This is a genomic window from Peptoniphilus stercorisuis (assembly GCF_017874395.1).
In the GTDB taxonomy this organism is placed as follows: Bacteria; Bacillota; Clostridia; order Tissierellales; family Peptoniphilaceae; genus Anaerosphaera; species Anaerosphaera stercorisuis.
In genome coordinates this window covers 1-115,343 of the sequence record NZ_JAGGLJ010000006.1, presented here as the reverse complement: position 1 = coordinate 115,343, position 115,343 = coordinate 1, and the positions used below count along the sequence as shown (strand labels likewise).

At 28.5% G+C, this 115,343-nt stretch carries 111 protein-coding genes, 2 pseudogenes and 1 other annotated feature (1 of these 114 running past the window's edge); of the genes and pseudogenes, 97 read left to right on the top strand and 16 right to left on the bottom strand.

What is annotated here, in order from left to right; genetic code table 11:
• The 4 genes in view from recG to J2Z71_RS04300 are tightly spaced (at most 53 nt apart) and all read left to right on the top strand, a layout consistent with a single transcriptional unit that may run on beyond the window.
• A protein-coding gene (recG, locus tag J2Z71_RS04315) for an ATP-dependent DNA helicase RecG (protein ID WP_245311174.1) crosses the window boundary here: on the top strand, nt 1-1,916 show its 3' portion. It extends 130 nt beyond the left edge of the window; only the last 1,916 of its 2,046 coding nucleotides appear in the window; its start codon lies beyond the left edge, outside the window; the stop codon is at nt 1,914-1,916.
• A gap of 53 nt (nt 1,917-1,969) precedes the next feature.
• Nucleotides 1,970-2,515: a 16S rRNA (guanine(966)-N(2))-methyltransferase RsmD gene (gene rsmD / locus J2Z71_RS04310; protein WP_210060621.1), complete on the top strand. Its 546-nt coding sequence runs from the start codon at nt 1,970-1,972 to the stop codon at nt 2,513-2,515.
• On the top strand, nt 2,512-2,994 hold the full coding sequence (gene coaD / locus J2Z71_RS04305; protein ID WP_210060620.1) for a pantetheine-phosphate adenylyltransferase: 483 nt from the start codon (nt 2,512-2,514) through the stop codon (nt 2,992-2,994). The genes rsmD and coaD overlap by 4 nt, the downstream gene beginning before the upstream one ends.
• Nucleotides 2,995-2,996: 2 nt before the next feature.
• Complete coding sequence (locus J2Z71_RS04300; RefSeq protein WP_210060619.1) at nt 2,997-3,437, top strand: ATP synthase subunit B family protein; 441 nt, start codon at nt 2,997-2,999, stop codon at nt 3,435-3,437.
• Here J2Z71_RS04300 and J2Z71_RS04295 read toward each other — a convergent pair.
• The gene (locus tag J2Z71_RS04295) at nt 3,434-4,630 is read right to left on the bottom strand and encodes a tRNA(Met) cytidine acetate ligase (protein WP_210060618.1); all 1,197 of its coding nucleotides are present in this window, start codon (nt 4,628-4,630) and stop codon (nt 3,434-3,436) included. The genes J2Z71_RS04300 and J2Z71_RS04295 overlap by 4 nt on opposite strands.
• Nucleotides 4,631-4,729: 99 nt before the next feature.
• Between J2Z71_RS04295 and J2Z71_RS04290 the strand changes: the two genes are divergently transcribed.
• The 5 genes from J2Z71_RS04290 to J2Z71_RS04270 all read left to right on the top strand — a co-directional run bounded on the left by J2Z71_RS04290 (nt 4,730) and on the right by J2Z71_RS04270 (nt 8,582).
• Nucleotides 4,730-5,932: an acetate/propionate family kinase gene (locus tag J2Z71_RS04290; protein ID WP_210060617.1), complete on the top strand. Its 1,203-nt coding sequence runs from the start codon at nt 4,730-4,732 to the stop codon at nt 5,930-5,932.
• A gap of 253 nt (nt 5,933-6,185) precedes the next feature.
• Nucleotides 6,186-6,707 carry a YceD family protein gene (locus J2Z71_RS04285; RefSeq protein ID WP_210060616.1) on the top strand — a complete coding sequence of 174 codons (522 nt, stop codon included), beginning with the start codon at nt 6,186-6,188 and terminating at the stop codon, nt 6,705-6,707.
• A 2-nt stretch (nt 6,708-6,709) separates the two neighbouring features.
• Entirely contained in the window at nt 6,710-6,889 is a 180-nt protein-coding gene (gene rpmF, locus J2Z71_RS04280; protein WP_210060615.1) for a 50S ribosomal protein L32, read from the top strand.
• A gap of 159 nt (nt 6,890-7,048) precedes the next feature.
• Nucleotides 7,049-7,975 (top strand): S-layer homology domain-containing protein, encoded by a 927-nt coding sequence (locus tag J2Z71_RS04275; protein ID WP_210060614.1) that lies wholly within the window; start codon nt 7,049-7,051, stop codon nt 7,973-7,975.
• Between the two features lie 247 nt (nt 7,976-8,222).
• On the top strand, nt 8,223-8,582 hold the full coding sequence (locus J2Z71_RS04270; protein WP_210060613.1) for a hypothetical protein: 360 nt from the start codon (nt 8,223-8,225) through the stop codon (nt 8,580-8,582).
• A gap of 26 nt (nt 8,583-8,608) precedes the next feature.
• Here the strand turns inward: J2Z71_RS04270 and J2Z71_RS04265 are convergent, their stop codons facing one another.
• Nucleotides 8,609-9,853 (bottom strand): hemolysin family protein, encoded by a 1,245-nt coding sequence (locus J2Z71_RS04265; RefSeq protein WP_210060612.1) that lies wholly within the window; start codon nt 9,851-9,853, stop codon nt 8,609-8,611.
• Nucleotides 9,854-10,125: 272 nt separating this feature from the next.
• Between J2Z71_RS04265 and sufC the strand changes: the two genes are divergently transcribed.
• From sufC to J2Z71_RS04140, 25 genes are all read left to right on the top strand, one after another.
• Entirely contained in the window at nt 10,126-10,875 is a 750-nt protein-coding gene (sufC, locus tag J2Z71_RS04260) for a Fe-S cluster assembly ATPase SufC (protein WP_210060611.1), read from the top strand.
• Nucleotides 10,876-10,912: 37 nt separating this feature from the next.
• Nucleotides 10,913-12,292, top strand: coding sequence for a Fe-S cluster assembly protein SufB (sufB, locus tag J2Z71_RS04255; RefSeq protein WP_210060633.1), 1,380 nt, complete (start codon nt 10,913-10,915; stop codon nt 12,290-12,292).
• A 10-nt stretch (nt 12,293-12,302) separates the two neighbouring features.
• Nucleotides 12,303-13,346: a SufB/SufD family protein gene (locus tag J2Z71_RS04250; RefSeq protein ID WP_210060610.1), complete on the top strand. Its 1,044-nt coding sequence runs from the start codon at nt 12,303-12,305 to the stop codon at nt 13,344-13,346.
• 14 nt (nt 13,347-13,360) lie between these two features.
• Entirely contained in the window at nt 13,361-14,593 is a 1,233-nt protein-coding gene (locus J2Z71_RS04245) for an aminotransferase class V-fold PLP-dependent enzyme (RefSeq protein ID WP_210060609.1), read from the top strand.
• The gene (gene sufU, locus J2Z71_RS04240) at nt 14,583-15,038 is read left to right on the top strand and encodes a Fe-S cluster assembly sulfur transfer protein SufU (protein ID WP_210060608.1); all 456 of its coding nucleotides are present in this window, start codon (nt 14,583-14,585) and stop codon (nt 15,036-15,038) included. Before J2Z71_RS04245 ends, sufU begins: the two co-directional genes overlap by 11 nt.
• A 15-nt stretch (nt 15,039-15,053) precedes the next feature.
• Nucleotides 15,054-15,449 (top strand): RrF2 family transcriptional regulator, encoded by a 396-nt coding sequence (locus J2Z71_RS04235; RefSeq protein ID WP_210060607.1) that lies wholly within the window; start codon nt 15,054-15,056, stop codon nt 15,447-15,449.
• Nucleotides 15,450-15,458: 9 nt separating this feature from the next.
• A complete protein-coding gene (locus J2Z71_RS04230) occupies nt 15,459-16,595 on the top strand; it encodes a cysteine desulfurase family protein (RefSeq protein WP_245311173.1) in 1,137 nt (378 codons plus the stop codon).
• Nucleotides 16,596-16,603: 8 nt separating this feature from the next.
• Entirely contained in the window at nt 16,604-17,854 is a 1,251-nt protein-coding gene (locus J2Z71_RS04225) for an AI-2E family transporter (protein ID WP_210060606.1), read from the top strand.
• A gap of 90 nt (nt 17,855-17,944) precedes the next feature.
• Nucleotides 17,945-20,572: an alanine--tRNA ligase gene (gene alaS, locus J2Z71_RS04220; RefSeq protein ID WP_210060605.1), complete on the top strand. Its 2,628-nt coding sequence runs from the start codon at nt 17,945-17,947 to the stop codon at nt 20,570-20,572.
• A gap of 52 nt (nt 20,573-20,624) precedes the next feature.
• Complete coding sequence (locus J2Z71_RS04215) at nt 20,625-20,879, top strand: IreB family regulatory phosphoprotein (protein WP_210060604.1); 255 nt, start codon at nt 20,625-20,627, stop codon at nt 20,877-20,879.
• Nucleotides 20,880-20,986: 107 nt separating this feature from the next.
• A complete protein-coding gene (gene ruvX, locus J2Z71_RS04210; protein ID WP_210060603.1) occupies nt 20,987-21,397 on the top strand; it encodes a Holliday junction resolvase RuvX in 411 nt (136 codons plus the stop codon).
• A gap of 11 nt (nt 21,398-21,408) precedes the next feature.
• Entirely contained in the window at nt 21,409-21,654 is a 246-nt protein-coding gene (locus J2Z71_RS04205) for a DUF1292 domain-containing protein (protein ID WP_210060602.1), read from the top strand.
• Between the two features lie 8 nt (nt 21,655-21,662).
• On the top strand, nt 21,663-22,121 hold the full coding sequence (locus tag J2Z71_RS04200) for a Fur family transcriptional regulator (RefSeq protein ID WP_210060601.1): 459 nt from the start codon (nt 21,663-21,665) through the stop codon (nt 22,119-22,121).
• Nucleotides 22,122-23,786: a ribonuclease J gene (locus tag J2Z71_RS04195; RefSeq protein ID WP_210060600.1), complete on the top strand. Its 1,665-nt coding sequence runs from the start codon at nt 22,122-22,124 to the stop codon at nt 23,784-23,786.
• A 50-nt stretch (nt 23,787-23,836) separates the two neighbouring features.
• Nucleotides 23,837-24,490, top strand: a complete 654-nt coding sequence (locus tag J2Z71_RS04190; RefSeq protein WP_210060599.1) for an O-methyltransferase — start codon at nt 23,837-23,839, stop codon at nt 24,488-24,490.
• The gene (locus tag J2Z71_RS04185) at nt 24,483-25,709 is read left to right on the top strand and encodes a peptidase U32 family protein (protein WP_210060598.1); all 1,227 of its coding nucleotides are present in this window, start codon (nt 24,483-24,485) and stop codon (nt 25,707-25,709) included. Before J2Z71_RS04190 ends, J2Z71_RS04185 begins: the two co-directional genes overlap by 8 nt.
• Before the next feature lies 1 nt (nt 25,710).
• Nucleotides 25,711-26,346, top strand: coding sequence for a uridine kinase (gene udk / locus J2Z71_RS04180; protein WP_210060631.1), 636 nt, complete (start codon nt 25,711-25,713; stop codon nt 26,344-26,346).
• A gap of 186 nt (nt 26,347-26,532) precedes the next feature.
• Nucleotides 26,533-27,777, top strand: coding sequence for a uracil-xanthine permease family protein (locus J2Z71_RS04175; protein ID WP_210060630.1), 1,245 nt, complete (start codon nt 26,533-26,535; stop codon nt 27,775-27,777).
• A gap of 34 nt (nt 27,778-27,811) precedes the next feature.
• Nucleotides 27,812-27,921: a sequence feature (ribosomal protein L20 leader region), on the top strand.
• The gene (gene infC / locus J2Z71_RS04170; protein ID WP_342590796.1) at nt 27,916-28,449 is read left to right on the top strand and encodes a translation initiation factor IF-3; all 534 of its coding nucleotides are present in this window, start codon (nt 27,916-27,918) and stop codon (nt 28,447-28,449) included. It overlaps the preceding feature by 6 nt.
• Nucleotides 28,450-28,462: 13 nt before the next feature.
• Nucleotides 28,463-28,654 carry a 50S ribosomal protein L35 gene (gene rpmI, locus J2Z71_RS04165; protein WP_210060597.1) on the top strand — a complete coding sequence of 64 codons (192 nt, stop codon included), beginning with the start codon at nt 28,463-28,465 and terminating at the stop codon, nt 28,652-28,654.
• 19 nt (nt 28,655-28,673) lie between these two features.
• A complete protein-coding gene (rplT, locus tag J2Z71_RS04160) occupies nt 28,674-29,024 on the top strand; it encodes a 50S ribosomal protein L20 (protein ID WP_210060596.1) in 351 nt (116 codons plus the stop codon).
• 63 nt (nt 29,025-29,087) lie between these two features.
• Nucleotides 29,088-30,431, top strand: coding sequence for a TrkH family potassium uptake protein (locus tag J2Z71_RS04155; protein WP_210060595.1), 1,344 nt, complete (start codon nt 29,088-29,090; stop codon nt 30,429-30,431).
• 13 nt (nt 30,432-30,444) lie between these two features.
• On the top strand, nt 30,445-31,089 hold the full coding sequence (locus tag J2Z71_RS04150) for a potassium channel family protein (RefSeq protein ID WP_210060594.1): 645 nt from the start codon (nt 30,445-30,447) through the stop codon (nt 31,087-31,089).
• A gap of 577 nt (nt 31,090-31,666) precedes the next feature.
• Nucleotides 31,667-33,031 carry an APC family permease gene (locus J2Z71_RS04145; RefSeq protein WP_210060593.1) on the top strand — a complete coding sequence of 455 codons (1,365 nt, stop codon included), beginning with the start codon at nt 31,667-31,669 and terminating at the stop codon, nt 33,029-33,031.
• Between the two features lie 93 nt (nt 33,032-33,124).
• A complete protein-coding gene (locus J2Z71_RS04140; protein ID WP_210060592.1) occupies nt 33,125-33,946 on the top strand; it encodes a serine hydrolase in 822 nt (273 codons plus the stop codon).
• A gap of 44 nt (nt 33,947-33,990) precedes the next feature.
• On the opposite strand, the gene J2Z71_RS04135 is transcribed toward J2Z71_RS04140, so the two are convergent.
• The gene (locus tag J2Z71_RS04135; protein ID WP_210060591.1) at nt 33,991-35,232 is read right to left on the bottom strand and encodes a hypothetical protein; all 1,242 of its coding nucleotides are present in this window, start codon (nt 35,230-35,232) and stop codon (nt 33,991-33,993) included.
• A gap of 149 nt (nt 35,233-35,381) precedes the next feature.
• Here J2Z71_RS04135 and J2Z71_RS04130 point away from each other — a divergent pair, with 149 nt between their 5' ends.
• From J2Z71_RS04130 to J2Z71_RS04070, 13 genes are all read left to right on the top strand, one after another.
• Complete coding sequence (locus J2Z71_RS04130) at nt 35,382-36,086, top strand: DUF5058 family protein (protein WP_210060590.1); 705 nt, start codon at nt 35,382-35,384, stop codon at nt 36,084-36,086.
• A gap of 10 nt (nt 36,087-36,096) precedes the next feature.
• Complete coding sequence (locus J2Z71_RS04125; protein WP_210060589.1) at nt 36,097-36,765, top strand: hypothetical protein; 669 nt, start codon at nt 36,097-36,099, stop codon at nt 36,763-36,765.
• A 15-nt stretch (nt 36,766-36,780) separates the two neighbouring features.
• On the top strand, nt 36,781-37,914 hold the full coding sequence (locus tag J2Z71_RS04120) for a M20/M25/M40 family metallo-hydrolase (protein ID WP_210060588.1): 1,134 nt from the start codon (nt 36,781-36,783) through the stop codon (nt 37,912-37,914).
• A gap of 6 nt (nt 37,915-37,920) precedes the next feature.
• Nucleotides 37,921-39,102: a M20 metallopeptidase family protein gene (locus J2Z71_RS04115; protein WP_210060587.1), complete on the top strand. Its 1,182-nt coding sequence runs from the start codon at nt 37,921-37,923 to the stop codon at nt 39,100-39,102.
• Nucleotides 39,103-39,208: 106 nt separating this feature from the next.
• Nucleotides 39,209-39,631 (top strand): phosphodiesterase, encoded by a 423-nt coding sequence (gene yfcE, locus J2Z71_RS04110; protein WP_245311171.1) that lies wholly within the window; start codon nt 39,209-39,211, stop codon nt 39,629-39,631.
• A 186-nt stretch (nt 39,632-39,817) separates the two neighbouring features.
• Nucleotides 39,818-40,585 carry a nitroreductase family protein gene (locus J2Z71_RS04105; RefSeq protein WP_210060586.1) on the top strand — a complete coding sequence of 256 codons (768 nt, stop codon included), beginning with the start codon at nt 39,818-39,820 and terminating at the stop codon, nt 40,583-40,585.
• 133 nt (nt 40,586-40,718) lie between these two features.
• Entirely contained in the window at nt 40,719-41,591 is an 873-nt protein-coding gene (locus tag J2Z71_RS04100) for a LysR family transcriptional regulator (RefSeq protein ID WP_210060585.1), read from the top strand.
• Nucleotides 41,592-41,776: 185 nt separating this feature from the next.
• The gene (locus J2Z71_RS04095) at nt 41,777-42,991 is read left to right on the top strand and encodes an MFS transporter (RefSeq protein WP_245311170.1); all 1,215 of its coding nucleotides are present in this window, start codon (nt 41,777-41,779) and stop codon (nt 42,989-42,991) included.
• Between the two features lie 16 nt (nt 42,992-43,007).
• Nucleotides 43,008-43,904 carry an intracellular short-chain-length polyhydroxyalkanoate depolymerase gene (phaZ, locus tag J2Z71_RS04090; RefSeq protein ID WP_210060584.1) on the top strand — a complete coding sequence of 299 codons (897 nt, stop codon included), beginning with the start codon at nt 43,008-43,010 and terminating at the stop codon, nt 43,902-43,904.
• A gap of 14 nt (nt 43,905-43,918) precedes the next feature.
• The gene (locus J2Z71_RS04085; RefSeq protein WP_210060583.1) at nt 43,919-45,253 is read left to right on the top strand and encodes an acetyl-CoA hydrolase/transferase family protein; all 1,335 of its coding nucleotides are present in this window, start codon (nt 43,919-43,921) and stop codon (nt 45,251-45,253) included.
• Nucleotides 45,254-45,402: 149 nt separating this feature from the next.
• Nucleotides 45,403-45,978, top strand: coding sequence for a restriction endonuclease subunit S domain-containing protein (locus J2Z71_RS04080; protein WP_210060582.1), 576 nt, complete (start codon nt 45,403-45,405; stop codon nt 45,976-45,978).
• Between the two features lie 128 nt (nt 45,979-46,106).
• Nucleotides 46,107-46,850 (top strand): type I restriction-modification system subunit M N-terminal domain-containing protein, encoded by a 744-nt coding sequence (locus tag J2Z71_RS08930; RefSeq protein WP_245311169.1) that lies wholly within the window; start codon nt 46,107-46,109, stop codon nt 46,848-46,850.
• Nucleotides 46,851-46,997: 147 nt separating this feature from the next.
• On the top strand, nt 46,998-47,174 hold the full coding sequence (locus J2Z71_RS04070; RefSeq protein WP_106776151.1) for a DUF4177 domain-containing protein: 177 nt from the start codon (nt 46,998-47,000) through the stop codon (nt 47,172-47,174).
• Between the two features lie 318 nt (nt 47,175-47,492).
• Here the strand turns inward: J2Z71_RS04070 and J2Z71_RS04065 are convergent.
• Nucleotides 47,493-47,726: pseudogene (locus J2Z71_RS04065) on the bottom strand (integrase core domain-containing protein); the annotation flags it as partial.
• 179 nt (nt 47,727-47,905) lie between these two features.
• Here J2Z71_RS04065 and J2Z71_RS04060 point away from each other — a divergent pair.
• The 19 genes and pseudogenes from J2Z71_RS04060 (at nt 47,906) to J2Z71_RS03980 (ending at nt 69,118) form a co-directional block, all read left to right on the top strand.
• Nucleotides 47,906-54,685 (top strand): Spy0128 family protein, encoded by a 6,780-nt coding sequence (locus tag J2Z71_RS04060; RefSeq protein WP_210060581.1) that lies wholly within the window; start codon nt 47,906-47,908, stop codon nt 54,683-54,685.
• Nucleotides 54,651-55,322, top strand: coding sequence for a sortase (locus tag J2Z71_RS09045; protein WP_210060580.1), 672 nt, complete (start codon nt 54,651-54,653; stop codon nt 55,320-55,322). Before J2Z71_RS04060 ends, J2Z71_RS09045 begins: the two co-directional genes overlap by 35 nt.
• Nucleotides 55,323-55,671: 349 nt before the next feature.
• The gene (locus J2Z71_RS04050) at nt 55,672-56,790 is read left to right on the top strand and encodes a Mu transposase domain-containing protein (protein ID WP_210060579.1); all 1,119 of its coding nucleotides are present in this window, start codon (nt 55,672-55,674) and stop codon (nt 56,788-56,790) included.
• Entirely contained in the window at nt 56,787-57,326 is a 540-nt protein-coding gene (locus J2Z71_RS04045) for an ATP-binding protein (RefSeq protein ID WP_210060578.1), read from the top strand. Before J2Z71_RS04050 ends, J2Z71_RS04045 begins: the two co-directional genes overlap by 4 nt.
• A complete protein-coding gene (locus J2Z71_RS04040) occupies nt 57,323-58,360 on the top strand; it encodes a recombinase family protein (RefSeq protein WP_210060577.1) in 1,038 nt (345 codons plus the stop codon). The genes J2Z71_RS04045 and J2Z71_RS04040 overlap by 4 nt, the downstream gene beginning before the upstream one ends.
• Nucleotides 58,361-58,632: 272 nt before the next feature.
• Complete coding sequence (locus J2Z71_RS04035; RefSeq protein WP_210060576.1) at nt 58,633-60,117, top strand: ribonuclease H1 domain-containing protein; 1,485 nt, start codon at nt 58,633-58,635, stop codon at nt 60,115-60,117.
• 35 nt (nt 60,118-60,152) lie between these two features.
• Nucleotides 60,153-60,515 (top strand): type II toxin-antitoxin system RnlB family antitoxin, encoded by a 363-nt coding sequence (locus J2Z71_RS04030; protein WP_210060575.1) that lies wholly within the window; start codon nt 60,153-60,155, stop codon nt 60,513-60,515.
• Between the two features lie 80 nt (nt 60,516-60,595).
• Nucleotides 60,596-61,720: pseudogene (locus tag J2Z71_RS09000) on the top strand (HsdR family type I site-specific deoxyribonuclease); the annotation flags it as partial.
• Nucleotides 61,718-62,536 (top strand): type I restriction enzyme endonuclease domain-containing protein, encoded by an 819-nt coding sequence (locus tag J2Z71_RS08995; RefSeq protein WP_342590795.1) that lies wholly within the window; start codon nt 61,718-61,720, stop codon nt 62,534-62,536. The pseudogene J2Z71_RS09000 and the gene J2Z71_RS08995, both read left to right, overlap by 3 nt.
• An 88-nt stretch (nt 62,537-62,624) precedes the next feature.
• Nucleotides 62,625-62,750: a hypothetical protein gene (locus J2Z71_RS08990; protein WP_280954006.1), complete on the top strand. Its 126-nt coding sequence runs from the start codon at nt 62,625-62,627 to the stop codon at nt 62,748-62,750.
• Nucleotides 62,750-63,466: a M48 family metallopeptidase gene (locus J2Z71_RS04020; RefSeq protein WP_210060573.1), complete on the top strand. Its 717-nt coding sequence runs from the start codon at nt 62,750-62,752 to the stop codon at nt 63,464-63,466. Before J2Z71_RS08990 ends, J2Z71_RS04020 begins: the two co-directional genes overlap by 1 nt.
• A gap of 196 nt (nt 63,467-63,662) precedes the next feature.
• Nucleotides 63,663-64,169, top strand: a complete 507-nt coding sequence (locus J2Z71_RS04015) for a DUF4342 domain-containing protein (protein WP_210060572.1) — start codon at nt 63,663-63,665, stop codon at nt 64,167-64,169.
• Between the two features lie 160 nt (nt 64,170-64,329).
• Nucleotides 64,330-64,533 (top strand): 50S ribosomal protein L31, encoded by a 204-nt coding sequence (gene rpmE / locus J2Z71_RS04010; RefSeq protein WP_210060571.1) that lies wholly within the window; start codon nt 64,330-64,332, stop codon nt 64,531-64,533.
• 41 nt (nt 64,534-64,574) lie between these two features.
• A complete protein-coding gene (locus tag J2Z71_RS04005; protein WP_210060570.1) occupies nt 64,575-65,522 on the top strand; it encodes a DUF1385 domain-containing protein in 948 nt (315 codons plus the stop codon).
• The gene (gene prmC / locus J2Z71_RS04000; protein WP_210060569.1) at nt 65,513-66,346 is read left to right on the top strand and encodes a peptide chain release factor N(5)-glutamine methyltransferase; all 834 of its coding nucleotides are present in this window, start codon (nt 65,513-65,515) and stop codon (nt 66,344-66,346) included. The genes J2Z71_RS04005 and prmC overlap by 10 nt, the downstream gene beginning before the upstream one ends.
• A 1-nt stretch (nt 66,347) precedes the next feature.
• On the top strand, nt 66,348-67,424 hold the full coding sequence (gene prfA, locus J2Z71_RS03995) for a peptide chain release factor 1 (RefSeq protein ID WP_210060568.1): 1,077 nt from the start codon (nt 66,348-66,350) through the stop codon (nt 67,422-67,424).
• Nucleotides 67,425-67,549: 125 nt separating this feature from the next.
• A complete protein-coding gene (locus tag J2Z71_RS03990; RefSeq protein ID WP_210060626.1) occupies nt 67,550-68,095 on the top strand; it encodes a rubrerythrin family protein in 546 nt (181 codons plus the stop codon).
• Between the two features lie 208 nt (nt 68,096-68,303).
• The gene (gene purE / locus J2Z71_RS03985; RefSeq protein WP_210060567.1) at nt 68,304-68,780 is read left to right on the top strand and encodes a 5-(carboxyamino)imidazole ribonucleotide mutase; all 477 of its coding nucleotides are present in this window, start codon (nt 68,304-68,306) and stop codon (nt 68,778-68,780) included.
• A 29-nt stretch (nt 68,781-68,809) separates the two neighbouring features.
• Nucleotides 68,810-69,118 (top strand): YerC/YecD family TrpR-related protein, encoded by a 309-nt coding sequence (locus J2Z71_RS03980; protein ID WP_210060566.1) that lies wholly within the window; start codon nt 68,810-68,812, stop codon nt 69,116-69,118.
• Nucleotides 69,119-69,130: 12 nt separating this feature from the next.
• On the opposite strand, the gene J2Z71_RS03975 is transcribed toward J2Z71_RS03980, so the two are convergent.
• Entirely contained in the window at nt 69,131-70,891 is a 1,761-nt protein-coding gene (locus J2Z71_RS03975; RefSeq protein ID WP_210060565.1) for an Rqc2 family fibronectin-binding protein, read from the bottom strand.
• A 174-nt stretch (nt 70,892-71,065) separates the two neighbouring features.
• Between J2Z71_RS03975 and J2Z71_RS03970 the strand changes: the two genes are divergently transcribed.
• Both J2Z71_RS03970 and J2Z71_RS03965 read left to right on the top strand, forming a co-directional pair.
• Nucleotides 71,066-71,770 (top strand): response regulator transcription factor, encoded by a 705-nt coding sequence (locus J2Z71_RS03970; RefSeq protein WP_210060564.1) that lies wholly within the window; start codon nt 71,066-71,068, stop codon nt 71,768-71,770.
• Nucleotides 71,771-71,772: 2 nt separating this feature from the next.
• The gene (locus J2Z71_RS03965) at nt 71,773-73,977 is read left to right on the top strand and encodes a HAMP domain-containing sensor histidine kinase (protein ID WP_210060563.1); all 2,205 of its coding nucleotides are present in this window, start codon (nt 71,773-71,775) and stop codon (nt 73,975-73,977) included.
• Nucleotides 73,978-74,011: 34 nt separating this feature from the next.
• On the opposite strand, the gene J2Z71_RS03960 is transcribed toward J2Z71_RS03965, so the two are convergent.
• Nucleotides 74,012-75,148: an aspartate-alanine antiporter-like transporter gene (locus J2Z71_RS03960; RefSeq protein WP_210060562.1), complete on the bottom strand. Its 1,137-nt coding sequence runs from the start codon at nt 75,146-75,148 to the stop codon at nt 74,012-74,014.
• A 185-nt stretch (nt 75,149-75,333) separates the two neighbouring features.
• Here J2Z71_RS03960 and J2Z71_RS03955 point away from each other — a divergent pair, with 185 nt between their 5' ends.
• Entirely contained in the window at nt 75,334-76,014 is a 681-nt protein-coding gene (locus tag J2Z71_RS03955; protein ID WP_210060561.1) for a response regulator transcription factor, read from the top strand.
• Nucleotides 76,015-76,057: 43 nt separating this feature from the next.
• Here the strand turns inward: J2Z71_RS03955 and J2Z71_RS03950 are convergent, their stop codons facing one another.
• Genes J2Z71_RS03950 through J2Z71_RS03925 form a run of 6 tightly spaced genes read right to left on the bottom strand, consistent with a single transcriptional unit; the run spans nt 76,058 to nt 82,488 of the window.
• Nucleotides 76,058-77,101, bottom strand: a complete 1,044-nt coding sequence (locus tag J2Z71_RS03950; protein ID WP_210060560.1) for an electron transfer flavoprotein subunit alpha/FixB family protein — start codon at nt 77,099-77,101, stop codon at nt 76,058-76,060.
• A gap of 10 nt (nt 77,102-77,111) precedes the next feature.
• The gene (locus J2Z71_RS03945; RefSeq protein WP_210060559.1) at nt 77,112-77,906 is read right to left on the bottom strand and encodes an electron transfer flavoprotein subunit beta/FixA family protein; all 795 of its coding nucleotides are present in this window, start codon (nt 77,904-77,906) and stop codon (nt 77,112-77,114) included.
• Nucleotides 77,907-77,915: 9 nt separating this feature from the next.
• Nucleotides 77,916-79,052: an acryloyl-CoA reductase gene (acrC, locus tag J2Z71_RS03940; protein ID WP_210060558.1), complete on the bottom strand. Its 1,137-nt coding sequence runs from the start codon at nt 79,050-79,052 to the stop codon at nt 77,916-77,918.
• 29 nt (nt 79,053-79,081) lie between these two features.
• Nucleotides 79,082-80,290: a CaiB/BaiF CoA transferase family protein gene (locus J2Z71_RS03935; protein WP_210060557.1), complete on the bottom strand. Its 1,209-nt coding sequence runs from the start codon at nt 80,288-80,290 to the stop codon at nt 79,082-79,084.
• Nucleotides 80,291-80,340: 50 nt separating this feature from the next.
• A complete protein-coding gene (locus J2Z71_RS03930) occupies nt 80,341-81,663 on the bottom strand; it encodes a GntP family permease (RefSeq protein ID WP_210060556.1) in 1,323 nt (440 codons plus the stop codon).
• A gap of 24 nt (nt 81,664-81,687) precedes the next feature.
• Nucleotides 81,688-82,488 carry an enoyl-CoA hydratase-related protein gene (locus J2Z71_RS03925; protein ID WP_210060555.1) on the bottom strand — a complete coding sequence of 267 codons (801 nt, stop codon included), beginning with the start codon at nt 82,486-82,488 and terminating at the stop codon, nt 81,688-81,690.
• Nucleotides 82,489-82,818: 330 nt separating this feature from the next.
• Between J2Z71_RS03925 and J2Z71_RS03920 the strand changes: the two genes are divergently transcribed.
• The 4 genes from J2Z71_RS03920 to J2Z71_RS03905 all read left to right on the top strand — a co-directional run bounded on the left by J2Z71_RS03920 (nt 82,819) and on the right by J2Z71_RS03905 (nt 86,938).
• Nucleotides 82,819-84,219 carry a sigma-54 interaction domain-containing protein gene (locus J2Z71_RS03920; RefSeq protein ID WP_210060554.1) on the top strand — a complete coding sequence of 467 codons (1,401 nt, stop codon included), beginning with the start codon at nt 82,819-82,821 and terminating at the stop codon, nt 84,217-84,219.
• A gap of 82 nt (nt 84,220-84,301) precedes the next feature.
• On the top strand, nt 84,302-85,216 hold the full coding sequence (locus tag J2Z71_RS03915; protein WP_210060553.1) for an ABC transporter ATP-binding protein: 915 nt from the start codon (nt 84,302-84,304) through the stop codon (nt 85,214-85,216).
• Nucleotides 85,216-86,052, top strand: coding sequence for a hypothetical protein (locus J2Z71_RS03910; protein ID WP_210060552.1), 837 nt, complete (start codon nt 85,216-85,218; stop codon nt 86,050-86,052). The genes J2Z71_RS03915 and J2Z71_RS03910 overlap by 1 nt, the downstream gene beginning before the upstream one ends.
• Nucleotides 86,045-86,938 (top strand): sensor histidine kinase, encoded by an 894-nt coding sequence (locus tag J2Z71_RS03905; RefSeq protein ID WP_210060551.1) that lies wholly within the window; start codon nt 86,045-86,047, stop codon nt 86,936-86,938. The genes J2Z71_RS03910 and J2Z71_RS03905 overlap by 8 nt, the downstream gene beginning before the upstream one ends.
• Nucleotides 86,939-86,966: 28 nt before the next feature.
• Here J2Z71_RS03905 and glmS read toward each other — a convergent pair whose 3' ends face one another.
• Nucleotides 86,967-88,793: a glutamine--fructose-6-phosphate transaminase (isomerizing) gene (gene glmS, locus J2Z71_RS03900; protein WP_210060550.1), complete on the bottom strand. Its 1,827-nt coding sequence runs from the start codon at nt 88,791-88,793 to the stop codon at nt 86,967-86,969.
• Between the two features lie 282 nt (nt 88,794-89,075).
• Here glmS and J2Z71_RS03895 point away from each other — a divergent pair, with 282 nt between their 5' ends.
• From J2Z71_RS03895 to J2Z71_RS03845, 11 genes are all read left to right on the top strand, one after another.
• Complete coding sequence (locus J2Z71_RS03895) at nt 89,076-89,801, top strand: acyl-[acyl-carrier-protein] thioesterase (protein WP_210060549.1); 726 nt, start codon at nt 89,076-89,078, stop codon at nt 89,799-89,801.
• A gap of 133 nt (nt 89,802-89,934) precedes the next feature.
• On the top strand, nt 89,935-90,132 hold the full coding sequence (locus J2Z71_RS03890; RefSeq protein WP_210060548.1) for a cold shock domain-containing protein: 198 nt from the start codon (nt 89,935-89,937) through the stop codon (nt 90,130-90,132).
• 51 nt (nt 90,133-90,183) lie between these two features.
• Nucleotides 90,184-90,951 carry a peptidylprolyl isomerase gene (locus J2Z71_RS03885; RefSeq protein ID WP_210060547.1) on the top strand — a complete coding sequence of 256 codons (768 nt, stop codon included), beginning with the start codon at nt 90,184-90,186 and terminating at the stop codon, nt 90,949-90,951.
• A gap of 134 nt (nt 90,952-91,085) precedes the next feature.
• Nucleotides 91,086-92,423 carry a GTP pyrophosphokinase gene (locus J2Z71_RS03880; RefSeq protein WP_210060546.1) on the top strand — a complete coding sequence of 446 codons (1,338 nt, stop codon included), beginning with the start codon at nt 91,086-91,088 and terminating at the stop codon, nt 92,421-92,423.
• 10 nt (nt 92,424-92,433) lie between these two features.
• The gene (msrA, locus tag J2Z71_RS03875) at nt 92,434-92,907 is read left to right on the top strand and encodes a peptide-methionine (S)-S-oxide reductase MsrA (RefSeq protein ID WP_210060545.1); all 474 of its coding nucleotides are present in this window, start codon (nt 92,434-92,436) and stop codon (nt 92,905-92,907) included.
• A gap of 79 nt (nt 92,908-92,986) precedes the next feature.
• Complete coding sequence (locus J2Z71_RS03870; RefSeq protein WP_210060544.1) at nt 92,987-94,438, top strand: aminoacyl-histidine dipeptidase; 1,452 nt, start codon at nt 92,987-92,989, stop codon at nt 94,436-94,438.
• Nucleotides 94,439-94,454: 16 nt separating this feature from the next.
• Nucleotides 94,455-94,838 (top strand): DUF1292 domain-containing protein, encoded by a 384-nt coding sequence (locus J2Z71_RS03865; protein ID WP_210060543.1) that lies wholly within the window; start codon nt 94,455-94,457, stop codon nt 94,836-94,838.
• On the top strand, nt 94,835-95,287 hold the full coding sequence (locus J2Z71_RS03860) for a peroxiredoxin (RefSeq protein WP_210060542.1): 453 nt from the start codon (nt 94,835-94,837) through the stop codon (nt 95,285-95,287). Before J2Z71_RS03865 ends, J2Z71_RS03860 begins: the two co-directional genes overlap by 4 nt.
• Entirely contained in the window at nt 95,284-96,189 is a 906-nt protein-coding gene (mnmL, locus tag J2Z71_RS03855) for a tRNA modification radical SAM protein MnmL/YtqA (RefSeq protein ID WP_210060541.1), read from the top strand. The genes J2Z71_RS03860 and mnmL overlap by 4 nt, the downstream gene beginning before the upstream one ends.
• 1 nt (nt 96,190) lies before the next feature.
• Nucleotides 96,191-96,616: a hypothetical protein gene (locus J2Z71_RS03850; protein ID WP_210060540.1), complete on the top strand. Its 426-nt coding sequence runs from the start codon at nt 96,191-96,193 to the stop codon at nt 96,614-96,616.
• Between the two features lie 129 nt (nt 96,617-96,745).
• Complete coding sequence (locus J2Z71_RS03845; protein WP_210060539.1) at nt 96,746-97,297, top strand: DUF6648 family protein; 552 nt, start codon at nt 96,746-96,748, stop codon at nt 97,295-97,297.
• Between the two features lie 45 nt (nt 97,298-97,342).
• Here J2Z71_RS03845 and murC read toward each other — a convergent pair whose 3' ends face one another.
• Nucleotides 97,343-98,725, bottom strand: coding sequence for a UDP-N-acetylmuramate--L-alanine ligase (gene murC / locus J2Z71_RS03840; RefSeq protein WP_210060538.1), 1,383 nt, complete (start codon nt 98,723-98,725; stop codon nt 97,343-97,345).
• A 376-nt stretch (nt 98,726-99,101) separates the two neighbouring features.
• Between murC and spoVG the strand changes: the two genes are divergently transcribed.
• Nucleotides 99,102-99,392 (top strand): septation regulator SpoVG, encoded by a 291-nt coding sequence (gene spoVG, locus J2Z71_RS03835; RefSeq protein ID WP_210060625.1) that lies wholly within the window; start codon nt 99,102-99,104, stop codon nt 99,390-99,392.
• Between the two features lie 52 nt (nt 99,393-99,444).
• On the opposite strand, the gene J2Z71_RS03830 is transcribed toward spoVG, so the two are convergent.
• Nucleotides 99,445-100,077 carry a helix-turn-helix domain-containing protein gene (locus tag J2Z71_RS03830; protein WP_210060537.1) on the bottom strand — a complete coding sequence of 211 codons (633 nt, stop codon included), beginning with the start codon at nt 100,075-100,077 and terminating at the stop codon, nt 99,445-99,447.
• 122 nt (nt 100,078-100,199) lie between these two features.
• Between J2Z71_RS03830 and J2Z71_RS03825 the strand changes: the two genes are divergently transcribed.
• From J2Z71_RS03825 to J2Z71_RS03780, 10 genes are all read left to right on the top strand, one after another.
• Complete coding sequence (locus J2Z71_RS03825) at nt 100,200-100,628, top strand: flavodoxin (RefSeq protein WP_210060536.1); 429 nt, start codon at nt 100,200-100,202, stop codon at nt 100,626-100,628.
• Between the two features lies 1 nt (nt 100,629).
• Nucleotides 100,630-101,223: a DUF3793 family protein gene (locus tag J2Z71_RS03820; protein WP_210060535.1), complete on the top strand. Its 594-nt coding sequence runs from the start codon at nt 100,630-100,632 to the stop codon at nt 101,221-101,223.
• A gap of 91 nt (nt 101,224-101,314) precedes the next feature.
• The gene (locus tag J2Z71_RS03815; RefSeq protein ID WP_210060534.1) at nt 101,315-103,078 is read left to right on the top strand and encodes an aminopeptidase P family protein; all 1,764 of its coding nucleotides are present in this window, start codon (nt 101,315-101,317) and stop codon (nt 103,076-103,078) included.
• Nucleotides 103,079-103,082: 4 nt separating this feature from the next.
• Nucleotides 103,083-104,939: an excinuclease ABC subunit UvrC gene (uvrC, locus tag J2Z71_RS03810; protein WP_210060533.1), complete on the top strand. Its 1,857-nt coding sequence runs from the start codon at nt 103,083-103,085 to the stop codon at nt 104,937-104,939.
• A complete protein-coding gene (gene hprK / locus J2Z71_RS03805; RefSeq protein WP_210060532.1) occupies nt 104,932-105,873 on the top strand; it encodes an HPr(Ser) kinase/phosphatase in 942 nt (313 codons plus the stop codon). The genes uvrC and hprK overlap by 8 nt, the downstream gene beginning before the upstream one ends.
• Before the next feature lie 149 nt (nt 105,874-106,022).
• Complete coding sequence (locus J2Z71_RS03800; RefSeq protein ID WP_210060531.1) at nt 106,023-107,189, top strand: ABC transporter substrate-binding protein; 1,167 nt, start codon at nt 106,023-106,025, stop codon at nt 107,187-107,189.
• Between the two features lie 61 nt (nt 107,190-107,250).
• Nucleotides 107,251-108,138, top strand: coding sequence for a branched-chain amino acid ABC transporter permease (locus J2Z71_RS03795; protein ID WP_210060530.1), 888 nt, complete (start codon nt 107,251-107,253; stop codon nt 108,136-108,138).
• 7 nt (nt 108,139-108,145) lie between these two features.
• Entirely contained in the window at nt 108,146-109,120 is a 975-nt protein-coding gene (locus tag J2Z71_RS03790; protein WP_210060529.1) for a branched-chain amino acid ABC transporter permease, read from the top strand.
• Nucleotides 109,117-109,887: an ABC transporter ATP-binding protein gene (locus J2Z71_RS03785; RefSeq protein ID WP_210060528.1), complete on the top strand. Its 771-nt coding sequence runs from the start codon at nt 109,117-109,119 to the stop codon at nt 109,885-109,887. Before J2Z71_RS03790 ends, J2Z71_RS03785 begins: the two co-directional genes overlap by 4 nt.
• Nucleotides 109,888-110,595, top strand: coding sequence for an ABC transporter ATP-binding protein (locus J2Z71_RS03780; RefSeq protein WP_210060527.1), 708 nt, complete (start codon nt 109,888-109,890; stop codon nt 110,593-110,595).
• A 29-nt stretch (nt 110,596-110,624) separates the two neighbouring features.
• On the opposite strand, the gene J2Z71_RS03775 is transcribed toward J2Z71_RS03780, so the two are convergent.
• A complete protein-coding gene (locus J2Z71_RS03775) occupies nt 110,625-112,790 on the bottom strand; it encodes a stalk domain-containing protein (RefSeq protein ID WP_210060526.1) in 2,166 nt (721 codons plus the stop codon).
• A gap of 202 nt (nt 112,791-112,992) precedes the next feature.
• On the opposite strand from J2Z71_RS03775, the gene J2Z71_RS03770 reads away from it, so the two are divergent.
• Both J2Z71_RS03770 and J2Z71_RS03765 read left to right on the top strand, forming a co-directional pair.
• Nucleotides 112,993-113,760, top strand: coding sequence for a hypothetical protein (locus J2Z71_RS03770; RefSeq protein ID WP_210060525.1), 768 nt, complete (start codon nt 112,993-112,995; stop codon nt 113,758-113,760).
• Nucleotides 113,761-114,861, top strand: a complete 1,101-nt coding sequence (locus J2Z71_RS03765) for a tetratricopeptide repeat protein (protein ID WP_210060524.1) — start codon at nt 113,761-113,763, stop codon at nt 114,859-114,861.
• The last annotated feature ends 482 nt before the right edge of the window (nt 114,862-115,343 follow it).

The following is a 115,343-nucleotide window of genomic DNA, read 5'->3' as shown; positions in this document are numbered from 1 at the left end:
AAAGTAATTTTAAACTTTTATATAATACAGTTCCAAATGAAAAGGCAACTTTTGATGTATTAGTAGTTGGAATGATAGAAAATAGAAATATTAGAAGAAACTTAAATATTATTAGTTTTTTAATTGAGGACAGTTCTGGAAAAGGAATAATGTCTTTTTTTAATATGAGATATTTAAAAGACAAAATAAAACCAAATACAAGATATTTAGTAAGTGGAAAAGTTGGTAGGTTTAGAGGTCAAATTCAGCTTACAAATCCTGAGTTTGAAATTAAATCAAATGAAAACTCCATAGGAAATATAAAAGCGATATATCCCTTAACTAAGGGAGTTACAAATAATGAGATTACAAAACTTATAGATCAAGTTATAAATTTAAATTTATTTGATGAAGTTATTCCTGAGGAATTAATTAATAAATATGGTCTTATGGAGAAAAATGAGGCAATAAAAAATATTCATAAACCAACTAATAGAAGAAATTATTTACTTGCAAGAAATAGACTTGTCTTTGAAGAGTTTTTAATATTTCAACTTGCTATATTTTTAATGAAAAAAGACGATGATGTATCAAAGGGAGTAAGTTTAAAAGTAGATAATAGGATTTTTGATTTTATAGATTCGCTTCCCTTTGAGCTTACTAAGGGACAAGATAAGGTATTAAAAGAAATATTTGATGATCTATCATCAGAAAAGAGAATGAATAGACTTTTACAAGGAGATGTAGGATCTGGAAAGACTATTATTGCAATAATTGCAATGTATCTTTCTTATTTAAATGGCTATCAATCTACTATTATGGCTCCTACAGAAATTTTAGCAAGACAGCATTTAGAAAGTTTTAGAGAACTTCTAGAGCCCTTGGGAGTAAATATTGAGCTACTTGTAGGAAGTACTACTAAAAGAAATAAAGAGAGAATTTTAGAAGAGTTAAAAGATGGAAGTATTCATATTTTAATTGGAACTCATGCTCTTATTGAAGATAATGTAGAATTTAAAAATCTAGGGCTAAATGTAACAGATGAACAGCATAGATTTGGAGTAAGACAAAGACAAAATTTAAATACAAAGGAAAAAGATGCCCATACATTAGTTATGAGTGCAACGCCAATTCCAAGAACATTAGCGCTTATTTTATATGGAGATTTATCGATTTCTACAATTGATACAATGCCTCCAAATAGAAAGGCAATAGAAACTATTGCTATTAATAATACTATGTTAAATAGGGCCTTAAATTTTATTAGACAAGAATTATTAAAGGGAAGACAGGCATATATTATTTGTCCATTAATAGAGGAGTCAGAAGTGCTTGATTTAAATTCAGCACAAGAAGTATATGAGAACTTAAGTTTAGATCAATTTAAAGATTTTCAAATAGAACTTTTACATGGAAAAATGAGTGCAAAAGAAAAAAGTGAAGTAATGGAAAGATTTGAAAAATCAGAGACAAAATTAATTGTTTCAACTACTGTAATAGAAGTAGGTGTAAATGTTCCCAATGCTTCAATTATTTTAATATATAATGCAGAAAGATTTGGTTTAGCTCAGCTTCATCAATTAAGAGGAAGAGTAGGGCGTGGAGAACATCAAAGTTATTGTATACTTTATAATGAGTCAAAATCTGAAATTTCTTGGCAAAGAATGAAGGTTATGACAGAGTCAACTGATGGATTTTATATTGCAAATAAAGATTTAGAATTAAGGGGTTCTGGAGATATTTTTGGAACTCGTCAATCGGGAATTATGAATTTAAAACTTGCTGATTTATCAAGAGATATAAATATATTAAAGTATGCTCAATTAGAAGCAAAAAACATATTAAATAAAAATATTAAATTAAGTGAAAAAGAATATGAAAATATTAAAGAAGCAGTAAGAAATAACTTTAAAGTGGAGTATACTATACTTAATTAGAAACGTTGTTATTGTAAAATATTTATGATAAAATAAAGATATTTGGAGGGACTATGAGGGTCATAGCAGGAAGTAAAAGAGGTCTTAGACTTATATCTCCAAAAGATATAAAAACAAGACCTACAGAAGATAGAGTTAAAGAAAATACTTTTAATTTATTAGGACAAGGATTTGATGAAGCTAAGGTTTTAGATTTATTTTCTGGAACAGGTTCAATAGGAATTGAATTTTTGTCAAGAGGTGCAAAAAGGGCATATTTTGTAGATAGCAGTAGAGATGCAATTAAAATAATAAATGAAAATATTGAAAAAACTCATTTTGAAAATGAAGCAGTTGTACTTAAAATGAATGCAAAGTCTGCAATAGAAAGACTTCAAAATGAAAAATTCGATTATATTTATTTAGATCCTCCTTTTGATAACAAAAATCTATATATTCAGTCTGTAGAATTAATACTTGATTCTAATATATTAGCTGATGATGGATATTTAGTTATTGAACAAGTAAAGGATTTAGATGTGGATTTTTCTAAGTACCTATCCAATGTGAAGTTTAAAAATTATGGGAATACATCAATAGGAATTTGGGAGAAAAAATGAAAGTAATATACACAGGTAGTTTTGACCCTGTAACTTATGGACATTTAGATATTATAAAAAGAGCAAGAGATACTTTTGGGGAAGTTATAGTTTCAGTACTTAATAATCCTAGTAAAAAAGGTCTTTTTACAATTGAAGAAAGAATTCACCTTTTAGAGGAAGTTCTAAAAGATGAAAATAATATAGAAATCGACAGCTTTACAGGACTTGGAGTTGATTATGCAAGGAATAAGGGATGTAATGTCTTTGTAAGAGGAATAAGAACTGTTTCAGATTATGAAATGGAAAATCCTTTAGCAATGGCAAATAAGGAATATAAATATAGTGTAGAAACAGTGTTTTTACTATCATCAAAGGAATACTTATTTGTAAGTTCATCACTTGCAAAGGAAGTAGCTAAATATGGTGGAGATTTATCTTTATTCGTTCCAAAACTTGTGGAAGATGCAATGAACAAGAAGTATAATAATAGGAGGTAAATATGAATTTTATGGAATTAGTAGACGAACTTGAAGATCTAGTAGAAACAGCAAGTCAAGTTCCTCTAACTGGAAAAATCATGATTGATAGAGAGGATATTCTTGAAATCATAAGTGATTTAAGAAATGAAGTGCCATCAGAAGTAGAAGAAGCTTCAAAAATAAATAAAAATAGAGAAGCTATTATTGAAGATGCAAAAGCTGAAGCTGAAAAAATGGTAAGTATGGCAAGAGCAAAAGCTGAAGAGTATATTAATGAAGATGAGCTTGTAATTAAAGCAAATGAAAGATCAGATGAAATACTTTCAAAAGCTAATGAAGAATCTCTACAAATTAGAGAGGGAGCTCGTGAGTATGCAGATGAATTATTAGAAAATACTCAAGTTAACTTATCTGAAATTATAAAAATGTTAAATGAAAATAGACAAGAACTTAGAGGTTAACCTCTAAGTTCTTTTTTATAATAGGGAGATTTAAAATAGTCTTCATTTATAATTTTATTAGAATACATATTGTATATATTAGATGCTTCAAGTTCTTTTTGTGCAATATTTTTTAGAATTAAATCCTTAGAAGTATTTACACTTGAGAACTTATTTATTATAAAAATATCTTCATTGGCATTTTTTATTTTTTTAACAATATTTGCACCATTTTTGTCCATTGCAAGTATTCGTATATATGAAGTGTAAAAACTTTCTTTAATTAAATCTTTATTAATATCTAAAATAATATTATTTATAAGTCTTGAAATTCTTGATTTTGTATATCTTTTAGTAGAAACTAAATTAATAAAATCAAAAATATTATCGGCATATATAAATTTTAAAAATCTATTATTAAGACCTTCTTCATAGTCAAAATAATCATTGTAATTAATACTATTACTTAATACTAAATATTTAAAAATCTCAAAATAATTATTAAAATCATTAATATTATTAAGTTTAATTTCTTTAAAAGTTTCTGTAGGCACAAGAGATTTAATCTTATTAATATTATTTTCAAAAATTAAATTTCTAATATTTGAAGCAGAAGAAAATCCTTCTAAGATTTCATCTGTATTGTGATCTACCTTATGTCTAATAATATTTTTAGGTAAAATATTTGAGTTAAAGTAATCAAGGGATTTAATATATTCTAAAGCTAATATATTATTTGGTTTTTTTAATATTTCAATTTCATTTTTATTTAAAAAATCATAGGATAATTCTCTTGAAATTAAATATGAATATCCTTCTTTTAAGTATTTTTTAATTAAATCATTAGAATAATTTTCATTTTCTTTAATCTTTTTAGAAATATTAACTAAATTTTCTAAAGTATCTTCACTTCCAAAATATAAATAATCAATAATATTAAGGGAATTTAAAATATTAATAGCTCCTTTAGAAAAAATCTCTGCATTAGATGATGAATAAATAATTGGAAGTTCAATTACAAGATTTGCTCCATTTTCAACTGCAATTTCAGCTCTTTTATATTTATTTAAAATAGCAGGAGTTCCTCTTTGTGTAAAATTAGAACTCATAATAACTACAATATTTGTGTCTATTTGTTTTTTAATTTTATCTATTTGATATTTATGTCCATTGTGAAATGGGTTGTACTCTGCAATAATAGCTGATGTTTTCATAATCACCTCATAAATTTAGAATAATTGACTTAATAAATAATTCATAATATCATATTTATGATATAATAAATTGTATAAATTTGAAAGTAGGAGGACTATATGAATATTTTAGTTATCAATTGCGGTTCTTCATCATTAAAATATCAATTAATTGATATGAATGGAGAAAAAGTAATTGCAAAAGGTTTAGTAGAAAGAATTGGGATTGAAGGTTCAAGAATAAAACATGAAACAACTGGTAAAGATGAACATGTTATTGAACAACCAATGAAAGATCATAAAGATGCTTTAGGACTTGTTATGAGTTCTTTAACAGATAAAGAATATGGAGCGATAGCTTCATTAGATGAAATAGGAGCAGTAGGACATAGAGTTGTTCACGGCGGAGAAAAATTTGCTGAAAGTGTTCTTATTGATGATGGAGTTATGAAAGGTATTGAAGATAATGTAGAGCTTGCACCACTTCACAACCCACCAAATATTATGGGAATTGAAGCTTGTGAAAAACTTCTACCAAATGCTAAACAAGTAGCAGTATTTGATACAGCATTCCACCAAACAATGTCACCTAAACGTTATGTATATGCTATTCCTTATGAATACTATGATAAATACAAAATCAGAAGATACGGATTCCACGGAACTTCTCATAAATATTTAACAGATAGATATGCAGAAATTTCTGGTAAAAAAGTTGAAGATGTAAATATTATCACTTGCCATTTAGGTAATGGATCAAGTATTACAGCTGTTAAAAGAGGTAAATCAAAAGATACAACAATGGGATTCACTCCACTAGAAGGTCTTGTAATGGGAACTAGATGTGGTGAAATTGACCCTGCAATTGTAACTTTCCTAATGGAAAAAGAAAATTTAAGCGCAGAAGAAGTTTCAAATATCTTAAATAAAGATTCAGGAGTTCTTGGAATTTCAGGAGTAAGCTCTGACTTTAGAGATATTGAAGATGCAGCTAAAGAAGGAAATGTAAGAGCACAACTTGCGCTTGATATTTTCGAACTTACTGCAAGAAAATTCATCGCTTCATATATGACTTCATATGAAAATATTGAAGATATTGATGCAATAGTATTTACTGCAGGTCTTGGAGAAAATGCTATTGACACAAGAAAACACATTATTGATAAATTAAGTGTATTTGGACTTAAGATTGATGAAGAAAGAAATAACATTAGAGGAAAAGAAAGAGTAATATCTGCAGATGACTCAAGTGTTAAAATCATGGTAATTCCTACTAATGAGGAATTAATGATTGCAAGAGATACATTAAATATTGTAAAATAATTAATGAAAAAATCAGAATATCTAATATTCTGATTTTTTATTTTTTATTAAAATTAAATATTACTTTTGCTTAATTCTACTTGTAAATGATATAATAATAGAATAAAATTAGTAATTGAAAATTTATTATTGTATGAAAACTTATATATGTGTTATTATAAATAATAGTGATTAAGAACAAATGGAATATTTGACAATATAGCTATTTTGTTGTATAATAACTTGCATTGGTTTTTTTAGTAGGGGTGATAAAATGATAATACAAATAAAAGAATTCCTTTCTAGCCCAGAACAAGAAATGCTTATAAAGGGTGATTTAAAAGACCAAAAGAGTAGTTATGATATTAGCGATTTAGAATTACAATTTCCTATATCTTACGAAGGACGTATTTTTAAATTAGATGATGAAATACTACTTGATTTGTGTATAAAATATAAGTATAATACACAGTGTGATAGGTGTCTTACACAAATGATTGAAGAAGTGAGTTCTAATGTAAAAGCTTACTTTGTAAGAGACTTAGAAAATGTTGAAGACGAGGCAACTATTGAATATTTCAAACTAAACGAAGAGGGAATATTCTTAGATGATTTAATAATTTCACAAGTAATTACATCAAAACCTTTAAAAAATATCTGCAGTGACGACTGTGAAGGACTATGTCCTAAATGTGGTCTAAACTTAAATGATGGTTCTTGCAGTTGTGAAAAAGAAATTGATGTAGATCCTAGATTTGAAAAATTACTTAATTTATTTAATGATGAGGAGGTGTAATAATGGCAGTACCAAAGAGAAAAACTTCAAAACAAAGAAGAAACAAAAGAAGAGCATCTTCTTATAGATTAAATAAAACAACTGTAGTTGAATGCCCTAATTGCCATGAAACTAAATTACCACATAGAGTATGCCCAAGCTGTGGTTACTATGATGGAAAAGAAGTTGTAGCAATGGATTAATAAAAAGCTTCCGATTGGAAGTTTTTTTTATTGCAAAAAATTATATAATATAAATTAATGAATTTGAACATTTTATAAATTTTACATAATTATTACAAATTGGTTACATTGTAGATATTTATTGTAACTTTTGTTACAATTGTCTGCGGGGTGAAAAAAATGAACAAAAAAATTAGTTTAATATTAACATTATTATTTTCGCTTTCTTCTGTAAATGTCTATGCAAATACAGTTAGTGTTGGAAAACCTAGTAATATTTCTGTAGAAAAGAAAGATGCTAATTATGAAATTACATTTAAGAATTCAAATGAACTTAAAAAATCATTAAATAAAAATAACATAAAAGTTGAATTAGATGTAAAGTCTTCTAATAAAGACTGGAGTAGTAAAAACTCTAAGACAATAACTAAAGATTTAATTGAAGAAAATGGTAAGGGAAAAATTAATATTAATAAAGAAGAAATTGTAAGTGTATTAAATGAGGATCCTGATAATTATAGTGTAAGACTTAGATACTCTGATGTGAATAATAAGGGTGAGTTTTCTAATTATGTAACTATGGGAACTGTAGGGATTTATTCAAATTCAAGTAAATGGGCTGAAAATGAACTTTTAGAAGCTCAAAAATTAGGTCTTATTTCAGATGATTTAAAATCTGATATGAAAAAAGAAATTACAAGAGAAGAATTTGCAGAACTTATTGTTAAAGCTGCTGAAAAAGCAAATATAGCAAAATCACATATAGAAGATGATAATTTCAAAGACACTGATAATAAATATGTTGCTTATGCTCATAGTTTAAATTTAATGAATGGAGTTTCAAAGGATAAGTTTGCTCCTAAGGGAAATTTAAAGAAACAAGATATGGCAGTAAGTGTAAATAGATTATTATCTAATACAGATAAACTTAAAAGTGTAAATAAAGATATTTCTGATATAAAGGCTGTATCACCATATGCAGTAGAGTCAGTTAATAATCTTGTATCTAATCAAATTTTAAATTTAGATAAAAATAATAAGTTTAATCCAAAGAAGAACATAACTAGAGAAGAAGCAGTTATAATAATGTTAAGAGCAATAAAATAAGAAATTTATAATACCTTTAGAGTTTTAAATGAAAGTATATTTACTGATTTTAAACTTTAGAGGTATTTTTTTTATTAAGTTTATTTAGTTATAAAATATTATTTTTGTAAAATATAGATATTAATTGTAGATATTTTGTAAAATGATTATATAATTGTATATATATAAGATAAATATGATGTTTTATATAATTTAATGTTACATTATATAAAGTTATGATATAATATTTTTTGGCGAGGTGGGGAACATGAAGAAAATAGTTTTTGATATGAATCCCTTAGGTGCTTTTTCTCTATCATGTGAAGCTTATTATGAATTTTATAAAAAAAAGTATGGAAGAGAAATTTTCTTTTATACAAGAACAACAGAAAATACTTACATAAGAGTTGATGGACTTAAGGAAATATGTAAATTAAATAACCGTGTTATGACTTTAGTTGATTTAGGAAAAGAGGTAGATGAGATACCCTTTGATGATGAAATAAGAGTTTGTCCTATTGATGAGAGTTTTGAAGATGATAATATTTTAAAAAGTATTGTTGAGAAACTTGGGAAAAGAGCTAGTTGGAAAAATTCAGATTTACAATTAGTAGAAATTGAAAAATAGTTTAAAATTAAAAAAGCTGATATTGATTATAATTTCAATATCAGCTTATCTATTCTATTTTTAGATGCTTTTTCAATATGAAAATGTAAGTTTTCTATAATTATATCTTCATCTTCTTCAGGAAATCTATCTATATTTTCTATAATAAATCCTGCAATAGAATCTGTTTCAGATGATTCTAATTCTAAATTTAAAACATGATTTAGTTCATCTAAATTCATAGATCCATCAATTAAATATTCATGAGATGAAATTTTCATAATATCCTCATCTTCATCTTCATCGTATTCATCTGCTATAGATCCGACAATTTTTTCTATTAAATCTTCTGTTGTAATCATTCCCTCAGTTCCACCATACTCATCAGAGACTATTGCAACTGAAATTCTCTTATGTCTCATTTCATTAAAAAGCTGACCTATAAGTTTATATTCAAAGGTAAAAAATGGAGTTTTAAGTAAATCTATATGATTTCTCAAACTTTCATCTTTTGGAATTGAAATTAAGTCTTTTACATTAAGTATTCCAAGTATATCGTCTAAATCTTCATCATATACAGGCATTCTAGAAAAAGATTCTTCTTTTATAATTTTTACAATTTCATCATAGGGTGTATCTACATTTATAGCTATGATGTCTGTTCTTGGTGTCATAATGTCCTTTGCATAGGAGTCTCTAAAGTCTATTACATTTTCTATGATTAAAGATTCATCTCTATTTATAATTCCTTCTTCTATTCCAAGTGATACTGCATCTATTAAATCATCTTCTGTAATAGATGGCTTATTTAACACATCAGATCCTCCAATTATTCTTATAAAGACAGAGGATAGAAATTCAGTAATAAATATAACTGGTTTAAAGAATACAGAAAGATTATAAATAGTTTTTGCTTTTTTATTTGCGTATTTTTGCCATTTATGTTGTCCTATTCTTTTTGGAACTGTTTCTCCAAAGACTATTATTATAATAACAGATACTAAACAGGAAATAATAAGGCCAGGTATTCCATTAGTATTATAGAAAAATATTGAAAATAAAATACAAGATAGACAATTTGAAAAATAATCACCAATTAATGCAACTGACAAAATTCTCTCATCAAGTACTATTTTTTTAATTAAATTAATATTTGAAGCATCTTCATCTTCTAGAGTTTTGATTTTTCCTGATGTAAGAGATAAAAATACATTCTCCATAAGTGTAAATTCATAGGAAAAATATAAAAAGATTAGGGAAAGTCCTAAAAAAATATAATTATTTATTTCCATTTATCGGCACCTCACTTAATTAAAATTATATATTGTGAACGTTTCTTTGTCAAAAATTATTATAGATAAATTGGATGATATCAATATCTACTTACTTTTTTAATTATATTTATAAATGTAGATTAATCGCGTGCATTTTTATTAAAATGTGTTATAATGAAGTAGGTAAAATTCTAAGTGAATTACTACGAATTCAATTCCCAGTAGTTTACTATGAATTAAAAATTAGTACTTAATATAGTTATATTAATAATAGAAAATGGGAGGAAATTATGGCTAAGGAATTATTAAAGATTGAAGACCTTTCTGCAGGTATAGAAGAAAGAGAAATATTACACAATATAAATTTAAATATAAATTATGGTGAAGTTCACGTAATTATGGGACCAAATGGTTCAGGTAAATCAACTCTTGCAAATGTAATTATGAATAATCCAGTTTACCAAGTAAATGGAGGAGATATAAAACTTGATGGTGAATCAATTTTAGATCTTACTACTGACAAAAGAGCAAGAAAAGGACTTTTCATGAGTTTCCAATCTCCAGAAGAAGTATCTGGAATAAATGTAGATAACTTTATCAGAACAGCTAAATCTTCTATTGAAGATAAAAATGTTTCAATATTAAAGTTTAGAAAAGAACTTGAAAAGGAAATGGATCAACTAGGAATGGATCATTCTTATGCTGATAGATATTTAAATGTTGGTTTTTCAGGTGGAGAAAAGAAGAAAAATGAAATTCTTCAAATGATTATGCTAGATCCTAAACTTGCTATTCTTGATGAAACTGACTCAGGACTTGATGTAGATGCTACAAGAACTGTTTCTCAAGGAATAGAAAGATTTGTAAATGAGAATAATGCTGTTTTAATTATTACTCACCACAAAGAATTAGTTAAAAGTGTAGTTCCAGATTATGTTCATGTTCTTATTGATGGAAAAATTGTTAAAGAAGGAGACGCTTCATTAATAGAAAAAATTGAAGAAGATGGATTTAACTGGATTAGAGAAGAGGTGAAGTAATTTGCCAAAGCAAACTAAGAAAACTCAATTAGAGGAAATGGACAGAGGTATTTATGATATAAAAGATAAAGTTGTATATCGTAAAAAAACTGAACAAGGACTTACTGAAGAAATTGTTCGTGCCATTTCAGAAGAAAAAAATGAACCAGAATGGATGCTTAATTTTAGATTAGAAGCACTTAAAATATATAATAAAAAGGTAAATCCTGTATGGGGACCTGATATTTCAGCTGTAAATATGGACGAAATTACAACTTATATTAGACCTGATGCAGATCTTACTGATGACTGGAAAAAAGTTCCAGATGAAATTGCTGATACTTTTGATAGACTTGGAATTCCAGAAGCTGAAAAAAATGCAATGTTATCTGGTGTAGGAGCTCAATATGATAGTGAGGTTGTGTATCACAATATTCAAAAATATCTTCTAGATCAAGGTGTTGTATATACAGACTTTGAAACAGGAGTTAGAGAGTATCCAGAAGTTGTAAAAGAATATTTTGGAAAATGTATTACTCCAAACTTACACAAATATGCAGCGCTTCACTATGCAGTGTGGAGTGGTGGATCTTTTGTATATGTTCCAGAAGGAGTAAAGGTTGATGTTCCACTTCAATCATACTTTAGATTAAATGCTCCAGGAGCAGGACAATTTGAGCATACTTTAATAATTGTAGAAAAAGATGCTTATTGTCACTTTATAGAAGGATGTTCTGCACCAAAATATAATATGATAAATCTTCATGCTGGTGGAGTTGAGTTGTTTGTAGGAGAAAATGCTACTTTAAGATATTCAACTATTGAAAACTGGTCAAGAAATATGTACAACCTAAATACAAAAAGAGCAGTTGTACAAAAAAATGGAAAAATCGAATGGGTATCAGGATCCTTTGGATCTAAGGTATCTATGTTATATCCTGCATCAGTTCTTGTAGGAGAACATGCATCTAGTGAATACACTGGTATTTCCTTTGCAGGAGCAGGACAAAATATAGACACTGGTGCTAAGACAATTCATGCTGCACCATATACAACTTCAACTGTAAACTCAAAATCTATTTCAAAAGGTGGAGGAGTTGCAGTATATCGTGGTCTTGTAAAAGTTACTAAAAATGCTCATCACTGTAAGAGTTCTGTAAGCTGTGAGTCATTAATGCTTGATAGTGAATCTAGATCTGATACTATTCCAGTAATAGATATAAGAAATAAAAACGTAGATTTAGGACATGAGGCAAAGATTGGTAGAATTTCAGATAAGGTAATATTCTATCTAATGAGTCGTGGTATTTCAGAAGAAGAAGCTAAAGCTATGGTAGTAAGAGGCTTTGCAGAACCAATTGCAAAAGAACTTCCACTTGAATATGCAGTAGAGATGAACAATTTAATTGGACTAGAACTTGAAGGATCAATTGGTTAGGAGGTATATGATGAATAAATTTTTAGGAAACAGCCTAACCTTTAAAACATTTAGCTTTCTAAAAGTAAATGATACAGAAGTATTTGTTCCAGAAATTGAGAAAAAAGATTTTTCTTTAGAGTCTGACACAAAAAGAGAACTAAATGAATTTAATAATATGGTATATGGCGTATCAAAAGAAATTGTAGAATATAATGAAAAATTTGAAAATTTATATAGATTTTATGAATCAAAAGAAGAAGATAAAAAGGACTATAAAACACTTGAGCTAAAACTTGATGATGAAGAAACTCAACTTTTTGACAATCATGATTTAGTTGCAGAAAAAAATTCACATTTAAGACTTATACTTGATTATACAAGTAAAGGTGATGAAGCTAAATTTAGAAGTTCTATTATAAGAATTTTTGCACATGAAAATTCAGAAGTTGATCTTTTTGTAATTCAAAGAGATGCAGATACTACTACAACTCTTGAGTCAATTGCAATATATGCAAAAGACAATGCAAAGGTAAGAGTGCATCAATATGAACTAGGTGCAGGAAAATTATATGCAAACTTCCAAGCTGATCTTGTTGGAAAACACTCAAGTCTTGAAGTTGATAGTATTTACTTTGGATATAAAGAGCATGAACTTAATATGATTTATAATATTTTCCATTATGGAAAAGAATCTTTCTCAGATGTAATTGTAAATGGTGCATTAAAAGACAATGCATATAAAAACTTTAAATCAAATCTAGACTTTAAAGAAGGATCAAGTGCATCTAAGGGTTCAGAAGAAGAATATACAGTATTACTTGATGATTCTGTAACAGCTCTTTCAGTTCCACTACTACTTTGTCATGAAGATGATGTAGAGGGAAATCACGCAGCAAGTGCAGGAAAAATAGATCAAGATTTACTATTTTATATAATGAGTAGAGGATTTAGTGAAAAAGAAGCTGAGGCTTTAATTATTGAATCTAAATTTTCAAGTGCTATTGATAAATTATCTGATAGCAAAAAAGAAGAAGAAATTTGGGAAATGGTTCACGAAACTGTTAAATTTTAAGGATTGGTGAAAAAATGCTTTCTAAAGAACAGGTTTTAGATATTAGAAAAGATTTTAAATATTTAGATATTAAAGAAAATTTAGTTTATTTTGATAATGCAGCAACTACTCAAAAACCTCTTCAAGTAGTAGATTCACTAAAAGACTATTATGAAAAGGAAAATGGTAATCCTCATAGAGGAGCACATTATCTTGCTATAAAAGCGACAGATGCATATGAAGAGTCAAGGGATAAAGTTGCGAAATTTATAAATGCTACTTCTAATGAAGTTGTATTTTTAAGAAATGCAACAGAAGCTCTTAATCTAGTTGCATACTCTTGGGCTCTTAATAATCTAACAGAAAATGATGAAATCTTAATTTCAATATTAGAGCATCATTCAAATCTTGTTACTTGGCAATTTGTAGCAAGAAAAACAGGAGCAAAACTTAAATATTTATATTTAGATGATAATATGCAAATTACTGATGAAGAATTTGAAAATAAATTAACATCTAATACAAAGCTTCTAGCTATAACTGCAGCATCAAATGTAGTTGGTACAATGCCAAATGTAAAAGAATTTATAAAAAAGGCAAAGGCTAAAAATAAAGATGTAGTAACTGTTATAGATGCAGCTCAATTTGCACCACATCACAAGGTTGATGTTAAGGATTTAGATTGTGACTTTTTAGTGTTTTCTGGACATAAAATGTTATCTGCTATGGGAATTGGAGTATTATATGGCAAGGAAGAAATGCTAAACTCCATAGATCCTTTCTTATATGGTGGAGATATGATTGAGTATGTATATGAAGATAAATCTACATTTTTAGACTCACCTGCAAGATTTGAAGCAGGAACTCAAAATGTTGGTGGAGCGAAATCTTTAGCTGCTGCAATAGATTATATTGAAAAAATTGGAATAGATAATATCTATGAATATGAATCAGCTCTTACAGCTTATGCCTATGAAAAAATGGAAAAACTTTCATATATAGATATTTATACAACAAAAAATGAACATAGATCTCCAGTTTTAGCATTTAATTTTAAAGAAGCTCATCCACATGATGTAGCATCTATTTTAGATAATTATGGAATTGCAGTAAGAAGTGGACACCATTGTGCACAACCACTTCACAGAAATCTTGGAATAAACTTTTCTTGTAGAGCATCATTTGCTTTTTACAATACATTTGAAGAAATAGATTATTTTATAGAGCATCTTGAAGATGTTAGGAGGCTAATGGGAATTGAATCTTAATGAAATATATACAGAGCTTATACTTGAGCAAAGTAGAAATAAAAGAAATAGAAGAGAACTTGAAAATCCAACTCATGAAGAATTAGGTCACAATCCAAGTTGTGGTGATGAAATAACATTACAACTTAGAGTTGAAGAAGATTTAATTAAGGATATGAGTTATTTAGGACATGGCTGTGCAATTTCACAAGCATCTACATCAATTATGATAGATGAAGTGAAAGGTCTTAAAGTTCAAGAGGCACTTTTACTATGTAAGAAGTTTATTGCAATGGTAAAAGGTGAAATATCAGATGAAGCAGAACTTGAAGATTTAGGAGATGCAATAGTTTTTGAAAATATTCAAAATCTTCCAGCTCGTGTAAAATGTGCAGTGCTTCCTTGGTATACTTTAATGAATATGATAGAAAAAGATAATACAGAAGGTAGCTTCATTCCTTTATAAAGGATAGGTGATTTAATGAAATTATCTACTAAGGGCAGATATGGCTTAATGGCAATGTATAGACTAAAACTAAATTATGGTAGTGGTCCTATGCCAATAAGTGATATTGCAAAACTAGAACAATTATCTGAATCCTACTTGGAGCAACTTTTTACACAACTTAAGAAAAATGACCTTGTTAAAAGTGTTAGAGGTGCTGGCGGAGGGTATGAACTTACAAGAGATCCTAATGAAATAAAAATAGGACAGATTTTAAAAGCACTTGAAGGAGATATGGCTCTTTCTTGTGCTAGTATGTCCACTAAGCCAGAGTGTAGAAATGGTTCAAGTTGTGCTACTAAAGGGATTTTAGATAAACTTCAAAATGAAATGGAAAAAGTACTAGATTCTATGAGTTTAGCAGATATGTAGAGGTGCAAAATGACGATTTATATGGATAATGCAGCTACAACTAAAATATCTAAAAATGTTTTAGATGAGATGTTTAATGTACTTGAGTTTGAATATGGAAACCCTTCAAGTATATATACAATAGCTCAAAGCTCAAAGAAAAAAATAGAAAACTCTAGAAGAAAAATTGCAAAGGCACTTAATGCGAAACCTAAAGAGATATTTTTTACATCTTGTGGTTCTGAGTCTGACAATTGGGCATTAAAAGGTATTGCAAATAGTTATAAAAATAAGGGTAAACATATTATAACTACAAAAATTGAACATCATGCAATTCTTCACACAACAGAATTTCTTGAAAGTTTAGGATATGAAATAACTTATCTAAATGTAGATGAAGATGGATTTATTAGCACTAAAGAATTAGAAAACTCTATAAGAGAAGATACAATTCTAATATCAGTAATGTTTGCAAATAATGAAGTTGGAACGATAGAACCTATTGAAGAAATTGCAGAAATTGCAAAAAAACATGATATATTATTTCATGTAGATGCAGTTCAAGCTCTTGGAAATATTAAAATAGATCTTTTAGAACTTGATGTAGATCTTATGAGTTTTTCAGCTCATAAAATTCATGGTCCAAAGGGAATTGGAGTTTTGTATATAAAAGAAGGTACAAAGATAACTCCATTAATCCATGGAGGAGCTCAAGAAAGAGAAAAAAGAGCAGGAACAGAAAATACTGCATATATTGTAGCTATGGGAGTTGCAATGGAAGATGCAGTTAAAAATTTAGAAGAAAATAAAAATTATTCTATTAAGTTAAGAGATGAATTAATAAATAATCTTTTAAAAATAGAAGGAGTTCATTTAAATGGACCAAGAAATAATAGGCTTCCAGGAAATGTAAATATTTCAATAGATAATATAAAGGCATCTGAAGTATTAATGTTTCTTGATTTAAAAGATATTTGTGCATCAAGTGCAAGTGCTTGTACATCAGGAAGTTTAGAACCATCTCATGTACTTTTGGCTATGGGAAAAGATGAAGAGTCAGCAAGAAATTGCATAAGACTTACATTAAACAATGAAAATACAATGGAGGAAGTGGACATAGTTTCTAATGAAATTAAAAACATTGTAGAGCATCTTAGAAACAAGTGAGGTGAGATATGAATCCTATTAAAAATGTTGCACCAGAAATCAGCAGTATAACGCCTAAGTTTATTGTTGTTGCTGCTGCAACTTTATCTGTTATTTTACTTTTTTTAGTAATTTATTATCTTATAAATATTGGAAATAGATATATTGAAAAAAATAAGAGAATAGGTATTGATTTAAAAAGAGTTATAAAGGTATTTTCAGGAATTATAGTTATATACATATTGAGTATTATATTTAAAAAATATTCAATAGTAGGAGATACAGTCTGGGCGCTATTTGTTGGTATGATACTTGCCTTTGCAATTAATCCACTAGTAAATAGATTAGAACAGAAAAATATCAAAAGACAATATGGAGTATTAATAGTATACTTAAGTATTTTAATAGTGATGGTAATACTTCTTGTAATAGTAATACCAAAAACTATTCAAGAAATTAGTAATTTATTATCAGTAATTCCTTCAATGGTAGAAAAATTGGGAACAGAGTTTTCAGACTTTTCAAAATCAATAAGTAAATCCTTCAATCTACCAGGAAGCGAACCAAATGGAGATTTAATAAGAAAACTACAAACATCTCTTGAAAGTTCAATAGATGTAATTCAAGCTCAAGCTATTACAAAGCTAAAAAGTGTAGCATCTGGAATGTATGTAGTATTCTCTAAGGTTTTAAGATTTATACTAGTAATTATATTTTCATTTTACTTTACAGTTGACAAGGAGAAATTTAAAAATAAGGTTAAGAGAAATTTACCAGAAAAATACAAAGAGGATATATTATATGTATCAGGAAGAATAAATCAAGCACTTCTAGACTTTGTAAAGGGAAGACTTTTAATGGCTCTTTTTGTAGGTTTTGCTACAATGGTATATCTTTTAGTTTTAAGAGTGGATTTTGCAATTGTAATAGGTATGATAACATGTGTTGCTGATATTATTCCATATATAGGTCCATTTATGGGATTTTTACCTGCAGTACTATTTGCTTTTATGGATTCTCCAATGAAAGCACTTTGGGTAGCAATATTATTTGTAGTATTACAATGGGCTGAGAATAATGTTATTGCACCAAAACTATTAGGAGATAAAACTGGATTAAATCCAATATTAATATTAATTTCTATTATTATTGGTGGTGGAATGTTTGGAGTACTTGGTATGATACTAGCAGTACCAACAGTTTCTGTATTAATAATACTTTTAGATTTTGCAAAAATGAAGTATAATGAAAGAAACTCAAATATTTCAAGTATAAGGTGAAATTGACAAATCCTTATACACAAATTATAATTTTAAATAGCAAAGTGTCCTCCCTTTGACGGGAGGACTTTTAAGGTAAGGAGTGCAATAATGAAAAATCTTAAATTACATGAAATAAGATCGGAATTTTTAAATTTTTTTGAATCAAAAGAACATTTAATGTTACCTAGTTTTTCTTTAATACCACAAAATGACAAATCATTACTATTGATTGGTGCTGGAATGGCTCCAATGAAAAAATATTTCACAGGTGAATTAACTCCTCCAGCAACAAGAGTTACTACTTGTCAAAAATGTATTCGTACAGGTGATATTGAAAATGTAGGTAAAACAGATAGACATGCTACATTTTTTGAAATGCTTGGAAACTTTTCTTTTGGAGATTATTTTAAAAAAGAAGTAATTCCTTGGGCATGGGAATTTTTAACTGAAGTTCTTGAAATTCCTAAAGAGGATCTTTGGGTAACAGTATATTATGAAGATGATGAAGCCTTCAAAATTTGGAATGAAGATATTGGCCTTCCAAAAGAAAAAATTGTAAGACTTGGAAAAGAAGATAATTTCTGGGAGCTTGAAGTTGGTCCATCAGGTCCATGTTCTGAAATCTTTGTAGATAGAGGAGAAAAATATGGCTGTGGAGATCCAGATTGTAAACCAGGTTGTGAATGTGATAGATTTATAGAAGTTTGGAACCTTGTATTTACACAATTTGATAAAGATGAAGATGGAAATTATAATCCACTTGCTCATCCAAATATAGATACAGGAATGGGACTTGAAAGAATGGCAACAGTTCTACAAGGAACTAATAATATTTTTGAAACTGATGCTATTCAAGATATAATTCATGAAATAGAAAAAGTTTCAGGATATGAATATGGATCTGATAAGGAAACTGACGTGTCAGTAAGAGTTATAGCAGATCATATTAGAGCAATGACATTTATGATTTCAGATTCTATTAGACCTTCTAATGAAGGTAGAGGATATGTATTAAGAAGACTAATAAGAAGAGCTGCAAGACATGGAAGAATTCTTGGAATTAAAGAAGGATTTTTAAGTGAGCTTTCTAATTTAGTTATAGATTCTTGGGGAGAAGATTATTACCCAGAATTAATGGAAAATAGAGATGAAATTGTATCTGTAATAAAAGCAGAAGAAGAAAAATTCCTTGAAACTATTGAACAAGGAATGAGTATTTTAGATTCATATATTAAAAATCTTAAAAAAGAATTAAAAAATACATTATCTGGAAGCGATGCTTTTAAACTATATGATACTTATGGATTCCCAGTAGATCTTACTGAAGAGATACTTGAGGAAAAAGGATTTAATATAGATAGAAAAGGCTTTGAAGAAAATATGGATCTTCAAAGACAAAGAGCAAGAGATGCAAGAAATGATTCAAGTAATATTGGATGGGCTGCAAAATCTCATGATGAAATCTTTGAGGGATTAAGTAGCGAATTTGTTGGATATACTGAAAACTCATCTGTATCAAAAATTATTAAAATTGTAAAAGATGCAGAAGAAGTAAGCGAATTAAATAAAGGTGAAAACGGAATAATCGTACTTGATAAAACTCCTTTTTATGGAGAATCAGGTGGACAAGTTGGAGATACTGGTCTAATTATTTCAAAAGACTTTAAAATAAAAGTATTAGATACTAAAAAAACTTCATCAGGTCTTCATATACATGTAGTAGAAGTTCTTGAAGGAAAAGCTACATTGACAGAAGTAGAAGCTACAATAGATGTAAAAAGAAGAAATGACATTAGAAGAAATCACTCAGTAACTCATTTACTTCACAAGGCTTTAAAAGAAGTATTAGGATCTCATGTAAATCAAGCAGGTTCTGAAGTGCTTCCTAATAGAATGAGATTTGACTTTTCACATTTTGAAGCAATATCTGAAAGTGATTTAAGAAAAATAGAATCTCGTGTAAATGAAATGATATTTGAATCACTTCCAGTAGAAACTGTTATTACAAATCCAAAAGATGCTTATAAACTTGGAGCAGTAGGTTTATTTGAAGAAAAATATGGACAAGAAGTAAGAGTAGTTAAAATGGGAGATTATTCAATGGAACTTTGTGGTGGTACTCATGTATCAAATACTTCTGAGATTTCAATGTTTAAAATCTTATCAGAAGGTGGAGTTTCATCAGGAGTTAGAAGAATTGAATCTATTACAGGTCCTGCTGTTTATAATTATTTAAATGAGCTTGAAGAATTAAGAAATAAAGCTTCAAAAATAGTTAAGACAAATAGAGTAGAACTTATTTCAAAATTAAAATCTATTGTAGAAGATATTAACTCTAAAGATAAATTAATTGAGGAGTTAAAATTAAAAACTGCAAAAGATGAAGTTTCATCAATACTTGAAAATATTGAAGAAGTAAATGGAATTAAATATGTAACTTATTCCTTTGAAGGAACAGATGTAAACACTTTAAGAGATATTGCAGATGAGATAAGAGAAAAAGCTGGAAGTATTGTAGTGCTTTTATCAACAGTAAATGGAGATAAAGCAAACTTTGTAGCAGCTGTATCTAAAGATTTAGTAAAAGAAAATATTTCAGCTGGTAATATTGTTAAAGAAGTTGCAAAAATTGCTGGAGGCGGTGGAGGCGGAAGACCTGACATGGCAACAGCAGGAGCTAAGGATATTTCTAAAATTAATGATGCTTTAAGTGAACTTAAAAACATTCTTAATTAAAAAATATTATCAATTATCAAAAACTATGTTATAATTGATAAGGAGGGATATTATGGATGGTAAAAATTATGAAACTCAAATTTTTGAGAAACAGAATTTAGATAAAGAAAAATTTAAAAGTGTATTAGAAGTTGTTTATAAGGCACTTGAAGATAAAGGGTATAATCCAATTGATCAGATTATTGGTTATATATTATCAGGAGATCCCACATATATAACTAGCCATAATAACGCAAGATCCATAATACAAGATATTGAACGTGATGAATTATTAGGAGAATTATTAAAATCCTATTTAATGAAGTAAAATTAGAGAAATGATGAGATGGGCTTTTCTATCTCATCATTTCGATATTTGCTATGAATATAGCTACATATTAGATATGTACCTTGAATTTTAGGTTGTGGTAAAAGATGGAAAAAATATTAGGATTAGATGTTGGAGATAAGTGGATAGGGGTTGCTATAAGTGATCCTTTAGGATTTACAGCTCAAGGACTAAAAACTATAAAAAGAGAATCGAATAAACAAACTTACGAAGAAATTTATGAGATTATAAAAGAAAATGACATATTAAAAGTAGTTGTAGGACTTCCTAAAAATATGAATAATACAATAGGACCTCAAAGTGAGAAAGTTATGAAATTTGCAACAAAACTTCATAATAAATATGGGATAGAGATTATTTATATTGATGAGAGAATGAGCACAATGTCTGCACAAAGAATATTAATTGAAGCTGATGTAAGACGAGAACACAGAAAAAAATATGTAGATAAGATTGCAGCTACTTATATTTTGCAAACTTATTTAGATAGTATGTAAGGAGGTAAAATTTGGAGAGACATCTATTTTATGATGAATTAGGAAATCCTGTAGAATTTCTTGTAAAAGCAAAATTTTCTATAGATGATGATGATTATGTTGCTCTACTTCCAGCAGATGAAATAGAGCCTTATATATATATATTAAAAATTGAAATTGATAATGAAGGACAAGAAATGCTTGTTGGTATAGATGATGATGAATTAAAAGAAGCTCAAGAAGCTTATGAAGAGCTTATGAAAGGTAAGTTGCAATAGGGGTGCTTATGGAACTAAATAGCGATTATGTAAAAAAAGTATTAAAAGAAAAAGGATATAAATTTACAAATCAGCGCTCAGAAATTTATAATGTATTCTTAAAGCATAGAGGAAGTCATTTATCTACAGAAGAAGTATTTGAATATGTATCAAAAGAAAATCCTGAAATAGGAATAGCAACAGTATATAGAACGCTTCAACTTTTTGAAGAATTAGATGTTTTATATAAAATTAGCTTTGATGATGGAGTGGCAAGATATGAAATTAAAGCAAATGATGCAACTCACAGACATCATCACTTAATCTGTCTTGACTGTGGCAAAGTACTTGAGGTAAAACTCGATTTACTAGATAGCCTAGAAGAAGAAATAGAATCTGAAGAAGGTTTTAAAATAGTCGACCACAATTTAAAATTCTACGGTTATTGTAAAGAATGCTACAAAAAATATAAGGGAGAGATTAATTAAATGAGAAACACAAATAAGGTGAAGATAATACCTCTGGGTGGACTTCACGAGGTTGGTAAGAACTTAACCGTAGTTGAATATAGAGACGATATAATAATAATAGACTGTGGAATGACATTCCCAGAAGATGAAATGCTTGGAATAGATGTTGTTATTCCAGATGTAACTTATCTTATAAAAAATAAAGAAAAGATAAGAGGACTTGTATTAACACATGGTCATGAGGATCATATTGGAGCTATTCCATATGTTCTTAAAAAAGTAAAAATGCCTATTTATGGAACACCATTAACAATGGGACTTTTAGAAAATAAACTAAAAGAACATAATTTAGGAAAAGTAGACATGAATATAGTTCGTGCAGGAGATAAAGTAAAACTTGGAAAAATGGAATGTGAATGGATTAGAGTAAATCACTCAATACCTGATAGTTGTTCACTTGCTATTAAAACTCCACTAGGAGTGGTATTCCACACAGGAGATTTTAAAGTTGATTTTACTCCAATATCTGGAGATACAATAGATCTTCATAGAATTGCAGAAATCGGTAAAAAAGGTGTTCTTGCAATGATTGGAGAATCTACAAATGTTTTAAGACCTGGATATACAATGAGTGAGAGTAAAGTTGGAGAAACTTTTAATAGAATTTTTGCAGCAGAACAGGACAATAGAATTATAATTGCAACATTTGCTTCAAATGTTCATAGAATTCAACAAGTTATAAATGCAGCAGAAGACTATAAAAGAAAAGTTGTATTATCTGGAAGATCTATGCTTAATGTAATGGAAACAGCACAAAAGCTTGGATATTTAAAAGTTAAAAAAGGTACTTTAATTGATATTAAAGATATGCATAGATATAATGACAATGAACTTGTTTTAATAACTACAGGTTCACAAGGGGAGCCAATGAGTGCTCTTACAAGAATTGCTTTTGGAGAACATAGAAAAATAAAACTTACTCCAAATGATGTAGTTATTTTATCTGCAACACCAATACCTGGAAATGAAATAGATGTTTCTAAAGTTATAAATAAACTCTTAGAAAGTGGAGCAAATGTAATTTATGAAGCTCTATCAGAAATTCACGTTTCAGGACATGCTTGCCAAGAAGAATTAAAGCTTATGTTTAGTCTTGTAAATCCAAAATACTTTATACCAGCACATGGTGAAGTTAGACATTTACAAAAACATGCTGAAATTGTAGAGCAAATGGGAATGAATAGAGACAATATCTTTATTATGAAAAATGGAAATTGTCTTGAAATATCTCAAAAAAATGCAAAACTTGTAGGAGATGTTCCATCAGGAAATATATTAGTTGATGGACTTGGAATTGGTGATGTTGGTAATATTGTATTAAGAGATAGAAAACACTTATCAGAAGATGGATTAATAGTAGTAGTAGTAACTATTTCTAAATCTGAAGGAAAAGTTATCTCAGGTCCAGATATAATCTCAAGAGGATTTGTATATGTAAGAGAATCTGGAGATTTAATGGATGATGCAAGAAAAGTAGTAAAATCAACACTTGATAAATGTGATAGTAAATCTATTACAGACTGGTCTGCACTTAAGACTAGTATAAGAGATGATTTAAAAGGATTTTTATTTAATCAAACAAAGAGAAATCCAATGATTTTACCAATTATAATGGAGATTTAATCTAAGGGAATCTAAATGATTCCCTTTTTATGAGTTTAAAGAGGAATATTATGACAAATATTAACTATGACTATATAGAAAACTATATAAGAGGTCTTGTTCCTAAAAAAGAAGGCCATTTAAAAGAAATGAGAGAATATGCACTTGAAAATCATGTTCCCATTGTAGAAGAAGAAACTGAAGAATTTTTGAAATTTTTAATTTATATGAAAAAACCAAAAAGAATCCTAGAACTAGGAACAGCAATAGGATATTCTTCAAGTGTATTTTTTAATGCTTCTAAATCTGTAGAATATATAAAAACTATTGAAATTAGAGAAGATATGGCAGAAATAGCAAAGAAAAACCATGAAAAATTAAATCTTAATGAAAATATAGATATAGTAATTGGTGATGCAGCAGAAGTTTTAGAAAATATTAATGAAAAATATGATATGATTTTTATAGATGCAGCTAAGGGACAATATGAAAAATATTTTAATTTAGCACTTAAAAATTTAGAAAAAAATGGTATTATAATATGCGACAATGTTTTATTTAAAGGTATGATTGCAAATCAAGAGCTAGTTATAAGAAGAAAGATAACAATAGTAAAAAGACTTAGAAAATTTTTAAAAGACATTGAAGAAAATCAGGACTTTATATCTTCAATAATTCCAATTGGAGATGGAGTTTTGTTAATTGGGAGGAAAGAAGATGAATAAAGTTGAGTTACTTGCACCAGCAGGTGATTTAAATAAACTTAAAGTTGCAATAGATTATGGAGCAGATGCAGTTTATTTAGGTGGAGAAAGTTTTGGACTTAGAAAAGCTTCAAAGAATTTTTCAATAGAAGAAATCAAAGAGGGCGTTGAATATGCTCACGAAAGAGGAAAAAGAGTTCATGTAACTTTAAATATTATTCCACATAACAAAGATATGGTTGGAGTAGAAGAATATATAAGAGATCTTTATAATGCTGGAGTAGATGCATTATTAGTAGCAGATCCAGGTATGTTTATGAAAGTAAGAACTGCAGAGCCAAGAATGAATATTCATATTTCAACACAAGGATCAGTTACAAACTCAGAAACTGTTAAGTTTTGGAATGAAATGGGAGCAGAAAGAGTAGTTCTTGCAAGAGAATTATCCCTAAAAGAAATTCAAACAATAATAGATGATTTAGATGGAAAAGTTGAAATTGAAACATTTACTCATGGAGCAATGTGTATGTCTTATTCTGGAAGATGCCTACTTTCAAACTATATGACTGGAAGAGATGCAAATATGGGAGACTGCGCACAACCTTGCAGATATAAATATCATTTAGTTGAAGAAAAAAGACCTGGAGAATATTTCCCAATAGAAGAACATGAAGAGGGAACTTTTATAATGAACTCTAAGGATCTTTGTATGATAGAACATGTAAATGATTTAATTGAAACAGGAATTACAAGTCTTAAAATTGAAGGAAGAGTAAAAAGTGAGTACTATTTAGCAACTGTAATAAGATCTTATAGAATGGCAATAGATGCATATTATAACGATCCTAAAAACTACAAAACTGATAAGTATTTAGCAGAAGAAATCAAAAAAGTAAGTCATAGAGACTTTACTACAGGATTTTTCTATGGACAGGCAAATGAAGACTCACAAGTATATGAAACAAACTCTTATATAAGAGGATATGACTTTGTAGGACTTGTTATGGACTATGATAAAGATACAAAAATTGCAACAATAGAACAAAGAAATAGAATTTTTAAAGGGGAAGAAGTGGAAATCTTTGGACCTAATATTAAGCACTTTAATCAAGTTATAGACTATATGGTAGATAAAAATGATAAAGAAATTGAAGTAGCAAATCATGCAAAACAACTCTTTAAAATAAAAGTAGACCAAGAAGTAGCTAAGGGATACATGGTTAGGAGAATAAGTGAATAATATGAGAAAACCAATTTTAATAGGAATAGCAGGTGGATCAGGATCAGGAAAAAGTACAGTAACAAATGAACTTGTTGAAATGATAGATGGAGATAGAGTTGTTGTAATAGCACAAGATAATTACTATAAATCTCAGAATTCTCTTCCATATGAGCAAAGAGTTAAGACAAACTATGACCATCCTTTCGCTTTTGATAATGATCTTTTAATTGAACATCTTGAAAAATTAAAAAATAATGAAGCTATTGAAGAGCCGATTTATGATTTTGAAATTCACAATAGAAAAGAAGAAACAAAACATGTAGAACCAAGAGAAGTTATTATTCTTGAGGGAATACTTATATTAAATGAAAAAGAAATTAGAGATTTATTAGATATAAAAATCTTTGTAGATACAGATAGTGATGTAAGAATTATTAGAAGAATTTTAAGAGATATAAAAGAAAGAGGAAGATCTCTTGAATCAGTAATCTTACAATATATGGCAACAGTAAGACCTGCACATCTTCAATTTGTAGAACCATCAAAAAGATATGCAGATGTAATAATGCCAGAAGGTGGATATAATAAAGTTGCAATTGATTTAATATATTCAAAAATTAATACATTTTTAAATGAAAATGAAGAAGATAAGTAGCCTTTGCTACTTATTTTTTATATCAAATTATACTTAAATATAGCTATATAAAATACAATATAAGGCCTTTAATGATATAGTTTTATGAAAAAAATATATAATATACTAAAAAATTCTTGACAAGAGGATAACATGTGCGTATAATTAGAAAAAATACCCAAAAGTAGTTAGCAAATAAGGAGTGATATTTTGGACAATTTATTAAGTAGTAAGACAGCAACAGATTCATATGTAAATTTTGCAAAAAAGGTATTTTTAGCATTACAACATATGATTGCAATGTTTGGAGCAACAGTATTAGTACCATTATTAACAGGATTTGACGTAAGTACTACACTTTTTTGTGCAGGAGTAGGTACTTTAATTTTTCATCTTTGCACAAAGAAAAAAGTGCCTGTATTTTTAGGTTCATCTTTTGCTTTTATTCCAGCAATTCAAACTGTATATGAAAATTATCATAGCTTGTCCTATGCTCAAGGTGGCATAATTGTGGCAGGTTTTTTTTATGTCCTTCTTTCTCTTATAATAAATAAAATAGGAGTAAGTAAAGTTACAAAATATTTCCCACCACAAGTAGTTGGACCAATGATAATAGTAATAGGACTTAATATGGTTCCAACAGCACTAAATATGGCAAGTTCAAACTATTTAGTAGCAGTGATTACACTTTTAGTAGCAATAATAACATCAAGAAAAGGAAAGGGATTTATAAAACAAATAGCAATAATAATATCAGTATTTGTAGGATATTTAATATCCTTAAAAATAGGAATAGTTGATCTTTCTCCAATTCAGGAAGCAAGTATATTATCAATGCCAAAATTTCAAGCACCAAAATTTGACCTTGGAGCAATAATTACAATAGCGCCAATAATACTTGCAGTATTTATGGAACATATTGGAGATATTACAACAAATTCAGCAGTAGTAGGAGAAGACTTTATGAAAGATCCAGGACTTAATAGAACACTTCTTGGAGATGGACTAGCAACAATGTTTGCAGGATTCGTTGGGGGACCTGCTAATACAACATATGGTGAAAATACAGGAATTCTTGCAATAACAAAAAATTATGATCCATCAATATTAAGACTTGCAGCAGTATTTGCAATAGTACTTTCAACAGTTGGAAAAATAGGTGGTTTTTTACAAACAATCCCACAAAGTGTAATGGGAGGAATATCAATAATGTTATTCTCAATGATTGCACTTGTTGGAGTAAAAACTTTAAAAAATTCTCATATTGACTTTAATCTAAAAAATATTATAATAATAGCAGTAATAATAATAATAGGTCTTGGACCTAATTTTGGACTGAATTTAGAAATTCAAATAACAGATACTATTAAACTAAGTGGTCTTGCATTAAGTGCAATAGTAGGAGTTATCATAAATATAATTTTGACAAAAATAGAAAATAAATTAAAATAGTTGACATATATTTAAATATAATATATACTAGACAAGTATTAAGAAGAAGTCCGCTTCTCACCTTAGGCTTACGGCTTTAAGGTTGTTTAAGAATATCAAAATCGTTGAATTCTTGCGGGCTTTTGCCCGCTTTTTTTTATTTTATGGAGGTGCTTAGAGATTAAAGAGCTTCAAATTAATGAAGAGATCAGAGAGAAAGAAGTTAGATTAATAGATGATGAAGGAAATCAAGTAGGTGTTGTTCCAAAAGCGCGTGCTTTAGAAATGGCATATGAAAAGAAGCTTGATTTAGTTAGTGTTGCCCCTAATTCAAAACCACCTGTATGCCGTATAATGGATTATGGTAAATACAGATATGAAATGATGAAGAAGGAAAAGGAAGCTAAGAAAAAGCAAAAGGTTATTAGTGTTAAGGAACTTCGTTTAACACCTAATATAGAAGCACATGATTTACAAACTAAAGCAAATAATGCTATTAAGTTTTTAGATAATGGTGATAGAGTAAAAGTTTCCGTGCGTTTTAGAGGTAGAGAAATGGGTCATACTGAAATCGGAAAAGAAGTTCTTGGAGATTTCGTTAATTTAGTTTCTGAGCATGGAGTTGTGGACAAAAAACCTAAAATGGAAGGTAGAAGCATGGTTATGTTTTTATCTCCTGATACTGATAAATAATAGGAGGATTACTATGGGTAAAATGAAGACTCACAGAGGATCTGCAAAAAGATTCAAGAGAACAGGCACAGGCAAAATCAAAAGATTTTATGCTTATAAAGGCCATTTAACAGGAAAGAAAAGCTCAAAGAGAATTAGAAAATTAAGAAAATCAGCTTTAGTACATCCATCTGATCAAAGAAGAATTGATCATATGATTCCGTAATGTAGGAGGGGAATGAAAAATGGCAAGAGTTAAAAGAGCAGTAAATTCTAAAAAAAGACATAAAAAAGTATTAAAACAAGCTAAAGGTTACTTTGGTGCTAAATCAAAACTTTATAGACCAGCTAACCAAGCTGTAATGAAATCATTAAACTATGCGTTTATTGGTAGAAAACAAAGAAAAAGAGATTTCAGAAAACTTTGGATTGCAAGAATAAATGCAGCTACAAGACAAAATGGAATGAGTTATTCAAAATTCATCAATGGTCTTAAAAAAGCTAACATTGAAATCAACAGAAAAATGCTTTCTGAAATGGCAATAAATGATCCACAAAGCTTTGCTAAACTAGTTGAAGTTGCAAAAGGCAATTAATTAAGTTCCCGATAGGGGACTTTTTTTGTCAAATTTTTTTTGTTAAGGAGGAGTAATGTTTTTATGAAAAAAACAAAACTTGAAAAGTTAATTGAAAATCCACCACTAGTATTAGGAATTTCATTTGCTTTTATTATATTAGTAGGAGCAATGCTTCTCAACCTACCAATAGCAAGTAAAAATGTAGAATCAGTTGGATTTATAAATGCACTTTTTACAGCATCATCAGCAACGTGTGTTACAGGTCTTATAGTAGTAAATACCGCAGCACATTGGACAATTTTTGGAAAAATAGTAATAATAACTTTAATACAAATAGGTGGACTTGGAACAATGGTTGTATTTTCAATGTTAGCACTTATTTTAAAAAGAAAAATAGGCTTAAAACAAAGATTATTAATAAAAGAACAACTTAACTCAGATTCATTAAAAGGACTTGTAAAACTTGTTAAATATGTAATAACAGTAAGTTTTGGTATTGAATTAGTAGGAGCAATATTACTTAGTTTTAGATTTATTCCAATGTTTGGATTAAAAACAGGAATTGCATTTTCCTTATTCCATTCAGTGTCTGCATTTTGTAATGCTGGATTCGACCTATTAGGATCAAGCCTTGAACCTTATTACTATGATACACTTTTAAATATAGTGATAATGTCTTTAGTAATAATAGGTGGACTTGGATTTACAGTATATCTAGACATATATAATAATAAAAAATGGAGGAAATTTAACCTTCATACAAAAATGGTCTTGATAATTACAGCAATATTACTACTTTTGGGAACGATTTTATTTTTAGCAATTGAATATAATAACCCTAATACAATAGGACCAATGTCTTTTAAAGATAAATTACTAGCATCATCATTTCAATCAGCAATAGTAAGAACTGCTGGATTTAACTCAGTAAGTACAGCCTCATTAAATGATGCCACAATATTTCTTCTAATAATACTTATGTTTATAGGAGGATCACCTGCATCAACAGCAGGAGGAATAAAAACAACAACCTTTGGTGTACTGCTATTTTCAACAATATCTACACTTCGAGGAGAAAAAGAAGCAGTAGTTATGAAAAAAACTATACCAGTAGCTACTATATTAAAATGTTTAGCGATAATTTTTATATGTATATTATTAGTACTAGCAGTAGCACTTGGTCTTCAAATTATAGAAGGAGATAAGTTTCAATTTATAGATATATTATTTGAAACAGTCTCAGCCTTTGCAACAGTTGGAATAACAAGAGGAATAACATCAGATTTTTCAACTTTGTCAAAGATAATTTTATCAGTTACAATGTTTTTAGGAAGAGTTGGACCTACAACACTTGCTATAGGAATTATGAAAAAAAGAAAAGTATCAAATTTAAAATACTCAGAAGGACATATCATCGTTGGGTAAGGGGGTTAATAATATGAGATCTATAGTTGTATTTGGATGCGGACGTTTTGGATCAACAGTAGCTACTACATTGACAGAATTAGGACATGAGGTGCTAGCAGTTGATTATGATTTTGATAATGTACAAAATATATCAGATAAAGTAACAACAGCAGTTCAATGTGATATATTAGATGAAAATTCAGTAAAAGATTTAGGACTTTCAAACTTTGATATTGCAGTAGTTGCAATAGGATCAAATCTAGAAGCTGCAATTATGGCCATAATTTTATCAAAAGAAGCTGGAATTAGCCATATTGTAGCAAAAGCTATGAGCTTTAGAAAAGGAGAAATTCTTAAAAAAGTTGGAGCAGATAAAATAATATATCCAGAAAGAGACATGGGATATAGACTTGCACATAGTTTAGACTCTAGTAATATTTTGGATTTCATACAATTATCTTCAGAATACTCAATTATTGAGATAAAAGTTTTAGAAGAGTGGATTGGAAAAACAATCAAAGAATTAAATTTTAGATATGAATATAAAGCATCAATACTTGGAATAGAGAGAAATGGAAGTATTGATATAATACCAGGAGCAGATGAAATATTAAAAGACGAAGATGTTTTAATAGTTCTTGGTAAAGATGAAGTAATAAGAAAAATTGGAAAATAAAACAAAAATAATAATAGATATTTAGATACTATGCCCTGTAAAGTACACTATTAATAAAAAATATTAAACATATTTAGTTTTGTATTTTTAGGGATATAAATTTCTTAAGAATTTTGGTATACGTTCAGTGTTATATTGCTGAACGTATTTTTTATCTTCAAAACAGTTTTTACGGGATTATTTTCAAAGAATATTATATTTTTCATATAAATAGTTAATTAAGCACAAGATTTATGTTCTTTTACTATTTTAATTTATTTTTTAGTTGTTTTAAGTGTTTTTTTTAATAAAGATAGTATCTTCAGAGTTGCACTCTAAATATATTACCAAATAATGAAATTTCTAAATAATTTAATATAAGTAAAATAGGGTATTAAGTCAAGAAATAGTTATATAAGTTAAATAATAACAATTCAAACAAAGAAAACGTTTTTATAACTAAGGAATTAAATTAATACCAAGAAAAAATAAAATTACTGATTTACATATAATGCAAAGTTTCGAAACACTATAAAACTATTGACTAGAAATAAAAAAGTTATTTTAATTAAATTATAAATTTGAGGAAGGTGAAATAATGGAAGATAAAAAAATTATTGATTTTGAGGGTGGAGAATTTAAGAGAGAAATAGGATTGTTTGGTGGAATGAGTATAATTGGTGGAATCATGATAGGTTCAGGAATATTTTACTTAGGTTCAATAGTTTTAACTAGGACAAATATGTCAATGGGCGCTTCTTTATTATGTTGGTTACTTGGAGGAATAATATCACTTTTAGGAGGATTATGTTTTGCTGAGCTTGGAACATCATCTCCAGAAGCTGGTGGTATGGTTATATATTTAGATAAAGCATATCATCCAATAGTTGGATATATGTTTGGTTTTACAAGTTTGGTTTTATCGGGTTCAGGATCTATTTCAGCCTTAGCAATAGCAATACCAACGGCATTTAAAAGTTTTTTAAACTTATCTGATACAGTTATTAAATTAATTGCAGTATTAATAATAATAGCTCTTACAATATATAATTGTTTTGGAATAAAAAAAGGTGCTCAACTTCAGAATATTTCAATGATTGCAAAATTAATTCCAATTATAGCAATAATATTTGCAGCATTAATAAGAGGAAATCAAAGCCCAGATTTAAGTATTATACCAAAAGATGGAAATGTAAATTATGCAGAATATTTTAGTATGATAGCTTTTGCAACTATAGCGAGTTTGTGGGCTTATGACGGATGGACAAATTTAAATCCCGTAATAGAAGAAATGAAAGATCCAGAAAAGAATTTACCTAGAGCATTAATTTTTGGTATTGGAGGAGTTACATTAATATATGTATTATTTAATTTTGCAATATATAAGGTTTTATCCTTTGAAAAAATCAATTTAATGATAGAATCAGGGGATTTATACCTTGGAACAGAAGTGGCTCTAGAAGTGTTTGGGAAATTCGGTGCAATTTTAGTTTTAATAACAATGCTAATTGCTATGTTTGGATCTATGAATGGAATAATAATTGCATCACCAAGATATTATTATGCAATGGCAAGAGAAGGTCACTTCTTTAAAAGTTTTGGAATGTTACATTCAAAATACAATGTTCCAACAGTAGCATTAATATGGCAAGCGATAATAGCAATAATGTTAGTGTTAATAAGAAGTTTAGATGAGCTTACAGCTTTGGTTGTTTTTTCGGGAATGTTATTTAATTTATTAAATATATTAGCTGTATTCATATATAGAAAAAAATATCCTAAATTAAAAAAACCTTATAAGGTATGGGGTTATCCTATAACAGTTATATTAACAGCTTTAATATTTGCAGGGCTTATGATAAATACATTTATAGATGATCCTATTACAGCAATAATTGGATTATTAGTGCCACTAATAGGTGGAATTATATATATAATATTTGATAGAAAATTAAAGAAATAAGTATAAAAAAGATTATATATCAATATATATGATAGTTGAAAATTATTACTGCTTTTAGTTATGTAATAAATTTTATAGAAAGAGGGTATACAATTGAATAAAAATTTATTTGAAGAAATAAAAAAGGAATTAGATTCATTTGATGGAGATGTTGGATTTTATTATAAAAATTTAATAACACAAGAAGAGTTTAAGTACAATGAAAATAATAAATTTTTAGCAGCAAGTATAGTAAAATTACCACTTCTTGCAGTAGTATACTATTTAGTTGAAAAGGGTGAAATAAGTTTAGAGGATAAAATATTAATCAAAGACAAAGAAAAAAAAGATGCCTGTGGAGTAATAAAGCATATGCCAAAAGATATAATAATGGATTTAGGAACTCTTTGTAAACTTATGATCGTAATTAGTGATACCACAGCAACTAATGCAGTATTTAATTATTTAGGAAATGAAAAAGTAATAGATACATTAATTAAATTAGATTTATATGATACGCAATTTAATAGAGCATATTTTGATGATTATAGAGAATCTATTGGTATTAATAATTACTTTACACCAAAGGAAATAGGATACCTATTAGAAAAAATATTTAAAAGAGAATTAATAAGTGAAAAAGCAAGTTTTGAAATAGATAATATATTAAGACAACAACAGATAAATCACAAAATATGTGGAAAGCTCCCAATGGATTATCCAGTATCTCATAAAACAGGAGAAGAAGAGGATAAAACTCATGATGTTGGAATAGTATATTCTAAAGAACCCTTTGTAATATGCTTTGCATCTTATAAAGTCGATTTATATAGATATGAAGATTTTATTAGAAGAAGAACCTATGACATAGTAAAATCCATAGATGAAAATCTTAGTATTTATGATGAAATAAATAATATAAAATTACATTTTTAATATTTAAACAAAAATAACCATAGATATCTATGGTTATTTTTTATTTAGAAATTAATTTTAATTTGTCTTTTTGGCCTACCAATACTTTCATTAAAAGAAGAATTATCAATAAATTCTGCGAAGTTATTTTTAACTAGAGTATTCATTATTCTATTTGCTGATCTAACAGTAAGACCTAGAAGGTCAGATAATTCTGAACTAGTAAAAATATTTCTATTTAAATTTACAATTGAAAGGTCAATTATTTGTATATGTTTAGTTTTAATACCAGTTTTTTCTGAAATATTTTGTATTTTTTCATCAGATAGATATTTAGTTTTATAATTTGTATTATATTGATCATATTTTTTTAAGACATTTCCATCGTAGAAGTATAGCCAATCACTAGAGCTTGTATTTTCAATTGCAATTTCTGCATTATCTATTGCTTTAGTAAGTGTTGTACCAGTGCCAAGGCCTACAAGTATATTTGAAATATTTTTCTTATTTAAAAAGGCATATATTAAATATAAACAGTCTATTTCATTATAAAAGTTTTTATTACTAATTATTATTAAACTATTATCACTATATTCAGTAATAAGGCCCTCAATTAAGTTTGCATATTCAGTAAGTATAGATTTAATATAAGATTTATTTTCTTTAGAAGAGATATTAAACTTATATACTAAAAGTGATTTTTTATTTAATTTCACAAGATTAATATTTCTAATTAGAGAATCAATATTTGACTTTATATCAATATTTGATGGATAAATCCTATAAACAGGAATATTTAAATTTTTAAGTAAACTATAAATATAACCAAAAGAAGTAAAAATATAATCTACTTTTTTGTCACGATAAAGTTTAAGGTGATTTTCAAGATAGAAAGACTCACTTTTATAATTATCAGGACAAGGTACATAATAATTATTAATGGGAATATCAAATTCTTTTATAATATCAGAAACTGATTGTTCATCAATAATATCAAAGGATATATTTTTATTTTTTAAATCAAGATTTTCATTATATACATCAAAAAAAGTTTTTAAAAGACCAATAGATCCATGCTTAGCATAGGAGATAGGGCAGTTAAAATTAAAACTTTGTAGTTTATTATAAACTCCAATACCTGTTGCAAAAATTCCGTCAATGTCTTGTGGAATTTCACTAAAAATTTCATCAATATTTTCAATTTCATTGTGTCTAAAAGAGATGAAATTAATATCTTCATATTCTTTTTCTACAAGTTCAATTATTTTGTCAACGGAGTCATCAGCTCCAATTATTCCAATATTCATATTAGCCTCCAATAGTATTAAAATAACACAAGAGGAAATAAATTACAATAACTATTGACAAAGGTTTTCTATGGTGGTAGTCTAATTAAAGACTTATTTAAGACATAGCGTTCTCATAATAAGAACAATAAAAGACAAGGAGAGGTTTTATGCAAGATCATATGTATTATGCTCATCATCCTTTAATGTATTTAGCTTGTGCAATTGGTATCCTACTAGTTTTAGCACAAACAACAATTATTTTAAAGAAAACTTTAAAATGTACAAAAGATTTAGGTATGGATGAGGATAAAATCAAAAAAGGTATTAAGACAAGTGCCTTAAGTAGTATTGGACCTGCAATGGGTGTTGTGGGAAGTATTTTAGCATTAATAGTAACTCTTGGTGCTCCAGTAACAGCACTTAGAATGAGCGTTATTGGTGGAACTAATTATGAAACTATGGCAGCGAATTTTGGTGCAAAAGCATTAGGTGCAGAACTTGCCACAAAAATGGATCCAGTAGTTTTTGCAAATGCACTTTGGGCTCCAGCTCTAGGAGTAATGGGATGGTTAATATTTGTATTTTTCTTTGCTCATAAGATGCACAAGGTAAATAATTTACTTACAGGTGGAAGAAAAGCTTTACTACCAGCAGTTAGTGTTGGTGCTATGCTTGGAGCTTTTGCTTACTTTAATATTGATAATTTAATGAAAGTAAAAGTAAATCCAGCTATTACAGCTTCTGGAATTATAGGATTACTTATTATGATATTTTGCCAAAAATTTGGTGAAAAAAAATTACCTTGGTTAAAGCAATGGTCACTTACATTTAGTATGTTTGGTGGCGCAATTATAGCAGTATTATTATTCTAAGGAGGAGAAAATGGAAACATATAAAAATTATGTAAAAGATGTTGTAAAATTTGGACGAATTACAATGATCTTAGGAATGTTTGCTGTATTATTACCACCATTTTTAATGACATTTGTATTTGGATTTAATCCAGGAATATCTGCAATTATAGCTGGAGCTATTTCACAAATTTCAGTTTCAGGAGCTTTTTATTTTAGTGAACCAATTAGTTACTATCCAATTATAGGAACAACAGGACTTTATATAGAAACTCTTTCAGGAAATGCTGTTAATATGAGAATACCAGCAGCAGTAACTGCAATAGAATCTTCAGGATATAGATCAGGAACAGATGAAGGATCTCTTATGGGAACTATTGGTATAGCTGTTTCTGTATATGTTGGAATATTCTTTGTTCTTGCAGCAACATTTTTAGGACAAACTCTTATTGCAAATTTACCAGAAAATGTAACTAGAATGCTTACACTTATTATTCCTGCACTATATGGTGGAATATTTGGACAATTTGCTGTTAAATCTTACAAAACTGCAATATTTGCACTTTGTATAGCTTTTGTAATGACAAAAATAGTTGCATTACTTCCAGGAAATATGTCATTTTTAATAACTTTAGTTTCTGTATTTACAACAATTGCAGTAGCTAAAACACAACTTGAAACAATAAATAAAAATAGTTAAATAAAGGAGAGTTTTATGAATAATTTTAATGAAAAAGAATTATTAGATATTTTAAAAGATTTATTAAACATTTATTCTCCGACAAAAAATGAAAAAAATGTAGCAAATCACATTGTAAAATTTTTAGAAAAACTAGGTGCTGAAATTTATCTAGATAACTCTTTTGACAAATATGATGGAAATGCTCCAACAATATTTGCAAAAATAAAGGGAACTCTAGAAGGAGAAGGCGTTACATTTTCAGCACATATGGATGTAGTAGAACCAAATGAAGGTTTAAAAATAATTCATGAAGGAAATATAATCAAAACTGATGGAACAACAACACTTGGTGGAGATGATAAAGCTGGAATAGCAGCTATTCTTTATTCTGTAAAATACATTATAGAAAATAATATTGACCATGAAGATATATATTTAGTATTTACACCAGGTGAAGAAAAGGGAATGCTTGGAGCAAGAAATATTAATTGGGAAGAAGTATATAAACATATAAACCCTGCAAAAAACACAATAGTTGTAGATAATGCAGGAAAAGCAGAATATGTAGCATACCAAGCTCCAACATGTACAAATTATTTATTAAAAGTAAAAGGAAGAACTGCTCATGCAGGACTTGCACCAGAAGAGGGAATAAATGCAATAAAAATTATTTCTGAAATAGTTACTAATATGAAATCAGGAAGAATAGATGAACTTACTACTGCAAATGTATCAGAAATTAATTCTAAATTTCCTACAAATGTAGTTCCAGATATGGCAACTGCCTATGGAGAGATAAGATCACATTCCTATGAAAAAGTAGAAGAACTTTTAAAAGAATATGAAAAAATAGGAAATACTATTTCTAAAAAATATGGTGGAAGTTTTGAAATAGAAGCAGAAAAGCAATACCCATTATTAAATACAAAGGATGATCTTAAATTTGCAAAAGAATTTATAGAAGTTTATAAAACAGTTGGTGTTGAAGCATCACTTCAAGTAATAGGTGGAGGATCAGATGCAAACTTCTTCGCAGGTGAAGGATTTAACTCAATAATAATAGGTGTTGGAATGCAAAAAGTTCATACAACAGATGAATATCTAGAAGTAGAAGAACTTTTAAAAACAACAAAGGCGTTAATAGAATATTTAAGTCAAGAGGCGTAGTATTAAATGGATATAGTTAGTGAAGTTAAAAAACGTGAAAAAGAATTAATTAAATTTAGAAGAGAATTTCATAAAATGCCTGAGATTGGTTTAGAAACGCCAGAAACAGCAAAATTTATAAAAAAGATATTAGAAGAAAACAATATTGAGTATGAAAATTATATAAACAATAATGGTGTAGTAGCTGTAATAGATTCAGGAAAAGAAGGTAAATGTCTAGGTATCAGAACGGATATGGATGCTCTTGAAATAAAAGAAGAAACAGATTTGCCTTTTAAATCTACTAATGGCTATATGCATGCTTGTGGACATGATTCTCATATGGCAGGAGTACTGATTACACTTTTGATATTAAATGACAACAAATATAAATTTAGGGGAAAAGTTAAATTTATATTTCAACCAGGGGAAGAATATCCAGGTGGAGCAGAATTAATGATAAAAGAAGGCGTGCTTGAAAATCCAAGGGTTGATGCAATAGTAGCACTACATGCAGGTGGAATATTTCCAGAAGTTCCAAAGGGGAAAATTGGAGTTAAAAATGGAAAATTAATGGCATCAATGGACAAATTTCACATAGAAGTATTAGGGCAAGGGGGACATGGTTCAACACCAGAAGATACAATAGATCCAATACCAGTGCTATGTGATATAGTTCAAGGAATCAATAAAATTAAATCAAGAGAAATACCATTAAATGAACATGTAACTATCTCAGTATGTAAAATACAAGCAGGATTTAATCAAAATATAATACCTTCAAATGGGGAAATAGAAGGAACAGTAAGAACATATAATGATGAAATTAGATCCTATATAAGAGATAGAATAGGAGAAATAGTAAAATCATATACATTGGGGAATAGATGTGATTATAAATTCTTTTATAGTTGGAAATATCCATATTTAGAAAATAATGAAGAAATAACAGAAAAACTTAGAAATTCAGTTAAAAAAGTCCTAGGGGAAGAAGACTTATATGAAATTGAATCAATGAGCATGGCAGGGGAAGACATGTCTTATTATCTAAGAGAAATACCAGGAACATTCTTTACACTAAGCAATCTACAAGAAGACAAAGATGGAAAGACCTATCCTAATCACAATAGTAAATTTGATTTAGATGAAAATCTATTGTGGAAGGGTGTAGCCGTGTTTATCCAATTTGCCTTAGATTTTTTAAATTAATAATAAAAGATCTCTATAAAAAATAGAGGTCTTTTTTGTATTAAATATTAAAATAAAAGTATTTTGATATTATAATATAATGTAGATAATTAGAAAGGAGATAAAAATGAAACTATTTTTCATATCAGATATACATGGATCAATATACTATTTAAATAAGGCAATAGAAAAATATATTGAAGAAAAAGCAGACTATTTAGTAATACTAGGAGATATATTGTATCATGGAGCAAGAAATGACCTTCCTAAAGAATATAATCCAAAGAAAGTAATAGAAGTATTAAATAAATATTCAAATAGCATAATAGCAGTAAGAGGAAACTGTGATAGCGAAGTAGATGAAATGGTACTAGATTTTCCTATAATGTCAACTTATTCAAATATTTTATACAATGATAAAAGACTATTTTTGACACATGGACATATTTATAATGAAAAAAATCCTGTAAACTTAAAAAAAGGATCAAGCTTCATATATGGCCATACACATATACTTCAAGCAGAAGAAAAAATGGAATATTTTATTTAAATCCAGGAAGTATAACAATGCTAAAGGAAAATAATCCAAATACTTACGCAGTACTTGAAGATAATAAATTTAGCATAAAAAATCTTAAGGGTGAAATAATAAAAGAAATTAGAATCTAAGACTTAATTAATTTTAAGTCTTTTTTTATTTGAGAAATATGGGTATAAATTTAAAAATGGGGGCTTTATGGAAAATAAAATTTTAGTAAATATAGATAAATGTATAGGATGTAAAAAATGTGTAATAGACTGTCCTATGAGTAATATTATTATAAAAGATAAAAAGGCAATTGTTTTAAGTAATGATTGTCTTATTTGTGGGCATTGCCAGGCTATTTGTCCTAAGAATGCTATTGAGATTACAGGTTTTGATGAAGATATAGAAGAAGTAGATAAATATATTTTAAATCCAGAAGAATATTTAAGGTCTATTAAAACAAGAAGGACAATTAGAGATTTTAGAGATGATGATATAGATGATTATATTATAAATCAGATAATAGAATCAGGAAGATATGCACCAACTGCAAGAAATGCTCAAGATGTGTCTTTCATAATACTTAAAGATAAAAAAGATGAATTCGAAAATATTGCAGTGTTATTTTTTAGAAGATTAATAAAAGTTGCAAAAGTTTTTTCTGTGTCACTTAGAAAGATAAACATTGATGATAATTTCTTTTTTAAAGATGCACCTATTGTAATACTTGTAGTTTCAAAAAATAAAATAGATGGATCTTTGGCATCGCAAAATATGGCAACAATGGCAGAATCTTATGACTTAGGTGTTTTATTTAGTGGGTTTTTTACAGTGATATCAAGACATAGTAAAAAAATAAAAAGAGAACTTAATTTAAATAGAAAAGAAAAAGTAGTTATGACATTAGTTATTGGAAAAGCAAATGTAAAATATTTAAGAACTACAAATAAAGAAGATGCAAAGGTCTTAAAACTATAACTATAAAATATCTTAGTTTAAAAGTTTAGCTTGCTAATATATAATATAATTAAAATATGAATTTAAGTAATAAAAACAAAACAAAGAATTTAATAAGATTTTTAAAAATATATATTTAATGGGAGATGATTAAATGCCATTTTTAAATTTAAATTATTTTGTAAAAACAGTTCAGTGTCAAAGTTTTACTAAGGCATCTGAAGAGCTATATGTAAGTCAGTCAGCTGTTAGTAAAGCTGTACGAAATTTAGAAGAAGAGCTCCAAACTACTTTAATTGATAGAAATTTTAGGAAATTTACTTTGACAAAAGAAGGAGAAATAGTTTATGATTTTGCAAAAGATATAATAGACTATTATGATACAAAAGAAAAAATTATGTTAAAAAAACTTGAGGAAACAGATAGAGTTCTTAGATTTGGACTTCCTCCAACAGCTGGAAGTATTTATTTTTATTCAGTATTATATGAATTTCAAAAAAAATATCCAAATGTAGAACTTAATATTGATGATACAACTTCTACTTATATAGTTGAAAAACTTTTAGATGGACAAATGGATATGGGAGTTGCAATAACTCCTTTTGAAGATGATAGATTTGAAATACATAAGGTTTTTAATTCTGAGGCAACACTTGTAGTTGGAAAAAATCATCCCTTAAGTAAAAGTGAAAAAGTTGATTTTAGAACTTTAAAAGACGAAAAATTTTTGCAAGTAAAAAAAGATTTTATGTATTATGATGTATTCTTAGATTATTGTAATAGGGCAGGATTTACTTCAAATATTGTATTTGAAAGTAATCAATGGGATTTAATAATAGAAATGGTTGCTGCAAATCAAGGAATAACTATATTGCCAAAACCTTTAACTGATAAATATTCATCAGAAAAAATTCATCAAGTACATTTAGAAAATCCAGAATTTCCTTGGGGATTAAATGTAATATATTTAAAGTCGAAAATACTTACAAGACCTATGAAAAACTTTCTAAACCTTTGCATAAAATAAATTAATAAAAATTTTAAAATTATAGTATGAGTTTTATTCATATACCATAACTAAGCTGTATCCTAAGAGGAATCAGAATATGATATATTGTAATCAAGTTAAACGATTGCATGCAATGTATCAGATTCTGATTTTTTTATTTAGCTTATTTTTCGCGATATGTATTTAAAAAAGGAGGATACAAAATGACAGACAATATAATTAAACAAAATAATACAAAAACTTCTAGTAAATCAATAATAATCGAAACTATTATGTTTTTTACTTATGCATTTTTTGCAGTTAACTGGATTGCAGGAAGTACTTTAACTCCTCAAATTATGGAACACTTTCATTTAGAGGGATTTGCTTCAGCAACTTTAATTTCAAATGCCATAACAATTGCAAAAATAATTGGTAACTTTATGGCAGCAGCAGTTTTAAATAGATTACTTTTAAAAAAATCTATAGCTTTAGGATCTTTACTAATAGTTTTAGGAAGTGTTGTTGCAATATTTGCACCATCATACACAGTATTTATTATAGGAAGATTTATAATGGGATTTGGAGGAGCACTTTATGTAGTTTATCTAAGTCCAATTGTAATAAAATATTTTTCACCTGAAACTAGACCAACAGTAAATGCTCTAAACTCAGTAGCTTATAATGTTGGAAGTATTATTGCACTTGTAATAGTAGGTCCTGTAATAGCTTGGTTACAAACATGGCAATATAGTATGGGATTTTTTGCAGCAATTAGTGGTATTTTATTTATCCTATGGATGATAGTAGGAGAAGATGTAGAAATAGAAAAGAAAGAAAATTCTGATGAATTAGAAAATAATTATACATTAGTAGATGCAATGAAAGAAAAGATAAATTGGCTATTGCCTCTAAGTTATTCTGGACTACTTACATTTTATTTAGTTCTTTTAAACATATTTCCAATATCAGGATTTGCAGTAATAGACGCAAAAAGCTTAAGTACATTAACAGCAATAGGAGGAGTAATTGGAACTATAATTGCAATAGCTCTTTCTAAAAAATATCATAAAAGATTGCCAGTAATTAGAGTTTGTGGACTTTTAATGTCACTAAGTGGACTAATAATGTTTAAGGCAACAAATGGAGTAGTAGCATCAATAGCAGCACTTGCAATAGGAATATTTATGTTTACTCCAATGACATCACTTGTTATGATTCCTCAAGAACTTCCAAATATGACTCCAAGTAAACTAACACAAGTTATGGGACTATTCTGGGCAATATCATATATTATTGAAACAACACTTTATTTTATAATTGGAAACATAATAGATTTAAAAGGATATGGTGCAGGACTTAATCTTGCTTTAATAGCTAGTTTAACATTTTTCTTAGGATCATTTTTACTTCCAGAAACTGGGAAAAATAAAAATTAATAGAAAGAGGGATATTATGGAAAAAATTAAGTTTAATAAAGAAAATTTACCAAATGGCGAAACAATGGCTTACAGACATAAGGTTAAAGGAAATAAAACTTTACTTTTAGTACATGGTAATCAAAGCTCATCTATTTTTTATGAAGATTTAATGAATAACTTAGATGATAATATAAATATTTATGCAATAGACCTTATGGGTTTTGGAGATTCAACTTATAAAAATAAGCATAGTTTAATAAAAGACTGGGCAGAAGATGTAAATGAATTTATGGAAATAAAAAACATTAAAAATGCAGTAGTAGTTGGATGGAGTTTAGGCGGTGGAGTAGTAATGGAACTTGCTGCAAATCATCCTGAAAAAGTAAAACACTTAGTGCTTCTTGCATCTGTTGGAGTAAAGGGTTACCCAATGTTTAAATATGATGAAAATCTAAAACCTATTTTATCAGAGCCAATATATAAAGAAGAAGATATTGTAAAAGACCCAGTTTTAATGATTCCAGTACTTAAGGGGATAGAAGAACAAAATGCAGAATTTTTTACAGAAGTTTGGAGAAAGACAATATTTAATCTAAATGAACCAGAAGAAGAAGTATATAAGTCTTATATGGAGGCAATATTAAAAGAAAAATGTTTCTTAGATGTAAGTGTTGCTTTAATAAATTTTAATATTACTAGGGAAAAAAGTGTAATAAATGGAAGTGGAAGAATAGAAAATATTAAAATGCCAGTAACTTGGATTCATGGAGAAAAAGATTTAGTTGTTCCAATAAAAACTGGAATAGACAGTATAAAATATTTTGAAACAAAAACAGATTTTATTAAATTTGAAAACTCAGGACATGCAATGTTTATGGATGAAAGTGAAAAATTCATAAATATATTAGAAAAAATTGTAAGTGACAATTAAAAGTGGGGGAAATTATGAAAACTATAAAAGAATTATATAATGAAAAAGTAATGTCAGCTGAAAAAGCGTTAGAATTAATAAAAGATGGAGACTATATATTTTCAGCACAAGCAGCAGGAGAACCAGCAGCTATTTTATCTAAAATGCAGTATTTAAAAGAAACAGGCGTAAAAAACTGTAATATAAATACTTGCTTACCACTTCAAGATTATCCAATATTTAAAGATAAAGAAATGAAGGGAATACTTGATCACAATGGTTGGTTTTTCTCAAAGGCACTTCGTGAAGCACATGAAGATAAATTAGTAAGTGCAATCCCTCAAAGTTCAACATCAGTTCTTAGAAAAGTGCTAAGCCGTTTAGAATATGAAAAAAGACGTCCAGTAGTAATAGCAACAGTTTCTCCAATGGATGAGCATGGATATTTATCACTTTCAGTAAGTGCAATTTATGAAAGGGATTTAATAGATAAAGGTGCGTTAACTATACTAGAAGTAAACGAGAATTTCCCAAGAACCTTTGGAGATTCCCAAGTTCATATATCAGAAATAGACGCTTTAGTTGAATCAAATAGACCAATTCCAATAGCAAACCTTGCACCATATACAGATGTAGATGCAATTATTGGAAAAAATATTGCAGAATTAATAGAAGATGGATCAACAATTCAACTAGGAGTAGGAAATATTCCAAATGCAGTGGCAAATGAGCTTAAAAATAAAAAACATCTTGGAATTCACACAGAAATGTTTACAGAAACAATGATTGATTTAATAGAATGTGGAGCAGTTGACAACTCACAAAAAGGACTATTAAATGGATATTCAGTATGTTCCTTTACAATGGGAAGTCAAAGATTATATGACTATATAGACAATAATCCATCAGTATTATTTAAATCTTGCACATTTACAAATGATCCTTATACAATAGGTCTTTGTAATAAGTTTGTTTCAATAAATGCAGCACTTGAAATAGATTTAATGGGACAATGTGCATCAGAAACAGTAAATGGAGTACAATGGTCTGGAACAGGTGGACAATCAGAAACAGTACAGGGATCACAAATGTCAGAAGGTGGAAAATCAATAATAGCAATGCACTCAACATATACTACAAAAGATGAAAATGGAAAAGAAACACTTCATTCAAAAATAGTTCCATATCTCCATAGAAATGCAGCAGTTACAACAAGTAGAAATGATGTAGATTATGTAGTTACAGAATATGGAGCAGCATGGCTTAGAGGGCTTAATATATCAAGAAGAGTAGAAGAACTTATAAAAATTGCACATCCAGACTTTAGAGAAGAACTTAAAAAACAAGCAGAAGAATTAAAAATTTGGTAAAATATAAGAGTCATCATTTGATGGCTCTTTTTTAATAAAAACTTAAAAGTTCGAAATGATTTATAACAAAAACACTTGCAAATTTTAAAACACACTTAATGTTCTAAATCATTTATAACAAAATTGATTTCTTTATGATGAGGTAAATTATGAAACTTGAAAAAATTGCAAAAATCAACACTGGATTATTGACAACAAGGAAAAAAGCAAAATCTAAAAATTTGTCTAAAGGAATATATAAACTATTAACAGTAAATGCTATAGATAATTACGGGAATATCAATCTTGATAAATTAGATGATTTTTATAGTAATGAAAAAATAAGTAATCAATATCTAACAAAAAAAGGAAAAATATATATAAGAATGAACGAACCTTATACATCTATATATATAGATGAAGAAAATGAAGGAATATTATTTCCAGCTTATTTTGTAGAAATAGAACTAAGGAATATAAATTTTTTACCTGAATATATAGATTGGTATTTAAATAGTGACAAAAATAAAAGGAATTATTTAAAAGCCCAATCAGGAACACTGATCCCAAGCATAAATCAAAAAATAATAAGAGAAATAGAGATTCCAGAAAAAACTCTAGAAGAACAAGAAAAAATATTAAATGTTTATAAACTATTTAAGAAACAAATGGAGCTTTTAGATAATTTAAAGATTAAAGAAGAGCAGAAGTTTAAAGCAATAACAGACAAATTAATAGAAGGTTAATAAAATGAGTTTAGTAAAAAAAGAAAAATCCAAAGACAACAAATTAATCTAAGGATTTTCTAAACACTTACATCAATACTACTAAACTTTTTAGAAAAACACAAGATGGATCTAATTAGGAGGATAAAATGTTAGAAATGAAAAAAACAACCAAAGAAGATATAGAAAAAGCCTTATGGTCAGGTGCAAACACATTTAGGGGAAAAATAGACTCAAGTACTTATAAAGACTATTTACTAGTAATGTTATTTTTAAAATATTTAAACGATATGCATAAAGAACATTTAGACGAATACACTGAAAAATATAAAGGTGATAAAACAAGAATAGAAAGAGCAATGAGCCGTGAGAAGTTCATATTAAGTGAAGAATCAACATTTGACTATTTATATGAACATAGAAGAGAAGCCAATATAGGCGAATTAATAAATAAAGCTCTAATGAAAATTGAAAATGAAAACTCTTCAAAACTAAGAGATGTATTTAGAAATATAGATTTTAATAGTGAAGCTATGCTTGGAGCAACAAAAGAAAGAAATACAATACTAAGAAATGTATTAGAAGACTTTGAAGGACTAGACCTAAGCCCAAGAGCTCTAGAAGATAACGATATAATAGGCGATGCATATCAATACATGATAGGACAATTTGCATCAGATGCAGGAAAGAAAGGCGGAGAATTTTTCACACCGCCAATGGTTTCAGAAGTGCTTGCAAGAATAGTAGAGCCAGAAGAAAATGATAGAATATATGACCCAACATGTGGGGGACGTGTCATAATAGTGACAAGGTGCATAAATGCTTTTAAATTAAGGGTTTCAGAAACTTTAACTAAATATATTTCGTCATTGCTTAGAGTAATTAAGGTATAATTGTTGTGAGCAGTGCGTGAGAAGGAAAAGTTTTGGTTCTTTAATAATTTACAATCATTTAGTATAATTGTATTTAAGATGATAATTAGTTGCGTATTCGTGGATTAATGCGTAACAAATAGTTTTTTTGAGAGAGGAGTAATTAGTATGTACAAATATATTTATGTTAAGTCAAAAGCACGAGGACTTTTAAGTAAAGAGGACCATAGAGAAATAATAGATAAATATTCTAAAGATGGATGGAGATTTGTTACTGCAATTCCATTGCCATCTGGAAATCAAGTAATAACTGAATTTGATTTAGTATTTGAGAAAGAAGAATAAAGTACGACAAGGGGAAGTTCTACTTGCCTCATAAATGTAAGTGTGTGATGCAATTAGAGCTCGTGTTTTCATTTAAAGTACGATGTAACCTGGATCTATGTCAATACTTTGGACAAAAATTTAGGTTTTTTATTAATCTCCGCCACCATTGACAATCCAAACATAAATGCTCAATGGTTTTTACCCCAAGGCGAAGAACTCAAAGCAAGCTAATTATTGCCTTCGTGGAGGATAATTGTAGCATTTCTTTATTGGATTATCAACGGCAAGCCCCGTTGGGGTGGCTAACATCCCCTTAGGCTCAAAATCTAAAGCAAGCTATGCTGCTCTACATATTTGTTCATATTTATCTGGTGTCATATATTTGATTGAGGAATGGATTCTTCTTCTATTATAGAAGCCCTCAATATATTGAAATAACACTAATTTAGCATGGTTGAAATCTATGAAGGTATTTAAATATACACATTCCTTCTTTAATACTGCATGAAAGCTTTCTATACAGGCATTGTCATAGGGACAGCCTTTGGCACTATAAGATAATTTGAATTCCTTTGATTCTACTGCTTACCTATGGTTATGGTAATGTTTTCCACTATGTCAAATAAAGGGGCCTAAATAGACAACGAAGGGGTAGTTATATTATTCTTAAAATGTTATACTTATATTGTATATCCATAATATATTATGGATAATAACTTGTAATTTATTCAATATGAAAGGATGATTAAATGAAAAGAATCAGGAGAAATATTTCACTAGTATTAGCATTAACAATGATACTACAGGTAATTATGCCAGTAGTAGTACTAGCTGATAATATTGTCCAAGATAATAGTACGAAAGTCTTGGAAGAAACGGTTTCAGAACCAGAAGATCCACAACCTTTAGATCCTGAAGAACCAGAAGACTTAACTTCGGGAGAAGATGATAATTCAAGCTTTGAAGGTTCGGAAGATTTAGAAAATACAGAAGATTCTAGAGATACAGGTTCTGAAAATGCAGATTTTGATGATTTAGAAGATCAGGATGATGAATATGAAATAGATCTTCAAGATGAAAATGGAGAGAATTCATATCAACCATCTGCTGTACTAGATAACTTAGTTACGAGCTTTGAATTTTCTTATAATAACAGAAAGGGAAATTGGATTGAAGTAGAAAATGGTGAAAATATAGAAGTTAATGTTGGGGATTTGAATGCAGTTAAATTAAAATATGGACTCACAAAACCTAATGATGTAACTATCAATGCTGGAGACACTTTAACAATTGATTTACCTTCTATATATAGTGGACAAGGTGTTAGCGATCAACCCATTATTATTGATGGAACTCAAGTAGCAACTTATTCTATTAGTAATGGTCAAGTAACTATTACTTTTAATGAAAATGCTAATAATTTTGATAATGTAGAGATGTCTGTAGACCTTTCAGGCAGCTTTAATAAAGAAATCTTTGAAACAGAAGAGGAAGTAGTTGTTGAAGTGCCTTTTAGAGACGAAAAATCTTATACGGTAACTATTAAAGCGAAGCAAGAGGAGTATGAAGGCGAAGACAAGAAAACAGCTGGATTCCAATATATCCTAAATGGTGAAGACAAAGTCCAAGTTACCCGTAATCCAGAATTTGTTGATTGGACAGTAAGGGTAAATGATTCAATGGGAAGTTTTAATAATGCTACAGTAATTGATGATTTAGGAGAAAATCTTCAAATTGTTGCAGATAGTTTTGTGGTAGAGAAAATTATTCGTAACTATAAGAATGAAGATATTGGAAGAGAAACTGTTGATGTAACCCCAACCATTACTGGAGCTGGTTTTCAGTTGAATCTTGGTGCAATTGAAGATGCTTATGATATCACTTATACAACTAAGTTAATTCGACCTAATGGTGGTGGGACACATACGATTAATAATAATGCGCGCATTATTTTAGGGGGAACTGAAAATAAAGTTGAAGATAGTATTAGTGGAACTTGGTCAGGTAATTTGCCAGTTATAAAGAAAGAAGGTAAACTTTCTGATGATCCTCATGTAATTAATTGGACTGTTGAATACAACTATGGAAAAGAAAACTTAGGAGAAGTTACTTTAACCGATACCTTAACTCAAGGAGAAGTTATTGAAGATACTATTAAAGTATATGAAGTAGATGTTGATATTGATGGAAATATTATTGGAGAGGGAACTGAAGTAAGTGTTACACCAGTAAAAACTGCTAATGGAATGACTTTAGAAAATTTAGATGCTAATGGAAAAGCCTATTATATTACTTTTTCATCAACAGTTCCAGTAGGATTAAATGGAGATATTACTAATACTATTTCTGATAATTTAGATAATCCTAACAGCGACAATGCATTAGTGCCAGTAAATACAATTCCAACAGGTGGGAAAGTTGGAGAGCAAGGTGTAGACGTAAATGGACGTCCTTATATCGATTGGACTATTACCATGAATAGTGAAAAAATTGATGTTGGCTCAATTACTGTTAGAGATGTATTTAGTCCAGAACATTTAGAATTTGATGTGACAAATTCTAGTTTATATACTTTATATAGAGATGAAGTAGAAGTAGATAACTTCAGTATTAAAAATTATACACTAGACGATCGAACAGGTTTTATACTAAATGTGTCAGATGCTGGACCTCATGAGTATAAATTCGTATATAGAACCTATTATACAACCCTAGGTATGCAAGAAACAAAACTAGCAAACCATGCTGAACTTGTCTTTGAAGACGGGGCTGGAATTGGTATTGGGGATTCAGTTGGTGTTGATTTTGACCTAGATGGTCCAAAAGCTGGGATCACTAAAACAGGTAGATATATAACCAGCCCAGACGATACTAATCAAGAAATAGAATGGACGATTACTTTTAACCAAAGTAGAATTTTACTAAAGAATCCTACAATAACAGATTCTTTTACAACAGGAAATTATACTTTCATTGACGGTTCTCTGGCAATGACAGAAAATGGTGAATTATTTACTGGTTTTAATTTTAATAAGATAGATAATGGATTTGAAGTTAAAATAAATAAAGACACAAATGCGGTATATGAAATAAAGTTCAGAACTACTGCAGATGATACAAACAATGAAGCACAGACTAATCATGCAACACTTACTTGGCAAGGAGGAGAAGAAACCTCTAATGCCTCAGTTGGTAAACGTAGTTCAGGGATAGATAAATCAGGGGAAGTTGTTATAAATGATGACGGAAGTAAAACTGTTAATTGGACAGTGAACTTCAACACTAATAGAAACGTTGTTTATGACTTTAAACTAACTGACAATTATTCCCCAGCTACTGCAACTGTAAGTGATATTAAAATTACAACTGGTGAATTAGATGTAACAAATCAGTTTAATATTAGTGTCGGAACAACTGGTGGGAGTTTTGAAATAACAACAGAGCAAGATCAAGGTAGATTAGATGCTAAAGAATATCAGCTAACCTATTCCACAACCCTATCCCCAGAAGAAGAACAAGAGGAAATTAAAAACACTGTTGAAGCAACTTATAGAGGTGGATCAAATAAGGTAGAAAAAACTATCCTAAATCCAACTCTATGTGTAGAAAAACAAGCTAATGGTATCGAAAGAGGAACTGGAAATCCTAGAATTTCATGGACTATCCAAGCAAATACAGATTCAGCAAACAAGCATGTAAACTTAGTAGATGCAGTATTAGAAGATACAATTCCAAAAGATCAAAAATTACTAGCAGATACGATTAGAGTTATTCGCGCTGATGATCTAGATGTAACAAGCGAGTCAACTATAACATCTGAAGATAATTCCTTCTCAATTAATTTACCAAACGGACCATATCAGTATAAAGTAACCTTTGAGACTGAAATAATACAAATGCCATCATTAGATGAAACTTATTTTGATAGATATAATAATTATACGACACTAACGAATCAAACAAATAATGAAAGTTTAAAACAAGAAGCTAAAGACGATGCTTGGATTCATTATTATGCTGATGTAGCTAATGATCTAACAGGAAAAACAGGAGAACAAAACCCTGATACAGAAAATATCGATTATAAAGTAACTATTAACCCAGAAGGACTAACTATCAATAATCCTAAGGTAGTAGATACTTTATCAAATAACCACCAATATATTGAAGATACAATAAAAGTTATGGATTCTAAAGGCGATGAAATAAATAGTGGCTATACACTTACTGTAGATGAGAATAATCGTAGCTTTACAATTGAATTTGATGAAACAATAAGTGAACCATATAAGATATCATATTCAACAAGATTAAATGCACACCTAATAGGAACTTATCAAGTAACAAATGAAATTGTATTAACAGGTGGAACAGAGGAGAAAAGACTTGATAGTACACAAACAACTACTAGTTCCCAACAATGGTTCTACGGCGGTGGAGGCTCCGGTAGAGTATTAGACTTCGGGTTTAATAAAGTAACACCTAATGGATCATCATTAAGTGGAGCTAAATTTACACTTGAACGTGTAGATTTTAATGGTACTAGAACAGTGGTAAATGACAATATTACTACTGGAGGGAACACTATTAACTTTAACAATTACCGTGCTGGAAGATATATCCTAACTGAAACAGCAGCACCAGAAGGATATACAAAATTAAACCCAATATACTTTGCCGTTGGATATACTCAAACTCCAGACGTTTATCAGATTACCATTATGAATTCTAATTGGACAGCAGGATCTAATCCTAATGCAAGAGCAAATGGCAATATCCTGACAGTAACAAATAATTATAAAGAAGTTACTGCCCAAGGATTCGAAGCAAATAAAACCTTAACAGGTTTAGATTTACAAGCAGAACAATTCGAATTTGAACTACTTGATGGAAGTAGCAATGTTGTAGCAAGAGCTAAAAATGATGCTGATGGAAATATAGTGTTTCCTGAACAATCATTTAATGAGCCAGGAACTTACAACTTCAAGATTCGAGAAGTTAATGGAGCTCTTGGTGGAATAACTTATGATACTAGAGAGCTAAATGTCCAGGTCATAATTGGACAAGGAAATAATGGACTAGAAGTTCAAGAAGTAAAATATCTAGACGGACAAGAATTTATAAACTCTTATAGCCCTAATTCAGTTAATGCTGTAATAGAAGCTAGTAAGATACTAGAAGGACAAAACTTAAGAGAAGGACAATTTGAATTCCAGTTACTAGATTCTGAGAAAGAAGTTATTCAAACAGTAGAAAATAAATCTGACGGAACGATAACTTTCGAAGCTATAAACTTTGATGAAGTTGGAAAATATGATTATTTCATTAGAGAAGTAGAGGGAAATCTCGGCGGAATAACCTATGACGAAAGAGAATTTAAAGTAACTGTATCAGTAACAGATGATGGAGAAGGTCAGCTGCACTCTGCAATTACAAAATATGTAGAAGGACCTGTACAGTTTAATAACACTTATAGAGCAGGACCAGGTAAAGTTGTCCTAGAAGCTGAAAAAATTCTAGAAGGTAAAGTATTAGGAAATGATCAGTTTGAATTTGAATTAGTAGAAGATGGAGAAGTTATTCAAACTGTAAAGAATAATGCTAAAGGCCAAGTAATATTTAATGAAATTGAATATAGTAAAGTAGGAACTTACAACTATACCATCCGTGAAAAATTAGGTAACCTTGGTGGGATAACTTATGACCAAACTGAGTATCCAGTAACAGTAACAGTAGTAGATGGTGGTCAAGGTAAATTAATCGCAACAGCTAATTATGATAATGGACCTGCAGTATTTACTAATAGTTATCAAGCAGCACCAGATAGTATAGTTCTTGAAGCTAAGAAAATCCTTGAAGGGCAAGAATTACTAAAAGATCAATTTATCTTCACACTAACTGATGAATCAGGAGAAATTATCCAAACTGTAAAGAATAATGCTGAAGGACAAGTAATATTTGATGAAATAACCTATGATAAAACAGGAAGCCACACTTATATTATTAAAGAAACAAGAGGAGACCAAGGTGGAGTAACTTATGACACGACTAGCTATACAGTAGTAGTTAGAGTTACAGATGATGGCGAAGGAAACCTAGTAGCTAGTGCAAACTATATAGATGGCCCAGCACAGTTTACAAACATCTATACACCTAATCCAGACAGTATAGTAATAAAAGGAAATAAATTACTAGAAGGACAAAACTTAAGAAATGGACAATTCACCTTTGAATTAGTAGATAAAGATGGAGAAGTCCTACAAACAAAATCAAACAATAGTGATGGACAGATTATCTTCGATGAAATAACTTATGAAGTTAGAGGAGAACACAAGTACACCATTCGAGAAGTAAAAGGCACCCAAGGTGGAATAACTTATGATGAAGCTGTATATACTGTTCTTGTAAAGGTAGCAGATGATAGAGAAGGAACATTAACAGCAACAGTAGAATATCCTGATGGGCCAGCAGAGTTTACAAACACCTATGAAGCTGCTCCAGATAGTATAGTACTAGAAGCAACTAAAATCCTAGAAGGACAAATCTTAAGAGAAGATCAATTTGAATTTGAACTACTTGATAAAGAAGAAAATGTTCTTGAAACAGTAAAAAATAATAGTGAAGGACAAATTATCTTTAGTGAAATAACTTATAACTCAGTAGGAGAATATTATTACACTATTCGAGAAGTAGTAGGCTCCCAAGGTGGAGTAACTTATGATGATAGAGTTATAGAAGTTACAGTGACAGTAACAGATGACGGTGAAGGACAATTATTAGCTACTAAAGAATATACAAATGGGCCAGCAGTATTTACTAACACTTATACACCTAATCCAGATAGTATAGTAATAGAAGCTAGAAAAACCCTAAGAGGACAAAGTCTAAGGGATAGCCAATTCACATTTGAATTAAGAGACTCAGAAGAAAATCTAATTCAAAGAGGAACAAATAATAGAAACGGTCAAATTATATTTGATGAAATAACTTATAGTGAAGCTGGAGAATATAGATATACCCTTAGGGAAATAAGAGGTTCTCAAAGAAGAATGACATATGATGATAAAGTATATGAAATTCTGGTAAGAGTAACTGATGATGGAGTAGGGACTTTAACGGCAGAAGTAGAATATATTGGTGTAGATGAGCTAGTGTTTAATAACACCTACAGACCGATAACGCCACCTACAACACCAGTAGACCCTGAATATCCAGACCCAGTAGATCCGGAATATCCAGATCCCGAAGACCCAGAAGATCCAGAAGATCCGAAAGACCCAGAAGATCCTAAGGTTCCAGTAGTTCCCGAAGATCCTCAAGATCCAACTAGGCCAACTAGACCGGGTACTCCAAGTAGACCGAGTAGACCGAGTAGACCAAGTACTCCAAGCAGACCAAGTAAAGGAACTACTTTACCACAAACGGGAATGGTTTGGTGGCCAGCTTCCATTTTGGCAATATCTGGTATAACCATATTTGGACTAGGTCTAAATAGTGATAAAAAGAAAAAAAGAAAGAATGATGAATAAAAAAACTAGTAAAGGAAAAATCCTTATGGCAATGGGGATTCTACTTATAGGAGCCTCCATTAGCCTAGTAATCTACAACCTATGGCAAGAACAACAAGCTGGTGCTATATCTAATAAAATATTGGAGCAGATGAACTATGTAGAAGCAGAAAAAGAAGAAAATATAGAACTAGAAGAAATAAAAAAAGAAGAAACTATACCTAGTTATATACTAAATCCCAATATGGAAATGCCTACAAAAACCATCGACGAAAACCAATATATAGGAGTAATAAATGTACCGAAATTAGAACTATCCTTGCCTATAATGAGTGATTGGAGTGCATCAAAATTAAAAATTTCTCCTAATCGCTATAAAGGATCAGTTTATACAGATGATATAATTATTGCAGGCCATAACTATAGGAGCCATTTTGGAGGCTTAGCTAAAATATCACCAGGAGAAGAGCTAATCTTTACGGATATAGATGGAAATCAGTTTCACTATATTGTAGATAAAATAGAGATAATTAAGGATGTAGATATTGAAGGTATGGAAAGCGGGGAATGGGATTTGACATTGTTTACATGCACCTATGACGGTACTGTGGGAAGTGAAGATCGCTTGACCATAAGAGGCAAAAAAATTCAAGAGTAAAACAAGGAAAAATGCTTGCTAGACTCAGTCTAGCAAGCATTTTTTATTTGAGTTAATTGCATAATTTAAAATTGTTGAAATAACTAACTTTTTTTGGCCAGCAAAAAGGATTTCACCCCAAAATGTCGAATATATATAGTAAGACGAATCACTATATGTTCACATTAAGGAGGAAACCCTAATATGATTATACGACAAGATTCCTTTTTTTCCTATGATGATTTAATGGAAATCAGCCCATGTTTGTGTTAACTTAAAACTTGTACCACCATATTAATTGAAAACTGGTCCACCAATAAAATATAATACCCTTTAAAGAGAACTTTAGGGGGGATGGAGGTTGATTAGATTGGACCAGAAAGCAGAAATTCTAATGAGACATTTTAGAGATGGTGACTCACAGAGAAAAATCAGTGATGACTTGAAAATTTCGCGCACAACTGTAAGAAAATACATAGGTGAAGTGAATGCCAAGTTTAAGGAGTTGGATCAATTAGGCCATAATGAGGAAAAACACAGGGAGCAAATCATCCTTCTGATAGAAGAAATTGCATCCAAGCCAAAATATGATACCAGTAGCAGAACAAAGCTTAAGCTGACAGAAGACATAATTGAAGAAATTAAAAGCATGCTCCTAAGCAATGAAAATAATCGGGCCCTAGGAAGACATAAGCAGTTGATAAAAAACACCGACATACATGAAAAGCTTCTTGAAAAAGGCTATGACATTGGATATACAACCGTCTGTAACTACATCCGAGACAACCATAATACCAAGGAGGCCTACGTAAGACAGGAGTATCAATTGGGAGAAACCATGGAGTTTGACTGGGGTGAAGTTAAATTAACTATCGGTGGAAAGATGCTAACATTCAAAATGGGACTTATGACCACTGCCAAAAGGAGAACAGAGTCAAGAGTTAATAAGTACAGTGTCATAAACATTGACCAGAATAAATACTCAGTTACCAATTACCTTGTAGGTAAATTTGTAAAGGTGAAAATATACCCTGAAGAGATCAAGATCTACTACAAGGAGTCAAAAACAGCGGAGCACATAAGAAGCTTTCAAAACCATAAATGGATAATTGATATCAATCATTTTATCCATACATTAAAAAAGAAGCCCGGAGCATTGCATTCCAGTGTTGGCAGACACCAGCTAAGTCCAGAGCTTCAAGAAACATATCAAAGATATTATACCAATAATCCAAGGGATTTCATAGAGCTTTTAGAGCTAATAAAAGAAAAAGACACAACTACAGTGCTATCTGCCATTAAGGAACTCAAGACCATAAAGGAAAGCCTGGTAACCACAGATAACATAAAAAACATAGTCTACAAGCTCCCCGGAGAAGATTTAAGGATAAAGCGTGAAGATGTAGAGATCTTCGAATCATCCACAAAGCAAATACAAGAATTAAACAATCTTTTTAATCTTGAATCAATGGGGAGGTATGAAAATTGAAAGAGACATTGCAGGAAATAAAGGGATATGTATCAGAATTAAAGATTCCTGGTATAAATCAAGGGTTGAAACAAAAGATAGAGGAAGCATACCGCCAAGACCAGTCATATGAGGACTTTTTGCTAGACATATTTTCAGAAGCCTATGATATGAGGAAAGAAAACGGCAGAAAGAATAGAATCAAAAATGCCAGGTTCCCCTACAAAAAGCATATGGACGAATTGAGGGTAGAGTACTTACCTGAAGATGGCAGGCAAAAGATAAAAGAACTGAAAACCTTAAACTTCATAGAAGAAGGTAGGAACATAATATTGGCAGGAAACCCTGGAACAGGGAAGACGCATATTTCAATAGGTCTAGGAATAGAAGCCTGCAACAAGGGATACAAGGTCTACTTTTCAACAGTGGCCTCATTGATAAATGAACTCAAGGAGACAAGGAGTGAAAAGAAACTATACACCCTTGAGAAGAAATTCGAGAAATACGACTTGATAATAGCAGATGAACTCGGTTATATATCATTTGACAAGGAATGAATGCTCTTTACACAGCTAGAAAGCAAGGGAAATATACCACCGGAACACCACCATATGGATATCTGAAAGATCCTAAAAATAAGTACAAGCTTATCATTGATGAAGCGGTTTCAGATAATGTCAGATATATATTTCAACTTATCCTTGAAGGATATACTCTAAATGAAACTGCGAAAATCCTTAATGATGAAAGTGTTATTACTGCTAGAGCAAGAAGAAAGCAGATTAAAGGCTATGATTCATATTCTAACAGGTGGTTTTCTAATGTAGAACAAACAATATGGTCTCATAGTATGGTTAGAAGGATTTTAAAGAATGAAGTGTATACTGGAACATTCGTCTTTAATAAGACAAGTAAAAGCAAGCTTGATGGTGGTAGTGTTACTTATCATCCTAAGGAAGAATGGGAAAAGATTTACAATAATCATGAAGTCATTATAAGCAAAGAAAGCTTTGATAGGGTAAGTGAACTACTAAAATCAAGGCATAAAAATAAATTCTATGGTGGAAAAAGCAAATATAAAAACAGTCCTATTGCTCCCTTTGTAAGATGCAACAAGTGCGGTTATAAAATAAGATTTCTTAAAAGTTCCAATGGGAAAGAATTAATAGGTATAAATCTTTACTGTTATTATTGTAGGATACTAGACCAAGAAGAAAAGTTGCCTCATTATAAGGAGCTTGAATCAGATGTCTTTAAAATTCTTAAAGATAGGTTTCACACAGATAAGGCAGAAAAAGAAAGACTCCTAAAGGAACAGAAAAAACTCTATGATAAGAATGATGAACTTTTAAAGAAGAAAAGAATAGAATTTGAAAATTATAAGTTTGGTAAGATTTCAAGAGAAGCTTTTATAGGCTTAAAAGATCAATTAGAAGAATCCGCTGAAGAGAATAATAAACGTATAAAAGTTATTGATAAGGAACTGAAAGAAAGTGGAACTATAGAAAGTCTTACTGAAGATGTAGTAGCTAAATATATTAAGACAATATACATTTCTGGTAAAGGTATAGAAAAAATAGAATATTGTTAGTACAATAGAAGGAGATCAATTAGTCGTGGTCTCCTTTTATTATATTCTTTATAAGAATTTAGCTTATATAGGTTTAGGAATAAAAGCATTCAGAATATATTGAAAGCTACAAATGTTAAAATATGTTATAATAGAATCATATAGTAAGTAAGAAAAGATAAAATGTTAAAATAAAAGCATTTATAAAGATATCAAAAATATTAAAGAACAATGAAATTAATAATTAGAAGATGTAGAGGATTTGACTTATTAAAATAGGGGGTAGATACTATATGGCTAAACGCAAATTCTATGCTGTTAAGGCAGGTAAAATTCCAGGTATTTATCAAACTTGGAGTCAAGCAGAAGAACAAGTTAAAGGCTTTTCAGGGGCTGAATATAAATCGTTTCCTACACTTGAAGAGGCTGAAAGGTATATTACAAGTCAAGGGGATAGAATAGAATCAAACACAGATGAAAAAGATTATGATATCAATGAAGAAATAGAAAAAAGGATAGAAAATCTTAACGATGGTGAGGTAATTGCGTTTGTTGATGGAAGCTATTCTCCCGATGCGGATGGAAAAGAAAAATATGGATTTGGTGCTATTTTATTTATTAAAGGACACAAACAAAAATTATTTAAAGCATATGTAAATGAAGAGTACATGGATTCTAGAAATGTAGCAGGTGAAATAAGTGGCGTTATAGAATCAATCTTGTGGACGATTGAAAACAATAAAAAAGAAATTACGATTTATTATGATTATGAAGGAATTGAAAAATGGGCAAAAAAAGAGTGGAAAGCAAACAAAAGAATTACAAAAGAATATAGCAAATTTATTGATGAAAAATCTAAATTAATAAAAATTAATTTTATACACACTAAGGCACATACTGGAATAATCTATAATGAAGAAGCTGATGATTTAGCCAAAAGATCCTTGCTATCTCAGGGTTATAAGGCCTACAACGATGGTTCTATATATTTTATTGGCCTTACTCAAGAAGATTGGATAAACATCATAGAAGAAGTATCAATAGAAAATAAAAATTATAATAAGGAAAGAGAAATAAAAAAGGAAATTGAAAAGATTAGAGATTACTTAAATAGAATCGAAGTTACGTACATTAGAGATAAAGTGGTAATAAATTGTTATAAAGGGAATAAATCATATGTTCAAGGGAAACAAAGTGTGTTATTCCAAAAAATAATATCCTATGCAATTGAAAAATTGCCAACGGAAAGCTCTGTTATAGAAACCTTAAATACTTATCATGCTTTAACAGTGGAAAAAGAGGAGGTTGAAAATCAATTAAAGAATCTATTACCAAACTTTCCTGATGAAATTCAAGATATAAAGCATTATAATAACATATTATCAGCAATATTTAATACAATGTTAGTAGGATATATGCCAGACTACACATGTCTAATTACACCCATTTTTAGGGCTATGGATTATTATTTACATAGAATATTAAGTGACAAATTAGGTAATAATACTGTAAAAAGCACAGGAAAAAATAATTTTGCTTATTTTAATAAAGATAAGGGAAATTCAAGATACTATTATAATTCAACTAAGGTAAATGCTAGTACAAGACAGATTGATTTTTTAGATGACTTATATAATTATTATAATAAAATACGACATCCGTATGCACATTGGTCAAAGGATTCTATTGATACCCCTGTAATTACTGAAATGCACGTAGCTAGAGATTTAATTTTAGAAGGCTTGCAACTTGTAAATAAATATTATATACTATTTTAGTATCAAAAATTTATAGTGAAAGGAGGATACATTAAATGAGCAATTATCTAATTAATGATATAAATATGGTTGGGTTAAGAAAAATTATAACTTTATTGGATTATGAGTTAAAACTTTCAGATGTTTTAAAATCAATTAATTTATCCTCTTTAGAAGGCGAGATTATATTAATTGATACGGCTCTAGTATCTGGTATAAATGAATATAGATTTATTGAAAGTAAAGTAAACGAAAAAGGATACCTAGATTTAAACGAATACAGATATATCGATGTAGATAGAGATGTATTAGAAATTGCAAATAGTATAATAAGAGACAATCCAAGTAAACTAAACAATTCAATTTTAACAATTCCACAAAAAAAGAAGATAAATGATTGCTTATATTCTTTTAATTGATAGTTAGATTAATGAGAACACCCAATGAAAATTGGGTGTTTTATTGTATCATTCGCTTGACACGATAGGGTAGTGGTAAGAGTCTTACTATGGTTATGCTTTGTAGGTATATTTTTTATAGGTATAAGAAGGATAAGCCTAAGGTTGTAATTGTTACTGATAGGGTTGATCTTGATGATCAAATACACAAGACTTTTAATGATACTGATTTAAGGGCAAGTAAGGCTATTAGTGGAAATAATCTTGTAAGTCTTATTAATAATGATGGGGCAGATATTGTTACTACTATTGTAAATAAGTTTAAGACTGCTGTTGATAATATTGAGCCAGTGTTGTCTAAGGATGTTTTTATTCTTGTTGATGAGTCTCATAGGACTCAGTATGGAAGTTTTCATACAAAGATGAAAAAAGTTTTTCCTAATGCTTGTTATCTTGGTTTTACTGGTACGCCTTTGATGAAGGATGAAAAAAATACTATGATAAAATTCGGGGATTTGATTCATACTTATACTATTTCTAAGGCTGTTGCTGATGGGACTATTCTTCCTTTGTATTATGAGGGTTTTATGGTGGATCAAGAGGTTAATCAAAGAAATATTGATAATACTTTAGATATTATTACTAGAAAGTTAAATGATTCTCAAAAGCAAGATGTGATGAAAAAGTGGAGCAGGTTTAGTAAGATTGCTTCTTCTGATCAGAGAATTTATTTGATTGCTTTTAGGATTAATGAGCATTATAAGGAAAATTTAGGAGATACTCCTTTTAATGCTATGTTTGCTACTAATAGTAAGGTTGATAGTATTAGGTATTTAAAGTATTTTGAAAGGTTTGAAGATTTAAATGTTAAGCTTTTGATTTCTGCTCCTGATATGCGTGAGGGCTTTGATGATATTGATGAGGAGTCTAGTGATGAGGTTGTAAGATTTTGGAAGAAAATGATGGCTGATTATGGTGATAAGGAAACTTATGAAAGAAGGATTAAGGATGAGTTTATACATGGCGATATTGATATTTTAATTGTTGTTGATAAACTTCTTACTGGTTTTGATGCTCCTTCTGCTCAGATTTTATATATTGATAAACCTTTAAAGGAACATAATCTTTTACAAGCTATTGCAAGGGTAAATAGGCTTCAAGATGGGAAAGACAGGGGAATTATTATAGATTTTAGAGGTCTTTTAAGTGAGCTTGATTCTGCTATGAACATGTATTCTGGTGCAGGTCTTGAAAATTTTGATCCTAAGGATTTAGAGGATACTTTAAGGGATTCAAAGATGGCTATGTCTGAGCTTAGACAATCTCATTCGGTGCTTTTGGATATGTTTATTAATATTGATGAGAAAAGTAATGAAGATTATTTTAATGCTTGTAGTAATTTTCTTTATGATGATAAGTTAAGAAATAAGTTTTATGAAAATATGAGAAATTTAAGAAGAAATATTAAGTTTATTGAGGCTTTGGATTCTGTTTATATTGAGAATGAAAAAGAGATTTTAAGTATTAAAAAAGATTTGAAATTTTTTGAGGAGCTTGAAAAGTCTGTTAAGTCTAGGTATCAAGATATAGTTGATATTAGTAGTCTTAATGATGATATGCAAAATTTAATTGATAGAAATGTTTCTTCTTCTAGTACTTCTAGGATAACTCATAGTATTAATATTTTAAATGATAAGGAGTTTAAGTCTGAACTTGCAAGGCTTGGAAATAAGGCTTCTCAAGCTGATGCTATTAGAAGTAGGCTTTCACAGTCTATTAATTCTAATTATAATTTTAATCCTATGTATTATGAAAAGTTTTCTGAGATGATAGAAAAAACTCTAAATGAATATAAGGACAAAAGAATTACTGAGGCTGAATATTTAAAGAAGATGTATGAGTATGCGGAAGATTTTCATAATGAAAAGGATGTTGTTGGATATCCTATTAATATTAAAAATAATTTTTCAGCTCAGGCTTATTATGGCGAGCTTTTAAAGCTTTATGATGATGAGGATATAGTTAATAGTAAAAAAAACTGATCTTGGTCTTTTGGCATTGGAGTCTAATAGTATTATTAAAAGGTTAAAGAAGGTTGATTGGATAGATAATGAGGATGTTAAAAATAAAATGATTTTAGAGTTAGAGGATATGATTATTGATTATATGAATGATTCTAATTTAGAACGTAATTATGATTTAATTGATTCAATTATTAGTAAAGTTATTTTAATTGCACAGGAAAGGGAAAAATAATGTGCCAAGTAGAGTATGGCAATAGAGTTTTTAAGTATAATTTAAAGAGAAAAAATGTTAAGAATATTAATTTAACTGTAAAACCAAATATGGAAATTAATGTATCTGCTAATGATAATATTAGTATTGATGAGATAAATAGTTTTATCATTAAAAATGGGAATTGGATTGAGAGAAATTTAGATTATTTTTATAAGACTAGGCCTGTTGATATTCCTAAAAAAGACTATGTTAGTGGAGAGACTTTTAGATATTTGGGAAGGCAATATATGTTAAAGGTTTTTGAGAATCAAGATGAGCATGTAAAGTATTATAGAGGATATATCTATATTTATGTAAGGGATAAAAATGATAGGTCTAGAAAAAAAGATCTTTTAGATAGTTGGTATGATGAGAGAAGAAGGATTATTTTTAAAGAGGTTTTAGATAAGGTTTATAAAAATACTAAGAGTTTATGCGAGATTTTTCCTAGTATTACTATTAGAAAAATGAATGTAAGATGGGGAAGCTGTCTTATTGATCAAGAGAGAATTATTCTAAATGAAGATTTAATATATGCACCTAAGGATTGTATTGAGTATGTTATTCTTCATGAGATGATTCATTTTAAGTATAAAAAACATAATAAAGAATTTTATAATTTAATGAGTTTATATATGCCAGGGTGGCAAGAAAAGAAAAAGATTTTAGATGAGTATGTTGTAAGGGAGATATAGTTTCTAATAGGAATATTATAAAAATTTAATTGAAAAAGAATAAAGTTGTAGATTATATTTCTATATTAAAGATATCTTTTTTGTTTAAATATGATAAAAACTAATTTAATTAATTTATTTTTAATAAATACTTAGATTTATTGTAAAAGATTTTTTAATAATAAGGGGTATAATACAAAATAGGGAGTTGATATTAATGATTACTATGGAAAAAATAGATTATGTTATGAATATAACTGGGGCTTCTTATGAGGTTGTACGTGTTGCTCTTCTTGATGCTGATGGAGATGTGGATCGTGCTATTAAAATAATAATGCATAGTGTTGTTATTCCAGAGAAAAAAGAAGATGAGAAAAAAGATTTTATAAATTTTGATGAGATAAAAAATGCTATTAAAGAAATTTGGGATAAGGGTAATGCTAGTAAGATTATTGTTTCAAAGGATGATGAGATTGTATTAAGTCTTCCTCTTACTGTATCGGCACTAGGTCTTGTTTTAGCGCCTCTTGCAGCTTTAGTGGGTGCTGGGGTTGTTTTAGTAACTGATTATGATTTTAAGGTTATTATGGACTCTGGAGAGATTATTGATCTTAAAGAGTATATTAATATTAAAAAGTTTTCAAAAAAATCTAGTGAAGAAAAGTCTGAAAGTGAAGATAATAATTCACAAAACACTGATGATTCTAATAATGAGGACAAATAGGAATAACTATTTTAATTTGCATCTAGACATATTTAAAAACTTCTTTTATAATAGTATTTAAGCGAAAAGTAATTGAAATATATTGGTGATTGTGCTAAAATAACAGATGTGTTAAAATTAAACGATAATTAATAATCTGATATAAAGGAGTTGTGAAGCAATGAAAAAAGATATTCAACCAGAATATAAAGAAGCTACAGTAATTTGTGCTTGTGGAAATACATTTAAAACTGGCTCTGTTAAAGATGAACTTAAAGTAGAAGTTTGTTCAGAATGCCATCCATTCTTTACTGGAAAACAAAAGTTCACTGACCACGGCGGACGTATTGAAAAGTTCAACAAGAAATATCAAAGAAACAAGTAATGGTTAGCGTGGTGCTAACCATTTTTATTTAAGGAGTATTAATGGACAAAGTTTATAATAAAAAAGCTTTTAAGACTTCTATAGGAGGTCAGGCGCTTATTGAGGGAGTTATGATGAAGGGCCCTTCAAAGATGGCTATTGCTGTTAGAAAGCCTGATAAGGAAATAGATTTAAAAGTTGATGAGATAAATAGTTTGGCAAGTAAATATAAAATTCTAAATCTTCCTATTATAAGAGGAGCTTTTAAGCTTTTAGAGGCTATGGTAACTGGAATTAATGCTCTTACTTATTCTGCTTCATTTTGGGAAGATGAGGAAGATCTAGAAGATGGTTTGTTAGATAAGGTTGTTAAGGATAAGAAGAAAAAAGAAAATATTGAAATGTTTATAGCTATTTTATTTTCTTTTGTTGTTGCAACTGTTTTATTTATGATTATTCCAAGTTTAACTGCAGGGCTTTTAAGTAAACATACTGAAAGTTCTATTGTTTTAAATCTTTTTGAGGGAATTTTAAGACTTGTTGTTTTTGGAATATATTTATATTATGTGTCTAAAATTGATGATATAAAGAGAGTTTTTGAATATCATGGAAGTGAGCATAAAACTATTCATTGCTATGAAGCTGGAGATGAACTTACTGTTGAAAATGTTAAGAAGTATCCAATAGTACATCCTAGATGTGGTACTAGTTTTTTATTTATGGTAATGATTATAAGTATTTTAGTGCTTTCATTTTTTGGATGGCCAAATCCACTTATGAGAGTTGTATCTAGAATTATAGCGCTTCCTATAGTAGCAGGAATTTCTTATGAGATTAATAGAATTATTGGTAAAAGCGATAGTAAGGTTTGTAAAGTTTTAGCTATTCCAGGTTTGGAGATACAAAAGTATGCAACTGTTCGTGAACCTGATGATTCTATGATTGAGGTTGCCATTGAGAGCTTAAAGGCTGTGCTTCCAGATGAAGGAGAAAGTGATCTATGGAAATAAGAGTTGCTCTTAAAGAGGGGTTAAATTACTTGGAAAATTCCAAGTACACTAACCCTTTTTTTGAGGTTAGATTGATTTTATCAAGGCTTCTTGATAAAGATATGTCTTATTTAATATCACATGATAAAGAAAATTTAAATGATGATATTTTAAATGAGTATTTTAATATTTTAAATAGAAGGAAAAATGGAGAGCCACTTCAATATATTTTTGGTGAAACTGAATTTTATGGAAATACTTTTTATATAGATGAAAATGTGTTAATACCAAGAGATGATACTGAGATTAGTATTGAAGTTTTGAATAAAATTTTTAAAGAGAATAATATTAAAAGTTTTGTTGAGATTGGATCTGGAAGTGGTATTGTATCTGTTACTATGGCGAATATTTATAGAGATACTAAGTTTACTGCTGTTGATATTTCAGATTATGCTATTAAAAATACTTTGAAGAATATTAAAAGATATAATCTTGAGAATATAGAGGTTTTAAAGAGTAATTTATTTGAAAATATTACTGGAAAATATGATATAATTTATTCAAATCCACCATATATAAGAACGGATGAAATTGAAAAGTTGCAAGTGGAGGTTAAAGATTATGAACCTATGAATGCACTTGATGGTGGAATAGATGGACTTTATTTTTATAGGGAAATTATAAAGTCTGCAAAGGAGTTTTTAAGTGATGATGGATATTTAGTTTTTGAAATAGGTCATGATCAAGCTGATGATTTAAAAAATCTTCTTAAAGATTATAATGTAGAAGTAATTAAGGATTTATCTAATAGAGATAGAGTAGTAATAGGAAAAAAAGGGGAATAATATGTACGAAAATATAGCAGTTTTTGAAGAAAAATACATTGAACTTGAAAAACAGTTAATAGATGTTGAGGTTATTAATAATTCTAAATTATATCAAAAAACAGCAATAGAGCATGCAGAACTTGAGCCTATTGTTATGAAATATAGAGAGTATAAAGATGTAGCGCAAAATCTAGAGGACAATAAAGAGCTTTTATCTGAAAAAATTGATGAAGAGCTAAAAGAAATGGCTAAGGAAGAAATCAAAGAAGATGAGGAACAAATTGTAAAAATAGAAGAAGAGTTAAAAGTTCTTCTAATTCCTAAGGACCCTAATGACAATAAAAACGTAATTGTTGAAATTCGTGCTGGTGCAGGTGGAGATGAAGCGGCACTTTTTGCAGGTGTACTTTTAAGACAATATACTATGTATGCTGAAAAAATGGGCTGGAAACCTGAAATAATGAGTTCTAATGAAATTGGTATTGGTGGATATAAGGAAGTTGTTCTTATGATTACTGGTAAGGGAGCTTATTCTAGACTTAAATATGAATCTGGTGTTCATAGAGTTCAAAGAGTTCCAGAGACAGAAAGTTCTGGAAGAATTCATACTTCTACTGCAACTGTAGCAGTGCTGCCAGAGGCTGAAGATGTTGAGATAGAAATAGATATGAATGATGTTAAATTTGATGTATTTAGAGCTTCTGGTAATGGTGGACAATGTGTAAATACAACTGACTCTGCTGTTAGACTTACTCATATTCCTACTAATATTGTAATTTCTTGTCAAGATGAGAAATCTCAACTTAGAAATAAGGAAAAAGCAATGAAGATTTTAAAAACTAAACTTTATGATTTAAAACTTCAAGAACAAAATAAAGAACTTTCAGATCAAAAGAGATCTCAAATTGGTACAGGAGATAGATCAGAAAGAATTAGAACTTATAATTATCCTCAAGGAAGGGTAACTGATCATAGAATAAATTTAACTCTTCACAGAATAGAGGCTGTTACTGATGGAGATTTAGATGATATTATAGATGCTCTTATTACAAGTGATCAAGCTAAAAAAATTGAGCATATGGATAAAGCTGTTTAATAGGGGATTCTAAATTTATAAAATCCCTTGATTTACTACACTAAATTATATATAATAGATAGGGTATTAAAAGTACCAAATGAGTGTGAAAATTATAAATGGTTTAAGGGGGTAAATTTATTATGATGAATAAAATGACTAGTGATAACTTAAGATCAGCTTTTGGTGGAGAATCTCAAGCACATATGAGATATATTATTTGGGGCGAAGCAGCAGAGAAAAAAGGCTTAAAAAACGTAGCAAGACTTTTCAACGCAACTTCAGACGCAGAAGAAGTACATGCTAAGCTTCATTTTAATGCTCTAAAAGATGAAAAAGGTGACTTCCCAGTATTATCTATGGCAGGATTTGGCATGGGAGATACTGTAGAAAACTTAGAAGCAGCAAAAGGTGGAGAAGTATTTGAATATACTCAAATGTATCCAGCTTATATTGCAGTTGCAGAACTTCAAGATGAACAAGGTGCTATTAAAGCTATGAAATATGCTATTGAAGCAGAAAAAGTTCATGCTGAAAGATATCAAGATGCAATTGATGCTGTTGAAGCTGGTAAAGATTTAGATGCAGAAAAAATCTTCTTATGCCCAGTTTGTGGATATATTACATTTGACGAAAATGAAGAAGTTTGCCCAATTTGTGGAGCAAAAGCAAAAGTATTTGTTGAATATTAATTAAAAAATCTCTCTAATTTATTAGAGAGATTTTTTTATACTTAAAAGGTTCAATGGAAAGAAAAATGGAATTTAAAATAAAACCTTTCTAATATGAATTAAAGTTGGAAAAACTATTGACTTTACTATAAAACATTGTTAATATGGTTAATGGTTAAAATGAGAGGTAGCATTTGTATATTATTTATTAACAAAATATGGAGGAATTATGAAGGTTTCAATAGTAATGGGAAGTATTAGTGATAAAAAAATTAGTGATGATGTTATTTCAGTTCTTAAGGATTTTGATGTAGATTATGAAGTTGAAGTTATTTCTGCTCATAGAACCCCAATAAGAGCATATGAATTTGCAAAAACTGCTGAAGAACGTGGGGTTGGAGTAATAATATCAATAGCAGGAAAAGCTGCACATTTAGGTGGAGTTTTAGCTGCGAATACAATTGTTCCAGTTATTGGAATACCGGTGAAATCTTCGACACTTGACGGATTAGATGCGCTTTTATCAACTGTACAAATGCCATCAGGCGTACCAGTTGCTACTGTTGCAATTGATGGTGGAAAAAATGCAGCGCTACTGGCAGTGCAAATTTTATCTCTTAATGATAACTCACTTAAAGAAAAATTACATTCACATAAACAAGAGTTAGCAGATGATGTGGAAAAAATGAATAAACAGCTAGAGTAATATTCTAGTGAAAATAGGGGGAAAGTAGAATGTTATACAATTCTAAGATTAAAAGTGAACAAACTGACGATTTATTTGAGGCGATTTTAGCGCTAGAAACACTTGATGAGTGTTACAGATTTTTTGAAGACATATGTACTGTAAAAGAAATTCAAGCTATTTCTCAAAGACTTCAAGTTGTTAAGCTTCTAATAAAAAATAAAACTTATCATGAAATAGAAGCAGAGACAGGGGCTAGTACAGCAACTATTTCAAGAATAAACAGATCACTTAATTATGGTTCAGATGGATATAAACTAGTATTAAAAAGACTTGGATATATTTCAGAAGAAGAGTAATAAAAAAGACGCTTAAGCGTCTTTTTTTATATTTTTTATATTATTAAAAATATTACTTACATTAATTGTGGAAAAATCTACATATATTACAAGTCCTGGAACTTTACTAGGATGTCTTTTTATATTTTTTCTAGTAGTGTAGTCTATTTCAACATTATTAGAATTTTTAAAAGAGCTATAATAAGCAGCAAGTGTTGCACATTCATTAATTGCTTCTTCAGAAAGTTCTTCACCATTATTTTTAATGATTACATGAGATCCAGCTCCACCTTTAACGTGAAACCACATATCTTCTTTAGATGCTATTTTTAATGTGAGTTCTTCGTTTTGCTTATTATTTTTACCTACATAAATTTTATATCCATCAATGCTTTTAAATTCTAAGAATTTAGATTCTTTTTTCTTATTTTTAGTTTTAGATTTAGTTTTTTTAATAAATCCAGTCTCTTTAAGTTCTTCTTTAATTTCTTCAATATCAGAAACTTCATCTGAAAATTCTATATTTAAAAGAACTGTTTCTAGATAATCAATATTAGATTTAGATTTTTCTATTTCTAATTCAAGTCTTTTTGCAGCATGTTTTAATTTTGAATATTTTTTATAATATCTATTTGCATTCTCAGATCCTGAAAATCTTTCATCTAGTGGAACTTTAATTAAGTTCATATTGTCGTAGAAATTTTCTACTTCAATTGATTTTTGTCCTTTTTCTATTTTATATAAATTTGCAGAGATTAAATCAGCATATATTTTATATTTTTCTCTATTAGTTGCTTCGTTAAGTTCTTCATTTTGTTTTTCTAGTTTTTTAATATTCTTATCTAAATTATTTTTTACAACTTTTTTAATATTAGAACTTTTATCTTTCATTCTTTGATCATTGTCTTTTTTAGAATAGTATTCATCTAAAAGAGATGAGATGCTTTTAAAATAAGTTTTTTCATTTTCTGGATACATTAGAAGATCAAGGGCACTAAAGGAAATTATTTTATCATTTTCCATTACAAAATTTGCTTTGTATTCGTTGTTGTTTAAAGATTTTGTAAAGTCTAAAAATGCCTTTGATAAAGAGTGTATTTCTTCATTAGTAAGACTATTTAAAGGTCTATCAGACTCAATAGAAGCCCTATAAGAAATTTCTCTAGATATATTTGGACTAATACCTGTATAAGTGTTCATAATAAAGTTTTTAAGGCTTTTGTTTTGTTCTGAGTTTTTAAGAATATTTATAAAATTTTCTTGAGTTTCGATTAATGGATCTTCTTTATCAGAAATAGATTCAATATCATATTGTAAGCCTGGTAAGATTTCACGAACTCTACTCATTTGTGAATTTACTCTTTTTATTGAGTCATAAATTTTATTATTAGAATTATCAATTAAAATAATATTTGAATATTTGCCCATAATTTCAACTATTAGAGATTTTGTTATTTCATCTCCAAGTTCATTTTTGGAGATAACATTCATCTTTAAGACTCTATCCATTTTATATTGTTCAAAATTAATGATTCTTGCGCTTTCAAGATGTTTTCTAAGTAGCATACAAAATGTTGGGGGAGTTTGAGGATTATTCTTATCAATATTAGTAAGATAAACTCTTGGATTATTACTTGATGCTGATAGTAATAATTTGTATTTTTCTCCTTTACATCTAATACTCAATGTTATTTCGTCTTTTTCAGGTTGATATATTTTATCAATTCTTCCAGTGTTTAGTTTTTCATTTAATTCATGGATTACTGCTTTTAGGACTGTTCCGTCATAAGCCATATTATCACCTACTTCTTAAGTATTATAACATAAAAGTATTTTGAGGTTTTAAATTTATTAATTTGTGGATATTTCTTTGATATAATAAAAATAATTATATATTTAAGAAATTTGTAAGATTTAGCTAATAAAATTTTAAAAGATTTTTGATATTATACTTTTTGGAGGGATTATATGGAAAAATACACAATACTTGTAGCTGAGGATGATAAAGCTATAAGAGAGTCTATAGGGATTTATCTTAAAAATGCAAATTACGATGTTATTTATGCAGAAGATGGTCAAGATGCTGTTGATAAATTTAAAAATAATAAAGTTGATCTTATAATAATGGATTTAATGATGCCAAATATGAGTGGAGAAGAGGCAATACTAAAACTTCGTGAGCACTCATATGTGCCTATTATAATACTTTCAGCAAAGGGTGAAGATTATGATAAGGTAATTGGGCTTAATATTGGAGCAGATGATTATATTACAAAGCCTTTTAATCCTTTGGAATTAATGGCAAGAGTTAATTCTAATATTAGAAGATTTCATCAGTATCAAGATGAACATAAGGAAGAGGATATTATTCAAATAGGCGGTATAAAGCTTAATACTTTAGAGAAAACTGTTTATGTTGAAGATGAGAAAATATCTCTAACTTCTATTGAATATAAAATATTAGAGCTACTTATGAAAAATCCAAATCGTGTGTTTTCCATAGAAGAAATATATGAAATAGTTTGGAATGAGCCTGCAATTGAAGCTAAAACTGTAACTGTTCATATTAGAAGAATTAGAGAAAAAATAGAAATTGATCCTAAAAAACCTATGTATTTAAAAGTTGCCTGGGGTTTAGGTTATAAATTTGTAGATCCAAAAAGGAGGAATTAATATTGAATGATAGTGAATTTAATGAATATGATGAAGTTATAGAAAAAAAATCTATTAGATATTCAAATTCAGGCATAGTATTTGTAATAGTAATTCTTACAATATTAAGTTTGTTAGTTTCATTTTTTGTAGAAAAATCAGAGATATTTAATGATGATGACGGGAAATATAGTTATATTTCAGAAGTTTTCTCTGAGGCAATTAATAATTCTCTTTATGATGAATCAATGAATGATATGTATTATGTAAATCAAATTACAAAAAATTCTATGAAATATATTGTAAAAGGATATAAGGTTGATAATTTTGAAAAAACTGAAGAGTTTAAAAATAGATATCCAAATGAGATTGTAATAAGAAACTTAGATGGACAAATTGAAACAAGAATAAATAGAGATGATTATGAATTATATAAGGAAGATTATCCAGAAAATGAATATACTAATAATTTAAGTGATGAAATAGAAGAACCTAAGTATAAGGTGTCATATCTTAGTAATATAGGTGATTTTAATGAAGATATAGATCCTAAAGATTATGAATTTGAAGATTCAAAAAGTAGTGTATATGGAGTGAAGGGATATTACGAAAATGGAAAAGTCTATATTACATCAGAGGAAATTCCAGATAAAAAATATGATAATTTAACAAAAGATTTTAAGAAAACTTTAAACTCATCTTATAGAAATATAAATGATAAATATTATGGAATTAAAAAGTTGAGTTTTATGTATTCAATAGATTTTCATAGTAAGGGTTTTAATAATTATATTTCAGGAGTATATGTAGAGAGAGTAGTAATGCCAAGTAAGGCAATAGGCTTAATGGTGAGTATTGGATTTTTAGTGGCCTTTGCTATGATTTCTAATTATAAAAAATTAAAGGGAGTTTCTTTTGCAGATGGTATAAAAAGATTTCCAGTAGAGATAGTTATGATTTTTACAGGGCTTTGGTTTGTTCCCATTGCTATAATTTCAGATAGTAGAGATATATATGCAATGTTAAGTGTTTATACTATATATATATTGCAATTTATTTCATCCTTCTTTGCATTGATTGCAGTGTATTATTATGTACTTGGGTTAAAAGCTATATATAATGAAGGTACAAGTGCTTTTGTATTTTCTAATTCAATAATAATTAGATTATTTAAGTCTGTAGTAAATTGGTTTAAGAAATTTGCAAAAAATACTTCTAGTTATTTACAAGAAAGTATTGATTTATCCAAAGATTCTTTAAATAAGTTAAAGCTATTTTGTGCAGGTCTTATAGTGCTTGGAACACTTGGATCAGTTATGGTAGTAAGTTATGGACTTAGATTTATAGTTTGGATTATTTGGATGGTTTTAGTATTTATAGTATATAATCTTGCTAAAAAATATATGATAGATTTAGAAAATGTAACTAAAAAATCTAAAAGTATTGCAGAAGGCAATTATGATATAAAAATAGATGAAGATACAACTTATTTTAAGGGTGTAGCACATAGTTTTAATACAATTTCAGATAATCTATCTACTGCAGTAGATGAGGCTGTAAAGTCTGAAAGATTAAAGTCTGAGCTTATTACAAATGTATCTCATGACTTAAAGACACCTCTGACTTCTATTATTAATTATTCTGATTTAATAGTTAAGGAAAATACTACTGAAGAAGAAAAGAATGAATATGCGGAAGTTATATATGAAAAATCTATTAAATTAAAACATTTAATTGAAGATTTATTTGAAGTTTCAAAGGCTAGTAGTGGAAATATTGAGCTTGATCTTGATGATATAGATTTAAGAGCTATATTAATGCAAATAGCAGGAGAATGGGAAGATAAGTTTGAAGATAGACATTTACAAATTGTTCAAACTTTGCCAGAAGAACCTATTATATTAAGTCTAGATGGCAATAGAACTTCAAGGGTATTAGATAATTTATTTTCAAATATATATAAATATGCAATGCCTGGAACTAGAGTATATGTAGATTTAGAAAAAAATAAAAATGAAATAATTCTTCTTATGAAAAATATTTCAAATTACTCTTTAAATATATCAGCATCAGAACTTGTTGATAGATTTAAAAGGGGAGATGAGTCTAGAAATACTGAAGGTTCAGGACTTGGTCTTTCTATAGCAACATCACTAATAGAAGCACAAGGTGGAAAATTTAGTTTAGAAATAGATGGAGATTTATTTAAAACAGAAATTAAATTTTAATATAAAAAAAGCTACTTTATAAAGTAGCTTTTTTTTAATTTCCAAGTATTGAAACCATTATTTGTGGCAATAATACAAGTGCAATAGTTGCTATTGGTTGACAAGCTGCATAAAAAGCAGTTACATTGTCATTATTATTAGTAGCAGCTATTAGAGCACTTAGTGATGGAGCTGATGTCATTGCTCCTGTAGTCGCTCCTAGTGCTGCAAATAAAGGCATTTTAAATAGATATCTTGATATTATAAAAGCAAAGCTAACAGCAACAAGTGTCATAATAATACCTATTACAAATAGTTTTATTCCTTGGTCTGCAAGTACTTCTACAAATCCAGTTCCTGCTTTAGCTCCATTTTGTATTAGAAATAATGAAATTCCTAAATCACGAATAGGATTTAATGTAGTCTTTGGAGCTTTTAAAGAGATTTTTCCAATATGACCAAAATGTCCAAGTATTAGACCTGCTATTAGAGATCCTCCTGAATTTCCAAGAGAAAATTTAATATTTGGTCCTAAAGGTATAGAAATAGAACCTATTAAAACTCCTATAACAACTGCAAGTGAAATTACGAATATACCAGAAGCATCTATATTAATTAAATATTTAACAAGACTAGCACTGCTTTTATCTTCATCTTTAGAAACTAGTTTTGCATTTTCATCATCAATATTAACTTTCATAATTTTTGGTAAAATTTGAACAAATAGTATAACTCCAACTACACCAAAAATATAAGTAATACCATATCCAACACTTGCGATGCTAGATCCTGTTGCTTCTATTGTTGCTGCAAGAGAAGCAGTTGATGTTAAAGCGCCTGCTGAAAGACCTAGTGCTAATGGTAATGAAATATCAAAAAACTTAACTACAATTGCAATTAATACACCAGCAGAGATTACTACTGATATTGATGTTAAAATAAAAGCTAAAATATTGCTTTTTAAATTTTTTACAAACATAGGTCCAGCTACAAGTCCTACGCAAGATAAGAAAAGTACAAGTCCTATTTGTCCTACAATTCCTGCAACTTCATATCCAAAATGTCCCATAACAATAGCTACTAAAAGAACACCGGAAGTTCCAAGTTTAATTCCTAAAAAAGGAATTCTACCTAAAATGTAACCTAAGGCTAATATAAAAAATATAACCATTACATCATTAAAAATATTCATCTTTTTCCCCTTTTGATTTTTGTATTTTATTTATACTCAAAATTTATAAAACTTAAGCAAGTATAAATGAAAAACATTATCACTATAATAGTTTACTAAAATTATATAGATTAATCAAACAATATTTTATATAATAATTTAACAAAAAATAATTTATTTAATATATAATAAAAATAGGTGATTAGATGAGAAAAATTTTAATTGTAGAAGATGATATGGATATAAATAATCTATTGTCAGAGATTTTAAAAAACAATGGATATGAAACTGATAGTGCTTATACTGGTAGAGAAGCATTACTTCTTTTGAAAATGAAAGAGTTTGATTTGGTCTTATTAGATCTTATGATGCCTAATATGACTGGAGAAGATGTAATTGAAGAAATAAGAAAGAATAGTAAAATTGCAATTATTGTAATAAGTGCAAAGTCTGATAAAAAAACAAAAATAGATGTTCTTAAAATGGGCGCAGATGATTTTATTCAAAAGCCTTTTGACATTGATGATGTATTAGTAAGAGTTGAAGCTAATATTAGAAGGTATAGAGATTTTGGATCTGAGATAGAGGAAAAACAAATACTAAATTATAAGGATATTGAACTTAATGAAGAGGAAAAACTTGTAATGGTATCAGGAAATGCTCTTAAATTAACTCCTATTGAATATGAAATAATAAAATTACTTATGAAAAATCCAAATAGAATTTATTCTAAAGAAACTATTTATAAAAATGTTTGGAATGATGATTATATTTATGATGCAGATACTATTAATGCTCATATGAGTAATCTTAGAAATAAACTTAAAAAACATAGTGAAAATGATCATATTGAAACAATATGGGGAATGGGATATAGATTAAAATAAAAAGCTGTCAAATTGACAGCTTTTTTAGTGTGAGGTTTTAATTTTATACTAGGTCTAAAAAGTCTTTTTCGTGAATTGATTCTAATAGATTTGGTATTACATCATATAAATCAGCAACAATACCATAGTCACAAATATCAAAAATAGGAGCACTTGGATCTTTATTTATTGCAACTATATATTTTGCATCTTGCATACCTGCTTGATGTTGAATAGCTCCAGATATACCACAAGCTATATATAGGTCAGGATGAACTGTAGTACCTGTTTGTCCAACTTGGTGAGGGTGTTCAATCCAACCTGCATCAACAGCAGCTCTTGAAGAACCAACTTCTCCTTTAAGAGCATAAGCAAGTTTTTCAACAAGTTCAAAGCCTTCTTTTTCTTTAAGGCCTCTTCCTCCAGCTACAATTATTTTAGCATCTATAAGATTTACTCTTTTTTTACCAAGATTTTCAGTTTTGATTAATTTAGTTCTAATTTCTTCTTCTTTTAAATTAGGGTTTATAATTTCCATTTCTGCAGTTTTTTCATCGCTATATTTTGCTTTAGCCATAACTCCAGGACGAACTGTTGACATTTGAGGTCTGTTTTTAGGGCATATTATAGTAGCCATTAAGTTTCCGCCAAATGCTGGTCTTGTTTGAAGTAGTTTTCCATCTTCTTCATCTATTTCTAGTTTTGTACAGTCTGCAGTAAGTCCAGTTCCAACACTTGCTGCAAGTCTAGGTCCTAAATCTCTACCAATAGAAGTTGCTCCAATTAAAACTATTTCTGGTTTTCTTTCATCAATAAGTCTTGAGATAACTTCTTTATATCCATCAGTAGTGTAATCTTTTAAAAGAGGATCTTCTATATAATAAACTTTATCTGCTCCATAGTGTTGAAGTTTTTCAGCAGATTCTTTTAAATCATGTCCTGCAACAACAGCAACTAATTCTTTATTTATTGAATCAGCAAGTTTTCTACCTTCTCCAAGTAATTCAATAGTTACTGGATGTATTTCGCCTTTAATTTGTTCAGCAATAACCCAAACATCATTATAGTCGTTTAAATTTATATTTTGGTTAACTTTTTTTCTATTCATTTTGTTCTCCTTATATTAAATTTACTTCAGAAAGTTTCATTACTAATAGGTTAGTTATGTCTTTTACTGTATCGCCTTCTAAAATCTCTGATGTTTTATTTTTAACTGGAACAAAAGAGCGTTTAACATTAGTAGGAGATCCCTTTAAACCAATTTGTGTTTCATCTACTTTTAAGTCATCAAAAGTTAATGTTTTAATATTATCTTCTTCTGTGAAGTATTTTAAAAGACCTTTAATAGTAGGGTATCTTGGTTCGTTTAATTCTTTAATAGCTGTTAAAACAACTGGTGTTTTAACTTCATATATATAATCGCCATATTCAGTAAAACGACTAACTTCTAAAGTTTTTTCGTTTTTAACTTTTATATCTTTAACATAAGTTACTTGAGCAAGGTCTAAGAATTCTGCTATTTCAGGTCCTACTTGAGCTGTATCTCCGTCTATAGCTTGTCTTCCACAAAATACAATATCATAGTCTCCAATAGTTTCAATTGCTGCAGCTAATATTGTAGCTGTTGCCCATGTATCAGATCCACCAAATTTTCTATCACTAACTAAGTAAGCTTCGTCTGCACCCATACTTAAAGCTTCTTTTAAAGCTTCTTTAGCTTGCATAGGTCCCATACTTAAAACAGTTACTTTTGCATTTTCTTTATCCTTTAATTGAAGTGCTGCTTCTAGTGCATTTCTATCATCAGGATTTATTATACTTGGAACTCCATCACGGATTAATGTTCCTGTTTCTTGATTTATTTTTACTTCATTAGTATCAGGTACTTGTTTTAAACATACAATGATATTCATATTTTCCTCCTATCCAATTACAGCTCTTGCAATAACAACTTTATGAATTTCAGAAGTTCCTTCATAAATTTCTGTTATCTTAGCATCTCTACACATTCTTTCAAGTGGGTAGTCCTTCATATATCCATATCCACCATGAATTTGTAGAGCTAAATTAGTTACAATTCTTGCGTTTTCTGATGCATTTAATTTTGCCATAGCAGCTTCTGTACTATATGGTTGTCCTTCGTCTTTAAGACTTGCTGCTCTATATATTAACCATTTTGAAGCTTCAGTTTTTGTAGCCATATCAGCAATATACCATTGAAGTCCTTGTAAAGCTGCAATTGGTTTTCCGAATTGAACTCTTTCATGCATGTATTTTACACTTTCATCAATAGCGCCTTTAGCGATTCCAAGAGCTTGAGCTGCAACACCGATTCTAGCTCCATCAAGCATAATCATAGCGATTTTAAATCCTTGGCCTTCTTTACCAACTAGATTTGTAGTAGGAACTTTACAGTTATCAAAAATTAATTCAGAAGTTTCTGAAGCACGAATTCCCATTTTGTCTTCAGTTTTTCCAATTTTAAATCCAGGAGTATTCTTAGGAACTATAATAGCACTCATTCCTTTAAGACCTTTAGAAGGATCAGTTAGAGCAAATACAAGTACATAATCAGCATTAGCTCCACCTGTAATGAAACATTTAGTACCATTAATAATATAGTTATCGCCATTTTTAAAAGCATGTGTTTTTACAGCACCAGCATCAGAACCAGCATTAGGTTCAGTAAGAGCAAAAGCACCGTGTTTTCCACCAGATGTAACTTCAGGTAAGTATTGTTGTTTTTGTTCTTCAGTACCAAAACGTAATATAGCTTGTCCAAATATTCCGTGAATTGATAGTATTCCAGCAGTAGATGCACATTTTTTAGCAATTTCTTCTACTACAATACATTTTACAATTTCATTTCCACCAGATCCGCCATATTCTTCAGGTACACCAATTCCTGTAAATCCAAGCTTAACCATTTTTTGAAAGCTTTCTTCAGGATATCTAGCTTCTTTGTCAAGTTCTTCAGCTAATGGCGCTATTTCTTTTTCACTAAATTCACGTGCAACTTCACGTATTTTTTCTTCAGCTTGATTAAATGTTATTTTCATTTTTTCCTCCTTAATTTGAAAAAATAATATTAATTTTTCGCTAATACTCCAGATTCATATAGCTTTGCAATATCTTCTTCTGAATATCCTAAATTAGCTAGAATTTCATCATTGTGTTCTCCAACAGTAGGAGCATCATTATTTAAATTAACTTCAATATTATTGAACTTAACTGGAGTCATTGCCATAAGTGTTTTTGATTTATCTCTATTTTCAACTTCATAGATATAGTTATTTTCAAGAGCTTGAGGATCTTCTAAAACTTCCTTAACATGTTGAATTCTTTCATGAGCAATATCTTTTTCTGTAAGTTTTTGAACCATTTCTTCTTGAGTGTATTTACTAAATCCTTCATCAATTATAGAAATAAGCTCTCTTGCATTTTCTTTACCTTTTGTAGTAGTAGAGAAGTCTAGGTGATCTTTTAAATCAGGTCTATCTATTACATCACAAAGATCATTGTAATATCTTTCATGTTCTAAGATGCTTAGGAAAATCCATTTGTCATCTTTACATCTATAAGAATTTATAACAGGAGATATAGCGTTTTTTCTTGTTTTTGGATACTCATCTCCATATTGTGTAGAAGCTACAAGTGCACTTAGATTCCAAATTGCTTGAGAAAATAGTGAAACCATAACTTTTTGGCCTTTTCCAGTTTTTTGTTGCTCATATAAAGCAGCACATATACCACCAGCTAAACTACATGAAGTAGTAGCATCTCCAAATCCAATAGGTGGGTTTATTGTTGTTCCTTTTTCAGCAGTATCTATCATAGCTCCACTTCTTGCCCAGAAAGCAACAGTGTCAAATCCAGGATTATCTTTTGCTGGACCATAATCTCCAAATCCATTTATTTGAGCCCAAATTAAATGTGGGTGTTTTTTAGATAGAGTTTCATAATCAAGTCCAAGTCTATTTAAAGCACCTGTTCTATAACTTGATAAAAATACATTTGCATCTTTTAAAAGTTCATCCATTATTTCAAGACCTTTTTCTTCTTTTAGGTTAATTGAAAGGCCTTTTTTATTACAGTTATAAACACTATAAAATGGATTTATTTCATCATCTATAACAGGCATATTCATAGTTGCTCCTGTTTTACGTCCAGGATCTCCAAAACTTGGTTCAACTTTTATAACATCTGCACCCCAGTCAGCAAGAATTCTTGCTGTACCAGGACCTGCAACAAAATATGTTAAATCTATAACTTTTACGCCTTCTAGTGGTTTATTCATAAGTAAATTCTCCTTTATTTCACTTTTATAATAGTAATTTTTACTTTAACTTAAGGTAGGTTTGGCATTAGTGTAAATAATATAACTGATAAAATAGTAGCAAGAATTGGAACTATTACAGTTAATTTAAATACTGTGCCATAAGCATCTTTATGAGTTTCGTTACAAATTCCATTAGTAACAGTAACGATATATCCATTATGTGGTAATGAATCTAGTGATGATGATGCAATTGCCATAATACGCATTATTGCTCCAGCAGAAAGTCCTTTAGCTAAAAATACTGGTCCTAAAAGTGGAGCAGCAATTCCAAGTCCGCCAGAGGCAGATCCACAGATTCCAGCTATAACCATTGTTCCAACAGCAACACCACTTGCAGGTGGTCCTGGGATACTTGTCATAGCGCTTACAACAACAGGAAAAGCTAAAGAAGCTTGAACAACGCTTCCAAAACCTACAACAGCACATGTATTAGTAATTGAGAAAACACTACTTTTAATTGCAACTCCAAGATCTTCAGTAAGTTCTTTTTTATCTACAAATTTGTTCATTAAAAGTATAGTTAAAATTGTTCCAATAAGTAGTCCTGTTTCTAAGTGAACAAGATTTTCTCCATTTATTTTTATATTTATTAGAAGTACAGTAATTATTAATGGGATTAAAGCGATAAATCCATTTGGTAAGTTTTCATCATCAGAAGAAAAAACATCTCCTTCTTTAGCTACGAAATGAGCTCCATTTGCTTTTTCTTTTTCTATCATTTTAAAAAGCCAAAAAGAACCAAGAACTAGCATGAAAGCACAAGCTATAAATCCATTAACAGCTCCAGCCATAATATCTGTTCCTAAAGCTCTAGCAACGATTGCATTATGAATTTGAGGAGCGCCTGGTGCAACCATAGCAAATGTTGAACATCCAAAGCAAAGAGCTCCAGGAATATAATTTCTTGGTAGATCTGCTTCTTTAAATACTTGAAGAGCAATAGGGAATACTGCAAAACTAATAACAAAAGCACTAACTCCACCATAACCTAAAATTCCACAGGCAATTGGTATAGCAATAATTGCTTTTTTATTTCCTAATTTATTAACTAAAAGTTGAGAAATAGCTTTTGCTCCATTTGTAATTTCCATGGCTTTTCCTAAGAAAGTTCCAGTTAAAAATACAAAGAAGTTTGATTTTAAAAATCCTACAAATCCCGTAAGATAGCTTTCAGTGTAGGCTTCATATAGATTTATTTTTCCTGTTAATGCAACTATAGCTGTACAGATGAAAGCTATTAGAAAAATATTAACTCCATCCATAACAAGTTTAACTAGGAAAAACATAGCTACAAGAATGCCTATAATGCTAATAATAACCGATGTATCCATAAAATATCCCCCTATAAATTTATTTTATTTGTTTTTAAAATTAGCAGATCTTTTTTCTAAAAAAGCATTCATGCCTTCTGTTTTATCTTCTGTTCCAAAGGAAAGTGCAGCTAAATCTTTTTCAAGTTCTAGAGCATTTTTAAGATCTAAGTTTATACCTGTATTAATTGCAACTTTACTATATTTAATAGCAATTGGTGCTTTTTCAAGAATAGTATTCATTATTTTATTTGCTTCTTCTAATAATAAATCTTCTTCAACTACAGAAGTTACTAGACCATAATTTAAAGCTTCTTCAGCTTTTATAAGTCTTGCTGTATAAATTAATTCTTTAGCACGAGCAACACCAATAAGTCTTGATAATCTTTGAGTTCCTCCAAAACAAGGTATAACTCCAAGATTTACTTCTGGTTGTCCGAAAACAGCTTTTGTAGATGCAATTCTAATATCGCAAGACATAGAAAGTTCGCATCCTCCACCAAGAGCATAGCCATTAATTGCAGCTATTACTGGTTTTTCAATAGATTCAATATCATTAAAGACACTTTGAGCAAAGTTTGCATATTTTCTTCCATCTTCACTACCATAGTCTTTCATTTGTGAAATATCAGCCCCAGCAACAAAAGCTTTACCATTTCCAGTGATGATTATCCCCAAAATAGAATCATCAGCTTTTGCATAGTCGAAAATTTCTTTTAACTCAGTAAGAGTATCGTTGTTTAAAGCATTCATAGCTTTAGGTCTATCCATTGTAATTGTTAAAATGGAACCATCCTTGTTTATCTTGATATTTTCTAGTGAATCAAGATTAAATTTTTCTTTCATGTAAATATCTCCTTTTAAATAATAAATTAAATAGAATTATTGTTATAATTCTAACAAATATAAAACTAACAACCCACTTATATTAGTTGCAAAAATCATGCCAAGTTTTGAAAAAAGATAGAATGTCTATTCTATGAGAATGTTTTCTAAAAATATAAAATAAAAGCTTTAAAATTGTCTCAAATTAAAGAATATATCTCAAAAAAGATAATAATATGATAAGAATGCTTAAATGCAATATTTGTGAGTATTATAAATTTAATGATTGTCTCAAAAATGAAAATCTGATATACTTAAAAAAATATATAATAGTTAAAAGGAGGTATTTATATGTCAGGAGAGAATTGGTATAAAAACGTTTTTCAAAAAGTACTAGATATGTCTGATGATGGTTTTATATTAGTTGATAAGGATGGAATTATATTAGATATCAATGAAAAATATTGTGAATTTTTAAAAACCACTAAAAAAGAGGCAATTGGAAAAAGTATATTGCAATATATTCCAAACTCAAAGATGATTGATATTATGGATAAAAAATATACTGATGAAGGTGCAATTCATGTATATAATAAAGGAACTACATTAGAAAAATCAGTTATAGTAAGTAGGTCTTATGTAGAGGATAAAGATGGAAATATAATTGCAGGAGTAGCTCAGGTTAAATTTAAACTTGCAACATTAGATGTAACAAAAAAATTATTAGATCAATATTCAACGCTAAGTTACTATAAAGAACAGTATCAAAGTTTACAGGGAAGTTCATCAGGATTTGACAATGTAATAGGAAATGATCCTGTTTTTGAAAGACAAAAGGAAAGAGCGACTCAAATTTCAAAAACTCATTTTTCAGTATTATTAACAGGAGAAACAGGAACTGGAAAAGAAGTTTTTGCAAGAGCCATACATAACAGTAGTAATAGATGCGACTATCCAATGATTAGCATAAATTGTGCAGCAATTCCCAATGAATTATTAGAATCTGAATTATTTGGATATGAAGGTGGAGCTTTTACAGGAGCAAAAAAAGCTGGTAAAAAGGGTAAGTTTGAACTTGCAAATAAAGGAACTTTATTTTTAGATGAAATAGGTGATATGCCACTTCCGATGCAAGCAAAACTTTTAAGAGTATTAGAAGAAAAAAGTTTAGATCCTTTAGGAAGTACAAAGTCTATACCAATAGATATAAGGTTAATATCAGCTACAAGAAAAAATTTATATGAAATGGTACTTGATGGAAGTTTTAGAGAGGATTTATTTTATCGTATAAATGTAGTAAATCTTGAGATGATTCCACTAAGACAAAGAAGAGATGATATATTGATATTATCAGAGTTTTTTTTAGAGTCTTTAAATAAAGAATATAGAAAAGATGTTGAACTTTCTGATGAGGTAAAGGTATGTTTTTATTCCTATTGTTGGCCTGGGAATGTAAGAGAGCTTGATAATATTATTAAAAGTGCCTATGCAGTTTGTAATGATAAAGAAATAAGGCTTAGAGATCTTCCATCAAGAATTGTTGATTATACTGTAAAAAACAATGATGATTTTAATTTAAAGATGAATTATCACAATGCTATTGATAATTTTGATAAGAGTTTAATAGAAAAATATTTAGAAAAGACATCTGGAAATATTAAAGATGCTTCTAAAATTGCAGGAATACACAGAAGTCTATTTTATAAAAAAATTGAAAAGCATAGTATAGATGTGGAGAAATTTAGAATGTAATAATTCTTTAGATTTTCTTAATATTCTCTTTATAAATTATAAAGGTTCATTTGTAATAATTTATTTAACGAGGGGGAGTATAATGGAAAAATTAATTGAATGTAAAAGTATTACAAAAACTTTTGGAAATATAAAAGCTTTAAATGACCTTGATTTTAATTTATATGATGGAGATATTTATGGACTTGTAGGTGCAAATGGAGCAGGAAAGTCAACTTTATTAAAAATTCTTGCAGGTCATATTAAAGAAAGTAGTGGAGAGGTAATAATACTTTCAGAAAATGGAGATAATCATAATAAAGTAAGAGAAGAGATGGGCTTTTTAGTTGAAAATCCTGGTTTTTATTCCTATATGACAGGTAAGAAAAACTTAAAATATCAATGTGATTTAAAGGGAATTAATTATGATAGTGAAATAGAAGATTTGGCAAAAGAATTTAAAATAGATAATGCTTTAAACAAAAAAGTAAAAGGCTATTCAACAGGAATGAGACAAAGGCTAGGCCTTGTTGCATCTATGATTAATAGGCCGAAAATATTAATACTAGATGAACCAATAAATGGACTTGATCCAACAGGAATTATAGAGCTTAGAAACTTTATTCTAAAAATAAATAAAGAATGGAATACTACAATTATTATTTCATCTCATATTTTAAATGAATTATCTTTAATTGCTACAAGAGTTGGATTTATTAAAGATGGTCATATGGTAGATGAGCTTACATCTGAAGAATTAAAAGAAAGAAGTAAGATGTGTATTAAACTTATTGTAGAAAATGAAGATTCAAGTAAAGTAATAGCTATACTTGAAGAAGAATTAAAAATTACTGACTATAAAGTTTTATCAGATGGAGAAATAGAAATTTATAATGATATAAATATTATAGATATTCAAAGAAAACTTGCATCACATGATATTTATCCTAAATCAATTTCTAATAAGGAAAATTCTCTTGAAGATTATTATATTGAGCTTATGGGAGGTAATAAATAATGGATAGATATTTAAAAGCTGAGTTTAAGAGAGTTTTTACTAAAACTGGAAATTTAATAAGTTTATTGATAATTTTTGCAATTGTAATAGGTGGTAATATTCTTATAAATCAAGGAGTTTCAGTAAATGGACCTATTTCGCCAAATTCTACACCAAAGGGTGGAATTCCATCAATTGCAATAATGATAGGAACATCTATGGCATTAAGTGCTGCAAATTGGATGGTGCTTTTTGTAGGTGCTTTTGTAATGGGTGATGAAAGAAAAGAAAGAGCTTATTTAAGAGTGGTTGAATCCGGAATATCTAGAAGTAAAATAGTTATTTCAAAATTTATAGTGTCTTTTGTTGTAGCTATTATAGTATTATTTGTATCAATGCTATTACATTTTACAATAGTATATTTCTTATTTGGATGGAATAGTTATTGTACTGAAATAGTTAAATTCTTTCTTTTAAATATAGGTCTTGAAATAATTCCTCTAATTTCAATATTATCAATACTACTTTTAATATATTTTGTAGTAAAAAATGAGTTTTTAGTTACAATATTATTTATATTATTTGGAATAAAAATTCACTCACTACTAAGATATATTTCAATGTTTTCAGGAAGATTAAAGTATATAATTGCAGGAATAGCATCTTTTAGTCCAAGTGGAGTATTTAGTAAAATATCTTCTAATGCCTTTTCAATAATAGGTACAGGAGATGGACCTTTTATATTAGAAAAAGAATTTGTAAATAGTTTAATACCACAACTTACAATTAATGCTATACTAGCATTAGTAGTTATTGGAATTACAATTGTTATTATGAATAGGAGAAATCTTGATTAATTATGTTATTATGGCCCTTTTATTAGGGCTTCTTTTATATTTTTTAATAAATTATATAAAACTTAAAAAAGATATAAAGGATTTTAGATATATATATAAGAAGAAAAGTGAATATGGAAGTATTACTAAAATGAAAAATTATAGTAATGAAGATCTTAAAAATATCGCTATGGATTTTCAAAGTCTAATTGAGAAAAATAATGATTTAAAATTAGAAAGAAATGAAATTTTAAGTAAATACAGGGAGCTTATGGCAAATCTCTCCCATGATTTAAGAACTCCTCTTACAGCTGTCTTAGGATATCTTTCCTTAATAGAAAAGGAAGAAGATTTAGAAAAAATAAAAAGATATGTAGATATTTCTGAGAATAAAGCTAAGTATTTAAATGAATTAATAGAAAAATTCTATGAATTATCTTTGATTTTAAATATTGAAGGGGAAGTAGAAAAAAACTATATTGATTTAAAAGAACTTATATATTCTATAACATTTGAGTATTATGATACTTTTTTAGATAGAGGTGAATCTTTAGAAGTTTTATCACCTGATGAAAATATAGAGATATTTACATCATCAAAAATGTTATCTACTATAATTTACAATATTTTAGATAATATGATTAAGTATTCAAAGGGAAATAATAAAATAGAAATTATTAAAGATAGTGATATTAGAATTATTTTTTCAAATGATATAGAAAATACAATTGATGGAGATTATAATTTTTTATTTGAAAGATCAACTGTATTAGATAAATCTAGAAAATCTTCAACAGGAATAGGGCTTTCTATAGTAGATGCAAGTTTAGATAAATTAAATTATAATAGAAATATATATATTAAAGAAAATAGATTTTATTTAGAAATAAAAATACCTATGCAATGAGCATAGGTATTTTTTATATTATTTAATTTTATTCAACTGTTACTGATTTTGCTAAGTTTCTTGGCTTATCTACATCATTGCCCTTTGCAACAGATGTAAAGTATGCTATTAATTGTTCTGGAACAACTGTTAAAACAGGCATTAAAACATCAAGTGAATTAGGAACATAAATAACTTTATCAGCTGATTTTTCAAGTAAAGTATCTCCAACTCTACCTATTGAATAAACATGAGCTCCACGAGAAGTAAGTTCTTGAGAGTTAGACGCTGTCTTTTCAACAAGTTTTGATTGAGTTGCTATAGTAAATACTTTTGTACCATCTTCAATTAATGCAATAGATCCATGCTTAAGTTCTCCAGCTGGGAAAGATTCAGTATGAATATAAGAAGTTTCTTTTAGCTTTAAAGCTCCTTCTTTAGCAGATATAAAATCAAGTCCACGTCCTAAATAGAAAATAGATTGTGAGTCTTTAATTTCTTCTGCAATATTTTTATAGATATCTAAATCTTTTAGCATTGAATTTATTTTATTTGGTAATTCTTTAATTTCATTAATGATATTTTTAATTTCTTCGTCGCTTATTTTATTAAGTTTTTTAGCAAAATCAAGAGCTAAGAAATATAATGCAATAAGTTGAGTTGTATAAGCTTTTGTAGAAGCTACAGAAATTTCAGGTCCAGCATAGCAATATAATACCTTATCTGTTTCTCTTGCTATGGAAGATCCTACAACATTTGTAATAGAAATAGTTTTAGCTCCATGCTTTTTACCTTCACGAAGTGCTGCAAGTGTATCTGCTGTTTCTCCAGATTGACTAACTAAAATTAAAAGTGTTTTGTCATCAATAAAAGGAGAATTATATCTAAACTCAGATGCAATATCTGTAGTAACTGGAATATGTGCAAATTGTTCAAATGCAAATTTTCCAACTTGTCCTGCATGATATGCAGTACCACAAGCAACAATATATATTTGATTTATTTCATTTAATTCTTCTTTTGTAAAAGTACCAGTTGAAAGATTTATTTCATCATCTTTCATTTTATTTAATATTGCTTCTTCAATAGCACGAGGTTGTTCAAAGATTTCTTTTATCATAAAGTGTTCAAAGCCATCTTTAGTAGCAGCTTCTAAACTCCATGTTATTTTAGAAATTTCTTTTTCAACTTCTTCAAGATTTTCATTATAAATAGTATAAGAATCTTTATCAGCAACTACTATTTCTCCATTATCAAGATAAATAACATCTCTTGTATATTCTAGTAATGAAGGAATATCTGAAGCTATAAAAGTTCCAAGTTCATCTGAAACTCCAAGTACTAATGGAGATGCATGACGAACAGCAATAAGTTTATCTGGTTCATTTTCAGAAACTATTCCAAGAGCATAAGCTCCCTTTAATTTTGAAATAGCTTTAGTAACTGCAGTAAAAAGATCATCTTCATAATAATAATCAATAAGTTGTGCTACAACTTCAGTATCTGTTTCAGATTTAAAAGTATAACCTTCTGAGATTAAAAATTCTTTTAAATCAAGATAGTTTTCAATAATACCATTATGAACTACAGAAATAGTTCCATTTGTATTTAAATGGGGATGAGCATTGGTTTCATTTGGAACACCATGAGTAGCCCATCTAGTATGACCTATACCAATATTTCCCTTAAAAGGATCATCTTTAAGAGCATTTTCAAGATTAATAAGTCTGCCTGCTTTTTTCTTAGTTCTTAAAGAACTATTTTCTAAAATAGAAATACCAGCAGAGTCATAACCTCTATACTCTAGCTTTTCAAGGCCATTAATAACTACATCTTGTGCATTTAATCTACCGCAATATCCTACAATTCCACACATAATAATACCTCCAAAAAATATATTTAATTTTTAGAGACTCACTTCATTTCCTTTGTTATACAATTACTTGTAACTTTTGTAGAAATGCTAAGGTTGTGAACCTTTGAAGTATCCGCCGAAAATTTCGATAGCTTCAATCCTCGTCAACCCATAAAATGGGCCCTGGCGCTAGTTAATTTTTGTCTCGTAGGTAGATTTTAGCACAATTTAGTATATATGTAAACTTTACAATTATATGTTAAAATAATATAAAATTATAAATTATAGATGGGATATGAGAATGTGAAATATGAAAAAACTATTACAGTAGATAAATCTTTATGTATAGATGGAAAAATAACATACAAAAATTTATTTACACTAATGATAGATACTTCTAATGAACAGAGTAAGGAATTAAATGCAACATCAGAAGACCTAATAGAACTTGGATATACTTGGATGATTTATAAATGGAGAGTTGATTTTGAAGATATTCCAAGAGAAAATGAAAAAATAAGAATTGTAACTTGGGCATCTGACTTTATAAGACTAAATGCTTTTAGAGAATTTGAAGTATTTAATGAAAGAAATGAAAAAATAATATCTGCAAGTGTAGTATTTTTAATAGTAGATATAAATAAGAAGAAGCCTATTAGAATACCAGAAGAAGTTGCAAAGAGATTTGGAGTAGAAAAAAAGAGAAACTTTGAAAATATTGAAAGATTTAAAGTAAAGGGAGAACTGTTTTCAGAAAATAATCTAAAGGTACAAGAAGAAAATATTGATGTAAATAATCATGTTAATAATGCAGTATATGTAGATTGGATTGTAAATTCAATGCCAGAAGAATTTAGAAGAAATTATAAACTTAAAAGTATTAATATCATATATCATAAGGAAATAACTGATTTTGAAAAAGTTTGCATTAAAAGTTTAAAATCTGAAAAAAATTGTCTATATACTGAAATTTCAACAAGAGAATTAAATGCAGCTGCGAAAAGTATTTGGAAAAGAAAGCTTGATTAATTTAAGAATAAGTGTTATTATAATTAAAGATTATATTTACACTTTATGAATTTGAAAATGAAACTGAGCTTTATTATTAATTTAGTATCTCTACATTTTGCAAAGGATTGAAGTAGAATTAAGGAGGTACAAAATGAAAGGTACAGTTAAATGGTTTAATGGTGAAAAAGGTTTTGGATTTATAACAACAGAAGATGGTAAAGATGTTTTTGCTCACTTCTCACAAATTCAAAAAGATGGTTTTAAAACACTTGAAGAAGGTCAAGGCGTTGAATTCGACGTTGTTGAAAAAGAAAAAGGACCTCAAGCAGAAAACATTATTATTCTATAAGAAAAATAGGGCAGCTTTTATAAGCTGCCTTTTTAATTATTAGGAGGAAAAATGGAAAACGAAAAAGTACTAGCTTTAGTAAACGGAGAAGAAATTACTTCAGAAGATTTAAATAGATTTATGCAATCACTTGATCCACAAATAGCTCAATTCTTTATGAATGGAGAACATAATCAAGAATTATTAGAAGAATTAATCTTCCAAAAATTATTATTTATTGATGCTAAAGAAAAGAAATTTGAAGAAGATGAAGAATTTAAAAAAGCATTAGAAATTTCTAAAGAAAATCTTCTAAAAACTTATGCTATTAGAAAAATGCTTGAAGAAATAGAAATAAGTGATAAAGAATTAGAAGAATTCTACAATGCTCATGCAGAAGAATTTGATGTGCCAGGACAAGTTGATGCAAGTCATATTCTAGTAGAAGATGAAGAAAAAGCTAATGAAATTTATGATAAAATTCAAGGTGGAGCAGAATTCACAGAACTTGCTGAAGAATTTTCTACATGTCCTTCAAAAGCAAATGGTGGAGAACTAGGAGCTTTCGGAAAAGGACAAATGGTTCCAGAATTTGAAGAAGCTGCTTTTGCAATGGAAGTTGGAGAAATTTCTAAACCTGTAAAAACAGATTTTGGATATCATATCATTAAGTTAAATGATCATATTGAAGGAAAGAAAAATACTTTAAGTGATGTATTAGCTGATGTAAGAAGAGAAGTTCTTAAAGTTAAAGAACAAACTGCTTACATGGATAAAATTCAAGAACTTCACGGAAAATACGAAGTTAAAGTTTTAAACGAAGAAAATAAAGAAAACTAAAAACACGCCTAGGCGTGTTTTTTTATATAAATAACTACATATACAATAAAGATGAAAATTTCACATATTAAAATTGAATATAAATAGAAAAAATGAAAATCTATGGGTATAATAATATAAGAGGAGGGAAGTTTATGAGATTAGAGTTATTCAACTTTGTTGAAGAGACTTTGCAGTTATTAGAAAGTTATGATGATATTTTAAATGAAATTGGAGATAAGATCCAAAGAACTTTAAAAGAACAATTTTCAAATGACGAATCCTTTTTAAACATAGTATATAGAGTTAAGTCTGAAAAAAGCTTACGTGAAAAAATGATAAAAAACAATTTTTATATAAAGTACGAAGAACCAGAGCATGTTTTTGGTAATTTGTCAGATTTAATTGGCGTTAGAATTGAATGCCGATTTATTAAAGATGAGGAACATATCTACAATAAAATTGTAGAATTTTTTAATGTAAAGAATGAAGATGGATACTATACATGTGAGGCCTACCCATCAATGAAACTTAAATTAAGTGATAAACAGCCACAGGTCCAAAAAAATGGTTTTGAAATTTATAAAATTGATGGAGTATATAATTATGGGAAAAATAGTTTTAATTTTGAATTACAAATTAAATCAATGGTAAATGTTTTTTGGGGTGAAATTGACCACAAGATTTTATACAAAAACTATAATTATATGATAACGGAAGGATTTTTCAAGGATATAATGAATTCTATTAAAGATAATTTATCTATGATAGATAGACAGCTTATGATTTTATATGATCATGTATCAAGTCTAGATGCATCTGCAGTTGTATCAGCAAAAGTTCAATTAAAAGTATTACTTTCTAAAATAATACATGATGTATTTAGTAATAAGGTAAAAGAGGAACTTGGATTTGTATTTAATTTTAAAAATACAACAGATATAATTGTTGATTATTTATATATGAAATCTGTTAAGGAAAAAGAAATATCCTATGGAGAAAACTTTGTAGACCTTATAAATAGTGTAAATAATATTTCAGAATGTGATTTAAATTTAGAAGAATACTTAGAATTTGATAGAGAACCAAAATATTGCGATGAATTTACAAGATCTGTTGGAAAAAGTATTTTAGAGGTAATAAATAAAGATTTTGCTTGGAATTTATTCTTTAAAATAATATTTCAAATAGAAGGTGGAAGTAAATCAGAAAGCTTTGAGGAGTTTTTATACTTCTTAAGATATAAGTACTCTTTAGTATTTTTTGATATATCAGAAGAACATAAATACACAACAGAAGAGATTGTCTGGCTAGAAGAAGAAGTACTTGGAATGATTGCAGATAATTTTAGTAAAAATTGTTCCATTGACTATATACTAGGCCATTCTTTAAGAAGGCTAAAAAGTGACTTTGAAGAAGTTTTTGCATCAACAAATAAACATTTAGAAATTGAAGATGTAGCTGAAAAAATGAATGAAAAACTTAAAGAATAGTGGTGATTCTATGAAAGAAATTTATCTTGCTGGAGGATGTTTTTGGGGAGTAGAAGAATATTTTTCAAGAATTAATGGAGTCCTTAATACAGAAGTGGGATATGCTAATTCTAATGTAGAAAATCCAAGTTATGAAAAGGTCTGTAGTGGAGAAACTAATGCAATTGAGACAGTAAAGATAATATATAATGAAGATGAATTAAGTTTAAAAGAAATTTTACTTAAATTTTTTAGTATTATCGATCCTACTGAATTAAATAGACAGGGAAATGATATAGGAACTCAATATAGAACAGGGATTTTTTATATTAATAGTGAAGATAGACAAATTATAATGAATTATATAAACTGCATAAAAGAAAAATATAGTAAAAGAATTGTTACGGAAGTAAGTATTTTAAATAATTTCTATGAAGCAGAAGAATATCATCAAAAGTATTTAAAAAAGAATCCTGATGGATACTGTCATATAAAATTAGACTAATAGAAAAGCTAATATATAATAGAAGAATATTTTATATTAGAGTATAATAGTATTGACAGCCAATATAAGGAGGAATAAAATGGGAAAGCTAAACAATTTAGAACCAAAAAGGGTATTTTATTACTTCGAAGAAATAACAAAAATACCAAGATGTTCACTTAAAGAGGATAAAATAGCAAGTTTTTTAGAAGAGTTTGCTAATAAATATAATTTAGAGTGTATAAGAGATGAGCATGACAATATAATTATAAAAAAACAAGGTACAAAGGGATATGAGAATTCAGAAACTTTAATTATCCAAGGTCACATGGATATGGTTTGTGAAAAAACTCCTGAATCAGAAATTAATTTTGATACTGATCCAATTGATTTTGTTGTAGAAGGAAATAAAATAATAGCTCATGAAACAACTTTAGGTGCAGATAATGGAATTGCAGTTGCAATGGCTCTAGCAATTTTAGAATCAGATGAAATATCTCATCCACCTCTTGAAGTGTTAATAACTTCAAATGAAGAAAATGGAATGAGTGGTGCAAGAAACCTAGATGGTTCAATGCTTAAAGGGAAAAGACTTCTAAATATTGACTCTGAAAGTGAAGGGGTAGCTTGTATAGCCTGTGCAGGTGGAGAAAGAGACTACATCACTTTTAAAAAAGAATTTAAAGAAATAAAAGAAGATAGAGAATTTTTTGAACTAACTATAACTGGACTAAAGGGTGGACACTCAGGACAAGAAATAACTAAGGGCCTTGCAAATGCAAATAAATTATTAGCAAGAAGTCTTTATAGATTTATTTCTGAGTTTGATATAGATTTAATTGAAATTGAAGGAGGAGCAAAACCAAATGCTATTCCAAGATATTCAAGAGCAACTATTGCGATAGATGAAAAAGATAAACTTGATATTCAAAAATTAGTAATAGAACTCAATAGAGAATTTGTTCGTGAACTTGGAAAAATAGATCCTGATGTAAGATTAAATTTTGAAAACTCTAAAGAAGAGAAAAAAGCTCTAAAAGATGAACTAAAAGAAAATATAATATATTTATTAAATATATTGCCAAATGGAGTACAAACTATGAGTCATAATGTAGAAGGCTTAGTTGGAAGCTCTGTTAATGTTGGCGTTATAGAAAACTATGAAAATGAAATTAAAATTTTATCAAATAGTAGATCTGAACTTTCTTCTTTAAAACAAGAAATTGCAGATAGAAACAAAATTTGTGCAGAATTATGTGGTGCTGAATTTACAGTACAAAGTAGTTATCCTGCATGGGAGTTTAAAGATGAGTCTGAAATAAGAAATATAACAATGAAATCTTATAAGGACTTATTTAAGGAAGAGTTAAAACTAGAAGCAATTCATGCAGGACTTGAATGTGGATTATTTAAAGAAACAATTGGAGATATTGATATGATATCAATAGGACCTAATATAACAGGCCCACATGCTCCAGGAGAAGCTTTAGAGATAGAATCTACTAAGAATGTTTATGAATTAGTGCTTGAAATATTAAAAAATTGTAAATAGAAAAAGGGGAAAAAATATGGAAAACGAAAAAACTTGCGGATGCGGAAACAATCACGAACACAATCACAATCACGAATGTGGATGTGGACATGATCACAACCATGACCACGACCATGAATGTGGATGCGGACATGACCATGAAAGTGAAGAATTTGATACAATTGTATTAACACTTGATGATGATTCAGAACTTGAATGTATAGTAATTGGAACTTTTGATTTTGAAGAAAAATCATATATGGCACTTCTTCCATCAAATGAAGCAGATGGAGATGAAGTATTCTTATATGAATTTGAAGAAATAAATGAAGAAGAAATAGATCTTAAAGTAATAGAAGATGATGCAACATTTGAAAAAGTTAGCAATGAATTTGAAGAACTTTTTATGGAGGAAGAGTGATAGAATTGAATACTAATTTTCAACTAGAATCAACAAATGGCAAGATTGTAAGTCTTGAAGATTTTAAGGGGAAATATTTAGTACTATACTTTTATCCAAGAGATAACACTAAGGGATGCACAATAGAGGCAAATGAATTTTCAGAAAAGTATTTAGAGTTTGAAAAATTAGATGCTGAAGTTGTGGGAATTAGTAAAGATACAATAAAAAGTCATTTAAGATTTAAAGAAAAGGAGAATATACCCTTTGATTTATTAGCTGATCCAGAAAGAGCTGTTCATAAACAGTATGAAGTTTTAAAAGCAGCTAAGATGTATGGAAAAGATGTAATCAAAACAATAAGAAGTACTTTTGTTTTTGATAAAGATGGAAATCTTATAAAGGAATTTAGAGATGTAAAGCCATCTAATCACGCAGAGGAAGTCTTAGAGTATATAAAAAGTTTATGATTTATAGGGAATATTCAAAATTTTTAGTTGAAACTTTTGGGGAAAAAGTTTATAAACTGCCAATAAAACTAAACCTCACATGTCCTAATAGAGATGGGACATGTGGAGTTGGTGGCTGTATCTTCTGTGGAGAAGAAGGTGGAAGTTTTGAAAATAATGAGGGAAGTATTAGCGAGCAATTATTAAAAGATCAAGAAAAAATTAAAAAAAGATACAAAGCTAATAAATATATTGCATACTTTCAAAACTTTACTAATACTTATTTGGACTTTGATAAATTCAAAGACAATATCAATGAATGTTTAATAGATGATATTGTTGGAATATCAATATCTACAAGACCAGATTGTCTAGAGGATAAGTATTTAGATTTTCTAGAAGAAATAAATAAAAGTAGAATGATTACACTAGAAGTAGGACTTCAAAGTGCAAATTATCATACTTTGAAAAAAATAAACAGAGGACATGGCTTAGCAGAATTTATAGATGCCTCAATAAGGGCTCATAAAAGAGGACTTCGAGTTTGTGCACATATAATTTTAAATTTACCATGGGATAATGAAGATGATGTAATAGAAACAGCACACATTTTAAACGCTCTGGGCATAGAGGAAGTAAAACTTCATGCATTATATATTGTTGAAGGGACAAAACTTGCCCAAATGTATAAAAAGAGCGAGATCGAAATCATTTCTTTGGAAGAATACAAAGAAAGAGTAATACTTTTTTTACAACATTTAAATAAAGATGTTGTGGTCCAAAGGATTATAGGTAGAGCTCCTGAGGAGAATTCACTTTTTTGTAATTGGAATACATCTTGGTGGAAAATCAGAGATGATATAGTTTCAAAAATGGAGGAGGAAAATCTCTATCAGGGTCAATATAACGAAAGGATTGATTAAAATGATTAAGTATATTTTAGGAGCAAAAGGCGCAGGAAAAACAAGATGGTTAATTGAAAATGCTAATGAAGATATTAAATCAGGAAATGGAAATATTGCTTTTGTTGAAGTAGATGACGATCATATATTTAGTTTGGATTATAATGTAAGACTTATTAATGCAACTGATTATAGATTAAATAATGTTGAAGCTTTTTATGGATTTATCTGTGGGTTAATGGCAATGGATTATGACTTAGAGAAAATTTATATTGACGGTATTTATAAGGTATTACCTTTAGATATAGAAGAACTTGAATATATAAAAAATAAACTTGAAAGAGTAGACGAAATTAAAAATAGAAAGATATATATTAATGTGGATTATTTATTAGAAGATATGCCAAATTCATTAAAAGATAGTGCTATTGAAGTTACTCCACAATAATAAGGAGAACAAATGAAGGGTAACAAAAATAATAAAGAGAAATTTGTAAGAGTTATTGCCTTTACAATGGCAGTTTTAATGGTTCTTCCAATAGTATTGCAACTTATGTATTAGATTGGGTGTTATATAGTGGGTTTAATTAAAAAAAAGGATAGTTTTGAAGATTTTATGAGACATAGATCCTTTTTAATAGAAAAATATAGTAATGGAGATATAAGTAAAAGAGATTTTTTACAATATAATTATGATTACTTTGTATCAGTAAATGCAAGACCTTATATAAAAATAGATTCCTATGAAAAGGGAATGTATAATTATCAATATTATAATGGACTTGCAAAGTATTATAGAATGCTTGCTAAGGAAGTAAGAAATACTAAAAAACACTCTAAATATTATAATTACTATTTAAACTTGGGAAATAAATATTATGATAATAAGGATGAAAGTGCCTTGGATATTTTAAAATTTCAAAAATTTGAAAATATTGAATGCTATTTCATATCTTGTGATTCAAAGGCTTTAGAAGATAGTTTATATGAAATAGTTTTAAAAGATAAAAAAGAAGCTATATTTCATTCTAAATCTGAAGAATTATTAGATATTTTAAAACAAAAACAATTGTTTTACCCAGAAAAAAGAGAATCTTTAATATCTGAATATATAAATGAAAGATATTAAAAAAGAGGCTTATTAGATTAAGCCTCTTTTTTTTAATGTATTTAATTATTCACTTAAAAGCATTTCTCCAATAGTATATACATCTCCTGCACCCATAGTTACAGCGATATCATCTTTAGATAGATTTTCTTTTAAATATTTTACAATATCTTCAAAGTTTTCTATATAACATGCTTTATTTCCATTTTTAACAAGAGCATTACATAAAGTTTTAGAGTGGATATCTCCATAATCTTTTTCACGAGCAGCATATATATCAGTAATAATAGTTACATCTGCTTCGTCAAAGGATTTTGAAAAACTATCTAGTAATAATTTTGTTCTTGTAAAAGTATGTGGTTGGAAAATACAATATAGATTTCCCTTACAACCTTTTTTAAGGGCATTTAAAGTAGCTTTAATTTCAGTAGGATGGTGAGCATAGTCATCCATAATAATAGAGTCTTCATACATACCTTTAAACTCTAGTCTTCTATGAACTCCTTTATATTCATGAATTCCCTTTAGAGCATCTTCTACTGATATATTATTTTCAACAGTAGCAGAAATAGCTGCAAGTGAATTATAAACATTATGAACTCCCATTATAGAAAGCTCAACTTTTCCTTTAAACTCATTATCTATAAATAGATCATAACAAGGGAAACCATCATTTGAAAAATCTAGATTTTTAGCCATATATTTTGCATCATTATTAATAGCAAAAGTTATAATATTACAATTATTTCTTTCTAAAAGAGATCTAGTATTTTCATCATCAATATTTAATAATAATTTATCATTTTTAGTAAGATTATTAGCATAACCTTTAAATGTATTTATAATATGTTCAATATTATCGAAAAAGTCTAAATGATCTTCGTCAATATTTAAAATAATAGCAGTAGTAGGATAGTATTTTAAAACATTTGCTTTATATTCACAAGCTTCAGTTAAAAATAGTTCCTTATTTCCAAGTTTTACATTTCCATTTATATCATCAAGTTGACCACCAAGTAAAATAGTTGGATTGCTATCTAATCCTTTTATAATCTCAGCAATCATAGAAGTAGTAGAAGTCTTTCCATGAGTACCAGATACAGCAATGGAGTTTTTATAATTTTTCATTAAAGCTCCTAAAAGTGAAGCTCTATCTATAATGTCAATTTTTTCTTTAATTGCTGCTTTTAATTCTTCATTATCTAAGCTAATTGCATCTGTATATACAATAAGATCTGCACCTTCTATATTTTCTTTTGAGTGAAAATTGTAAATTTTAGCACCATTTTTTTTAAGTCTTTCAATAATTATACTGTCTTTAGCATCACTGCCTGATACAGTATATCCTTCAGAAATCATTATCTCAGCAAGACCACTCATAGAAATTCCGCCTATTCCAATAAAGTGAATATGATTATATTTATGTGCATCTATTAAAAATTCAAACATTTTATCCTCCAAACTAGATTAAACCAATTAATCTCTAAAATAATTAACATAGTAATTATAACATTAAAAAGGGAAAAGTTAAAAAATAAATTTAAAAGTGAAATATTTGTAAAATTTACTAGGAAAATGTTTTTATTAGCTATAAAAAGGGAAGATATAACTATAGGTTAGTATTTAGTATTTGTACTAATTTTGTAAACTTATAACTAAGCTCTTTTAAAGAGTTACATATTATATTAATGGGTATTAATTAATTGTAGCTAAAAAACTTTCTTAAATTAGAGAAATAAGTTTTTGTAGCGAAAAAGTAACAAAATTTAGTGCTTATATAGTATAATAGACATATGATAAATAATATAAGGTGGTGAAGTATTCAGTGGAAATTACTGACGTAAGAATTAGAAAATTGCCTAATGAAGGCAAAATGAAGGCCATCGTATCTGTTACATTTGATGAAGAGGTTGTAATACATGATATCAAAATCATTGAAGGAGCAGAATCTTTATTCATAGCGATGCCAAGCAGAAAATTACCAAATGGAGAATTTAGAGACATTGCACATCCAATTAACGCTGATGCTAGAAAGAAAGTGGAAGATGCAGTTTTTGCTAAGTATGAAGAAATTCTAAAAGAAACAGATGTAGAAGACTATCAAAGTGAAGAGTGATATAGATTTTACAACAAGAATTTCATAATAAAAAGCCCTTAAAGGGCTTTTTTTAGTTGTAAATTAAAGTTTTTTTATATTCATTTGGAGTAAGTCCAACATATTTTTTAAAAGTAGTTGAAAAATGTGACTGAGAAGAAAAACCACAGTCAAAAGATATAAATTCTAAAGTCTTTTTATTTTCTTCTATAAGTTCTTTTGCTCTATTTACTCTTTGTAAATTAATATACTCGCAAAACTTATATCCTGTTTGAACTTTAAATAGATGACAGAGATAGTTTCTTGAAATATGAAGTTTATTTGCAACTCCTTGTAGAGTGAGTTTTTTATTAAAATTATTATTAATATATTCAAGAGCATCTTCTATAAGTTCGTGATCATTTTGTTTTAATACAGAAGTAAATTTATTAGAATATCCTCTTACTATTTTTTCTCCAAAGTATAAAAGATTATCAAAATTATCTTCTTTATTTATGTATTCGTTATTTTTAAGAGCAAAAGTCTCTAAGTCTTTATTATATTTCATTAAAAAATAAGTGTATAAAAATATATTTAAGCTTTTTAAGAAATCTTTCATATTTTTCTTGTTACTTACATACTTAAAAATATCTTTGTGGTAAATATCAATTGCTTTTGAAATTGTATTTGGTCTAGTAAGATTTGCTAGAGCTAAATGGTTTAACATAATAACACTCCTTTAAATTATTGTAAATTTATATAAAACTTATTAAGTAACTCATATTATAATAGAGATGTAAATGATAGTAAATATCAAATAAAACATAAATTAAAAATGGAGGACATAATATGAGTAAAATAAATGTAATATATTGGAGTGGAACAGGTAATACAGAAAGAATGGCTGAAGCTATTGTAAAAGGTGCAAAAGATGAAGGTGCTGATGTAAATTTAATACCAGTTTCTGCAGCTACAGAAGAAGATGTTAAAAATGCAGATAAATTGGCCTTTGGATGTCCTGCTATGGGTGCTGAGGAACTAGAAGAGGGAGAAATGAGACCTTTTATGGACAAGGCAAACACTCTTATCTCAGGTAAGAAAGTTCTTCTTTTTGGGTCCTATGAATGGGCTGATGGAGAATGGATGAGATTATGGCAAGAAGAGATTGAGGATACAGGAGCGAATTTAATTGTAGATGGTTTTATTGCCTATGATAATCCTGATGAAGATGCAATTGATGAATGTATTTCTTTAGGTAAAGAATTAGCTAGGGCATAATATGAAAGATTATCTTCTAAAGTTTTATGAAAAAATAAAAGATTATAATGATTATGATTATTTGAAAGTTATGATAAGATTTTATTCTGCTCCAACTTTAGCTAATTTAAAAGTATCTTCAATGATAAATCTAACTAATACACAAAGAGATTTAAAAGATTTATGGATAAAATATAGGGAAGAATTTAAAAGTGAACTAAAATTTGAATACATAGAATTAAAAGAAAGTAAAAACTCAATTTTAATTCTAATATATAATAAAGAAAATTTAGAAAATACTTTAAAGGATTCTGAAATTCGTGATTTTTTAAAAAGTTTTAATTATTTAAAAACAAATAATATTTATGAAGATTTAAAAAAATTAAAATCTAGATTTAATAAGCAAGGTATTTGCCCAAATGAAGTTGGTATTTTTCTAGGATATCCTTTAGAAGATGTTAGGGATTTTCATTGTTGCAATAAAGAATGTAAATTAACAGGATATTGGAGATGCTATAATAATGAAAAATGGGCAAGAAAAGAGTTTGAAAAGTATGACTATCAAAAAATAAAAATAATAAATGAAGTTTTAAATAGTAAAAGAAGAGTAGGATAATCTACTCTTTTTTTAATTTGATTTTACAATGCAAATTTTTATAGTAAAATAGTAATAAGTATGAAACTTGTGAATAAATGGAGATGACAAAATGATATTAGATAAATTAAGAGAAAAAATGAAAGATGAAAATATAGACTATTATATTATTCCAACACTAGATCCACATGGCTCTGAATATTTACCAGATTATTATAGAGAAAGAGCTTTTATAACAGGATTTACAGGATCTGCTGGAACGGCTGTAGTGTCAAAAGACAAAGCTTATTTATGGACAGATGGAAGATATTTTATACAAGCCCAAAGACAAATAGAAAACACTGGATTTGAACTTATGAAAATGGGTGAAGAAGGTGTATTAACATATACTGAATGGATAAAAGAAAATATTAAAGACAATGAAGTAGTTGGACTTAATGCAAAATATTATCTTCAAAATAGTTATGATTCTCTAGAAAGTGCTTTAAAAGACAAGAGTATAGAAATCAAAGATATAGATTTAATAAAAGATTTATGGACTAATAGACCAAATCTTCCAAAGGATAAGATATTTATTCATGATATTAAATTTGCTGGAAAATCAATTGAAGAAAAAATTAGCGAACTTAGAAATAGTATGAGAGAAAAAAATGCTGATTTAACTATTATTACATCTCTTGATGATATAGCTTGGCTTTTTAATATAAGATGTAATGATATAGAAAATACACCTGTTGCTATTTCTTATGCAATAGTTGAAAGAGATAAGGCCTATTTCTTTGTAGATAAGGATAAATTAACTGATGAAGTTGTAAAACATTTAAATCAAGAGGCAGAAATTTTTGAGTATGATGAAATTTTTGATTTTGTAAAAAATTATAATAATAAAAATATATATGTAGATAAAAATAGAATTAATAATAAATTATATAGTAATTTAAATTCTTCAAATAATATAATATCAGGAAGAAATTTAACAGAATTTTTAAAAGGAATTAAAAATGATATTGAGCTTACTAATCAAAGAAAAACTAGTATAAGAGATGGAATTGCAGTAACTAAATTTATATACTGGCTTAAAAATGAAGTTAAAAAAAGAGAAATTTCAGAAATTGAAGCTTCTGAAAAACTAAGAAGTTTTAGAGAGGCTTTAGAAAACTTTGTAGATGATAGTTTTGGAACAATAGCAGCTTATAAAGAAAATGCAGCTATGGCTCATTATACTGCAACAGAAGATAATTATTCTATGATCAAAGATAAAGGATTTTTATTAGTAGATTCAGGAGCTCAATATTTAGATGGAACTACTGATATTACAAGAACAATTGCACTTGGAGAATTAAATAGTGAAGAAATTAGAGATTTTACTTTAGTTTTAAAATCACATTTAGCTTTAATGAGTGCTAAATTTTTAAAAGGAACTACAGATAGATCTTTAGATATTATTTCTAGATATCCTCTATGGAAAGAAAATGAAGATTATAAACATGGAACAGGCCATGGCGTTGGATATTTTTTAAATGTTCATGAAGGACCTCATTCTATAAGCCAAAGAGGAGAAGGAATTCCTATGGAAGTTGGTATGGTAGTATCTAATGAACCAGGAATTTACAAAGAGGGAAAACATGGAATAAGAACAGAAAATATTATTGAAGTTGTAAAGGATATTAAAAATGCAAATGGAGAATTCTATAAATTTAATACAATTTCCTTTGCACCAATAGATATTGATGCAATAGATGTAAATATTTTAAGTGAAGAAGAAATAAATGAATTAAATGAATATCATGAAGCTGTTTATAATAATTTATCTAATTATTTACAAGATAATGAAAAAAATTGGCTAAGAGAAGTTACTAAAAAAATAAAAAGGTGATATATTGGAAAATCTAGAAACTAGATTAAAACAATTACCAGATAAACCAGGCGTCTATATAATGAAGGACAGTCTTGATAATATAATATATGTTGGAAAGGCAAAGTCATTAAAAAAACGTGTAAGGCAGTATTTTGGATCCTATGGAAAATCAACTATGAAAGTGCAGTCCATGGTATCTAATATTGCTGATTTTGAATATATTATTGTAGAAAATGAAGTTGAATCTTTAATTTTAGAAAGTAATTTAATTAAGGACAATCACCCTAAATATAATATTTTATTAAGAGATGATAAACAATATCCCTATATTAAGGTTACGACAAATGAAAAATATCCAAGAGTTTTAAAAACTAGAATGGTACTAAAGGATAAGGCTAAATATTTTGGGCCCTATCCTGCAGTTACTGCTGTAAATGAATCTATTGATGTTTTTCATAAATTATATCCGCTTAGGACTTGTAATTTAAATTTAAGTAAAAATCTTGGAAATTATAGACCTTGTTTAAATTATTTTATTAAAAGATGTCTTGCACCTTGTCAGGGAAATATAGATGAGGATTTTTATAATAATATGATAAATGACATTGTGAGATTTTTATCTGGAAAAGATAGTAGTATAATAAAACAACTTGAGGACTTAATGAAAGAGTCTTCTAAAAATCTAGAATTTGAAAAAGCTGCCGAATACAGAGATAATATAAAATCATTAGAACTCCTTAGTGAAAAACAATTAATTACAAAAACTGATTTAAGTGAAAATCAAGATATAATAGCTATGGCTAAGGGAATTGATGAGGTTTTAATTCAAATATTTTTTGTAAGAGGTGGAAAGACTATTGGTAGGGAGCATTATTTTATGAAAGATTATTATAATGCATCTGCTGAAGAGATATTATCTTCTTTTATCAAACAGTTTTATAGTGGATCTGCATTTATTCCAAAGGAATTAATAATAGAATCAGAGATTGAAGATAAAGAAGTCCTAGAAGAGTGGCTTAGTTCTAAAAAATCTCAAAAGGTAAGTATTATAGTTCCAAAAATTGGTGAGAAAAAAGATTTAATTAGACTAGTTAAGACAAATGCACTTGATATGTTAAATAAATATGGAGATAAATATGCTAAGAGAATGGAATCTAATAGACTTGCTTTAGAGGAAATTCAAGAAAAAATTTCTCTTCCAACTTTTCCAACTAGAATTGAGGCCTATGATATTTCTAATATTTCAGGTGTTGAGTCTGTTGGTTCTATGGTAGTTTTTGAAAATGGAGAGTCTAAAAAAAGTGATTATCGAAAATTTAAAATAAAAACCGTAGAAGGACCTAATGACTATGCATCAATGAGAGAGGTTTTAGAAAGACGTTTTTTAAGAGGAATTAATGAAAAAAATAATAAGGAAGATTCATCTTTTTCAAGATTTCCTGATTTAATAATGATGGATGGTGGAAAGGGACAGGTAAATATTGCTAAGGAAGTATTAGAGGAAATTGGCGTAGATATATTTGTCTGTGGACTTGTAAAGGATGATTTTCATACTACAAGAGGAATAATTTTTGACAATGAAGAATATGAACTTGATATTAATTCAAGGGGATATAAATTAATATATAAAATTCAAGAGGAAGCTCATAGATTTGCAATAAATTACCATAGATCTTTAAGAACAAAATCTATGTTTAAATCAGAACTAGATGATATAGACTTAATAGGTCCAAAGAGAAAACAGAATTTGATGAAACATTTTAAATCTATTGAAAAAATAAAAAATGCAACAGTAGATGAATTAAAAGAAGTAGAATCTATGAATGTAAATGCTGCAATAAAAATTTATGAACACTTTCATGGAGGAAAAAATGGATAATAGTATTCGATTAAGCCAGTTAATAGAGGATTTAGAATTAGAAAAAATTTATGTATCTGACAATTATAGAAAAGTTGAGATTGTATCTGGTGAAATAAATAGACCAGGACTTCAATTTATAGGATATTATAAAAATTTTCTACCAGAGAGAATTCAAATAATAGGAGAGCAGGAATGGGAATATCTTGATGATTTAAAATCAGAGGAAAGATATAAAACTATGAAGATGTTTTTTTCATATAAAATACCTGCATTAGTAATATCGGGAAATCACTGGATACATGATGAAATAATAGAACTTGCTAGAGAGAGAAATATAAGTATTTTAAAAACTAAATATTCTGTTTCGAAATTTGCAAGTATTTTACAAAATTACACTTCTGTTGAATTTGCACCTACTATAAGAAGACATGGAGTTCTTTTAGATGTCTATGGTGTTGGAGTTTTAATTACTGGCAAATCAGGAATAGGAAAATCAGAAGCAGCACTGGATTTAATTACAAAAGGAGCTGCAAAGCTAATTTCAGATGATTCTGTAATAATACGAGAGGTTGAGAATAGACTAATAGGAAGTTCTCCAAGAATAACTCAATATTTCATGGAAATAAGAGGTGTTGGAATAATAGATATTCAAAAACTTTTTGGAATAGGATATATTATGGAAGAAAAAGAAATTGAAATGGTAGTTCACTTAGAGGATTGGGACAGTGAAGAAGAATATGAAAGACTTGGTATAGAAAATGATTATGAAGAAATATTAGGTAAAAAAGTTGCCAAATATACTCTTCCAATTAAACCAGGTAGACATATAGGACTTATAATAGAAGTTGCGACTAAAAATTATAAACAAAAAGAAATGGGATATAATGCAGCTGATGAGTTAAATAAAAGAATATTAGAAGAATCAATAGAAAGACGTAAAAAAAATAAATAATAAAAAGAGAGATTTAGTGAATTCTAAGTCTCTTTTTTATTTATAAAAATGAATATATTATTTAAGAATACATTATATGGGTATAAAGAATTGTATAAAAAATATATCGTTATTTGCTTAAATAAATTGATAACTTAAGGAGGAAAAACTTGAAAAAGAAATTAATACCAATATTAGCTCTTTCTTTAGTACTTAGTGCCTGTGGTGCAAGTAATTCTAATAATTCGGGAGCTAAATCTAGTGGAAATGGCAGTGAGGATACAATTAAAATTGGGGGAATAATACCTAAAACTGGTGCAGCAGCTGTCTATGGAAATACAGCTGAAAATGGTATTAAACTTGCTATTGAAGAAATTAATCAATCAGGTGGAGTAAATGGAAAAGAAATAGAATATGTTTCTGAAGATGATAAGGGTGATCCTACAGAGTCAGTTACAGTTTATAATAAATTAATGGAAGAAGATGTAAGAGCTATTATAGGACCTATTACATCAAAACCTGCTCAAGCTGTTGCAGACAACTCTACAGATGATAATATAGCAATTATTACTCCAACAGGAACTATGGACTCTATAACAGAAGGTAAAGACAATGTATTTAGAGCTTGCTTTACAGATCCACTACAAGGAGAAATTTTAGCGAATTTTGCAGCAGACAATTTAAAAGTAAAAAAAGTTGCAGTTTTAAGAAATACATCTAATGATTACTCAAATGGAGTAGCAGATAAATTTATAGAAGTTGCCAAAGAAAAATCTTTAGAAATAGTAGCAGATGAAGGTTATGGTGAAAATGATATAGATTTTAAAGTTCAACTTACTAATATAAATAAAAAATCACCAGATCTTATATTAGTTCCAGAATATTATGAAAAAGATGTTTCTATAGCAGGTCAAGCTAAAGAACTTGGAATAAAATCTAAAATTATAGGACCTGATGGATGGGATGGAGTTTTAGCAACAGTTGCAAAGGGATCAGAAGACACATTAGAAGGTATTTATTTTACAAATCACTACGCAGTAGATGATGAAGCTGAAAATATTCAAAATTTTGTAAAAAAATATGAAGAAAAATACAATGAAAAACCATCAGCTTTTGCAGCATTAGGATATGATACTGTTTATATTTATAAAGAAGCTTTTGAAAATGCAAAATCAGATTCAAAAGAAGATCTTATAAGTGCAATAAAAGAAGTCCAATATAATGGAATTACAGGAAATCTTAAATTTGGAGAAAATAACAATCCTATAAAGTCAGCTGCAATAATAAAAATAGAAAATGGAAAATATGTATTTGATTCAGTAATAGAAACAAAGTAAAATTTACAAAATATGATAATAAAGCAGCGAACTTTGCTGCTTTTTTTAATAGGAGGAATTTATGGGATTTTTACTTCAAATAATAAATGGATTACAAATAGGATCTATATACGCCCTTGTAGCCTTGGGATATACGATGGTATATGGAATAGCCCTTCTTATAAATTTTGCTCATGGTGAAATAATAATGATAGGAGCATATACAACAGTATTTTCAATACAATATATATTAATGAAAAACGGACTTCCTTTTTATCTTGCAATAGTTCCAGTTGTTATAGTTTGTACAATTCTTGGAATATTAATAGAAAGACTTGCTTATAAACCACTTAGAAATAGTCCTAAAATATCTAATTTAATAACTGCAATAGGAGTAAGTTTATTGCTTCAAAATATTGTAATGAAATCACTTGGAGCTAATGCAATAGCAGTACCTCAAATATTTAATATTAATCCAATTACAATAGGTAATATAAATATTTCCTTTACAACAGTATTTACTATAATTGTAACTTTAGCTTTAACAGTATTTTTACAACTATTTATGAAAAAGACAAAATATGGTAGAGCAATGATAGCAACTAGTGAAGATTATAGTGCAGCAGAACTTGTTGGAATAAATGTAGATACAACACTTATGCTTACCTTTGCAATAGGATCATCTCTTGCAGGAGTTGCATCTATTTTATATGTAGCAGCATATCCACAAGCAAGTCCTCTAATGGGTTCTATGCTTGGAATAAAAGCCTTTACTGCAGCAATAATTGGAGGAATTGGATTAATCCCTGGAGCAGTATTAGGAGGTTTAGTACTTGGAATAGTTGAAGCTTTAACAAGAGCTTATATATCTAGTAGACTTGCTGATGCAATAGTATTTGGACTTTTAATAGTTGTTTTATTAGTAAAGCCAACGGGACTACTTGGAAAAAACAGAAAAGAGAAAGTGTAGGTGTGAAATGGACAGACAGAGAAAAGGAATATATATATTAATATTTTTAATACTAGCTCTATTTTATATAGTAATAACAGGGCTTTTTAAAATAGGAATTATAAATAAATATGCACTTTCTGTATTGAGAATAGTATGTATAAATATAATACTTGCAGTTAGTTTAAATATTACTGTTGGAAATCTAGGGCAAATTACATTAGGACATGCAGGATTTATGTCAATAGGTGCATATACAGCAGCACTTTTTACAAAGGCTGCATTAGTACCAGGGATTTTTGGATATTTTATAAGTTTATTTTTAGGAGGAGTAATAGCATGTATTATTGGAATTATAATAGGAATACCAGCTCTTAGATTAAAGGGAGATTATTTAGCTATTGTAACTCTTGCCTTTGGAGAGATTATTAGAGTTTTAATTGAATATTTTGACTTTACAGGAGGAGCTCAGGGAATAAGCGGAATAAACAAAATGCAAAATTTTGGAATAATATATTTAATTACATGTATTTCAGTAGTGCTTATGTTTTCAGTAATGACATCAAGACATGGAAGAGCGGTACTTGCCATTAGAGAAGATGAAATAGCAGCAGAAAACACAGGGATAAATGTAACTTATTATAAGACCTTTGCCTTTGCACTATCTGCATTTTTTGCAGGAATAGCTGGTGGAATTTATGCTCATAATATAGGTGTAATAGGAGCTAAGGTATTTGATTACAATAAATCCTTTGATATTTTAGTAATGGTAGTACTTGGTGGAATGGGATCTTTTACAGGTGCTGTAATATCTTCAACTATATTAACTGTAATTCCAGAATTTTTAAGACAGTTTGCAGCTTATAGAATGATAATATATTCATTACTTTTAATAATTATAATGATTTTCAAACCAGAGGGATTACTTGGAAGAAAAGAATTTTCTCTAACTGGATTTATAAATAAAATATCAAATAGAAAGAAATCAGGTGATAAATCATGAAAAAAGTTTTAAGTTGTAATGATGTTGGAATTAGTTTTGGTGGTTTAAAAGCTGTTTCTAATTTTAATTTAGATATATATGAAGGGGAATTAGTTGGTTTAATAGGTCCAAATGGAGCAGGAAAAACTACAGTATTTAATATGATTACTGGAGTTTATAAACCAACTGAAGGAGAAATATTATTAAATGAAAATAAAATAGATAATCTTTCATCAAATAAGATAGTAGAAAAAGGTATAGCAAGGACATTTCAAAATATAAGATTATTTGGATATTTATCTGTACTTGATAATGTAAAAATAGCTTGTAATAAAGATATGGAATATTCAATATTACAAGGAATGTTTAGGACTAAAAAGTATTGGAAAGAAGAACAAGAAACTACAATTAGAGCTATGGAAATATTAAAAATATTTGGGCTTGATAGATATCAGTATTTTAGTGCAAATTCACTATCCTATGGACAGCAAAGAAAACTTGAAATAGCAAGAGCTATTGCTACAAATCCATCACTTTTACTATTAGATGAGCCAGCAGCTGGTATGAATCCAACAGAAACAGAGGATCTAATGGAAACTATTAAATTTATAAAAGAAAAATTCAATATATCTATACTTTTGATCGAACATGATATGAAACTTGTGCTTGGAATTTGTGAAAGACTTATGGTTTTAAATTATGGTCAAATACTTGCTAAGGGAGATCCAATAGAAGTTATTAATGATAAAAAAGTAATAGAGGCATATTTGGGAACAGGTGGTGAGTAGATGCTTAAATTAGAAAATTTACATGTTTATTATGGTAATATTCATGCAATTAAAGGAATAGATTTAGAAGTACAAGAGGGAGAAATAGTTAGTCTAATTGGAGCAAATGGTGCAGGAAAAACTACAACACTTCAAAGTATATCAGGACTTATTCCCTCGAAAGATGGAAGTGTTGTTTTTGAAGGTGAAAATATAGAAAAAAGAAAAGCTCATTTAATAACAAAACTTGGCATAGCTCAAGTTCCAGAAGGAAGAAGAGTTTTTACAGGACTTAGTGTATTAGATAATTTAAAATTAGGAGCTTTTTTAATAAATGATACTAAAAAAAACATAGAAAAAGACATAGAAGATATATATGAAAAATTCCCTGTATTAAAAGAGAGAAAAAACCAACTAGCAGGAACATTATCAGGTGGAGAACAACAAATGTTAGCTATGGGGCGTGCCCTTATGAGTAGACCAAGGCTACTTCTATTAGATGAACCATCAATGGGACTTTCGCCACTATTTGTAGATAAAATATTTGATGTAGTAAAGGAATTAAATAAAACAGGAACTACAATTCTTTTAGTTGAACAAAATGCAAATATAGCTCTTTCAATTTCTGATAGAGCCTATGTACTTGAAACTGGAAAAATTGTAAAATCTGGAGATGCGAAAATTTTATTAAAAGACAGCTCTATAAAAGAAGCTTATCTTGGAGCATAAAAAAAGCCCTATATAGGGCTTTTAATTTTTTATTCAACTAAAGAAACGACATCTTTATTATTTTCATTATTTGTTGGTTTTTCTTTATTATCTTCTTCTATATTTTCTTTAGTTTTATTAATATCAATAATAGTAACTTCTCTAAGACTATTATTATATTCTATTTCCATACCTAGATTTTCTGCAACAAATCTAATAGGTACAAAAGTTCTATTACTTTTAACTACTGCTGGAGAATCTATTGCTTTTTCTTTTCCATTAACTTTAATAGTTTTATTATTAATTGGAATTTCTATTATCTTGTCATCATATTTTATAGTTGCAATACGAGCTTCATTATTCCAAGAAACTTCTCCATCAAGTGCAGATACAATAAATCTAATAGGTACAAAAGTTCTATTGTCCTTTATAAAAGGAGCAGCATCCATATTTTTATTTTCACCATTAATAGAATAGGATTTATTATTAATTTTCATTTTAATAACTTTAGAATTAATATCATTAAGTCTAATACTAGATGATTTATCTCCTGCTGAAATAGTAACCTTAGCACTAGCATTATCATTTAAAGAATTAACTTTTAAAACACCATTATTAAACTCTCCATCAAAACCATCTATTTGGTATTTTAAAACACTAGGATCAAGTAAAACTTCTTTTTTGTTTTTAAGTTTTGCTTTAACTGTAAAATTAACAGTATCTTCACTATTTATTTTTGTCTTATCAGAAGATACAATTAAACTTTCAACAAAGTCAAAATCATGAACATTTACTTTTTTAGTAGATCTAACTCCATTATTAGTTACAAGAGTAATATCAACTTCACCAGTATGTCTAGCTAAGAAATTTGTAATATTCCAAGCTGCTTCATCTTCATTAGAGTCAAATAAGTCATAAGTCATAGTATTAGGATCTACAGGCTTATAATTTTCATCCCAAGCAGATTTAATAGTAAAATCAGCACTTTGTCCAATAATCATATCATCAGGGCCATTTATTTTAATTCCAACTGCAGGTCCAGTTTCCTTAACAGTATTAAAAATACCAATTCCATTTACAACAGCTCTTTCAGCGCCATTTCTTTCAGGATTGATAATCTTACTTTGATTAGATTCACCAAGATTTTTAACTACCATCGTAGTAGAACCACCACCATCAAGATTAACTGCAATATCACAACCTATAGATTTCATGAAATTTGATAAATTATCAAGACTCATTCCAGCACTTCTTTTAGTTCTAGCTTCAGCAGAAGCAATATAAAGCTTCTTACCATCTTTAGAAAGTCCTGCTGCAGTTCTTGCACGAACTCCACCTAAAACATTTATATCTTTAGTATAGGGAACCTTCTGTCCATTATTTACAAGAAGAGCATGTCCACCTATTAAAAATTTCCAGTTTCTATCAGGAGAAATAGAATAGTCAATATTTAATTTATCTCCTATTTTACTATTTTGTAATATAAAATCTTTAGCAACTCCATCAACTTGCATAATCATCTTAGAATCAGGAACAGGGAATGGAAAACTTTTGTTTTCGCTAATTTGTTCAATAACTCCATTAGAATTTATAAGTATTTCTGTATTTTTCTTATCTCCTCTTGTGGAAGCAGCCCAAAAATCATTATATATTTGGATTTTATTCTCATGAGAATATTCAGTACTAGGCTCATGCCAATAATAAGACTTATTTAGTCCATCAATAGGATAAGTTTTTCCATTAGGAGCAGTAACCTTCCCTTGAAATTTAATAGCTTCAATATGTCCAGTATTACTTTCATCTATTCCAAGACTATATACGCCCTCCATAACACATGGAGAACTTTGAAGATTTCCATCTACTATAGAAGGTCCCTCAGGAGTTCCTTGTAAAAGCATATTAAAAAAATCACCATTAACCATTGCCGTAGAATCGACACGACTTGCCATTTGTGATACAGTAGCTCTTTGATTATATTTTCCTTTGCCAGGAATTACAGCTATTTTTAAAAATGGATTATCTAAATCGCATTCTAAAACATTAATAATAGTTTTTTTATCTCCTTGATCTACCTTATACTCTTTTCTTATTAAACCAGGTGCTATTATTTCTGAAAAAATAGGACTAGATTCAGCGAAAGTAGTAGATACAGAAGTAAAAACTATTGATAGAGCTAAAATCAAGCTATAACAAATATTACGTAATTTTAAATTCATTAACCTTCCTCCTTATTTAAATACCTATAGATAAGTATAATAATAAATCTTAAATATCTCAAATATATATGTAATATTTAATAAAAGAATAATTGTTTCGTAACTTAAGTATAATATATGTAACATGAAAAAACTTTATATGGGTATTTATACTTACAGTTTAAAATTTGTGTAATAATATAATAGAAAGAGAAGTGATTAAATGAAATACTTAAAAGATATAAAGGTAGTTTATAAAAAAAGTTTAAGTGGTACTATATATAAAATAAAAAAGAATCCAGTAGTATTATTTTTTCCATTAATATTTAGTGTGTTAATTAGTTTATCAAATAGAGCCTTTGGATCACTGCTTCAAGTGGGAGGTTTATATATAAGTTTTTTAACGCCAGTATTATATGCATTAATTCTATCTATATATTTAGATATGCTGTCAGATTTAATGTATTATGACAGAGTTCATATTGGAAACTTCAAAAGTTCCTTTAGAAATTACTTTGGACCAATATATTCAGTTTATTTTGTGCTTATTTTAATAAACTGGGTAGTTTTAATGTTTTTTAGAAGTAGTTATTATTTAACATATATTATATGGACAGCAATATTTTTAATATTTAATCCAATAGTAGAAACTATTTATTTAAAAGATGAATCCTATATAAGTGCTTATAGCTATTGTTTGAATTTTATGAAGGATAATTTCATACACTGGCTAATACCACTAGTAGTATATGTAGGAATCCAACATTTTTTAGGTTTTTCCTTTTTAGAATATATTTCTGATGAAGCAATAATAACACTTCCAATAGGAAGAGGATTTTCTCTTGATATATTTAGAGGACCAGCAAGTTATTATATAAAATATTTAATAGTTGAAATTATTACAGGATTCTATATTATATTTAGAGGAAACTTATTTAAGATATTAAGCAATAGCACTATGAGAAAAAGACAATACATGGGAGAAATATAAATGTATATAGAAAATAAAATACAAGAAAAGTTAAAAAATATAGTATTTTTAGAATTAAAAAAAGATACAGAAATAAATGGTTACACAATCAAGAAAGATACACCACTTCCAATAAACTTAGATGATTTAATGTATGGAATAAAAGAAAAAGACTATGAAGACAATATAAATCTAGCAGAAATCAACAAGACAATAGTTTATTTATTAGGAATAGAAGAAGATTTTAAACATAGAGAAGAGTATTTAAAAATACTAAAACATTCAGTAGATGATGAATATAAGTATATATATAGTTTGGCGATTATTGCAAAACAACAAAAATCAAATTTAGATAGCTATATATATCTATTAGCTCTTAATAATATATGTGATCAAACAATAGAAGGAAGATTTGCAAAAAACAATATATTAGAAGCTCTTTATGATGAATATGCAAAAGAACTATCAGATGATGAAAAAACTAATATATTAAAACGAATAATAATAGAATATGAAAAACTAATTGCAGAAGAAAATTCCTATGCACCAGCATATTATAGATTGGGATATGTAAATAGAGCTTTAGGAAAATATATAAAATCAAAACTCTATTTTGAGAAGTTTTTAAGATTTAGTGAAAATGAAATACTAAATGAAGAAATAAGAAGTGTATTAGAAGAACTAGAAGACTATGCAAATATAGAAAGTGTAAAGACATATATTAGTTATGGTAAGTTTAACGAAGCCTATAATCTATTGTTAAAAATATCAGGATTATATCCAGTACAAGATGAAGTTCTATACTATATAGGGCTATGTCAATATAACTTAGGATTTGTAAAAGAATCTATTAAATCAATAGAAGAGGCAATAGATTTAAATAAAAACCAAGAAGAATACTACAATCAACTGGCAATAAGTAATATAGCAATAGGAAATGAAGAAAAAGCAATAAAAGTATATAAAAATGCCTTCTTTAATATAAAAGACAGTTATCTTTTAAATTACAACTTAGGAATATTGTTATTAAACCTTGGAAGAGATGAATACAAAGACTATTTAAAAAAAGCATATCAATTAAATCCAAGTGATGAACTACTAGATCTATTAGATATTAAATAAAAATAGAAAAAATGTTTAAATCCTATTGACATAAAAAGCCTAGAATGGTAAACTAATAAAAGTCAAAAAGAAATGAGAAAAAAATCTCATATTGACAATAAAAAATTAAAAAATGTTAAAAAGTTCTTGACAAAGATCTTCAGATATTTTATAATTAAAAAGCTGTTGAAGTTAGATAGTAACTAAAAGACAGCAGATAAAAAGTTTAAAAAATATAATAAAAAAGTCTTGACAAAAGATAAAAAATATTATATACTAAACAAGCTGAAAAAAACGAACAAAAAGTTTTAAGTAAGCAAAATAATAAAAAATAACTTGAGAAAAGTTCTTGACAAAAGACTTTAAAAGTTATACAATATTAAAGTCGCTAAAACAGAAGGCGACAAAAAATAACCTTGATAATTAAATAGTGTAAGAGAATAAACGAATAAACACATAGCAAATATAAAGCTTAGCGGAAATAAGTCAGTAATAGACTTGAG

Coding starts and splice junctions, on each gene's coding strand:
- rsmD (WP_210060621.1), top strand. CDS start 1,970: ATGAGGGTCATAGCAGGAAGTAAAAGAGGTCTTAGACTTATATCTCCA.
- coaD (WP_210060620.1), top strand. CDS start 2,512: ATGAAAGTAATATACACAGGTAGTTTTGACCCTGTAACTTATGGACAT.
- J2Z71_RS04300 (WP_210060619.1), top strand. CDS start 2,997: ATGAATTTTATGGAATTAGTAGACGAACTTGAAGATCTAGTAGAAACA.
- J2Z71_RS04295 (WP_210060618.1), bottom strand. CDS start 4,630: ATGAAAACATCAGCTATTATTGCAGAGTACAACCCATTTCACAATGGA.
- J2Z71_RS04290 (WP_210060617.1), top strand. CDS start 4,730: ATGAATATTTTAGTTATCAATTGCGGTTCTTCATCATTAAAATATCAA.
- J2Z71_RS04285 (WP_210060616.1), top strand. CDS start 6,186: ATGATAATACAAATAAAAGAATTCCTTTCTAGCCCAGAACAAGAAATG.
- rpmF (WP_210060615.1), top strand. CDS start 6,710: ATGGCAGTACCAAAGAGAAAAACTTCAAAACAAAGAAGAAACAAAAGA.
- J2Z71_RS04275 (WP_210060614.1), top strand. CDS start 7,049: ATGAACAAAAAAATTAGTTTAATATTAACATTATTATTTTCGCTTTCT.
- J2Z71_RS04270 (WP_210060613.1), top strand. CDS start 8,223: ATGAAGAAAATAGTTTTTGATATGAATCCCTTAGGTGCTTTTTCTCTA.
- J2Z71_RS04265 (WP_210060612.1), bottom strand. CDS start 9,853: ATGGAAATAAATAATTATATTTTTTTAGGACTTTCCCTAATCTTTTTA.
- sufC (WP_210060611.1), top strand. CDS start 10,126: ATGGCTAAGGAATTATTAAAGATTGAAGACCTTTCTGCAGGTATAGAA.
- sufB (WP_210060633.1), top strand. CDS start 10,913: ATGGACAGAGGTATTTATGATATAAAAGATAAAGTTGTATATCGTAAA.
- J2Z71_RS04250 (WP_210060610.1), top strand. CDS start 12,303: ATGAATAAATTTTTAGGAAACAGCCTAACCTTTAAAACATTTAGCTTT.
- J2Z71_RS04245 (WP_210060609.1), top strand. CDS start 13,361: ATGCTTTCTAAAGAACAGGTTTTAGATATTAGAAAAGATTTTAAATAT.
- J2Z71_RS04235 (WP_210060607.1), top strand. CDS start 15,054: ATGAAATTATCTACTAAGGGCAGATATGGCTTAATGGCAATGTATAGA.
- J2Z71_RS04230 (WP_245311173.1), top strand. CDS start 15,459: ATGACGATTTATATGGATAATGCAGCTACAACTAAAATATCTAAAAAT.
- J2Z71_RS04225 (WP_210060606.1), top strand. CDS start 16,604: ATGAATCCTATTAAAAATGTTGCACCAGAAATCAGCAGTATAACGCCT.
- alaS (WP_210060605.1), top strand. CDS start 17,945: ATGAAAAATCTTAAATTACATGAAATAAGATCGGAATTTTTAAATTTT.
- J2Z71_RS04215 (WP_210060604.1), top strand. CDS start 20,625: ATGGATGGTAAAAATTATGAAACTCAAATTTTTGAGAAACAGAATTTA.
- ruvX (WP_210060603.1), top strand. CDS start 20,987: ATGGAAAAAATATTAGGATTAGATGTTGGAGATAAGTGGATAGGGGTT.
- J2Z71_RS04200 (WP_210060601.1), top strand. CDS start 21,663: ATGGAACTAAATAGCGATTATGTAAAAAAAGTATTAAAAGAAAAAGGA.
- J2Z71_RS04195 (WP_210060600.1), top strand. CDS start 22,122: ATGAGAAACACAAATAAGGTGAAGATAATACCTCTGGGTGGACTTCAC.
- J2Z71_RS04190 (WP_210060599.1), top strand. CDS start 23,837: ATGACAAATATTAACTATGACTATATAGAAAACTATATAAGAGGTCTT.
- J2Z71_RS04185 (WP_210060598.1), top strand. CDS start 24,483: ATGAATAAAGTTGAGTTACTTGCACCAGCAGGTGATTTAAATAAACTT.
- udk (WP_210060631.1), top strand. CDS start 25,711: ATGAGAAAACCAATTTTAATAGGAATAGCAGGTGGATCAGGATCAGGA.
- rpmI (WP_210060597.1), top strand. CDS start 28,463: ATGGGTAAAATGAAGACTCACAGAGGATCTGCAAAAAGATTCAAGAGA.
- rplT (WP_210060596.1), top strand. CDS start 28,674: ATGGCAAGAGTTAAAAGAGCAGTAAATTCTAAAAAAAGACATAAAAAA.
- J2Z71_RS04155 (WP_210060595.1), top strand. CDS start 29,088: ATGAAAAAAACAAAACTTGAAAAGTTAATTGAAAATCCACCACTAGTA.
- J2Z71_RS04150 (WP_210060594.1), top strand. CDS start 30,445: ATGAGATCTATAGTTGTATTTGGATGCGGACGTTTTGGATCAACAGTA.
- J2Z71_RS04145 (WP_210060593.1), top strand. CDS start 31,667: ATGGAAGATAAAAAAATTATTGATTTTGAGGGTGGAGAATTTAAGAGA.
- J2Z71_RS04135 (WP_210060591.1), bottom strand. CDS start 35,232: ATGAATATTGGAATAATTGGAGCTGATGACTCCGTTGACAAAATAATT.
- J2Z71_RS04130 (WP_210060590.1), top strand. CDS start 35,382: ATGCAAGATCATATGTATTATGCTCATCATCCTTTAATGTATTTAGCT.
- J2Z71_RS04125 (WP_210060589.1), top strand. CDS start 36,097: ATGGAAACATATAAAAATTATGTAAAAGATGTTGTAAAATTTGGACGA.
- J2Z71_RS04120 (WP_210060588.1), top strand. CDS start 36,781: ATGAATAATTTTAATGAAAAAGAATTATTAGATATTTTAAAAGATTTA.
- J2Z71_RS04115 (WP_210060587.1), top strand. CDS start 37,921: ATGGATATAGTTAGTGAAGTTAAAAAACGTGAAAAAGAATTAATTAAA.
- yfcE (WP_245311171.1), top strand. CDS start 39,209: ATGAAACTATTTTTCATATCAGATATACATGGATCAATATACTATTTA.
- J2Z71_RS04105 (WP_210060586.1), top strand. CDS start 39,818: ATGGAAAATAAAATTTTAGTAAATATAGATAAATGTATAGGATGTAAA.
- J2Z71_RS04100 (WP_210060585.1), top strand. CDS start 40,719: ATGCCATTTTTAAATTTAAATTATTTTGTAAAAACAGTTCAGTGTCAA.
- J2Z71_RS04095 (WP_245311170.1), top strand. CDS start 41,777: ATGACAGACAATATAATTAAACAAAATAATACAAAAACTTCTAGTAAA.
- phaZ (WP_210060584.1), top strand. CDS start 43,008: ATGGAAAAAATTAAGTTTAATAAAGAAAATTTACCAAATGGCGAAACA.
- J2Z71_RS04085 (WP_210060583.1), top strand. CDS start 43,919: ATGAAAACTATAAAAGAATTATATAATGAAAAAGTAATGTCAGCTGAA.
- J2Z71_RS04080 (WP_210060582.1), top strand. CDS start 45,403: ATGAAACTTGAAAAAATTGCAAAAATCAACACTGGATTATTGACAACA.
- J2Z71_RS08930 (WP_245311169.1), top strand. CDS start 46,107: ATGTTAGAAATGAAAAAAACAACCAAAGAAGATATAGAAAAAGCCTTA.
- J2Z71_RS04070 (WP_106776151.1), top strand. CDS start 46,998: ATGTACAAATATATTTATGTTAAGTCAAAAGCACGAGGACTTTTAAGT.
- J2Z71_RS04060 (WP_210060581.1), top strand. CDS start 47,906: ATGAAAAGAATCAGGAGAAATATTTCACTAGTATTAGCATTAACAATG.
- J2Z71_RS04040 (WP_210060577.1), top strand. CDS start 57,323: ATGAATGCTCTTTACACAGCTAGAAAGCAAGGGAAATATACCACCGGA.
- J2Z71_RS04035 (WP_210060576.1), top strand. CDS start 58,633: ATGGCTAAACGCAAATTCTATGCTGTTAAGGCAGGTAAAATTCCAGGT.
- J2Z71_RS04030 (WP_210060575.1), top strand. CDS start 60,153: ATGAGCAATTATCTAATTAATGATATAAATATGGTTGGGTTAAGAAAA.
- J2Z71_RS08995 (WP_342590795.1), top strand. CDS start 61,718: ATGAACATGTATTCTGGTGCAGGTCTTGAAAATTTTGATCCTAAGGAT.
- J2Z71_RS08990 (WP_280954006.1), top strand. CDS start 62,625: ATGATTTTAGAGTTAGAGGATATGATTATTGATTATATGAATGATTCT.
- J2Z71_RS04020 (WP_210060573.1), top strand. CDS start 62,750: ATGTGCCAAGTAGAGTATGGCAATAGAGTTTTTAAGTATAATTTAAAG.
- J2Z71_RS04015 (WP_210060572.1), top strand. CDS start 63,663: ATGATTACTATGGAAAAAATAGATTATGTTATGAATATAACTGGGGCT.
- rpmE (WP_210060571.1), top strand. CDS start 64,330: ATGAAAAAAGATATTCAACCAGAATATAAAGAAGCTACAGTAATTTGT.
- J2Z71_RS04005 (WP_210060570.1), top strand. CDS start 64,575: ATGGACAAAGTTTATAATAAAAAAGCTTTTAAGACTTCTATAGGAGGT.
- prmC (WP_210060569.1), top strand. CDS start 65,513: ATGGAAATAAGAGTTGCTCTTAAAGAGGGGTTAAATTACTTGGAAAAT.
- prfA (WP_210060568.1), top strand. CDS start 66,348: ATGTACGAAAATATAGCAGTTTTTGAAGAAAAATACATTGAACTTGAA.
- J2Z71_RS03990 (WP_210060626.1), top strand. CDS start 67,550: ATGAATAAAATGACTAGTGATAACTTAAGATCAGCTTTTGGTGGAGAA.
- purE (WP_210060567.1), top strand. CDS start 68,304: ATGAAGGTTTCAATAGTAATGGGAAGTATTAGTGATAAAAAAATTAGT.
- J2Z71_RS03980 (WP_210060566.1), top strand. CDS start 68,810: ATGTTATACAATTCTAAGATTAAAAGTGAACAAACTGACGATTTATTT.
- J2Z71_RS03975 (WP_210060565.1), bottom strand. CDS start 70,891: ATGGCTTATGACGGAACAGTCCTAAAAGCAGTAATCCATGAATTAAAT.
- J2Z71_RS03970 (WP_210060564.1), top strand. CDS start 71,066: ATGGAAAAATACACAATACTTGTAGCTGAGGATGATAAAGCTATAAGA.
- J2Z71_RS03960 (WP_210060562.1), bottom strand. CDS start 75,148: ATGAATATTTTTAATGATGTAATGGTTATATTTTTTATATTAGCCTTA.
- J2Z71_RS03955 (WP_210060561.1), top strand. CDS start 75,334: ATGAGAAAAATTTTAATTGTAGAAGATGATATGGATATAAATAATCTA.
- J2Z71_RS03950 (WP_210060560.1), bottom strand. CDS start 77,101: ATGAATAGAAAAAAAGTTAACCAAAATATAAATTTAAACGACTATAAT.
- J2Z71_RS03945 (WP_210060559.1), bottom strand. CDS start 77,906: ATGAATATCATTGTATGTTTAAAACAAGTACCTGATACTAATGAAGTA.
- acrC (WP_210060558.1), bottom strand. CDS start 79,052: ATGAAAATAACATTTAATCAAGCTGAAGAAAAAATACGTGAAGTTGCA.
- J2Z71_RS03935 (WP_210060557.1), bottom strand. CDS start 80,290: ATGAATAAACCACTAGAAGGCGTAAAAGTTATAGATTTAACATATTTT.
- J2Z71_RS03930 (WP_210060556.1), bottom strand. CDS start 81,663: ATGGATACATCGGTTATTATTAGCATTATAGGCATTCTTGTAGCTATG.
- J2Z71_RS03925 (WP_210060555.1), bottom strand. CDS start 82,488: ATGAAAGAAAAATTTAATCTTGATTCACTAGAAAATATCAAGATAAAC.
- J2Z71_RS03920 (WP_210060554.1), top strand. CDS start 82,819: ATGTCAGGAGAGAATTGGTATAAAAACGTTTTTCAAAAAGTACTAGAT.
- J2Z71_RS03915 (WP_210060553.1), top strand. CDS start 84,302: ATGGAAAAATTAATTGAATGTAAAAGTATTACAAAAACTTTTGGAAAT.
- J2Z71_RS03910 (WP_210060552.1), top strand. CDS start 85,216: ATGGATAGATATTTAAAAGCTGAGTTTAAGAGAGTTTTTACTAAAACT.
- glmS (WP_210060550.1), bottom strand. CDS start 88,793: ATGTGTGGAATTGTAGGATATTGCGGTAGATTAAATGCACAAGATGTA.
- J2Z71_RS03890 (WP_210060548.1), top strand. CDS start 89,935: ATGAAAGGTACAGTTAAATGGTTTAATGGTGAAAAAGGTTTTGGATTT.
- J2Z71_RS03885 (WP_210060547.1), top strand. CDS start 90,184: ATGGAAAACGAAAAAGTACTAGCTTTAGTAAACGGAGAAGAAATTACT.
- J2Z71_RS03880 (WP_210060546.1), top strand. CDS start 91,086: ATGAGATTAGAGTTATTCAACTTTGTTGAAGAGACTTTGCAGTTATTA.
- msrA (WP_210060545.1), top strand. CDS start 92,434: ATGAAAGAAATTTATCTTGCTGGAGGATGTTTTTGGGGAGTAGAAGAA.
- J2Z71_RS03870 (WP_210060544.1), top strand. CDS start 92,987: ATGGGAAAGCTAAACAATTTAGAACCAAAAAGGGTATTTTATTACTTC.
- J2Z71_RS03865 (WP_210060543.1), top strand. CDS start 94,455: ATGGAAAACGAAAAAACTTGCGGATGCGGAAACAATCACGAACACAAT.
- mnmL (WP_210060541.1), top strand. CDS start 95,284: ATGATTTATAGGGAATATTCAAAATTTTTAGTTGAAACTTTTGGGGAA.
- J2Z71_RS03850 (WP_210060540.1), top strand. CDS start 96,191: ATGATTAAGTATATTTTAGGAGCAAAAGGCGCAGGAAAAACAAGATGG.
- murC (WP_210060538.1), bottom strand. CDS start 98,725: ATGTTTGAATTTTTAATAGATGCACATAAATATAATCATATTCACTTT.
- J2Z71_RS03830 (WP_210060537.1), bottom strand. CDS start 100,077: ATGTTAAACCATTTAGCTCTAGCAAATCTTACTAGACCAAATACAATT.
- J2Z71_RS03825 (WP_210060536.1), top strand. CDS start 100,200: ATGAGTAAAATAAATGTAATATATTGGAGTGGAACAGGTAATACAGAA.
- J2Z71_RS03820 (WP_210060535.1), top strand. CDS start 100,630: ATGAAAGATTATCTTCTAAAGTTTTATGAAAAAATAAAAGATTATAAT.
- J2Z71_RS03815 (WP_210060534.1), top strand. CDS start 101,315: ATGATATTAGATAAATTAAGAGAAAAAATGAAAGATGAAAATATAGAC.
- hprK (WP_210060532.1), top strand. CDS start 104,932: ATGGATAATAGTATTCGATTAAGCCAGTTAATAGAGGATTTAGAATTA.
- J2Z71_RS03795 (WP_210060530.1), top strand. CDS start 107,251: ATGGGATTTTTACTTCAAATAATAAATGGATTACAAATAGGATCTATA.
- J2Z71_RS03790 (WP_210060529.1), top strand. CDS start 108,146: ATGGACAGACAGAGAAAAGGAATATATATATTAATATTTTTAATACTA.
- J2Z71_RS03785 (WP_210060528.1), top strand. CDS start 109,117: ATGAAAAAAGTTTTAAGTTGTAATGATGTTGGAATTAGTTTTGGTGGT.
- J2Z71_RS03780 (WP_210060527.1), top strand. CDS start 109,888: ATGCTTAAATTAGAAAATTTACATGTTTATTATGGTAATATTCATGCA.
- J2Z71_RS03775 (WP_210060526.1), bottom strand. CDS start 112,790: ATGAATTTAAAATTACGTAATATTTGTTATAGCTTGATTTTAGCTCTA.
- J2Z71_RS03770 (WP_210060525.1), top strand. CDS start 112,993: ATGAAATACTTAAAAGATATAAAGGTAGTTTATAAAAAAAGTTTAAGT.
- J2Z71_RS03765 (WP_210060524.1), top strand. CDS start 113,761: ATGTATATAGAAAATAAAATACAAGAAAAGTTAAAAAATATAGTATTT.